This is a genomic window from uncultured Caldilinea sp., assembly GCF_937128415.1.
GTDB lineage: Bacteria > Chloroflexota > Anaerolineae > Caldilineales > Caldilineaceae > Caldilinea.
In genome coordinates this window covers 57,672-150,906 of sequence record NZ_CAKZMJ010000095.1, presented here as the reverse complement: position 1 = coordinate 150,906, position 93,235 = coordinate 57,672, and the positions used below count along the sequence as shown (strand labels likewise).

Annotated in this window: 87 protein-coding genes and 1 tRNA gene (1 of these 88 running past the window's edge); 42 read left to right on the top strand and 46 right to left on the bottom strand. The window is 61.8% G+C overall.

Annotated elements, in window-relative coordinates:
• The coding region (locus Q0367_RS18445; protein WP_298984016.1) for an alkaline phosphatase family protein at window positions 1-1,000 on the top strand (1,000 nt) is incomplete at its 5' end.
• Here Q0367_RS18445 and Q0367_RS18440 read toward each other — a convergent pair.
• The 3 genes from Q0367_RS18440 to Q0367_RS18430 form a co-directional block, all read right to left on the bottom strand.
• Window positions 939-2,159 carry an MFS transporter gene (locus Q0367_RS18440; protein ID WP_298984014.1) on the bottom strand — a complete coding sequence of 407 codons (1,221 nt, stop codon included), beginning with the start codon at window positions 2,157-2,159 and terminating at the stop codon, window positions 939-941. The two genes, Q0367_RS18445 and Q0367_RS18440, sit on opposite strands and share 62 nt — an antisense overlap.
• Before the next feature lie 77 nt (window positions 2,160-2,236).
• Entirely contained in the window at window positions 2,237-3,250 is a 1,014-nt protein-coding gene (locus tag Q0367_RS18435; RefSeq protein WP_298984012.1) for a type I phosphomannose isomerase catalytic subunit, read from the bottom strand.
• 449 nt (window positions 3,251-3,699) lie between these two features.
• Entirely contained in the window at window positions 3,700-5,217 is a 1,518-nt protein-coding gene (locus tag Q0367_RS18430; RefSeq protein WP_297636118.1) for an aldehyde dehydrogenase family protein, read from the bottom strand.
• A 300-nt stretch (window positions 5,218-5,517) separates the two neighbouring features.
• On the opposite strand from Q0367_RS18430, the gene Q0367_RS18425 reads away from it, so the two are divergent.
• The 5 genes from Q0367_RS18425 to Q0367_RS18405 all read left to right on the top strand — a co-directional run bounded on the left by Q0367_RS18425 (window position 5,518) and on the right by Q0367_RS18405 (window position 13,284).
• A complete protein-coding gene (locus tag Q0367_RS18425) occupies window positions 5,518-6,531 on the top strand; it encodes a sugar ABC transporter substrate-binding protein (RefSeq protein ID WP_298984009.1) in 1,014 nt (337 codons plus the stop codon).
• A gap of 29 nt (window positions 6,532-6,560) precedes the next feature.
• The gene (locus Q0367_RS18420; RefSeq protein ID WP_298984007.1) at window positions 6,561-8,978 is read left to right on the top strand and encodes a response regulator; all 2,418 of its coding nucleotides are present in this window, start codon (window positions 6,561-6,563) and stop codon (window positions 8,976-8,978) included.
• A gap of 560 nt (window positions 8,979-9,538) precedes the next feature.
• A complete protein-coding gene (locus Q0367_RS18415; RefSeq protein WP_297636130.1) occupies window positions 9,539-10,585 on the top strand; it encodes an ABC transporter substrate-binding protein in 1,047 nt (348 codons plus the stop codon).
• Between the two features lie 77 nt (window positions 10,586-10,662).
• Window positions 10,663-12,231, top strand: a complete 1,569-nt coding sequence (locus Q0367_RS18410; RefSeq protein ID WP_297636133.1) for a sugar ABC transporter ATP-binding protein — start codon at window positions 10,663-10,665, stop codon at window positions 12,229-12,231.
• Between the two features lie 21 nt (window positions 12,232-12,252).
• Complete coding sequence (locus tag Q0367_RS18405; RefSeq protein WP_297636136.1) at window positions 12,253-13,284, top strand: ABC transporter permease; 1,032 nt, start codon at window positions 12,253-12,255, stop codon at window positions 13,282-13,284.
• A gap of 108 nt (window positions 13,285-13,392) precedes the next feature.
• On the opposite strand, the gene Q0367_RS18400 is transcribed toward Q0367_RS18405, so the two are convergent.
• From Q0367_RS18400 to Q0367_RS18390, 3 genes are read right to left on the bottom strand one after another with little or no spacing between them, the layout of a single operon-like run.
• Window positions 13,393-14,787 carry a vanadium-dependent haloperoxidase gene (locus tag Q0367_RS18400; RefSeq protein ID WP_298984004.1) on the bottom strand — a complete coding sequence of 465 codons (1,395 nt, stop codon included), beginning with the start codon at window positions 14,785-14,787 and terminating at the stop codon, window positions 13,393-13,395.
• Window positions 14,788-14,847: 60 nt separating this feature from the next.
• A complete protein-coding gene (locus tag Q0367_RS18395; RefSeq protein WP_298984002.1) occupies window positions 14,848-15,771 on the bottom strand; it encodes a phosphotriesterase in 924 nt (307 codons plus the stop codon).
• Between the two features lie 58 nt (window positions 15,772-15,829).
• A complete protein-coding gene (locus tag Q0367_RS18390) occupies window positions 15,830-16,837 on the bottom strand; it encodes an aldo/keto reductase (RefSeq protein WP_298984000.1) in 1,008 nt (335 codons plus the stop codon).
• Between the two features lie 133 nt (window positions 16,838-16,970).
• Between Q0367_RS18390 and Q0367_RS18385 the strand changes: the two genes are divergently transcribed.
• The 8 genes from Q0367_RS18385 (at window position 16,971) to Q0367_RS18350 (ending at window position 25,360) form a co-directional block, all read left to right on the top strand.
• Window positions 16,971-17,861: a DMT family transporter gene (locus Q0367_RS18385; protein WP_297636149.1), complete on the top strand. Its 891-nt coding sequence runs from the start codon at window positions 16,971-16,973 to the stop codon at window positions 17,859-17,861.
• Between the two features lie 86 nt (window positions 17,862-17,947).
• On the top strand, window positions 17,948-19,483 hold the full coding sequence (locus Q0367_RS18380; RefSeq protein WP_297636152.1) for an HD domain-containing protein: 1,536 nt from the start codon (window positions 17,948-17,950) through the stop codon (window positions 19,481-19,483).
• The gene (locus Q0367_RS18375; RefSeq protein WP_298983997.1) at window positions 19,484-21,028 is read left to right on the top strand and encodes a hypothetical protein; all 1,545 of its coding nucleotides are present in this window, start codon (window positions 19,484-19,486) and stop codon (window positions 21,026-21,028) included.
• A gap of 69 nt (window positions 21,029-21,097) precedes the next feature.
• Window positions 21,098-22,459, top strand: a complete 1,362-nt coding sequence (locus tag Q0367_RS18370; protein ID WP_297636157.1) for a hemolysin family protein — start codon at window positions 21,098-21,100, stop codon at window positions 22,457-22,459.
• Window positions 22,456-23,790: a hemolysin family protein gene (locus tag Q0367_RS18365; RefSeq protein WP_297636160.1), complete on the top strand. Its 1,335-nt coding sequence runs from the start codon at window positions 22,456-22,458 to the stop codon at window positions 23,788-23,790. The genes Q0367_RS18370 and Q0367_RS18365 overlap by 4 nt, the downstream gene beginning before the upstream one ends.
• The gene (locus Q0367_RS18360; RefSeq protein WP_297636163.1) at window positions 23,780-24,115 is read left to right on the top strand and encodes a helix-turn-helix transcriptional regulator; all 336 of its coding nucleotides are present in this window, start codon (window positions 23,780-23,782) and stop codon (window positions 24,113-24,115) included. The genes Q0367_RS18365 and Q0367_RS18360 overlap by 11 nt, the downstream gene beginning before the upstream one ends.
• A gap of 47 nt (window positions 24,116-24,162) precedes the next feature.
• The gene (locus tag Q0367_RS18355; protein ID WP_297636166.1) at window positions 24,163-24,876 is read left to right on the top strand and encodes a PP2C family protein-serine/threonine phosphatase; all 714 of its coding nucleotides are present in this window, start codon (window positions 24,163-24,165) and stop codon (window positions 24,874-24,876) included.
• Between the two features lie 49 nt (window positions 24,877-24,925).
• The gene (locus tag Q0367_RS18350; RefSeq protein ID WP_297636169.1) at window positions 24,926-25,360 is read left to right on the top strand and encodes a hypothetical protein; all 435 of its coding nucleotides are present in this window, start codon (window positions 24,926-24,928) and stop codon (window positions 25,358-25,360) included.
• Window positions 25,361-25,432: 72 nt separating this feature from the next.
• Here Q0367_RS18350 and Q0367_RS18345 read toward each other — a convergent pair whose 3' ends face one another.
• Genes Q0367_RS18345 through moaC form a run of 3 tightly spaced genes read right to left on the bottom strand, consistent with a single transcriptional unit; the run spans window position 25,433 to window position 26,742 of the window.
• Window positions 25,433-25,912, bottom strand: a complete 480-nt coding sequence (locus tag Q0367_RS18345) for a molybdenum cofactor biosynthesis protein MoaE (protein WP_297636172.1) — start codon at window positions 25,910-25,912, stop codon at window positions 25,433-25,435.
• An 11-nt stretch (window positions 25,913-25,923) separates the two neighbouring features.
• The gene (gene moaD / locus Q0367_RS18340; protein ID WP_297636175.1) at window positions 25,924-26,187 is read right to left on the bottom strand and encodes a molybdopterin converting factor subunit 1; all 264 of its coding nucleotides are present in this window, start codon (window positions 26,185-26,187) and stop codon (window positions 25,924-25,926) included.
• A gap of 60 nt (window positions 26,188-26,247) precedes the next feature.
• A complete protein-coding gene (moaC, locus tag Q0367_RS18335; protein WP_297636178.1) occupies window positions 26,248-26,742 on the bottom strand; it encodes a cyclic pyranopterin monophosphate synthase MoaC in 495 nt (164 codons plus the stop codon).
• 137 nt (window positions 26,743-26,879) lie between these two features.
• Here moaC and Q0367_RS18330 point away from each other — a divergent pair.
• A tRNA-Arg gene (locus Q0367_RS18330) sits at window positions 26,880-26,953 on the top strand.
• 511 nt (window positions 26,954-27,464) lie between these two features.
• On the opposite strand, the gene Q0367_RS18325 is transcribed toward Q0367_RS18330, so the two are convergent.
• The 21 genes from Q0367_RS18325 to Q0367_RS18225 form a co-directional block, all read right to left on the bottom strand.
• On the bottom strand, window positions 27,465-27,656 hold the full coding sequence (locus Q0367_RS18325; protein WP_297636181.1) for a hypothetical protein: 192 nt from the start codon (window positions 27,654-27,656) through the stop codon (window positions 27,465-27,467).
• Window positions 27,657-28,012: 356 nt separating this feature from the next.
• Entirely contained in the window at window positions 28,013-28,540 is a 528-nt protein-coding gene (locus Q0367_RS18320) for a P27 family phage terminase small subunit (RefSeq protein WP_297636184.1), read from the bottom strand.
• A gap of 101 nt (window positions 28,541-28,641) precedes the next feature.
• Window positions 28,642-29,013: a hypothetical protein gene (locus Q0367_RS18315; RefSeq protein WP_297636187.1), complete on the bottom strand. Its 372-nt coding sequence runs from the start codon at window positions 29,011-29,013 to the stop codon at window positions 28,642-28,644.
• Window positions 29,010-29,558 carry a hypothetical protein gene (locus Q0367_RS18310; protein ID WP_297636190.1) on the bottom strand — a complete coding sequence of 183 codons (549 nt, stop codon included), beginning with the start codon at window positions 29,556-29,558 and terminating at the stop codon, window positions 29,010-29,012. Before Q0367_RS18310 ends, Q0367_RS18315 begins: the two co-directional genes overlap by 4 nt.
• An 85-nt stretch (window positions 29,559-29,643) precedes the next feature.
• Window positions 29,644-30,105, bottom strand: coding sequence for a hypothetical protein (locus Q0367_RS18305; RefSeq protein ID WP_297636192.1), 462 nt, complete (start codon window positions 30,103-30,105; stop codon window positions 29,644-29,646).
• Window positions 30,102-30,458, bottom strand: coding sequence for a hypothetical protein (locus Q0367_RS18300; RefSeq protein WP_297636195.1), 357 nt, complete (start codon window positions 30,456-30,458; stop codon window positions 30,102-30,104). The genes Q0367_RS18305 and Q0367_RS18300 overlap by 4 nt, the downstream gene beginning before the upstream one ends.
• Window positions 30,459-30,546: 88 nt before the next feature.
• Entirely contained in the window at window positions 30,547-30,879 is a 333-nt protein-coding gene (locus Q0367_RS18295) for a hypothetical protein (RefSeq protein ID WP_297636197.1), read from the bottom strand.
• Between the two features lie 212 nt (window positions 30,880-31,091).
• Complete coding sequence (locus tag Q0367_RS18290; protein ID WP_297636200.1) at window positions 31,092-31,415, bottom strand: hypothetical protein; 324 nt, start codon at window positions 31,413-31,415, stop codon at window positions 31,092-31,094.
• A 336-nt stretch (window positions 31,416-31,751) separates the two neighbouring features.
• Entirely contained in the window at window positions 31,752-33,869 is a 2,118-nt protein-coding gene (locus tag Q0367_RS18285; RefSeq protein WP_297636203.1) for a VapE domain-containing protein, read from the bottom strand.
• A 67-nt stretch (window positions 33,870-33,936) separates the two neighbouring features.
• The gene (locus tag Q0367_RS18280; RefSeq protein ID WP_297636206.1) at window positions 33,937-34,311 is read right to left on the bottom strand and encodes a hypothetical protein; all 375 of its coding nucleotides are present in this window, start codon (window positions 34,309-34,311) and stop codon (window positions 33,937-33,939) included.
• A gap of 45 nt (window positions 34,312-34,356) precedes the next feature.
• A complete protein-coding gene (locus Q0367_RS18275; protein ID WP_297636210.1) occupies window positions 34,357-34,719 on the bottom strand; it encodes a hypothetical protein in 363 nt (120 codons plus the stop codon).
• A gap of 94 nt (window positions 34,720-34,813) precedes the next feature.
• Entirely contained in the window at window positions 34,814-35,041 is a 228-nt protein-coding gene (locus Q0367_RS18270; protein ID WP_297636213.1) for a hypothetical protein, read from the bottom strand.
• A 90-nt stretch (window positions 35,042-35,131) separates the two neighbouring features.
• Window positions 35,132-35,734: a hypothetical protein gene (locus tag Q0367_RS18265; RefSeq protein ID WP_297636216.1), complete on the bottom strand. Its 603-nt coding sequence runs from the start codon at window positions 35,732-35,734 to the stop codon at window positions 35,132-35,134.
• Window positions 35,735-35,826: 92 nt separating this feature from the next.
• Window positions 35,827-36,138, bottom strand: coding sequence for a hypothetical protein (locus tag Q0367_RS18260; protein ID WP_297636219.1), 312 nt, complete (start codon window positions 36,136-36,138; stop codon window positions 35,827-35,829).
• Between the two features lie 110 nt (window positions 36,139-36,248).
• On the bottom strand, window positions 36,249-36,767 hold the full coding sequence (locus Q0367_RS18255; protein ID WP_297636222.1) for a hypothetical protein: 519 nt from the start codon (window positions 36,765-36,767) through the stop codon (window positions 36,249-36,251).
• On the bottom strand, window positions 36,752-37,219 hold the full coding sequence (locus Q0367_RS18250) for a hypothetical protein (protein WP_297636225.1): 468 nt from the start codon (window positions 37,217-37,219) through the stop codon (window positions 36,752-36,754). Before Q0367_RS18250 ends, Q0367_RS18255 begins: the two co-directional genes overlap by 16 nt.
• Window positions 37,216-37,674, bottom strand: a complete 459-nt coding sequence (locus tag Q0367_RS18245; RefSeq protein WP_297636227.1) for a hypothetical protein — start codon at window positions 37,672-37,674, stop codon at window positions 37,216-37,218. Before Q0367_RS18245 ends, Q0367_RS18250 begins: the two co-directional genes overlap by 4 nt.
• Entirely contained in the window at window positions 37,662-37,853 is a 192-nt protein-coding gene (locus tag Q0367_RS18240) for a hypothetical protein (protein ID WP_297636231.1), read from the bottom strand. The genes Q0367_RS18245 and Q0367_RS18240 overlap by 13 nt, the downstream gene beginning before the upstream one ends.
• An 81-nt stretch (window positions 37,854-37,934) precedes the next feature.
• The gene (locus Q0367_RS18235) at window positions 37,935-38,279 is read right to left on the bottom strand and encodes a hypothetical protein (protein ID WP_297636235.1); all 345 of its coding nucleotides are present in this window, start codon (window positions 38,277-38,279) and stop codon (window positions 37,935-37,937) included.
• Window positions 38,280-38,283: 4 nt separating this feature from the next.
• Window positions 38,284-38,484: a hypothetical protein gene (locus Q0367_RS18230; RefSeq protein ID WP_297636238.1), complete on the bottom strand. Its 201-nt coding sequence runs from the start codon at window positions 38,482-38,484 to the stop codon at window positions 38,284-38,286.
• A 108-nt stretch (window positions 38,485-38,592) separates the two neighbouring features.
• Window positions 38,593-39,474: a tyrosine-type recombinase/integrase gene (locus Q0367_RS18225; protein WP_297636240.1), complete on the bottom strand. Its 882-nt coding sequence runs from the start codon at window positions 39,472-39,474 to the stop codon at window positions 38,593-38,595.
• A gap of 152 nt (window positions 39,475-39,626) precedes the next feature.
• Here Q0367_RS18225 and Q0367_RS21150 point away from each other — a divergent pair, with 152 nt between their 5' ends.
• A complete protein-coding gene (locus Q0367_RS21150) occupies window positions 39,627-39,848 on the top strand; it encodes a tyrosine-type recombinase/integrase (protein WP_363325889.1) in 222 nt (73 codons plus the stop codon).
• Here Q0367_RS21150 and Q0367_RS18220 read toward each other — a convergent pair.
• Window positions 39,833-40,831, bottom strand: coding sequence for a sugar-binding transcriptional regulator (locus Q0367_RS18220; RefSeq protein WP_297636243.1), 999 nt, complete (start codon window positions 40,829-40,831; stop codon window positions 39,833-39,835). The two genes, Q0367_RS21150 and Q0367_RS18220, sit on opposite strands and share 16 nt — an antisense overlap.
• Before the next feature lie 424 nt (window positions 40,832-41,255).
• On the opposite strand from Q0367_RS18220, the gene Q0367_RS18215 reads away from it, so the two are divergent.
• The 14 genes from Q0367_RS18215 (at window position 41,256) to Q0367_RS18150 (ending at window position 57,436) form a co-directional block, all read left to right on the top strand.
• Window positions 41,256-42,074: an HAD-IIA family hydrolase gene (locus tag Q0367_RS18215; RefSeq protein ID WP_297636246.1), complete on the top strand. Its 819-nt coding sequence runs from the start codon at window positions 41,256-41,258 to the stop codon at window positions 42,072-42,074.
• Window positions 42,075-42,372: 298 nt separating this feature from the next.
• The gene (locus Q0367_RS18210) at window positions 42,373-43,800 is read left to right on the top strand and encodes an ABC transporter substrate-binding protein (protein ID WP_297636249.1); all 1,428 of its coding nucleotides are present in this window, start codon (window positions 42,373-42,375) and stop codon (window positions 43,798-43,800) included.
• Window positions 43,801-43,905: 105 nt separating this feature from the next.
• Window positions 43,906-44,808 carry a carbohydrate ABC transporter permease gene (locus Q0367_RS18205; protein WP_297636263.1) on the top strand — a complete coding sequence of 301 codons (903 nt, stop codon included), beginning with the start codon at window positions 43,906-43,908 and terminating at the stop codon, window positions 44,806-44,808.
• 52 nt (window positions 44,809-44,860) lie between these two features.
• A complete protein-coding gene (locus tag Q0367_RS18200; RefSeq protein ID WP_297636266.1) occupies window positions 44,861-45,724 on the top strand; it encodes a carbohydrate ABC transporter permease in 864 nt (287 codons plus the stop codon).
• 6 nt (window positions 45,725-45,730) lie between these two features.
• Window positions 45,731-46,852: an ABC transporter ATP-binding protein gene (locus Q0367_RS18195; RefSeq protein ID WP_297636269.1), complete on the top strand. Its 1,122-nt coding sequence runs from the start codon at window positions 45,731-45,733 to the stop codon at window positions 46,850-46,852.
• A 15-nt stretch (window positions 46,853-46,867) separates the two neighbouring features.
• A complete protein-coding gene (locus Q0367_RS18190) occupies window positions 46,868-47,968 on the top strand; it encodes an ABC transporter ATP-binding protein (RefSeq protein WP_297636272.1) in 1,101 nt (366 codons plus the stop codon).
• A 101-nt stretch (window positions 47,969-48,069) separates the two neighbouring features.
• Window positions 48,070-49,605, top strand: a complete 1,536-nt coding sequence (locus tag Q0367_RS18185; protein WP_297636275.1) for an FGGY-family carbohydrate kinase — start codon at window positions 48,070-48,072, stop codon at window positions 49,603-49,605.
• A gap of 49 nt (window positions 49,606-49,654) precedes the next feature.
• Window positions 49,655-50,722 (top strand): 2-hydroxyacid dehydrogenase, encoded by a 1,068-nt coding sequence (locus tag Q0367_RS18180; RefSeq protein WP_298983983.1) that lies wholly within the window; start codon window positions 49,655-49,657, stop codon window positions 50,720-50,722.
• Between the two features lie 2 nt (window positions 50,723-50,724).
• Window positions 50,725-52,251 (top strand): FGGY-family carbohydrate kinase, encoded by a 1,527-nt coding sequence (locus tag Q0367_RS18175; protein WP_298984018.1) that lies wholly within the window; start codon window positions 50,725-50,727, stop codon window positions 52,249-52,251.
• On the top strand, window positions 52,251-53,021 hold the full coding sequence (locus Q0367_RS18170; protein WP_298983981.1) for an SDR family NAD(P)-dependent oxidoreductase: 771 nt from the start codon (window positions 52,251-52,253) through the stop codon (window positions 53,019-53,021). Before Q0367_RS18175 ends, Q0367_RS18170 begins: the two co-directional genes overlap by 1 nt.
• Window positions 53,022-53,339: 318 nt before the next feature.
• Window positions 53,340-54,902 (top strand): ribulokinase, encoded by a 1,563-nt coding sequence (locus Q0367_RS18165; protein WP_298983979.1) that lies wholly within the window; start codon window positions 53,340-53,342, stop codon window positions 54,900-54,902.
• Between the two features lie 33 nt (window positions 54,903-54,935).
• Window positions 54,936-55,592, top strand: a complete 657-nt coding sequence (locus Q0367_RS18160) for a class II aldolase/adducin family protein (protein WP_298983977.1) — start codon at window positions 54,936-54,938, stop codon at window positions 55,590-55,592.
• A gap of 2 nt (window positions 55,593-55,594) precedes the next feature.
• Window positions 55,595-56,845: a sn-glycerol-1-phosphate dehydrogenase gene (locus Q0367_RS18155; protein WP_298983975.1), complete on the top strand. Its 1,251-nt coding sequence runs from the start codon at window positions 55,595-55,597 to the stop codon at window positions 56,843-56,845.
• Window positions 56,846-56,956: 111 nt separating this feature from the next.
• Entirely contained in the window at window positions 56,957-57,436 is a 480-nt protein-coding gene (locus tag Q0367_RS18150; RefSeq protein WP_297636293.1) for an RpiB/LacA/LacB family sugar-phosphate isomerase, read from the top strand.
• Between the two features lie 9 nt (window positions 57,437-57,445).
• Here the strand turns inward: Q0367_RS18150 and Q0367_RS18145 are convergent, their stop codons facing one another.
• The 4 genes from Q0367_RS18145 to Q0367_RS18130 form a co-directional block, all read right to left on the bottom strand.
• Complete coding sequence (locus tag Q0367_RS18145) at window positions 57,446-58,189, bottom strand: TVP38/TMEM64 family protein (RefSeq protein WP_298983973.1); 744 nt, start codon at window positions 58,187-58,189, stop codon at window positions 57,446-57,448.
• A gap of 225 nt (window positions 58,190-58,414) precedes the next feature.
• On the bottom strand, window positions 58,415-60,307 hold the full coding sequence (locus Q0367_RS18140; protein ID WP_298983971.1) for an ABC transporter ATP-binding protein: 1,893 nt from the start codon (window positions 60,305-60,307) through the stop codon (window positions 58,415-58,417).
• On the bottom strand, window positions 60,300-62,129 hold the full coding sequence (locus Q0367_RS18135) for an ABC transporter ATP-binding protein (protein ID WP_297636303.1): 1,830 nt from the start codon (window positions 62,127-62,129) through the stop codon (window positions 60,300-60,302). The genes Q0367_RS18140 and Q0367_RS18135 overlap by 8 nt, the downstream gene beginning before the upstream one ends.
• A 549-nt stretch (window positions 62,130-62,678) precedes the next feature.
• The gene (locus Q0367_RS18130) at window positions 62,679-64,616 is read right to left on the bottom strand and encodes a potassium transporter Kup (RefSeq protein ID WP_297636306.1); all 1,938 of its coding nucleotides are present in this window, start codon (window positions 64,614-64,616) and stop codon (window positions 62,679-62,681) included.
• 109 nt (window positions 64,617-64,725) lie between these two features.
• Here Q0367_RS18130 and Q0367_RS18125 point away from each other — a divergent pair, with 109 nt between their 5' ends.
• From Q0367_RS18125 to Q0367_RS18110, 4 genes are all read left to right on the top strand, one after another.
• On the top strand, window positions 64,726-66,099 hold the full coding sequence (locus tag Q0367_RS18125) for a hypothetical protein (protein WP_298983968.1): 1,374 nt from the start codon (window positions 64,726-64,728) through the stop codon (window positions 66,097-66,099).
• Window positions 66,100-66,158: 59 nt separating this feature from the next.
• Window positions 66,159-67,829, top strand: a complete 1,671-nt coding sequence (locus tag Q0367_RS18120) for a peptide ABC transporter substrate-binding protein (RefSeq protein WP_298983967.1) — start codon at window positions 66,159-66,161, stop codon at window positions 67,827-67,829.
• A 118-nt stretch (window positions 67,830-67,947) separates the two neighbouring features.
• Window positions 67,948-68,979 (top strand): ABC transporter permease, encoded by a 1,032-nt coding sequence (locus tag Q0367_RS18115; RefSeq protein ID WP_297636315.1) that lies wholly within the window; start codon window positions 67,948-67,950, stop codon window positions 68,977-68,979.
• Window positions 68,980-68,992: 13 nt separating this feature from the next.
• Complete coding sequence (locus Q0367_RS18110) at window positions 68,993-69,964, top strand: ABC transporter permease (RefSeq protein ID WP_297636318.1); 972 nt, start codon at window positions 68,993-68,995, stop codon at window positions 69,962-69,964.
• A 13-nt stretch (window positions 69,965-69,977) separates the two neighbouring features.
• Here Q0367_RS18110 and Q0367_RS18105 read toward each other — a convergent pair whose 3' ends face one another.
• Both Q0367_RS18105 and Q0367_RS18100 read right to left on the bottom strand, forming a co-directional pair.
• Window positions 69,978-70,916, bottom strand: a complete 939-nt coding sequence (locus Q0367_RS18105; protein WP_297636320.1) for a multidrug resistance efflux transporter family protein — start codon at window positions 70,914-70,916, stop codon at window positions 69,978-69,980.
• Window positions 70,917-70,988: 72 nt separating this feature from the next.
• Window positions 70,989-71,906: a DMT family transporter gene (locus Q0367_RS18100; protein WP_298983964.1), complete on the bottom strand. Its 918-nt coding sequence runs from the start codon at window positions 71,904-71,906 to the stop codon at window positions 70,989-70,991.
• Between the two features lie 201 nt (window positions 71,907-72,107).
• On the opposite strand from Q0367_RS18100, the gene Q0367_RS18095 reads away from it, so the two are divergent.
• Genes Q0367_RS18095 through Q0367_RS18080 form a run of 4 tightly spaced genes read left to right on the top strand, consistent with a single transcriptional unit; the run spans window position 72,108 to window position 76,473 of the window.
• Entirely contained in the window at window positions 72,108-72,383 is a 276-nt protein-coding gene (locus Q0367_RS18095) for a HypC/HybG/HupF family hydrogenase formation chaperone (protein WP_297636326.1), read from the top strand.
• Window positions 72,367-73,488, top strand: a complete 1,122-nt coding sequence (hypD, locus tag Q0367_RS18090; protein WP_363325888.1) for a hydrogenase formation protein HypD — start codon at window positions 72,367-72,369, stop codon at window positions 73,486-73,488. Before Q0367_RS18095 ends, hypD begins: the two co-directional genes overlap by 17 nt.
• A 23-nt stretch (window positions 73,489-73,511) precedes the next feature.
• Window positions 73,512-74,570 (top strand): hydrogenase expression/formation protein HypE, encoded by a 1,059-nt coding sequence (hypE, locus tag Q0367_RS18085; RefSeq protein WP_297636331.1) that lies wholly within the window; start codon window positions 73,512-73,514, stop codon window positions 74,568-74,570.
• 25 nt (window positions 74,571-74,595) lie between these two features.
• The gene (locus Q0367_RS18080) at window positions 74,596-76,473 is read left to right on the top strand and encodes an SLC13 family permease (protein WP_297636334.1); all 1,878 of its coding nucleotides are present in this window, start codon (window positions 74,596-74,598) and stop codon (window positions 76,471-76,473) included.
• 31 nt (window positions 76,474-76,504) lie between these two features.
• Here the strand turns inward: Q0367_RS18080 and Q0367_RS18075 are convergent, their stop codons facing one another.
• The gene (locus tag Q0367_RS18075; protein WP_297636337.1) at window positions 76,505-77,242 is read right to left on the bottom strand and encodes an SH3 domain-containing protein; all 738 of its coding nucleotides are present in this window, start codon (window positions 77,240-77,242) and stop codon (window positions 76,505-76,507) included.
• A gap of 155 nt (window positions 77,243-77,397) precedes the next feature.
• On the bottom strand, window positions 77,398-79,863 hold the full coding sequence (locus tag Q0367_RS18070) for a penicillin acylase family protein (RefSeq protein ID WP_297636340.1): 2,466 nt from the start codon (window positions 79,861-79,863) through the stop codon (window positions 77,398-77,400).
• Window positions 79,864-79,916: 53 nt separating this feature from the next.
• Between Q0367_RS18070 and Q0367_RS18065 the strand changes: the two genes are divergently transcribed.
• On the top strand, window positions 79,917-80,738 hold the full coding sequence (locus Q0367_RS18065) for a gamma-glutamyl-gamma-aminobutyrate hydrolase family protein (protein ID WP_297636343.1): 822 nt from the start codon (window positions 79,917-79,919) through the stop codon (window positions 80,736-80,738).
• On the opposite strand, the gene Q0367_RS18060 is transcribed toward Q0367_RS18065, so the two are convergent.
• The 3 genes from Q0367_RS18060 to Q0367_RS18050 all read right to left on the bottom strand — a co-directional run bounded on the left by Q0367_RS18060 (window position 80,722) and on the right by Q0367_RS18050 (window position 84,333).
• Window positions 80,722-81,858, bottom strand: coding sequence for a hybrid sensor histidine kinase/response regulator (locus tag Q0367_RS18060; RefSeq protein ID WP_297636346.1), 1,137 nt, complete (start codon window positions 81,856-81,858; stop codon window positions 80,722-80,724). The two genes, Q0367_RS18065 and Q0367_RS18060, sit on opposite strands and share 17 nt — an antisense overlap.
• A 584-nt stretch (window positions 81,859-82,442) precedes the next feature.
• Window positions 82,443-83,360 carry a hypothetical protein gene (locus Q0367_RS18055; protein WP_297636349.1) on the bottom strand — a complete coding sequence of 306 codons (918 nt, stop codon included), beginning with the start codon at window positions 83,358-83,360 and terminating at the stop codon, window positions 82,443-82,445.
• 1 nt (window position 83,361) lies between these two features.
• Window positions 83,362-84,333 (bottom strand): hypothetical protein, encoded by a 972-nt coding sequence (locus Q0367_RS18050; RefSeq protein WP_297636352.1) that lies wholly within the window; start codon window positions 84,331-84,333, stop codon window positions 83,362-83,364.
• 121 nt (window positions 84,334-84,454) lie between these two features.
• Here Q0367_RS18050 and ychF point away from each other — a divergent pair, with 121 nt between their 5' ends.
• Window positions 84,455-85,555, top strand: coding sequence for a redox-regulated ATPase YchF (gene ychF / locus Q0367_RS18045; RefSeq protein ID WP_297636355.1), 1,101 nt, complete (start codon window positions 84,455-84,457; stop codon window positions 85,553-85,555).
• Between the two features lie 107 nt (window positions 85,556-85,662).
• Here ychF and Q0367_RS18040 read toward each other — a convergent pair whose 3' ends face one another.
• Window positions 85,663-87,156, bottom strand: coding sequence for a trypsin-like peptidase domain-containing protein (locus Q0367_RS18040; protein ID WP_297636358.1), 1,494 nt, complete (start codon window positions 87,154-87,156; stop codon window positions 85,663-85,665).
• A 168-nt stretch (window positions 87,157-87,324) separates the two neighbouring features.
• Window positions 87,325-90,225 carry a UPF0182 family protein gene (locus Q0367_RS18035; protein ID WP_297636361.1) on the bottom strand — a complete coding sequence of 967 codons (2,901 nt, stop codon included), beginning with the start codon at window positions 90,223-90,225 and terminating at the stop codon, window positions 87,325-87,327.
• A gap of 236 nt (window positions 90,226-90,461) precedes the next feature.
• Here Q0367_RS18035 and Q0367_RS18030 point away from each other — a divergent pair, with 236 nt between their 5' ends.
• Together Q0367_RS18030 and Q0367_RS18025 are read left to right on the top strand one after the other, a co-directional pair.
• A complete protein-coding gene (locus tag Q0367_RS18030; RefSeq protein ID WP_297636364.1) occupies window positions 90,462-90,932 on the top strand; it encodes a hypothetical protein in 471 nt (156 codons plus the stop codon).
• Window positions 90,933-90,946: 14 nt separating this feature from the next.
• The gene (locus tag Q0367_RS18025; RefSeq protein ID WP_297636367.1) at window positions 90,947-92,122 is read left to right on the top strand and encodes a glycosyltransferase family 4 protein; all 1,176 of its coding nucleotides are present in this window, start codon (window positions 90,947-90,949) and stop codon (window positions 92,120-92,122) included.
• 29 nt (window positions 92,123-92,151) lie between these two features.
• Here Q0367_RS18025 and Q0367_RS18020 read toward each other — a convergent pair whose 3' ends face one another.
• Complete coding sequence (locus Q0367_RS18020; RefSeq protein WP_298983959.1) at window positions 92,152-93,123, bottom strand: tRNA (adenine-N1)-methyltransferase; 972 nt, start codon at window positions 93,121-93,123, stop codon at window positions 92,152-92,154.
• A gap of 27 nt (window positions 93,124-93,150) precedes the next feature.
• Window positions 93,151-93,235, bottom strand: the 3' end of a protein-coding gene (locus tag Q0367_RS18015; protein WP_298983957.1) for a RidA family protein. Its footprint extends 368 nt past the window's final position; the window shows 85 of its 453 coding nt (coding positions 369-453); its start codon lies off the right edge, out of view; it ends in the stop codon at window positions 93,151-93,153.

Genomic DNA, 93,235 nt, shown 5'->3' with positions numbered 1-93,235 from the left:
TTACCCTCCAGGTGCGATTCGTGCTATGATGCAGCCTATGGACAGCGAACGAAGGCGCGTCATTCTGCTCTTCCTCGACGGCGTTGGCCTGGGCGAGGACGATCCGGCGATCAATCCTCTGGCCGGCGACGCCTATCCGACGTTGCGTGCACTGCTCGATGGAAGACGCCTCGTGGCGCAAACAGGACGGCTTTCCACCGCCGACGCCGAGTTGATCCCGACGGACGCCGCGCTGGGCGTTCCCGGCCGGCCCCAGAGCGCCACAGGACAGGCGACTCTGCTCACGGGCGTCAATGCAGCGCAGCATCTCGGCGAGCATTACGGGCCGCGTCCCGACGCGCGCCTGCGCGCCTTGTTGGACGAGCACAGCATCTTCCTGCGCCTGTCTCAAGCCGGTCGCTCGCCCTATTTCTGCAACGCCTACCCGCAGCGTTACTTCGACGCCATCCGGCGCGGGCGTCGTCTGCTGAGCGCCATCCCCTACGCCGCCGTCGTCGCCGGACAGGCGCTGCTCACCTACGAAGACCTCTGCGCCGGGCGAGCGCTCTCGGCGGATTTCACAGGAGAAGGATGGCGCAGCGAGCTGGGTTATCCAGACGCGCCGATCTACTCGCCTCGCGAAGCCGGCCACGCCCTGTGGAGACTCAGCGCTCCCTACGATTTCGTTTTCTTTGAGCTGTGGCAGACCGATCTTCTCGGCCACGCCGCCGATCGTCAGGGGGCGATCGCCTTTTTTCAGCGCTTCGACGCCTTCCTCGCCGGCCTGCTCGAGGTCGTAGACCTGGCGCGCACGTTGATCATCGTGACCAGCGACCACGGCAACGTGGAAGATTGCAGCCATGGCAAGCACACCGCCAACCCGGCGCTGACGTTGCTCTTGGGGGCGGAGCGCCAAATGCACGCCGCCTCGATTTCCGGCCTCGCCGATTTTGCACCGATCATTCTGCGCTTCCTGGGCGTTCCTGAACCAGAAACAACACGATCGCCAGGGAAAGCGTGACGATCGCAGCCGATGACCACGCCAGCGCCGCCACCCCGGCATGCACCAGCAGCCACGGGCCGGTGAAGCCCGCCGCCGTTGCGCCCGCCAGAGACACCGCAGCGCCCAGCGTCATGGTCTGCCCGCGATGCAACGGCGTCTGTTCACTGAGCAGGGGAAAGTGGCTGACGATGTTGAACTCGAAGAACATGCGGGCGGCTCCGATAATTGCAATCGCAGGAATAACGCCGACGTTCAGAAAAGGCATCAGCAGGTATCCGATGAGAGAACCGAGGACGCCGATCAGCACGCTGCGCTTCTTGCCGATGCGATCGGTGAAGAGGCTGACGGAAACGCTCGCCGCCAGGTCGAACCATCCAAAGACAAAGGCGACCAGCCCCAACGCCGCTGCGTCCAGGCCGTAGTCCTGCGCCAGCCATGCCCCGTGTGCGATCATCACCTGCATGGCGGCGAAATAGCTGAGCGCACCGGCCAGAATCGTGGCGTAGGTGGAGCGGCGGTTGGAGGGAATCACCACAACGTCCGCGATTTTTTGCAGCCAACCTCTGGGCTGCTCGTTGGAGCCGATCGTCGGGGTTCGATGACGGGGAGCCGCAGGCATAGCGCCGAACACAAAACTCATGACGAGCATGCCGGCGGCCAGGAGAAAGAAAGGTGCGCGCCAGTTCGTCGCCGCGATCAACACCCCGATCAAGGACAGGCCAAGAATGCCGGTCAACGCCCAGGAGTATTCGATCATGCCCAGGCCGCGGGCGCGCAGGGCGTAGGGCAGGCGGCTGCTGACAAAGGCCTGCAAGTTCGGCACAAAGGCGCCGATGCCCAGCCCCGAAAGCACCATCGCCAACACGACCATCCACGCCGCGCTGCTCGCGCCGAGCAACAAGAAACCCGCCGCGCTCAACCACAGCGCGCTGCGGATCACCGGCCGGTAGCCGTGTCGGTCCGCCAAGGCGCCGCTCACCGGCGCAAAGACGCCCATGGCGCTGCGCAGCCCCACCAGCCGCCCCAACTCGACGACGCTCATGCCCAAACCGGCTGCAATCACCGGCAGAAAGGGGTTGAAAATCTGCGCGCCGATGTCAACGAGCAGCTTGCCCGTCATGCTGACGCCGATGAGACGGGCGAAGGAAAGCTCAGTTTTGGTTTGTACACTTTGCACAGGATCGCTCGCAATGTTTTAGGTTTGGACAGAATGTTCGCTGCGCGCTTCCGGCAAGCCGAATGCGTAACCACAAATCAGTTGTGCGGCGATTCTTCCGGCGTCATCACCCGCAACAACACGGCGTCCTCTTCTGCGCGAATCTGGAACTCTCCCAACGCCGCAGGCAGCAACGCCCATTCGACCGCCTTCAATGTCACCGGCTCGGCGTGGGAATCGATCGTCGCCCTGCCTTGCAACACCGCCCAAATCTCAAAGGTCGAACCGTCGCACAAGCCGTAAAACACATGGCCGGCCGGCAGCGTGATGCGCTCCGTCTCGAAATAAGGACAGCGCGCCAGTCGTTCAACGCGCAGCCCCTCTTCGTCGACCAGCACTTCCGGCGTCGCCGGCTCCGGCGCAATCTGCTCGAAATTGAGCACATCCAGCGCCTTTTCCAGATGCAACGGCCGCGGCCGCCCCCAATCCCAGATGCGGTAGGTGGTGTCGCTGTTCTGCTGGATTTCCGCCACCATGATGCCCGGCCCCAGCGCATGGATCGTTCCCGCAGGCACGAAGATGACGTCGCCCGGCTTGACCGGCACGCGATGCAGCCCTTCGACGCTGGCCTCCGTGCCGATGACCGCCGCGTACTTCTCGCGCGTCATGCCCGGCGCAAAGCCGTAGATCAGCTCCGCTCCTGGCTCAGCATGCAGCACCACCCACATCTCGGTCTTGCCCGGCTCGCCCTCGTGCGCCATGGCGTACGCGTCGTCCGGATGCACCTGGATCGATAGCCAGCGGTTGGCGTCGAGGATTTTGATCAACAGCGGGAATTTGCCCATCTCCAGCGCGCGACGATTGCGCTCGCCGACAAGCGCCTCGCCGAGCAACGCCTGCACTTCCGGCAGCGTCTTACCCTTGAGCGGCCCGGCGTTGACAACGCTTGACCCGTTCGGGTGCGCAGCGATGTCCCAACTCTCGGCCACAACGCCCTCGGGGATTTTGCGCCCCAGCTTCGTCTCCAGGTTGCGGCCGCCCCACGGATAGTCCTTAAAGACCGGGTCGAAGGTCAACGGATAGATCAGCTCGTCGGCGACATTTTCACTCATAGCAATTCCTTCTCTCACGGATAAATACCGATTTTTGCGGTCTATCAAAAACGTGCGGCTGCGAGCCGCACCTCCCTTCTCCTCCTCTCCCAGCCTTGGGAGAGGGGCAGGGGGTGAGGGCCTGACCAAGACGGGCGGCTGCGAGCCGCCCCTACGGCGCCCTCCTTCTCTCAACTACGAGGTCTGCGGCGTCCCCTTTCTCCCCCTCTCCCAGGATTGGGAGAGGGGGTCGGGGGGTGAGGGCCGCATATCCCTTGCCCCCTCTCCCAGCCTTGGGGGAGGGGGCAAGGGGTGAGGGCCTGCCCAAGACGGGCGGCTGCGAGCCGCCCCTACGGCGCCCTCCTTCTCCCAACTGCGAGGTCTGCGGCATCCCCTTTCTCCCCCTCTCCCAGGATTGGGAGAGGGGGCAGGGGGGGTGAGGGCCACACCTCCCTCTCCCATAACTTCTCTTACTCAAACTTGATTCCCTGCGCCAGGGGCAGATCGCGCGACCAGTTGATCGTGTTCGTCTGGCGGCGCATGTAGGCCTTCCATGCATCGGAGCCGGACTCGCGACCGCCGCCCGTGTCTTTCTCCCCGCCGAAGGCGCCGCCGATCTCCGCGCCTGACGTGCCGATGTTGACGTTGGCGATGCCGCAGTCTGACCCCTCGACGGAGAGGAAATACTCCGCCTCGCGCAGGCTGTCGGTGAAGATGGCGGAGGAAAGCCCCTGGGAAACGTCGTTGTGCAGGGCGATGGCTTCCTCCAGGGTGCGATAGGTGAGGATGTAGAGGATCGGCGCAAAAGTCTCCTCTTTGACGATCTCCGTCTGCGCCGGCATGCGGATGATTGTCGGCTCAACAAACTGGGGGCCGATGTCCGGCCGCGGCCTGCCGCCGGTGAGCACCTGACCGCCATCGGCCACGGCGCGTTCGATGGCGCGCAGCATGGCCTCTACGGCGCGGCGGGTGGCGAGCGGCCCCATCAGCGTGCCCGGCTGGAGCGGATCGCCAATGCGCACCTGCTGATAGGCCTTGACGAGCCGATCGCTCAGTTCATCGACGACCGCTTCGTGCACGATGAGGCGTCGCGTCGTTGTGCAGCGCTGCCCGGCCGTGCCGACGGCGCCGAAGAGAATGGCGCGCACCGCCAGATCGAGGTCGGCCTTCTCCGTGACGATGATGGCGTTGTTGCCGCCCAACTCCAGCAGCAGGCGACCGAGACGGGCGGCGACCGTCTCGGCCACGCGGCGACCGGTCGGAATCGAGCCGGTGAAGGAGATCAACGGCAGTCGGCGGTCCTCCGCCATGCGCTGGCCGATGTCGCCCGCGCCGACGGCGAGCGTGAAGACGCCCGTCAGCCCGTGGTCGGCCATCACTCGATTGGCGAGGTGCTGCACCGCCACGCCGCAGAGTGGAACCAGCTCGCTTGGCTTCCAAACCATCGTGTCGCCGCAGACGGCAGCGATCGCCGCGTTCCATGACCAGACCGCCACCGGAAAGTTGAAGGCGGTGATAATGCCGATCGTGCCGAGCGGATGCCATTGCTCGTACATGCGGTGCGCAGGCCGCTCCGAGTGCATGGTCAGGCCGTAGAGCTGTCGCGAGAGGCCGACGGCGAAGTCGCAGATGTCGATCATCTCCTGCACTTCGCCCACGCCCTCGGCGCGAATCTTGCCCATCTCCAGCGAGACCAGCTCGCCTAGCGGCTCCTTGTATTCACGCAAAAGGGCGCCGAAATCGCGGATCACTTCCCCACGCTTAGGGGCCGGCGTAGTGCGCCAGGTGCGAAAGGCGGCCTGGGCATCGGCTACGACGGCGTTATAGGCGGCGGCGTCAGCAGGGATCACCTGGGCGATCGGCTCGCCCGTCGTCGGGTTGTAGGAGGTGATGGGCGACGCGCTGCTTTCCGGCCAACGCCCCGGCCCACTGCACGCGCCGGCGTTGATTGTTTTCAAGTTCAATTTTTCAAGCAGTGCATTCATCATGGCCCCTCTTTCCTTCCCGCATCTTCTGGGAATGCGCTTGATTGCTCACAAACCGCTTCATTATGGCCCATCATAAACCAAGCCAGGATTTTTCCGAAGAAAAGACATCACTCTGCTGGTCAGACGATTGTGAGCCATCAAAATCCGACGTTTGACCGAATAAAAAAGAAGGGGCGCATATTATAGTGAAGCCAAATTTCCAGAAAATCCTGTCTTAAAATGACGCGCCCCGAACACCTACGAACATCAAAGTGCACAACAACCATCAAGATATACAACGCAGATTGAGGAGCAGGCTTTATGGCTGCAGTCAAAACGCCCGGTCAAGTCTTATGGGTTACCTTTGCACTGCTGGCGGTTATGCTGTTGGGAGCTTGTGGTCGGGAGGCCGACGGCGCCGCGCAGTCGATCTTCGAGCAACAGGGCTTGGAGACCTCAACGCCAGGGGCGCGCGCCGATCGGTTAAAGATCGCTCTGGTGATGAAGACGCTGACCAATCCTTTTTTTATCGAAATGGAGAAAGGCGCGCGCCAGGCGCAGGATGAGTTCGACGTGGACCTGGTGGTCAAAACCGGCGCTCAGGAAACGTCTATTGAACAACAGATTGCTATCGTTGAGGAATTGATCAAGGCTGAGGTTGACGCCATCGTCATCGCCCCGGGCAGTTCCACCGAGTTGATTCCGGTTCTGAAAAAAGCGCAGGACGCCGGCATTGTCATCATCAATATCGACAATCGCCTGGATCAAGCGCTTTCAGAGGAGCTTGGGTTGGTCGGCGTGCCGTTCATCAGCGTCGACAACGTGCGTGGGGCCTATCTTTCCGCCAAATGCATCGCCGATCGAATCTCCGAGCCGACGGATGTCGCCATTCTGGAGGGCATCCGCGAGGCGAAAAATGCGCAAGATCGCAAGAGAGGGGCCGAACGCGCCTTCGCCGAAAACCCCAACATCACCCTCGTCGCCAGCGAAACGGCGCACTGGAAGATCGATGAAGGCTATGCGGTGATGCGCCAAATGTTGGAGCAGCATCCGTCGATTCGGGGCGTATTTGCTGCAAACGACATGATGGGGCTGGGCGCCATCGCCTATCTGGAGGAGAGCGGTCGCACCGACGTCATGGTGGCTGCATACGATGCGTTGCAGGAGGCGCTGGAGGCGGTGAAAGCGGGCAAAATGCTCTGCACCATCGATCAACAGCCGGCGAAACAGGGGTATCTGGGCATCCAGGCCGCCGTCAAAGCGCTCAACGGCGAGTCGCTCCCCGATGAAATTTTGCTCGACGTATTGCTGATCGACCAACGCAATGCACAGTAATCGCCTTGTGAGATGGAATGGCTGCTGCAATGCAAATGAATCGATTCAGGTTCAACCTGCTCTCGAAGTTCCTGGCGTTTATCGGCTTGATCGGCGTCCTTCCCCTGGCGGCGATGGGGCTAATCTCCTATCAAACTGCAGTGCGCACGGTCGAGATGCAGGCCAGCCGTCACACCCAACAACTCACCGTTCAGCAGCGTCGATATCTCGATCTACTCCATCAGGAAATCGAAAGCCTGATCGAAAACCTTTCCAGCGTAGACGATATCAAACTGGTCGCCGGGCAGACAGCAGAGGAGACCAACACTTACACGCGGCTGGCGACGCAGGCGCGGATCGGCTACATCCTCAGCGGCTACACCAATTTGCGCGGGTTGGTGTCGATCGACATCTTTACAGCAGGCGGCGACCACTATCATGTGGGAGACACGCTCGACTTTAAGGAGTTGCGGACTGACGTCCTGGGGCGCATCTGGAACGCAGCCAAAGCCGCCGAAGGTCGAATCGTCTGGCTCGGGCTTGAAGACAACATCAACAACGCCTCCAAGATGTCTAAAGTGATCGTTGCAGCCCGTCTGCTCAACGTCATTCCGGGCCTCACCCCTCCCACGCGGCCGGTCGGGCTGCTGGTGGTCAACTACGATCCCAACAGTTTGCCCAACCATTTCGTCGATGGGTATCGGGATGAAGACGCCTTGATGTTGATCGTCGATCCCTCGCGCCGCGTGGTGTACGCCACCGAACAAAAGCTCGTCGGCGCCGTGCTTTCCCGCACCTTCTACGCTCGACTGCGACAAGCCGGCGAGGGTTCATTTGTAGAGACGATCGAAGGGCACCCCACCTTCGTTTCATTCAGTCGCTCTCTCCAAAGCGGCTGGACCGTCCTCAATTTCACGCCGATGCGGACGCTGACCGAGCCAGCGACGCAAATTTTTTACGTGACCAGCTTTTTGCTGGTGGGAAGCCTCCTGTTGGTCGGGGTGGGCGCGCTGTTCGTCTCCCAATCGATTGTGGCGCCGATCAAACAGATCACGCGCGGCTTCCAGCAAATTCAGCGCGGGGAGCTTGATAAAACGCACCCTCTCAAAGTTCGCTCCCAAGACGAAATCGGCGACCTGACGCGCTGGTTCAACGTTTTCCTGGATTCGCTTGCGGAAAAACAACAGACGGAGCAGGAGCTGATCGCCGCCAGAAATGCCGCCGAAGCCGCCAATCGCGCCAAAGGCGAGTTCCTGGCCAACATGAGCCATGAAATTCGCACCCCCATGAACGGCATCATCGGCATGCTGCATCTGATGCAGAACACGCCGCTCACCGAAGAGCAACGCGATTATCTCACCACCGCCGTCCAATCCGCCGACGCTCTCCTTCACCTCCTCAACGATATTCTCGACTTCTCCAAGATCGAGGCGGGCAAACTCGACTTGGTTCCACAGCTCTTCGATCCTCATGCCCTGGTGGAAACGCTCATCAAGGCGCATTCTCCCATCGCCGACGCCAAATCAACTCGTCTCAAGGCCCAAATTGCAGAAGATGTGCCCAGGCGCCTGATCGGGGATGAGCTGCGTCTCCGCCAAATTCTCACCAACTTGCTGAGCAACGCGATTAAATTCACCGACCACGGCGAAGTTTCGCTTTCAGTGGCTGCAACGCCAAGCCAAGAAGGGCGCATCGAGTTGCTCTTCTGTGTAGCAGATACAGGCATCGGCATCCCACCGGAAAAACTGACCTCGATCTTTGACGCCTTCGTTCAGGCGGACGCCTCTTCGACGCGACGTTTCGGCGGCACCGGACTGGGACTCACCATCTCCGCCCGCCTTGTAGCCATGATGGGCGGCCGCATATGGGTGCAAAGCAAGGTGGGCGAAGGGTCCACCTTTTTCTTTACGGCGGTTTTCGACCCAGCGCCCCAGACGGCGGCCTCGGTCTCGACTCCTATGCAAGCGCTACAGCCGCCTCTGGAATCGGCCGGCTGCGCATCCGGCGATTCGCCACAAGGGGAGCTGGAGGCCGAACGCGCAGCGCCTCCCAGGCTGCGCGTCCTGTTGGCGGAAGACAACGTCGTCAATCAGAAAGTCGCCGTGCGCTTCTTGCAAAAATACAACTTCGAGGTGGCGGTCGTTCATAATGGCGCGGAGGCGCTCGCAGCCCTCTCCCACGAGGAGTACGACCTGGTGCTCATGGATGTTCAAATGCCGGTGATGGACGGCCTGGAAGCTGTTCAGCGCCTGCGCAAGCAGGAGGCGGCGACAGGCCGCCACCTCCCCGTCATCGCCATGACCGCACACGCCATGCAAGGAGATCGCGAGCGATGCCTGGCAGCCGGCATGGATGGATACGTCTCCAAGCCATTCAAAATGCACGAACTGCTTGCAGAGATTGCGTCGCTGCTGCCGGGGCATGCCATCGTCGCGTCGGACACTGCAACGGAATCGCCCTCCGCCTAAAACAACAGAGGCATTCGCACTCCCCAATATAGCCATAGAATTTGGCTGCAATCCCAAAAAACATAAAAGACACCCAACTTAATTGACAATTCATCTGTAATCGATTACAATATAACTATCAATTTGCTGTCAATTTTCAAAAAAGCTCAGTCTCCCCAGTCGGCGACCGGCTGAGCACTTTTTGCGGTTTTGTCGTTTCGTACTTGGATAGTATAATTTCATCTGCCCTATAATTTCATCTGCCCTTTTGTTTGTGTTTCAAAGCTACTGATCTTCTGTAACGCCTCTTCAACTGGCTGGTGAGATAACGAGCTAGTGATGAGGCATCTTCGTCGAGAACCATTGCGCATTGTTCGTTCTGGCTCAAATCAAATGCAGGAGCCAGACCGCCCAAATACTTTTCTGGCCGACGGCCTGTTGCAATGGAACGAGGCGAAGGAGTATTCTGGGTGAAACTTTCTTGATTCGGCGGCGAATTAAGAAAGTTTTGATCGGTTGGTTCGCCGATAAGTTGCTGTGCACCAAAATGTTCATCACAACAAATTTCTGGAGGTAATTTTATGTCGAATCAGCGAAGGTTAGGTTTACTCTTGTGGCTGGCGGTCATCGTCGCCCTGGTTGCAGGGTGCGCCGCACCGGCGGCTCCGGCCCCTGCGCCGGCGACGGCTGGCGAAGCCGTCGCCACCGAAGCAGCGCCTGCAGAGGCGGCGCCTGCGGAAGCGGCGCCCGCCGAAAAGCGCCCCTATATTCCGGTCATCTCCAAGGGCTTCCAGCATCAATTCTGGCAGGCTGTAAAGCTTGGCGCAGAGCAGGCGGCCGCCGACTACAACGTCGACATCACCTTCGAGGGGCCGGCGACGGAAGCCGAGGTGGACAAGCAGATCGAAATGCTTGAGGCGGCGCTGGCGAAGAATCCCGACGCCATTTGTTTCGCTGCGTTAGACACGCGCGCTGCGATTCCTCTGCTGGAAGAAGCCCATGCGCGCGGCATTCCGATCGTCGGGTTTGACTCCGGCGTGGACAGCGACATTCCGGTCGCCACCGCTGCGACCGATAACATCGCTGCGGCAGCGCTGGCAGCGGATAAGATGGCCGAGTTGATCGGCGGCTCCGGCAAGGTGGCGGTGCTGGTGCACGACCAGACCAGCCGGACGGGCATCGACCGCCGCGATGGGTTCGTCAACCGCATCCGCGAAGCATACCCGGACATCGAGATCGTCAACATCGATTACGGCGGCGGCGACCATCTGCGCTCCACCGATCTGGCCAAGGCGGTGATTCAGGCCAACCCTGACCTGAAAGGCTACTTCGGCGCCAATGAAGGATCGGCGATCGGCGTGCTCAACGCCGTGACCGAGCTCGGCCGCGAGGGCGAAATCGTGGTGATCGGCTACGACGCCGGCAAGCAGCAGAAAGACGCTGTGCGCTCCGGCGTGATGGCGGGGGCAATTACGCAGAACCCGATCGGCATCGGATACAAATGCGTCGAAGCCGCCGTGAAGGCGATCAACGGCGAGGAAGTGGAGCCGGTGATCGACACAGGCTTCTTCTGGTACGACGCCAGCAACATGGACTCTCCTGAGATTGCTCCTCTGCTGTACGATTGATCGTCTTATTGTAAATTTGTTCGCTTTCAGGAGGGCGACGCCCTCCTGAAAGCCCTTCCTTGAGAGAAAAATTCACCATGGCGGACACTCTGGTTCGGATGGAAGGGATCGACAAATCCTTTCCAGGCGTGCACGCACTAGATCGAGCGCATTTTGAGCTGCGCGCCGGCGAAGTTCACGCGCTCGTAGGCGAGAACGGCGCCGGAAAGTCTACATTGATGAAGATTCTCGCCGGCGTCTACTCGAAAGATGCAGGCGTCATTCTCTATCAGGGGCGCGAAGTGGACATCCCCACCCCGCGCGCTGCGCAAGACCTCGGCATCAGCATGATCCACCAGGAGCTAAACCTGGTCAGTCACCTGACCCTGGCGCAAAATGTTTTTATCGGCCGCGAACCGCGCAAAGCTGTGCGCTTTATGCTGGACGAAGCCAAAATCAATGCGCAGACGCAGGAGTTGTTCGATCTGATGCATCTGCGCCTGGACCCGCGCACCAGGGCGGCGGATCTGACGGTCGCCAAACAGCAGATGGTGGAGATCGCCAAGGCGCTTTCCTTCAACTCGCAAGTGCTGATCATGGATGAACCGACTGCGGCTCTGACGGAATCGGAGATCGAAGAGCTGTTTCGCATCATTCGCCAGCTGCGCGGAAAAGGGGTGGGCATCGTCTATATTTCTCACCGTCTTGAAGAGCTGAAACAGATCGCCGACCGCATCACGGTGATGCGCGATGGTCGCACCGTAGACACCGTAGACGCCGCCGCCGCCACCATCGATCAGATCATCAGCATGATGGTCGGTCGCACCATCTATGAATCTGCGCCGGAAATTCCCGAGAATTCTGACCAGGAAATCGTCTTAGAAGTGCGCGGCTTGAATCGGGCCGGCGTGTTGAAGGATATCCACTTCCATCTTAAAAAGGGTGAAATCTTGGGCTTCGCCGGTCTGATGGGTGCAGGACGCACCGAGGTTGCACGCGCCATATTTGGCGCCGACCCGATCGATTCCGGCGAAATCTACGTCAAAGGCGTCAAAGTGAACATCCAAAGCCCGCGCGACGCCGTCCGTCACGGAATTGGATATCTCTCCGAAGACAGGAAGCGCTTTGGGCTTGCATTGGGAATGGATGTCGAATCAAACATCGTACTGGCTGCACTCGAACGCTTTCTGAATCCGGTAGGGGTCGTCGACAGCGCTAAAACGCGCGAGACGGCGGAGCACTATGTGAAAACGCTCTCCATCAAAACACCCAGCATCAAACAACAGGTGCGCAATCTTTCGGGCGGCAACCAACAGAAGGTGGTCATCGGCAAATGGTTGACGGCCGACACAGATATTTTGATTTTCGATGAGCCGACGCGCGGCATCGACGTGGGCGCCAAGAGCGAAATTTACAAATTGCTCAACGAACTGGCACACAGCGGCAAGTCGATCATCATGATTTCGTCGGAGCTTCCAGAAATTCTGCGCATGAGCCATCGCATTGTCGTGATGTGCGAAGGACGCATCACCGGTGAACTGACGGCGGACGAAGCGACGCAAGAGAAAATTATGCGGCTGGCGACCCAGCGCAGCGTCATGGTGACGACGGAGAGTGCGCCTTCCGTCGATGCTGCGCTCGCCAATCAGATGCAGGCCAATTCGTGAGGACTTGATCAGGGTAGGACCATGGCAACCGCAGAAACCACTTTCACCCCAACTCGTCGTCAATCGATCCTGCGCTCCAATGCGGCGCAGAAGGTGCTGGCGTTTGCGGCGTTGATCGCCATCTTTGTCGTTTTTTCGATATTGTCGCCCTTCTTCCGAACGCCGGAAAATGTGATCAACATTTTGCTGGCCACTGCGGTCAACGGCGTGTTGGCATTGGGCGTGACCTTCGTCATCACGACCGCCGGCATTGATCTGTCGGTGGGAACGGTGATGACGCTCTCCGCAGTGATGACCGGCCTGGCCATCTCAATTTATGGTTTGCCCGTTCCGGTGGGCATCTTGATCGGCGTCCTCACAGGCTCCACGGCAGGTCTGATTAACGGGCTTGTCATTTCGCGCATGCGCGTGCCGCCGTTCATCGCGACGCTGGGCATGATGATGATGGCGCGCGGCCTGGCGTTGGTGCTCTCCACCATTGAGACGGGGACCGTCAAACCGATTTACTTCAACGACACGCCGGTCTTTCGCCAGATTATGATGGGCTCGATCCTGTCGCCGTTGATTTCGCCGATCGCACCGAATTTCAACATCCCGAACGCAGTGGTGATCCTCTTCGCCGCAGCACTGATCGCCGCCTTCATTCTGTCTAAAACCGTATTGGGCCGTTACACGGTGGCGATCGGCAGCAACGAAGAGGCTACGCGACTCTCCGGCGTCAATGTGGCCAATTGGAAAACAGGCGTCTATGCGCTGGGCGGCACTTTCAGCGGCCTCGCCGGCGTGATGATCGCCTCGCGCTTGAATTCGGCGCAGCCTGCGCTCGGCGTTGGCTATGAGCTTGAGGCAATCGCCGCCGTGGTGATCGGCGGCACTTCGCTCAGCGGCGGACAGGGCACAATTCTAGGCACAATCATCGGCGCCTTCATCATCAGCACACTGACCAACGGTCTGCGCATCATGAATGTGCCGCAAGAATGGCAGTTCGTCGTGACCGGCCTAATCGTGATCATGGCCGTGTACCTCGATATCTTACGACGCCAGCGCACCTGAGGACGAACTCCCAATTTCGTTGCGCATCCTGGCGCCCTTGGCCTGCAAGCGGTCAAGCTTTTTGAAAGATTTCGCTTTCGAAAGGCTGACCGCTTTTTCGATCGCAGGCTATCGCAGCCGCTCCAGCACCGCCTCTCCCACGCAGCGCCCTTGCGCCAGGCCTTGCTCATTCCCCGAGCGAAAGTGGATCCCGCCGTACAGCCGCGACATCGACGCTTCCTCCGCCGCCTCCCAGAAAGAGGCGTACGTGCGCGGGGCGAAGCCGAGCCGCTCCATGCTGGAATCGGTGAAGCTGTATTCTTCGCCGAAGAGCGCAGCCAACACCGTCGCCATGGCAGCCGCCTCCGTCGAGTGGCCGGAGGGGTACTCCGGGAAGGGCGGCGTGATCAAGGGATCGGTGACGGCGGTGGCGTTCCAGGTGGGGTCGATGACGTTGCGGATATAGGTGATCGGCCGCAGGTAGTTGTAGCGATACTTGTCGCGCCAACAGACGATGAAGGCGTCGGCGATGGCGACGCCGAGATGCAGGTAGACGTCGGCGGCGCGGGCGAGCGACGCGCTTTCCTCCCGCAAAATCTGCGTGGCGATGGCCAGCGAGTGGCCGGGCGGCGTGGCGGTCAGCACCGGGTCGTCGGCCCAGTAGAGCGCGGTCTCGCGCTGCCAGGGCGTGAGGTTCTTCACCGTGACGTACACTTCCCAGGCCTCCTGATACAGCTGCGACGACGGCTCGGTCGAATAGGGAGGCGGGGGCGGCAGTGCACAGGCGTCGGCGGACGGCAACGCCAACGGACGGTTTCGCCCCCAATAGGGCTGCAGCGCGCGCAAATATTTGGGCGGCGTGGGAGTCCACAATCCCTCTCCCTCCGGCGGTCGATAGGTGCGCGGAAAGTTGTAGAAATAGCCTTCGTGGCCGCCGTCGTGCTTCGACCACTCGAAGATGGCCGCCGCCACCTCGCGGCCGCGGCGGATCGAACGGCGCAACACTTCGGGCGCCGCCTCGGCCTCGTAGCGCGTGCGCATGCTTCTCTCCAGCAGGTCGATCGACTCGCGCACAGAAGCGCCGCCGTGGGCAAAGAGCCGACGCAAGATCGACGCCAGCGCGCTGTTGGCGACCAGCGGCCAGTGATACGCCGCGCCTTCTTCGACAGGCGGCGTCCATTCCAACCCGTTGAGCCGGCCGGCCAGCGTGCGACCATGCGCCATGCCGGGCGCGATCGCCTCGTAGAGCGTCGCAGCGGTGTAGCCGATGGCGCGCGAAGCCACCGGTGGAGAAAACCCAGGCGCCTGGCGGATGAGGTCTTCGAGCAGCGCAAACCACGCCGTGGCCACGCGGTGGTCGTACTCCTCTGCGCCGGGAAGGGCGGAGGATGCCCGCTTCGCAGGTTGAAGATCGGGCGGACCCAGCGCCGACGCAGGCGCCGCCTGCCCCGCCACCAGCGCAAGCACAAGTCCCAGTGTGAGGATTCTCCGCCCCAGTGCGCAAGATCGCTTGAACTTGTTCATCTCCCGCTCTGCGCTCCACCTTCTCGCTGCGTCCGACTCAGATTCTTTTCGCCGAAGCGCTCAGCGCGCAAAGGCTCGCCACGGGTTTTTCTCCGTCAGTTGTCGAACAGTGGCTTCATCGACGCCGGATGCGCGCACTTTGGGCAGAAAGACTTCGCTCAGGTAGGTGTAGGGAAGTTGCGTCCCACCGTTGGGTTTGGACGGATCGTACCAGCCGCGGTCGTGGCTCAGCAGCAGCTGCGCGCCGAACCCTGCATCGAGCAAACGGTGGATGCGTTCGATGAACCACTCGTCGCTGAAGCCGTCGCTGCCGATGGCGTCGTATTCCAGCCAGCAGCCGCGCTGCGCCATCTCGAGATGAAGGTCAAAGTCCGGCTCCGCCTGCGTGTGGATCCAGAGGAAGCGATCGGCGCGATAGCCGGCCGCCTCGAGGATGTCGAGCTGATCGCGCACCACGCGCCCGCGGATGGTGTGGCTGCCGATCAGCGCGCCCGTAGCCTGGCCGGCGCGCGCCGCCGCGCGTAGAATCTTCGCCTCCACCGGCGTGATCCCGTCGTCGCCGGCGCTGAGCTTGATCCACCCTGCGCGCACGCCGGTCTCCTCGACGCCTTCGCACAACTCGCGCACCATCCACGCCGTCAGCTCCTCCTCCGAAGCGCTGCGCACCCACGCCGGAACCCACGGCTCGCGATAGACGCCGGTCGCCACGACCACAGGGAAACCGACGGCGTCCGCCACCGCCTTGACGATGTCCACGCAACGCCCCACGCCCACCGGCGTGCATTCGACCAGCGCAGTCACACCCGCCGCACGCGCCGCCTGCAGATAGGGCGCCATGACGGAGACCACCTCTTCCGCGCGTGCATGGCGATAACTCTCCGCCTCGATCGGCCCCAGATCGACAAAAATATGCTCATGCGGCAGGATCAGGCCGAGCGCCTCCTCGTGGAGCGGGCCTTGCGTCGTCCAGAGTTGCTTCGTCATCTCTTCTCTCCTATTGCGCCTTTGCGTTGGCTCTATCTTCACCTGAAAAGCTGGCTGCTTAGTCGCCTGGGATGCGCATTTTCATCCACGGCGCCGTATTGTGGAAGTTGGCGATTGCGCTGCCGGGCGGGTTGACGGCGTCGCACAGGCGGCGCAGTTCGTCGCTGAGATGCATCTCCAACACAGGCAGCGCATGGCGCAGCTGTGCGACGGTGCGCGGGCCATAGAGGGGCGCAACGACGCCGGGCTGCTCCTTCACCCACAGCAAGGCAAGCTGCGCAGGCGAGACGCCCGCCTCCTGCGCCAGGGCGACGAAGCGATTGCCGGCCGCCACCGCCCGCGGGGTGACGCGTTCGGCGTAGATGCCGCCGCGCAGCGCCGCGCGCGAATCCGGCGGCGGGTGGGCTGCGTCCTGGTAACGGCCCGCCAGGATGCCGGCCGCCAGCGATCCCCAGGGCAACAGCCCCACCCCATGCTTGAGCGCCATGGGAACCAGCTCATTCTCGATGCGGCGGTCGAGCAGGTTGTAGGGCGGCTGCTCGGAAACGCAGCGCGCCAGGCCGCGACGCTCGCTCACCATCAGCGCCTCCATCACCTGCCAGGCGGGGTGGGTGGTGGTTCCGATGTAGCGCACCTTGCCTGTGCGCACCAGCATGTCGAGCGCATAGAGCGTCTCTTCCACCGGAATCTCCGGCGAGGGCCGATGCAGCTGATAGAGATCGATATAATCGGTCTGCAGGCGGCGCAACGAGTCCTCGCACGCGGCCAGGATGTGTCGCCGCGAATTGCCGCGGTCGTTCGGCCCCGGGCCAACCGGATAGTGCACCTTGGTGGCGAGCACGACGGCGTGGCGGTTGCGCCGGCGCTGCAGCCAGCGCCCGATGATGCGTTCGCTTTCTCCGGCGCTGTAGCTGTTGGCGGTGTCGATCAGGTTGACGCCGCCCTCGACGGCGGCGTCAAGGATGGCGTGCGCCTCCGTTTCGGTGAGCGGGTTGGCGAAATTGTCTGCGCCCAGCCCTAGCGGCGCAACTTTCAGGCCAGAGCGGCCCACCGTTCGATAGTTCATCGCTGCATCTCGACTGCGTTTCCGTTTTTGCAGGCCGCCTGCGCTTTTTCGCAAACGCTGCGCTTCCGGTAGACTTCGTTTGTGTAGTCATTGCACGCTTTTTATCTATCATTTTCTGCTATCTGCGTTGAATATGCAACAGACGACGATCAAAGTTTCTACGCCTGCGTTCAGCGGGCAGGCCTATGCCCTCTTTGCTGCACTGCTGGCCGTGGACAGCTTTCACTACATCTTTGCGCGGCTGCTGCTGCCGCACATACATCCCACGGCTTCGGCCTTCTTCGTGCTGGCCATTGCGACCGTCCAGGTGGTCGGCTACGCCGCTGTGCGTGGGGAGCTGCACTGGCGCGTGGCGCAACGTCACTTCTGGTTTTTTGCGTCGGTCGGCTTTCTGATCGCGGCTTCTACGGTGCTGAGCTATCTTTCCATCGCCTACATCGACCCGGGCACGGCCTCTATGCTGGGCAAGGCCGGCATTGTATTCAGCTTGTTGCTTGGCCTCTTCTGGCTACGCGAACGGCTGAATCGGATGCAGGCGATGGGCGCCGCCCTGGCCGTGATCGGAGCCTTCACCATCAGCTATCATCCCGGCGCAGTCATGCAATGGGGAGCGCTGCTCATTTTGCTCTCTACATTTTTCTACGCCTTGCACACCGCCATCGTCAAACGCTGGGGCGACGCCATGCATTTCCTGGACTTTTTCGCCTTTCGTCTGCTCTTCACCTCGGTCTTTCTCTTCTTTTTTGCAGTGGGCGGCGGTCATTGGCGCTGGCCCGATGCGCCGACCTGGCTCCTGCTGCTCCTGACCGGGACGGTCGACGTCGTGATCAGCCGCGCCCTCTACTATAAAACGTTGCGTCTATTTCCGATGAGCATCCACACCATTATCTTGATGCTCAGCCCGGTGGCAGCGATTGCGGCGTCGTTGGCGCTCTTCGGAGAATTTCCCGGAGTCCAGGAGCTGGTCGGCGGCGCCATGGTGCTGATGGGCGTGTGGATTGTGAACCGCGCTCACAGCAGTTGATGTCCTGGTTTGCAGGGAATGAAACTCGAGCGTTCTGTGCATCGCAGCCGCCTGTGGTATCATCTCTAACCGTGGAGACGCTTTCAATGCAGTGGACGCCTGCGCAACCTGCCTTTGTTGCGCTGCTCAATGCATTCATCGAGTTCACCGATCCCGTCTACATTGTGGGCGGCGTCGTGCGCGATTTCCTGTTGGGGCGGACCGATAAGCTCAATGACCTCGACGTCGTCGTCAAAGCGGACGCCAATGCCGTTGCGCGGCGTGCGGCGGATCGCCTTGGGTGGGCCTATTACCCTCTGGATGCAGAGCGCGACGTGGCGCGGCTGGTCTTCACGGCGAGCCGCGCGCCGCTCGTGTGCGACGTCGCAGCTATGCGCGGCGGCGACCTGGAAACAGACCTGCAGGCGCGCGATTTTACGGTGAACGCAATGGCCCTGCGCTGGCGCCGCGACTGCGCCTCGGAGCTGATCGACCCCGGCGCCGGCCGCAGCGACCTCTCGACGCGACTGCTGCGCCGCATGACCCCTTGGAGCCTGGCGGAAGACCCTGTGCGGCTGCTGCGCGCGGTGCGGTTGGCCGTTCAGCTCGACTTCGCCATCGAAGAAGCCACGCTGACGCAGATGTTGCGCCTGGGCGATGCGCTGCGCCTCGTCAGCGCCGAGCGCATACGCGATGAACTGTGGAAGATGCTGGCGCTTTCCGAGCCGGACAGGGCGCTGGAAATGTTGCGAAAATTTCATCTTTTGCACATCGTCCTGCCCGAAGTGGCGCAAATGGAGGACGTCGTCCAAAGCGCGCCGCACGACGTCGACGTTTACCGGCATACGCTGCGCGCTGTGCGCTACGCTGTTGCACTGCGCGATTGGCTCCTCGGCGAGCGCGCCATCGAACATACGCCGACCGGCGCAACGCTCGCCGCAGCATTGGCGCCCTATCGGAGCAGGCTTCGTCAGACGCTGCTCGAAATCGTGGCTGCAGAGCGGCGTCTCGTCGATTGGCTGGTCTGGTTTGCGCTGTGGCATGATGCAGGCAAGCCCGCCACCCGCACCGTCGATCAGACGGCGGAGGGGTCGCTGCGCTATCGCTTCCTGGGTCACGAGGAAGTCGGCGCCAGGCTGGCGGGGCAGCGCACGGAGGCGCTCAAATTCAGCCGCCATGAGATTGCACTGCTGCAGGCGGTGATTCGCCTGCACATGCGTCCTCACCATCTGCACGCCGCCTTTGGCGATCAGCCGCTCAGCCGGCGCGCCTGCTATCGCTTCTTTCGCGACGCCAGCCAGAGCGTCTATGGCAGCGCCGCGCACGCCGACGTCGGCGTCGCCACCGTGCTGCTGGCGCTGGCGGACTATCAGGCCATTTTCGCCGAAGCGCCGCCGGATTGGACGGCGTACGTGCGTCACGCCGTCGATCTGATCCAATTTGGCCTGGGGCCAGATGGCCTGGAGGAGGTGCGCAAGCCGCTCGTGGATGGACGGATGCTGATGCACTATTTCAATTTGGAGCCTGGACGTCAGGTGGGTGAGTTGTTGGAGCAACTGCGCGAGGCGCAGGCCGCCGGCGAAATCAAGACGCCGGAAGAAGGGCTGGCGCTGGCTGCGGAACTGCTGGCCGGAAGTCGATAGATGTCTCAGCGCTTATCGCAACGAGCGGATCACTCGCAGGAATTCTGCCCACACCTGGCGCAGATTTCTGTCGCGCAGCGTCGTGAACCGCCTGTTGAATTTCCCAGTTTCGAGAATCAATGCCTGGCCTCCGGCGCAGCCGAGATGATCTTGCTCGGCGATCAGGCGAGCTATTGTCTCTCCGGCCAATATCGCGGGTGTCCGCGCTTTCGCCGCGTCGCAAACGCCGACCCTGCATTCATCCCGCTTCATGCCGTCGCAGAAGACGCCTGGGCGGGGATGCAGCCGCTCGACCTTCCCGGCGGAGCTCCCTTCGAGCCGCTGCTCGGCGAAGAAGAGCAGGAGGAGGACAGCCGAAAGCGCTGGGCCTGGATCGGCGCAGCGTTGGTCTTCGTCTCGGTTTTTCTGTGCAGCGGCATGGTCGCCACCTACGCCGGTTGGCAATGGATCGCGCGCAACCTGCCTGCGCGTGCGGCCGGCAGCGTCGATACGGTCAGCGCCGCCAACGCAGCGCCGACGCCTGTAGTCTTTATTGTCCAAACTGCGACTCCAGAGCCTGCGCCGGGGAGCGCCCCGCCGATCGCGCCGCCCGCCGCCAACGCACCGCCCTCCTTTCCCGAAGCGGTGACGCCGACGCCGATCGTGCTTGCACTGCCCGAGACGGGCGTGCAGCTCCCCCCGGCCGTTTCCGGCGAAGGCGCGGCCTTAAACTCAGGCGATGCGCCGCCGTTTAACATCGACCTGGCCATTCCCACGCGTCGACCGACGCCGATCTTCGACCTGCCCACCTCCACGCCGGCCAACGGGGCGCTGCCCACGCCCACCGACACCGCCACGCCCACGCCGATGGGCACGCCGATCATCGTTTTTGGGCCGGACGAGCCAGCTTTGCCCAAAGGAGGGTGCACCTTCATTCGCTGGAATGTCCAGAACGTGCGCGAAGTTTATTATGAAAATTTGCCGATGAACGGTCAGGGTGAACGAGAAGAGTGCATCCGAGACAAAGACGAGGTCTATCGCTTGCTCGTCGTCCTCCCCGACGGCTCTGCGCAGGTGTACACGACGACGGTCGCCTACCTGCCGCCGACGCCGACGATCACGCCGACGCCTAGCTTCACGCCGGAGCCGATCTTCACGCCGACATGGACGCCGCAGCCGCCGACGCCGACGCCAACGCCCAACATCCGCTACGGCGTCGTGCTGGCGCCCGCCAACGGGAGCGAGGCGACCTGCAACCGGGGCCAGCGCTGTGAAGTGGGGTTGTTGATGACAAACAGCGGCGAGGCCAGCGACACGCTCTACCTGTCGATCGTGCAGCCCGGCGCCTTTGCGGCCCAACTTTGCCGCCCCGACGGCGTGTGCGCCGCCAATGACCTGAGCGTCGCCGGCGTCGGGCCTGGCAACACTGCGTATGTAATGTTGCGCGTGGAGGTGCCGGCGGACGCGTCGCCGCAGTCGACGACCTATGGGCTGGTGGCCTCCAGCGGAGGATCGGGGCGCAATGTCGTTTCGCAACAGGCGTCGATTGTGGTGACCGCACCCTGAGGCCCTCTTGTGCAGGGTTCATCCCCATTTGACGAATCAGGCAATGCGCTCTGAACATAGAGATCGCCTATGAGTTGGTTGATTGTCGCCGGCGTCATCGTGTTCTTGATCGCCGTGAACGCGCTTTACGTCGCCGGTGAATTTTCTGTAGTCAGCTCGCAGCGCTCACGGCTCGCCGCCATGGCGGAGGAGGGCAACCGCACAGCCGGCTGGCTGCTTTCCGTCATGCAGCAGCCGGCGCAGCTGGACCGATTGGTGGCCGCCTGTCAGCTGGGAATCACGCTTTCCAGCCTGGTGCTCGGCTATTATGGGCAGGCGAACATCCTGCGCCTGCTCTCGCCCTGGCTCGATGGCGTCGATGCGGCGGGCCGCATTGCGTTGCAGTCTGCGCTCTCGATCGCCATCCTTCTGACCCTGACCGGTCTGCAGGTGCTCTTCGGTGAGCTGCTCCCCAAGAATGTCGGCCTGCAATATCCGGAGCAGACGGCGCTGTTGACGGCGTCGGCGATGCGCTGGTCGATGACGCTCTATCGCCCCTTGATCTGGCTGTTCAACGGCTCGGCGCGGCTGCTGCTCCGTCTGCTTGGCGCCCGACCTGTCGCCGAGCACGCCCATATTCACTCTCCGGACGAAATTGTGCTGCTGGTGGAGGAAAGCCGCGCAGGAGGCGTCCTCGAAAAGCAGGAAACCCGGCTGCTCGTCAATACGCTGGAGCTGCGTCACGAAACGGCGCGGCGCGTGATGCTGCCGCGCAATCGCATGCTGGCGGCCCCCGTCGACCAGTCCTGCGAGGAGCTCCTGCGTCTGCTGGCCAACTCACCCTTTTCGCGCCTGCCTCTCTACGAAGAGGACATCGACCACATCGTCGGATTTGTCCACATTCGCGACCTGTTGAAGTTGCACTATCTGCGCCGGACGTCGCCATCGAACCAGGAAGCGTCGTCGCTGAGCGTGCGTGCGCACATGCGGCCGGTGCGCTTCGTGCCAGAAACGCTGCCCGCCGAAGAAGTGCTTGCCTTGATGCAGCGCGAGCACCTTCATCTCGTGATCGTCCTCGATGAATACGGCGGCACCGCCGGCATGATCACCATCGAGGATCTGTTCGAGGAGATCGTGGGTGAATTCGAGGACGAATTCGACCTCGGCGCGCCGGCGATGGAACTGAAAGCAGACGGCCGTCTCTGGGTGCGCGGGGACGTGCCGGTCGACGATCTGGCCGATCTGCTCGACGTTTCGTTCGAGAGCGAGGAGGCCGACACCGTGAGCGGGCTTGTCATTGAACGGCTGGGGCGGTTGCCCAAGGTGAGCGAGGAGGTCGATGTGAATGGGATGCGCCTGCGCGTCGAGGAGATGGAGCGCACGCACATCGGGCGGGTCAGCCTGGCGTTGAACGAGATGCAGCGGCTGCGCTGGCAGGAGCGTTACGGATGAGCGAGATTCTATTTCCGCTGGCGGTGATTGCGTTGTTAATTCTGCTCAACGGCCTGTTTGTCGCCGCCGAGTTTGGCATCGCCTCCGCGCCGCGCACGCGTCTGCAGCAGCTTGCCGAAGAGGGCGTGGCCGCCGCGCGCCGGGCGCTCGACATTCTGCGCACCCCTCGCAAGCTCAACCGCTATATCTCCACGGCCCAGATCGGCATCACGGTCGCCAGCCTGGGGTTGGGCATGTATGGTGAGCACACCGTGGCCGATTGGATTTTGCATGCGCTGGAAGAGCGGAGCGGGGTGTCCAGCGCAGTGGCGCACACCGTCGCCACGATCCTGGCGGTGGGTCTCCTCACCTATTTACATGTCGTCTTTGGCGAAATGGCGCCGAAATCGTTGGCGTTGCAACATCCGGTGGAGACCACGATCCGGATCGAGCGCGCCATGGCGATCGGCGAACGCCTGTTTCTGCCCTTGACCGTCTTTCTCAACTGGGCGGGCGATGCGATCCTGCGCTTGATCCGTCTGCCGCCGGTGAGTCCGGCCGAACGCCTTGCCTCTTCCGCAGAGCTTGCGTATATTGTGGAGGAAAGCACCGCAAGAGGTCTGCTCGACCAGACCGAACAGACCTACATTGAAAACATCTTTGAGTTTCATGAGCGGACGGTGGCGCAGATCATGACGCCGCGCAATCGCATGGCGGCGATCCCGGTGACAGCCGATGAACGCGAGGTGCTGGAGACGCTGACCTTTCAGCCCCATTCGCGCTATCCGGTGTATGAGGGCGACCGCGATCACATTGTCGGCATCCTTCACGCCAAGGACGTCGCCCGTTCCATCGTCAACTTTCCGGGAGCGTTCGACCTGCGCGCCTGCATGCGACCGCCCCTCTTTGCGCCGGAGACGCTGCCGCTGGAAGAGATGTTGCAACGCTTTCGTCGCGAACACGTCCAGATCGCAATCGTGCTCGATGAGTTTGGCGGCACCGCCGGTCTCGTGACGATGGAAGACCTGGTCGAAGAGATCGTCGGCGAGATTCAAGATGAGTTCGACGTTGAACCGGCGCCGCTCGAAGCGCTGGATGCACGCCATGTGCGCGTGCGCGGGGATCTGCTCGTCGACGAACTGGCGCAACATCTGGGATTGAAGATAGAACATCCAGAAGCGGAGACGGTGGGCGGGCTGATCATGGCCGAGCTGGGCGCCGTGCCGTCGGTGGGCGTTACAGTTCACTATGCGAACCTTGCCTTCACCGTCGAGCAGATGCAGGGCATGGCGGTGGCCTCGGCATTGGTGGAGCTGCCGCCAGAGGAAGGAGCGCCGCAAGATGAGCGATGAAACGTTTTTGAACCGGCTGCGCGCTTCGCTCGTGCGCCAAGAACAAAAGACAGACCTGGCGTCCAGAGGTCCCCTTGACGAAGCGAAAGTGCGCGCTGCGGTGAGCCAGATGGCGCGCAGCCGCATCAGCGCCACGTTGCGTCAACTGCGCGCCGCGCGCAGCCTTTCCTACGACGCAGTGCGAGAGCGCACCGGTTTGTCGCAACAGCTTCTTTACGAGGTCGAATATGGAAGTCGCAGGTTGACGCTCGGCGAACTGATGCTCCTGGCGGAATGTTACGGCGTCAGCGCCGACGATATCCTGGGCGTCGATCTGGAAGGTTGAAAGTCTTTCGTAGTTCTTCGTGGGTCAAACGGAAAGGATGGCGACCGGTGCGGCTGGAAGTGGATGTAGCCGTCTCCAAGGTGAGCAAATACGCCTCGAGCGAAAGCGGCGACACGGTGGAGGTGATCGAGCGCCCGCACGGCGGTTTCAGCATCGTCGTGGCCGACGGACAGCGCAGCGGCAAGAGCGCCAAGGCGATCAGCAACATGGTGGCGCGCAAGGCGATCTCCCTGATCGCCGAGGGGGTGCGCGACGGCGCCGTCGCCCGTGCGGCGCACGATTACCTGCGCACGCAACGCGGAGGGCAGGTCAGCTGCGAGCTGACCATCGTCAGCGTCGATCTGGCGACGCGCACCCTGGTGCTCAGCCGCAACGCGCGGCATCCCAGCCTGTTGCGGCGGGAAGAAGAGTTGATCTGGATCGATCTTCCCAGCGACGCCATCGGCGTGCACCGCAACACCAAGCCGCAAATCATGGAGCTTGCATTGCAGCCCCGTCTCACGCTGGTCGTGGTCACCGATGGCGTCTGGCGCGCTGGCAGCGCCACCGGAGAGCCGGTGCTCGACCTGGCGGCGCTGGTCGCAACCGTCGATCGGGAGCCCTGCACAGAGGCCACCCGCAGCGCCGACGCCATTCTCCAGGCTGCGCTCGACCTGGAGCGAGGACGGCCGCGCGACGACGCCACGGTGCTGGTCGTCAAGGTGCGAGAGCAATGCACAGAAAGCGAGGTGCGACGTCTGCGCATGACTGCGCCCCTGTAGAACCCCATGGAGGGAACGAAGCGGTGGAGGGGATGAACAGGAGGTCGTGTTGACCGCCAACTTAATGGTCGAAAAATTGCCGCTGATCAAGGTCGTGGGCGTGAGCGCAAGCGGAAAATCCACCCTGGTGGAGGCCCTGCGCGCGGCAGGCTGGAATGCGCGGCCGGTCAGCCAGGAGCACAGCGACGCGCCCGATCTCTGGAAACAATTCGGCTTTCCGCGCGTGCTCATTTATCTGGACAACGACCTGGAAGGACAGCGCAGCCGTCGCCCCGACGTCTCCTGGAGCGCCGAAAATCTGGTCAAAGAGAGACAGCGACTTCGGCACGCCTATGAGCACGCCGACCTGCGCATCAACACAGCCCACCTTACTGCGGAGCAGGTGCGAGAGCTGGTGATCGCTTTTCTGGAGGCGAACCACATTCGCCGAGCCTCGACGCCGCTGCCGCCGCTGCCGCGCACCGGGGGAAGCAGCAAGACGTGAACAGGGGTGCGTGTTGCGTGGAAATGCTTGCGACGCCTCTCACAAAAACAGGACACGCACTACGCAGCATCTTCACCCACTTTTCTCCAACTTCCGATACTCGATCGCCAGCTCCGGCTGTCGCGGCCCTTCCACCCAGACCTGACCGTCTGACCAGCTCTCTTCTTTCCAGATCGGCACGATCGCCTTGAGGCGCTCGATGGCGTATTGGCACGCCTCGAAGCAGCCGTCCCCGCGGTGGGGCGTCGCCACGGCGATGACGACGCTCGGCTCGCCGATCTCCAGCCGACCCACGCGGTGCAGGATGCTGACGGCTTTGACCTTCGGCCATCGCTGCATGATCTCCTCGCCGATGCGGGCCATCATCGCCTCGGCCATCTCGGTGTAGGCCTCGTAGTTGAGGAAATCGGTGCCGCGCATGCCTTCCGCAGTGACCGTCTCCCCGCGCACGACGCCGGCGAAGGTCGTAATGGCGCCGCAATCCGGCCGCGCAACGCGACGGGCTGCTTCGTCAAGGGAGAGAGGGCGATCGGTGATCTCAAAAAGCTTCATCAGGGTCCTCCTCATCGGTGAGTCTGCGTCGCTCCGCCGGAGACGGGCGGGAAGATCGCCACTTCGTCGCCGGGGCGCAGCACCTGGTCGCCTTTGGCGTACTCCTGATTGACGGCGGCGTAGAAGGTGCGGCTGCCGATCGCCAACGCAGGAAAACGTTCATCGATGATCGCCAGCGCTTGCTCAAGCGTGGCGCCGTCGGGCACCTCGATCGTCTGTTGCGACCAGCCGGCAAGCTGACGCAGCGTCGCAAAGAGTCGCACTTGGATTTGCATCGTTGTTCTTTCGGTTCTGTTGCGTTCGTGTTGCGTGTTTCGTATCCGGTGCGCATCCGTCTATGGATTGGCCGGTTGCGCATCGGCTTTCCAGTCGCCCGATTTGCCGCCCTTTTTTTCGAGCAGGCGGATGCCGCCGATGACCATGTTCTTGTCGAGCGCTTTGGCCATGTCGTAGATCGTGAGCGCGGCCACGCTGACGGCGGTCAGCGCCTCCATCTCAACGCCGGTCTGACCGTTGCAGCGCACCGTGGCGGTGATGAGCACGCGGCTTTCCGCCTCATCGATCTCGAAGTCGACCGCCACTTTGGTCAACAGCAGCGTGTGACAGAGCGGGATCAACTCCGGCGTGCGTTTCGCCGCCATTATGCCGGCGATGCGCGCGGCGGCGAGGACATCTCCCTTCGGCGCGGCGCCTGCGCGGATGGCCGCCAGCGTCGCCGGGGCCATGCGCACCTCGCCTGCGGCTACAGCCGTGCGCGTCGTAACCGCCTTATCGCCCACGTCCACCATCGTGGCGCGGCCTGTGCTGTCGAGATGGGTCAACGCCGTCATTTTGTGCGCTCCGTTGAAAATTTTCTGCAATGAACAAACGCTTCGTTGCACCGGCGCATTTCAGGTTCTCCTCAAAATTCTCGCACAACTTTGACAGTTCTGCACTTCTGACATATTCTATTATTATAAAACGAAATGCGCCTGTAGCTCAGTGGACTAGAGCATCGGTCTTCGGAACCGAGTGTCGGGGGTTCGAATCCCTCCAGGCGTGCCTGTCACGCAATGTGCGCTGCAAACAAAAAACCGTCGGTAAACCGACGGTTTGGTAGTGCGGAGATTTGGGAGCCGTGCTACAATGACTCCAAAACCACCCGACGCCTGTTCGTCGGTCTGGTTAGGCTGGCAGTGGTGTTCGCGCACCCTGCCAGCCGCTTATTTCTGGCGTCCAGCATCGCGCCGTTTGTCTGTTTTGTCAAGCCCCCAGAAAGCCCGCCAGGACGAGCTGTACGGCGTTGTAGCGGTCGCTGTGGTGTGTTTACACCTTGCAGTGCGTTCTAGCCCGTCTACGTGGTTTTTTCTCTGAAGAACATCTGATACAGAATCAGTTGTTCACCCGACGCAGCACCGCCGGGTCGATGTTCAGCAGTTCCGCAATCCACGCCGCATCCTCGGTTTGTAGCCAGCCCTAGCGCAGTCGCTTGCCGCTACAGCCTGGTCGGCGTAGCTGGACGCCTTCCACAGCGCGCAGCAGCACAGCCGCCTGCAATCGGCGCCATGCGAAGTCATCGTTCGTCATACTCTGGAATGAGTCGCCAGACCGCGCCGCGGCGGTCGTCTTCGTGTTCGTCCACAACCGGAACAACCGTGCTGATTTTTTCCAGCAATAGCCGCGTGCCGCGCGGGGTCAGCGCCAACCGCGTGGCAAGTTCGCTCACGGTGTACGCGCCGCCGGTGCAAAGCAGGTAAGTAGCCATTGCAACAGTTTGCGTCGGTAATCGCCTATCTTCGCTCATGTGGTGGCACTCCTGGAAGCGTGGTATACTCAGAGTGCTTCAACTCATTTTCAGCCGCCCAAGACGCGACCAGCACTATACTGGTCGCGTCGGCATTCTTTCGTATCTCGCACCGCAGTTGGGACACTTGGCACGCGTCGCGCCGTCTCTGAATCGGAACATCACACCGCAACCACACCGCACGCTGCTACAGTCCGCCCACAGCCGCTGCACGTCCTCGTCCGCGCCACGCCACGCGGCGCGGACGGCGAGTTTCAGCGCAATCGGGAATGCTACGCCGGAGTCGAGTAGTCTGGCCAGCGTTTCGTCGAAGTCTGCTACCATTCCTCAGCTTCTGGCGCGTCCGCTGCCTGGTCGCTCACGGCGTGAATCTGCTGTAGGAGTTGCTCGAAGACCGCCGACGCACCGCTGCTGGCGCTTTCCGGCATCGCCAACGTCGCCAGCAACGCACGGTCGCGGGGTGATAAGCCAAAGCGCACGCTCAAGCGAAGTAGCGCGTCGAGATTCTGGCGTAGCGAGATGGCAAACGGATTGCGCACCAATTCACCGGAACGCGCACCCTTCACCACGCTCCCCAGGTCGCTGACTTTTGCAGCGTCCCGATTCACCTGGTCAAGCACCACCACCAACGCCGACAACAGCCACGCGTCAGCAGGCGCCAGCCAGCCAGCGTCAATCGACGCCACCACGCGCCGCCAAAGGGGTCGTAGTTTCGGCGGTAACTCTTTGGGCGGTTTCAGCGGCTTTCCTGATTGCGCAGCCTCCACGCGGCGGCGCTTTGCGTGCCGGTCGGCGCGGAATGTGCCATCTGCAAGGTGCGCCGCGGTCGATTTTGGTGCAGGCATAGTACCTCTATACGAAAAAGGAATCACGTTGACATGTGCACGCGTGCACCTGGGCAAGCGGTACGGAGACAAAACTGTCAGAGATTTTGTCCCCCTCCCCTTCAGCGCCGACGGTAGCTCGCCGTGAGTCCCGTGTTGGCGGTGAATCCGACGCGGACGCCCTCGTCATAGCGCAGCGCGCGCTTCTCGCGTTCCGACAGTGCAGCGCGTCCTTCCGCGTCAGCGCGCACTTCCGCCAAATGCTTCTGCAACTGTGGTGGGGCGTCGTTCCAGCCGTCGGACAGTTCGTGTCGGAACTCACGCTTGCAGTACTCCCATCGCTCCTGCGGCGTCATGCGCGACCAGCGCTGAGAGATGCTACCGCCGTTCAGCGTGGGTCTGCGCTCCACAGCGGCGCGCTCCGACGCACTGAGCGTGCTCATGATTGCCGCCAACTCGCGTTGTCGTTCTGCTGGCGTCATTGTTCGTTTCATGCTGCACCCACCTTCACAAACTCTACTTGGTCTGCCAGTTTGGGACCAACCCGCCGCTTGGCGTAGCCGCGGTGCACCAACCAGGATTCCAACACATTGAGCAACTGGCGGTGCGCCGGAGTCGCCGCGGCGTGTTCCGTGCCGTGACTGCGATTTTGCGCTTCGGCGCGCTCGTTGTCCAGGTCAATCAGCCGCTGAAGCTGGTCGCGCACCTGCCAGAGTTCGTCAGCGAACGCACGTTCAGCCGCCTGTACGTCGGATTCCAGCCGACGCCAACAACTCACTTCGTAGCGCCGCGTTGCTGTCTCTTTCTGCGCCGCCACTTCCGCCAACTGGCGCTCGCATTGCGCAAGTGAGTTCGTGGTGGCCGTCACTTTCGCCAACAGCTTCAGCGCCGCCTGTTCGTCGGTCGTGGTGTCCAGTTCCGCCCGCGCCGCCGCAAGTTGCTGGCGTAGCGCGTCTGCCTGGTCGCTCAAGGTCGCTTCACGCTCCAAGATCGCCGTCAATGTTGCACGGTCACGCTCTAGCTCGTTGATTGTGTCCATCCTGCCGTCTCCTCTTGAAAATCGTTGAATGTTAAAGCAATTATAGCACAGAATGCGTGTTCTGTGTCTTAAGATTGAGTGCTAATCACTCTCCCCATAGCCCGCACAGGTGGCTATGCAGCGCTTCCTGTTCGTCCGCGCCGTCAGTCAGCGTGTCGGGCGCCAGCACTTCGACCAAAGCCCGGTCAGCGTTTGCCAGTTCCGCTATCGCAGCGACACGCTCCGCCAATCGCCGGTCGTCTTCGTGATTGCCTATCAGCAGGTCGGCAAAGTCCCGCCAACGCAGCACAACCAAATCTGTGTCGTGTCGTGCGCCAACCTGGTGCAGCACAGCCGCCGCGGTTTGTCCGGCAATGGCTGAGCGTTCCGCCTGTTGCAGCGCAGCGACCACCCGCGCCGGTAGTTGGCGCCAGCTTTTGCATTCCAGCGACCACAGCGCCGTCACCACGTCCGCGCCGGGTTCGCCGGATTGTTTGCGCTGCGTGCCCAACGCTTTGGCAACGCGTTGCTCATGCCGTTGCCAGGTTCGCTTGTGTTGCTTGGTCATGTTTCGCGCATCCAGTTCAGTAACGCTGCAAGTTGCATTGATAGCGGAACCTTATCGAGCAATTCGCCATGGCTGGAGAGAGAGTCTTGCATCTCCCTGTGCAACTCGCGCAGTTGTGGCGCCAGCTTCACCACTAGTTCCGCCAACATCTCCCGCTTGATTGGTTCTGTTAATGTGAATTCAACGCCAAAGCTGGGCAACTCTCCACAAATGGGTGCTTCAAGGATGTCTAGTCTTCCCCAAGTTACTCGGAGAGCCGGGAGTTCAATTTGGATTTTTCCGGCTGGAACGGGGTCTAGTTCTGGTAATTCAATCACAAGCGGTTCGAACATTTTTACCTTTACAGTTGCCATCCTATCACCTCATATTGCTTGCGCTGCGCACCAAGCGCCGCGGCTACGTGTTGCTCGTGTCGCTGCCATGTGCGTCTGTGCTGTTTGGTCATGCCGATTCCTCCATGTGGTTGAGCCGTCCGCGCTGCACTTCATGTGTGTTCAAGTCGATTCGCTCCCAGTCCATTGATACGCCGCACTCTTGCGCCAACTGTCGGCATCGCGCTGATTCATCCGCCAGCAGTGGACGGTTGAGCAGCCCGTCTAGTTCGACCAGCTTCACCAACAGCCCGCGCCGTTTGATGATTTCCTCTTTGGTCAATGGTGACAATCGCTTGTCCGGGTCGCGCACCACAAGCGCGCCGGCGCCGTCAAGCTCGAAGCGGATCCCCACTGCCTTGAGATGGTTGTAGAAGTACCGGATGTGTTTGGGTCTGGTCACTGTACACCCTCACCTGGTAGCGTGTGCGGTCAGGTTCCACAGCTTCTATGTAACCGTCTAGCGCCAAGTCCATGACGGCGGAATCCAGCGCGCCCGGACGGCAACCCAACGCGTTGAGCAGGTCGGCGCGCGTCGCCGCGCCATGTTCGGACAAGTGCTGCAAGATGCGCAGTTTCAACTTTCCCTTCGGCGGCTTGTCGGGCGCCGGAAAGTCAGCCGCCAACAACCGTCCGAATCTTACTCATGTCTTCCAACAGTGTTGATAGACTTTCCTCTCGGAGTCCGCCGTAGTAGTCGGATGTCTGCCAATCGGCGTGATGGTCTGCAAGCAGTTCTTCCATCTCGCTACGCACGTCGCCAAGTGCTTTGATGGCACGCTGTGCCGAACGCATCACCTTTGACACCCGCGGGTTACTCTTGCCGTAGCTGTTCGCAGCGATCACAATCAAGGTTGTCAATGAATGGTGCGCGCGCCGCAACTCGGAGCCGATAACTTGGTGCTGTGCTCTGGTCAGTCCTGGTCTGTGTTTGGTCATAAGTCGATTCCTTCCGTAAGGTTTGTCATGATGGCATTCGCTGGAGCCGTTGTTACCCACAGTGCATCAAATCAGTGCATCAAAAGTGTTGATGCACTGCGCCTCTACCAGAGTAAATTTGACCTTCGCAGTGCATCAAGTGCATCATTTTCCTTCCAATGACAATGTGTTGTGTTTTGAGTCGTTTTACCCCTTTCTTTTCTCCCTGATACATTATCTTTTTTTACTTGATGCACTTGATGCACTTGATGCACTGTTACACTGGAAAATGGCAGTGCATCAACGAAATTTGATGCACTTTTCAGACCATTTGATGCACTGTTGATGCACTTTGCGTTATGTCGCCTGTGGGTTCACCTTGCGCACCAAGCCGACGTAGACGGTCGCGCCGTTTGTTCGCTTTCCTATAATTCCCCATTCCTTCTTGAGCGTGCGCGCCAGCTCGCGTCCCTGCACTTTGTCTTGACCACGTGACAGCCCGGCATAGGTGCGTAAAGCGTCGAGAATCTCGGAAGATGTCACGCGCCATTCGGTCTTGGTGGGGTCAATCGTGTAGGTGCGCACCAGCATGTCAGCCATAATGTCCGGCGCCATGTGGCTTTCAGCGTTCGACCGCTGTACGGTCAACTCCGCCGGATCAAACCGATAGCCCTTCGGGTCTTGTCGCCACAGGTGCATGGTTTGTGCCCAAACTTGGTGAATGTCTATCCTATCGGCGTATCGCCAGTTGATATGTTCAATGTCCACCACGGCGAAACGCCTATTGCCTGTGGAGTCGGAGAGGAATCCGGCGCCGTCCGGATTGACGGTGCCAATGTACGCTGACACCGCCGGTCTTACCGTGTCGAAGTGTCCGTATGGTTTGCGTTCCGTCACTTTCGTCGCAGTGATGTGGGCTTTCAACGCCTCAACGTTTGCCCGGTTCGTGGTTGCGCCCAACTCCATGATTTCCCATATCCAAGAGCGGGTGCGCTGTAGACTACAGTCTTTGTCATCAGGCGTTATATGCTTCTCTACGAAGTAGCTCGGCAATGGACACAGCCAGCTTGCAAAGTGGCTTTTTCCGACGTCCTGGTCACCTGCCAGCACCAACACGAAATTACTGCGCGCTGCATTCTCGTCACCGTGCATCTTGGCAACAGAACCAATCAGCCAACGCAGCAAGAACGTGTGGAAGACGGTTCGTTGTGTGCCGTCCTGATAGACGATAGGTGCGTGCTTGTCGTCGAAGAAGGACGCCAGCCGCCCGATATGGTCGGCGCCGTCCCATGTCAGCGAGTGCAGATATTCCCGCACTGGGTGACGACGGCGCCGCGCCGCCAACGCCAACACAGCGTCATCTAGCGCGCTTAGCAGCTTTAGCCGCGCGTACCCGGCATCACGTGCCGTCATGCGCATGACGGCGCGCTCAGAGTCGGTCAAGCGTTCATCACCGTTCCAGACGCTTTCATCCATATCGTTGAGCCACAAGTCATAGCCCCATTTGCGCAGGTCTCTATCGATTCGTTCGGAGATTTTCAGCCCGTCGTCATCACCCGCCGCTGCATCATCCTTTGGCGTTTCCCGCGAAACACTGTTGCTGCTGTACGTCTCCCGCGTCTTTTCTATCGCCTCCCTGATTGTCCCTTGTCCGTAGGTTTCGCCGGAACGCGCGTTCCGATTCCACTTGTCGCGGAACAGACCAGAACGCCGAAAGAGTCTGTCCATACGCGCCGGGTCTTTGGCTGTCCAGAACGCTAAGTGATTGCACAGTGCAATGTCTGCCGCGCTTTCGTCGCCGCCATAGGCTGATATGTCGCCGTCCCACAACCGCCGGATAGCGGCGCCGTTCTTGCTGGCGAACATGCGTTGCAGTAACGCATCATCGTCAAGCGGGCCGGGTGTGGACGCTTCTTCCTTCTTCGGCAACTGCGCATAGAGCCAGTCCACAGCCGCTTGACGTTCAGGAATTGTCAGCCAGCCCCGGTCATCCAACGGGCGCCCCGTCACCGTAAAGAATCGCCCACGGTCGTACATCTCCAAGCCAAGCGATTTCTCTTTGCGTCCCCGTCCACCCGGCATCGCTGCGCGCACAATCACGTGTACGCCAGTGCCAGACGGCGACAACTCGGTGTAGGAGTCCAGTCGCTGGACTGCCTCTAGCGCCCACGCGTCAAGCTGCCCATCTGCGTAGTGCCCGTCCAGGTCAACGCCCAGGTATGGGTCGGTGTCAGAGAAGACGAAACCAAGCCCGTCGTAACCGCCGCGCACGAACAGACGCGCGGCGGCTTCGAAGGGCGCCCACGTGTGCGGGTCTGTGGAAGACGCTAACGTTCCAGTCACGCTGTGCGGTTGCTTCGTCGGCTTCGAGTCTCCCTTGCGTCTCACAAGTCGCCACAAGACCCACTGGTCAAGGTCAATGAGTTCTTGCGGGAAGTTTTCCCGGATAGCGTCAATCGTTTGTTCGGGCGTCATGGATGTTTCCTGCATCGGAGATAGCGCCGTATCTGCAAACGGTTTGCAGATACGGCGCGGTGCATCATCATGCGAACACAACTTCTTCATCGTCATCCGCTGCCGGGGCTGGCGCGCGCTTGGGCGCCGCTTTCGGAACCTGCGGAACCATCACCAACGACGGGCGCCCCTGGTAGGCGTCGCCCGCCATGCAAAGGACGGTCTTCCCAATCCAGCCGTTCGGGTCAGCGCCCCACTTTTCGGTCAGCCGGGTGTAGTTTCGCTTGTTCAGCGTCGCCTGCCTGTCGTCGTGGAAGGTCAACGCCAACTTGCGCGTACCGTCCTGGAAGTCCACCAGGTTCACGTCATTGATGGTGAGATACTCCGGTTCCTCGAAGTCAGCGCCCTTGACGTACTTGGAGCCGTAGCCGTCTGTTATTGGGTCAAAGTCTTGGACTGGCATGATTGTTCTGCGCCTCCTATGCGCGTTCTGTTTGTGCCTAAAAATCTATGCGTTGAACAGTGCAGGCTGAGCCATGCCCACCGCGGCCGCCTGTGGGTTTGCATTGCCTGCCTGTTGTCGCCAATATCGAAGGGGTAGCGCCGTCTGCTTGCCGTAGCCCCGGTCAACTGGTACGCCGTGTGCGTCGAAGGCGGCTATGTCTGCCGTGTAGTTGGCGCCGGTCTCAGTATCGATAATGCGCACCCTCACGGCGCCCAGCTCGCGCGCCTGTCGGAGGATTCCATCATCCACAGCCCAGCCGCGTGGGGAGCGCAGCATGTGGACGCTTGCCCGGCGTCGCTGTGTGAGTTCTTCGTTTTCGACTACGCCGACAAGTTGACCGTTTACGTACAATACGATTTGTGTCATAATAGAAAAGCCTTCTGCGCTCCGTGCGCAGGGTGCAAAGAGCCGCCCGGAATCGTGTTCCGGTTTCGAGCGTGTTCTGTTCGGTGCGTCGGTGTTATCCGACAGTCGCAGCAACGGCGCCGTGTTCTCTCGCCAAAGGTCTCACGGCGTCGTTGTGCTTTTCCATGATGGCGCCATCAGGCTGATTCCCCAGCAGCGCCGCGCGCAAGATGGCGCGCGCCTGGTCTCTTGGGTGCCGATATTCGGATTTTGCCGCCTTGAGCAACGCCGCGTATTCATCGCTACCAAGAGGCACTTGAATTCGTATGAATCGCTCGTTCATCTGCGTTTACCTCCATGTCTACCACTCTAGTACAACTTAGCCCTTGCAACCCTTGCGTCAAGGGTTGCAAATTTCATGCAAGGCCTTGCATCAAAAATCTGGCACGTCATACCCGGCTTTGCGCAGTCGGTTACGCCATCGGGTAAGCGTACTTTCATCAATGCTGTAGCTTGCAACATAGTCCCGTCGCCGGACTCCACGTTTTCGTGCGTCCGGCCACCCCCGTACAGCTTCTAGCTGTCGTGCAACTTCGCTATCACTTGCCGTGTCAGTACCGGCTTCACTTTCCTGCGTTTCCCTAGCAGTCGCAAACGCCATCTTTCTGATCAACCACTCCCACGCTTCGCGCGCAACCGCAGACGCTTGCCCGGCGTCGTCAAGCATCAGTTCCACGTAGAGAGGGCGCTCGCCATCGCACCACGCTGGGGTGTCCAATACCAGTACCCCGCGCCGCTCATATATCGATTCTTCTCTTACCTTCACCGCGCCAACGATTCGCTGCCCCCGTACTGTACATTCAATAATCGGCACTGTGAACGTACCGTGAGCCTCCTTTTTCTCTCCAAACTTCCATCGTTCATTACGGTTTTGTCTGATTCGTTCTTCTTCTAGAGTTAGATTGAGTTGCCCCAATCCGTCAGCATGGTAGAATTTCCGTGTGTAGGCGTGTGCGCCCTCTGTGGTAGAATCCATCTTGGCACCTTTCGATTTGCGAGACGCTGGCGGTCTCCGTCCAATAGAAAGCCAGCGTCTCGCATTTTAGCATCTGGTTCTACCCTTCGCCGCTAAGCCTCCTCTACGAGTCGGTGTGGGAATGCGTCTTCCCAGTCTACGTAGTGTTCGGTCAATTCCTGTTCGTACAGCGCCGCCGCTTCGTCCTCGCCAATCGGTTCGAGCGTGTCTTGCTCCCCCTGCCACATGGTGAGCGTCACCACGAAGTAGCGATTGTTGGGAGTGCGGTACAGAAAACGGTTGCGCCCGTTGCGTTCGTGGTTGCGTCCGTCCCAATACTGGTCGTCCGCCAGCAGCGTAGCCGTCGCCACTCGATAACGGACGCCTCCCACAACTCTTTGCATGTTATCTGGTACAGTCAACATTGTTCGATTCCTTTCTGGGGTCTCTCCCCACTCTTGAAAACTCCCCAATTGAGCCTACCAAGTGCCATCCGCGGTACTATACGAAGTGACAGCGTTCGCCCGTCCTTCGGTCATAGTTCGCCCAGTTTTTGATTAGCCCATGTGCTACGCGTCGCCCGCCATGCCTCGCGCCACTCCGACAGCGTGACAGGCGCGGCGCGCAGGTATGCCAGCGCAGTACGCCGGGTGTAGCCAGCGCCTACGTACCAGTTTTTCAGTTCGGCGTCATAGACGAACAGCGGATTGTCGGTCGTCATGCAGCGCCGCCGCAACAGCCAGGATAACGCCCGCTGTTCGGTGCGTCGCAGTCCCCATTGCGCTGCGCCGTTGCGTCCCCACGGCGCGGGAATCAGCAATCGCCCGTCGGGGTCAATGTTGCTGTAAACCTGGTCGTCATCCACGTCAAACAGCACTTCCACGAAAAAGAGCAACGCATTGTTCGCCAGTTCCGCCTTTGCGCCCATGACGCCACGGCGTGACAGTTTCTGCGCAACAGCCCGCAACGGCGTGTGTCGCTCCGGCTGCGCACCGACGATGGCTTCGGTGCGCTGTAGCTCGACTGGAATCACGTAATTCATTGCTCGTGCCATGTGTCCTCCCGCAGCATGGAGTCAATCCGTTCGTGTCGCGCTCGCTGCTCGTGGCGCAGCAGGCGGTACTGCAACAACACGCCAATCAGCCCTATGCCGTCTGGCGACGCCAGCGCGTGAAACAGCCATGCACCAGCCCAGATAAGCGCCGCAAATCCGAAGAAAACCGCCAGCGCCGTCACTGACAGTAGCGGAACCTTCCAACCCACCACAGCCAGCAACAGCCCGCCAAGTCCGACGATTAGCGCCAAGCCTGCTGTCGAGATGTTGAATGCGACCGCTCTATCGGTCTCGGAGACTGCAACTGCTTCAGGTTCCACAGGCGCACGTAGAATGACTTCCTGTGGAGCAGCCGGTTCAGACCGCCACGGTCTGACAACAATCGGCGCCGGTTCGACGAAGTTTTGGCGCGTCGGCGCGCCGCGCGTGTAGCTCAGGTCTGGTTCAATCATGATTCACTCTCCTGGATGCACTCAATGCCGCCTGCGACGACTCGATAGTCGCCACACAGCGCCGGAAACTGCTTCACCACGCTCTTGAGGCTGATTCTGTGTGGACTGTTGCCGCCGCCGGACAGCGAGAACGCGCCGGCGTCGTTCGGCGTAGCTGGCTGTAGCCGCATCCACTTCAACTCGGGTTCAATCTGCACGCGCACCCGCGGCGGTTTGCCAAGCAGCGCTGTCGCGGCGTGGTTGAGCGTGAATTGTCCAGAGTCGTAGAGCTTCGCCGCTGGCTTTTTTTGACGCCGCCGCTGTTTTCGGGTCTTACGTGTATCCATGCCATTTTTCAATCCCCTTTCATTGCAAAGCGCCGCCCTTCGGCGACAAGTTCCTCGGTCTGCGATTCGTGAGACGCACCCAGGAAGACGAACGCCAACAGCACTAGACCAAAAAATCAGCAGTTCCATGCTATCGTCTCCCTCTTCGTCGCTGTGGACGTTCTACCCGCCGCTTCCTTCACTTCCGTCGTCCAGCAAGCGCAGCTTGTCCCACACGCCGCCTGCCCGGCGCTCAGCCATAATCTGCGCGCCGTGCGCAGCACTGCCCAACTGCCGTCAGGCTGTAGCTCAATCGTGTAACGAGTCATGATTCATTCTCCTTCGCAATAGATAGCAGCGCCAGCGCCGACGATTGCCACAAAGCAAAGCGTAGAGCCGGTCACAATGCGTCAAGTGTCATAGCGCACCTCGTCTTGGTTCTCTGGAATGAATGCACATTCACCCGGCAACAGCGGCATTTGCACCGGGTGTCTTCCGTTGCAGATAGGACACAACCGCGGCGCGGCGTGACGCCGTTTCAACTTGCGCTCGAAGTTCCTGTCACCTTCCCAGGTGCGCACCACCACGAAGGTCAAGCCGCGTTCTTTCGCAACTTGTGTCAGTCTGGCGCCGTGCCCGTGCGCGTGCGCATGAATGCGCGGCGCCAGGTCTTCGGCGTAGCCTAGATAATGCTGTGCCGTGTGGCGCCCCGGTGCGATAGGTTCGGAGAAGTGGAGAAGATAGACTGTGCTCATAGGTCTAGCTCCATTCCACAGCGCGGACACTCGCACAGCCCACCGCCGCCGATGACATGGTCAAGCTGAGCACCGCACAATGGGCAGCGCAGCGCAGCGCAGAGCGGATAGCTATCAGCCGCGGCCCCGGGGCATCATCAAGCAGCGTCAGTTGCGTCCAGCCGGTCTTCTCGATATTCAGTTGTGTTTGCTTGGGTTCGTTCATTGTGCTTGTGTCCTTTCACACGGTAGAATGTCGTTGCGCCCGTCCTGTGGTGTGTCCCTGTGCAGCGTCTTCAGCGCCTGCACAGTCCACGGGATGGGCGATTGCTACTTATGGGAATACACCTTCCCGGATGTTTAGGAAGGTGTCCACAGCGCCGTATCGCCTGTGCGCGTTGCGTGTGTCATCTTCAACCAACCGCAGATAACGCTGTAACGTGTCGATGCTTTCATGCCCCATCAGCGCCGCCAAACTGTAAATGTCCATGCCGGCGCGCAAGCTCCACAGCGCAAACGTTCGCCGGAACATATGACCAGTGGCGCGCACGCCGGCGCGTTCACCAATGCGCGCGATAATCTGTTGCAGTCCGTTGCGAGTCAACCGTTTGTCATTGTTCAGATTTCGCCATAATGGAGCGTTCGCCGATGGGCAATTGCTGGCAATGTGATACTCCAGCATCGCGCGTCGGGTCTTCTCCCCAAGATAGACGGTGCGAGTCTTGCGTCCCTTGCCTGCCGTAATCCGCACAGCGCCGGTCACCATGTCCACATCGCCGACGTTGACAGCGATAACTTCAGACCCGCGCGCGCCGGTATCGAGTAAGAACAAAATCAGCGCGGTCTCGCGTGGCGTCCCACAAGCCGCCAACAATCGCCGGGCGTCTTCTATAGAAAGGTCGGGAAGCACGTCCTTCGATGTCTTGGGCGCCCTGACGTTTGCGATTGGCGATACGGATAGCCAACCCTCTGCAACGCAGAAATTGAGCCATGCACGAATGGCGCGGAAGGACGCAAGTCGGGTGTATTCGCCCCAACCGGGCTTTTCATCTGTAGGTGTTGCTTTGTGGGTCTGGTACAGCCGGATATGCTTCGGGGTGATGTCGGTCAGCAACGTGACGCCTACATCGGTCAACCAGGCTACAAATTGACCGATATACCACTCATAGTATTCGCGCGTGGAGTTTGTGTAGTTGCGCGCTGCAACTTCCAACATCCACCCATGCTTTGCCTCGATAGGCGTGATAGCCATGTGTGCAACTGTCCCCAGTTGCGCACATTACGTAGACAGGTCTTCGGAACCGAGTGTCGGGGGTTCGAATCCCTCCAGGCGTGCTGAACCTCTGGTAGTTTGACCCGTGTCATGTAATCATTGACGCGGGTTTTCTATTTTGGAGCGACAAGTTTGGAGCAACAAGGCGGCTTAAGAGAGCGACGGGCGTCAAGCCATTTTCGCCCCATGCTTTGCGGCGCACAATGGCGATTCACAGTCTGTGCAATGGCATAAACATTTACCTGTTGGCGCGCATGTTGGGGCGCGCCGACATACACGTACTCAAGCACTACCGGTTCACTCAACGCACAGGCTGATCGACCTCGGCGCGCTGCACCGGCGTCTGCTCCTCCGCCAGCGCCAGCACCGCCCGCGCCGTGATGTTGTCCGTCGCCAGCACAGTGCAATATCGGCTGCGCAGCACGGCCAGGATGGCGGGCGCTTTGGTCAGGCCGCGGGCGACGGCGATCACTTTGGGGATGCGGCGCAGGTCCTCTAGCTCGACGCCGATCACGCGGCGGTTGATTTCGATGCCTTCGGTGCGCCCCATGGCGTCGAAAAAACGGCCGGCGGTCTCGCCCACGACGCCTTGCTCGCGCAGCAGCGCCAGATCGTTGCGCGTGATCAGACCGGCGCGCAGGAAGCTGGAGTCGCGCTCGTCCACCGAGCCGATGCCGGTGATGGCGAGCTGCACGGAGCGAGCGCGACGGATCGCCTCGCGCACGGTCGGCTCGGAGAGGAAGAGATCGCGCACCTCCGGCCGCTCGACCAGCACCGGCGCGTGCAGGTCGTAGTGGCGGCCGCCCAGCTTCGCCGCCACCATGCGCGCCAGGTCCGGGCCGTCGATCACCAGCGCGCCGACGCCGCCCATCAACTGCACGACGTCGATGCCCTGCGCCAGATGGTTGGGCAGGGCGCTGACCGTAGCGTGCACCCCCGTGCCCCACGCCACGCCGATCGTGGAGCCTTCCGGCAGGTTGGGGATGATGCGCTGGAGATAGACCGCAGCCAGCTGGCCGACGCCGGCCAGCAGCGAGGCGTCGTCGGCGTCCGGCTTGGCCTCCAGCACCAACGCGTCGCTGAGCTGGAAGCGGGCGACAAGCTGCATCTCCATCTCGAAATCGTGCGGGATGGGCGTCTTGATGTTCACCTCGATGATCCCGCGCTCCCAGGCCTCCTTGAGCAACCGGGAAATCTTGGATGTGGAGACGCCCAGCCGCTTTGCAATCTCCGCCTGTCCCAGGTGAAACTTGTAGTAAAGGCTGGCCACCATCGCCAGCAGGTCCTCATGTTCGTTCATCGCCGGCGCCTTCCGGTCAAAAACGGATGGATGATCTGGAAGAAAGTCTGCAAATTTTTGCACACAGCATAACACTCCACAACAAGGATGTCAAGCAGATCCGACAAATTTCCCTCCTAAAAAATCCTTGCGGCGACTTTTCACTCATCTTCACATCGAAAGCTCATTGCTCTTTTTGTCTTTGTTTTCTCTGGATTTCTCTTCAGAAATTGAAAATTTGAAGTTTGATGCCGGTCGCCGGTCTGGCTTTGGCCTGAAATTTTGCAACGTGTCGGGGCTTGACAACCTCGCCGGTTCGTGCTATGCTCCCTGCAAGAAATTTCATTATTTGAATTTTTTTGCTCCCAAAAGCACATTTTATCCATCAAGATCGATTCAAGCGCCCGTCGTGACAAAGGGTGCAACGCTCAAAAAAGGCTCATCTATGCGCGTTCGTTGTGATGGTTTTGTCTTCGACCTGGATGGGACGGTCTATCTCGGTGAGGCGGCGTTGCCCGGCGCCGTAGAAGGGATCGCCGGCCTGCGCGCACGCGGCAAGCGCGTGCTCTTCGTCAGCAACAAGCCGTTGGAGCCGCGCGCCAAATACGCTGCCAAGCTCACGCGGCTCGGCATTCCCACCGAGCCGGAGGATGTGATCACATCGGGCTACGTGCTCGGCCATCACCTCGCCCATCACCAGCCGGAGCTGCGCTATTACGTGGTCGGCGAGGAGAATCTACGCCAGGAGCTGCGCAGCCACGGCCTGAAGGTGGTGGACGAGCTGCTCGAGCAAGACCCGAAAGAGGTGATCGACCCCAAGGGCATCGACGCCGTGATTGTGGCCTTCGACCGCACGTTGAACTACCGCAAACTCAACACCGCCTATCAGGCCCTGATGCGCGGTGCGCGCTTTTACGCCACCAACGGCGACAAGACCTGTCCGATGCCCGGCGGCGCCATCCCGGATGCAGGCGGGACGATTGCGGCGCTGGAAACTATGACCGGCCGCAAGCTGGAGCTGCTCGCCGGCAAGCCTTCCACGCTCACAATGGAGGTGGCGCTGGAGCGGCTCGGCCTGCCCGCCGAGCGCTGCATGATGGTGGGCGACCGGCTGGAGACGGACATCGCCATGGGACAGGCGGCGGGGATGCTCACGGCGGTCGCGCTGACCGGGGTGAGCACGCGCGAGGACGTGGCGCGCATGACGAAGCCCCCCACCTTTGCGATTGAGCGGTTGAGCGAGCTGTTGGAGCTGATTGAGTAAATTCGCGCGATCGGATCAGCGTTTGTCCATGGGGGAGCGTGCTCCGTAGGAGTTGCGCAATCGGCGGGACTTTTGTGAGAACACCGCCTTCCAGGGGCGCCTGAGGCTCTTCTGAAAGGTGGGCTGCCTGCGCAACTTTTACATCCAATAAAATCGAACGACGATTTTTTGCGTTGCCTGGAAGGAAGAAAGGAGGGGAAACGGACGAAAAGGTTGTTGGAAGGGGCGGAGTTTGCCGTGACCGAATTGTGTGCTGAAGTCTAGTCGAACCAAGTCAGTATTCCACCGGAGAGACCCTATGAAAACCAGGACAATCTATTTCATGCTGGCCGTGCTCACCACTGTTGCGTTGGTGATCGCCGCCTGCGGAGCGCCTGCAGCGCCTGCGCCGGCCCAACCTGCGCCTGCACAGCAACAGGCGGCTGCGCCGAGCGGCGAGTTCAACTGGCGCGCCTACGAGGGCGAGAGCCTCAAGCTGCTGCTGAACCAGCATCCCTATCAGCAGGCGCTGGTCGGCGAGCTAGACAAGTTCACCGAACTGACCGGCATCAACGTCACCTACGACGTCTTCCCCGAGCAGAACTACTTCGACAAGGTGACGATCGACCTCCAGGCCGGCCCTGCCAGCACCTACGACGTCTTCATGACGGGCGCGTATATGATCTGGCAATATGCGCCGGCCGGCTGGATGGAGCCGCTGGAGGGCTACATCAACGATCCCAGCAAGACCCATCCAGACTATGACTTTGAGGACATCCTGCCCGACCTGCGCAACTCCGAGCGCTGGAATCTGCTGCCCGGCGCCGAGAATCTGGGCCAGGGGTCGCAGTACGCCATTCCGTGGGGCTGGGAAGCCAACGCCTACATGTATCGCAAGGACATCTTCGACGCCAACGGGCTGAAGCCGCCGGCATCGCTCGACGAGCTGGTCGAGGTGAGCAAGAAACTCAAGGAGATCAACCCCAACATGGCGGGCATCGTCGTGCGCGGCAGCCTGAACTGGGCCACCATTCACCCCGGCTTCATGACGATGTACTCCAGCTACGGCTGCCGCGACTACAACGAGAAGATGCAGCCGCAGATGAACTCCGACTGCGCCGTGGAAGTGACGTCGAAGTGGATCGACATGGTGCGCAGCGCCGGCCCCGAAGCGTGGACGACCTACACCTGGTATCAGGCCGGCTCGGACTTCGGCGCGGGCAAGGCGGCGGCGCTCTTCGACGCCGACATTCTAGGGTACTTCCAGAACCAGCCGGGCACGGCGGCGCCGGAGGTGCTGGGCAACGTGGCGTGGGCGCCGGGTCCGCGCGGGCCGAACGGCGAGCTGCGCACCAACATCTGGATCTGGTCGCTGGCCATGAACGCCGGCTCCAAGAAGAAGGACGCCGCCTGGCTCTTCATGCAGTGGGCGACGGGCAAGGACTTCCTCACCACCGGCGCAATCGAGTACAACATGGTCAACCCGGTGCGCCAGTCGATCTGGGACAACCCGGACTTCCAGGCCAAGATGGCGGAGCAGACCGACTATCTGGCGACCTTCCAGACCATTTCGGCCAACGATATGAAGATTCAGTTCACGCCGCAGCCGCTCTTCTTCGAGACCACGACCGAGTGGGCGCAGGCGCTGCAGGACATCTACGCCGGTCAGGACGCCAAGGAGCGGCTGGATAAGCTTGTCGCCAGCCTCACCGAGCAGTTGAAAGACGCCGGCATCTATCAGGAGTAAACGACTCGGAGTGTTTGGGAGAGGTCTTCCAGAGAGCGCATGAAGATGAACAGTCGATCTTCAACGCACTCTCTGGAAGGCCGTATGTCAGGGAAAGGCGCCTCTATGGAAGAAAACATCCGTCCACCGTTCGCAGTGCGCGCACGGCCCTGGTTCATCGCTCTGCCTGCATTGTTGGTGTTGATCGGCATCCTGTATCCGTTCTTGACCGCAATTTACTACTCGATGACAGCCTACGCGCTGAACCGGCCCGGCAGCGTCGACACCTTCGTCGGGCTGCGCAACTACGTGCGCATGTTCACGAGCGAAGATTTCCTCTACAGCACCTATATCACCTTCGCTTACGCCCTGCTCGCCACCGGCATCGAGCTGACGCTAGGGCTGATCGTGGCGATGCTGCTCAACCGCGACTCCCGGCTGGCGAAGATTTTCACGCCGACGTTGATCTTTCCCATGATCATTCCGCCGGTGATCGGCACATTGGTCTGGAAGATGATGATGCAGCCGAGCGTAGGCATCCTCAACCCGATGCTCAACGCCGTAGGGCTGCCTTCGCTGCAATGGGCGGCTGCGCCGGAGACGGCGCTCTTCTCGGTGTTGTTGGTGGACATCTGGATGTTCACGCCCTTCGTCGCCCTGATTCTGCTGGCGGGGCTGCGCTCCTTTCCCAGCGCACCTTTTGAGGCCGCGCGCGTGGACGGCGCCTCTTTCTGGTTCACCTTCCGCAACCTGACGCTGCCGATGCTCTCGCCCTTCATCATCATCGTGGTCGTCTTCCGTCTGATGGACTCGCTGAAGATGTTCGACATTATCTTCGCCATGACCGAAGGCGGCCCAGGCAACACACTGATGACCTATCAGCTCACCGCCTATCGCACGAGCATCCAGTTCCAGCGGCTGGCGCAAGGATTGCCGTACGCCATTCTGCTCTACATCATTATCTATATTACGAGCATGTATCTGATCAAGGCGTGGGGGCGCGCACAGCGTCGCGCCGCCGGCTATTGACGAGAATCGATTACCGTGCATCGATGTTGCGTGGATGAAGTGAAGGCGAATCATGCAATCAAAAGTGTCCAATAACCGATTGGCGGCCATCCTCTCCGACGGGTTCCTGGGGCTGTACTTTATTTTTGCGCTCTTTCCCCTGCTCTGGATGGTGCTGGTCTCCTTGAAGAGCGGCGAGGAGCTGTTTACAACACAGTTTGTCTTTACGCCGACGTTGGAAAATTACCAGGCGATCCTCTTCGGCGATCCGCGCGCGGCCGCAGGCGTGGTGGCGCGGCAGGAATTTCCCCGCTTTTTTATGAACAGCCTGATCGTCAGTTCAGGCGCCGTGATTTTATCATTGCTCGTCGGCGTGCCGGCCGCTTATGCGCTCGCCCGCTATCGATTCCGCGGCAAAGAAGACCTGGCCTTCACCTTTCTCTCCTTTCGCTTTGCGCCGGAGCTGGTCGTGATCATCCCGCTCTCGGTGCTCTATCGCCAGCTTGGCCTGTACGACACCTACTGGGGCATCATCTGGGTCTATCAGCTCGTCACGCTGCCCCTGCTGATCTGGGTGCTGCGCAGCTACTTCGAGGACGTCTCGCCCGACATTGAGCAGGCCGCCATGATCGACGGCTACCCGTGGTGGCGCATCTTCTGGAGCATTTTGCTGCCGTTGGTGCGGCCGGGGCTGGCCGCTGCGGCGCTGCTGGCCTTCGTCTTCGCCTGGAACAATTTTATTTTTGCGCTTGTGCTCGGCGGCTCCAATGTGCAGACCGTCACCGTCTCGGCGTTGGGATACATCTCCTCGGCGCAGGCGTTTTTTAATCGCATGGCCGCCGCCTCCGTGCTTGCGTCGATTCCACAGATTGTGCTGGCGCTGAGCATTCAACGCTATCTCATCCGCGGCCTCAGCTTCGGCGCTGTGAAAGGGTGATGCCTCATGGCGACAGTGCGACTGGAACATCTGACCAAAGACTTCGGCAAAGTGCGCGCCGTCAACGACCTTTCGCTGACGGTGGAGGATGGCGAGTTCATCGTGATGCTCGGCCCCTCCGGCGCCGGCAAGACGACCACGCTCAAGCTGATCGCCGGCGTGGAGACGCCTACCAATGGCAAGGTCTACATCGGCGAGCGCCTGATGAACGCCATTGAGCCGCATCACCGCAACGTGGCGATGGCCTTTGAAAGCTACGCGCTCTACCCGCACATGACGGTGAAGGAGAACATCGCCTTCCCGTTGCGCGCACCGGGCCGCACCTTCAGCGAGGCGGAGATCGAGCGTCGCGTGCGCAACGTCTGCGAGATGCTCAACATCCACATGTTGATGGACCGTCTGCCGCAGCACCTTTCCAACGGCCAAAAACAGCGCGTGGCGCTGGGCCGCGCCATGGTGCGCGAGCCGGACGTCCTTTTGCTCGACGAGCCGATCTCCCACCTCGACGCCAAGCTGCGCCATCGCATGCGCCAGGAGTTCAAGGCGTTGGAGGCCGACATTCGCTACACCACCATCTACGTCACCCACGATTATCTGGAAGCCCTTTCACTGGGCGACCGCCTGGTCGTGCTCGACCGCGGGGTGATCCAACAGATCGGCAAGCCGAACGACGTTTTCGTGAACCCGGTCAACGTCTTCGTCTCCAAGCTGCTCGGCTATCCCCAGATCAATCTGGCGACCTGCACCGTCCAGCGGGCAGGCGACGACCTGCATCTGGTCAGCCTGGATGGCGCCATCACCGTGGCTGCGCCGCCGCGGCTGCGCGAAGCGCTGCTCAAGCATAAAGGCGAGCATGTCATCCTGGGCGTGCGCCCCATGCATCTGCATCCCATCCCAGACGGCGCCGAGAGCGCCGGCGTGAATGTGCTCAAGGGCGTCGTGTACGTCTTTGAACGACTCGGCGCGCGCGGCGTGCTCACCGTGACCGTAGGCCAAAATCAGTTGGACGTATTGACGCCGATCGAGGTGGATTACGCCATCGACGAGCCGGTGCGGCTGGCGGTGGAGGCGGAGAACATCCTGGTCTTCGACGCAAAGACCGAACGCAACATTCTCTGCGCGGACTAGAGGAAGCGAGGAACCATGGCGGAATTACGTCTCGAACACATCTATAAAACCTACAAAGGCGGCGTTGAAGCCGTGAAAGACCTCAACCTGACGGTGAAAGACGGCGAATTTCTGGCGCTGCTTGGGCCTTCCGGCTGCGGCAAGACGTCGACGCTGCGCATGATCGTAGGCCTGGAGGACATCACAAGCGGCGAGATGTACATCGGCGGCCGGCTGGTCAACCGCCTGGAGCCGAATCAACGCAACGTGGCGCTCGCCTTCGAGACCTATGCGCTCTATCCTCCGCTCTCGGTCTTCGACAACATCGCCTTCTGTCTGCGCGCCCGTTCGGTGCCCAAGCATGAAATTGCGCAGCGCGTGCGTCGCGTGGCGGAGATGCTCGACATCACCGACATCCTCGACCGCAAACCTGCCGAGCTGGGCGGCGGGCAGAAGCAGCGCGTCTCGCTCGCCCGCGCGCTGGTGCGCGACCCCGACGTCTTTTTGATGGACGAGCCGCTCTCTCACCTCGACGCCGCCCTGCGCGCCCACATGCGCATCGAGCTGAAACGCCTTCACGCCCAGACCGGTCGCACCACCATCCTCGTCACCCACGACCAGCTCGAGGCGGTCGCCATGGCGCAGCGCATCGCCGTGATGAACCTCGGCGTGCTGCAGCAGGTGGGCACCTTCGACGAGATTTACAACCATCCTGTCAACGAGTTCGTGGCCGGCTTCATCGGCGAGCCGCCCATGAACATCCTGCCGACTCGACCGGTGCAGGAAGGCGACAAGCTCTGGCTTGCGGCGCTCGACGGCGGCTTCCGCCTGCCGCTTCCCGACGCGCTGCGCGCCAAGGTGGAGCGCAGCAAAGCGCAGACCATTGATCTGGGCGTGCGCCCCATTCACATCGAGACGCTCGATTCATCCAGCGAGGCCGTCGATGCACTCCCGGCTACGGTGCAGACCTTCGAGTCGCTGGGTGAGGAAGGCCAGTTGGCGGCGCAGCTCGGCGACTCCACCGTGCTGGTCGTCACGTCGCCGCTGCTGGAGCTGGAGCGGGGCGACGCCGTCAAGCTGCGCTTCCGCCCAGACCGCATCCATCTCTTCGATGCAGCGACGCAACAGGCGTTGTGAGGATGTTGCGTGTTGCGTGGTGCGTGACGCACCACGCAACACGCAACACGAATCACGAATCACCATGAATTCAGAGCAAAAATAAGAAGAAAGCCTCACCCGTGGCCAACTACTACTTGCTCGGCGTCGACGCCGGCACGACGGTGATCAAAAGCACGCTCTTCGACCTCGCCGGTCGCGAGATCGCCGTCGCTGCGCAGCCATCAAGCCTCTTGTCGCCTCAGCCCGGCTGGGCGGAGTCGGATATGGAGGCCGTCTGGCGGGCGACTGTACAGACGGTGCGCCAGGTGTTGCAGCAGGCAGCGATTGCGCCCGAGGCGGTGCTGGCGATCGGTCTCACCGGTCAAGGCGATGGAACCTGGCCGGTCGGCGCCCAGGGACGTCCGGTGCGCCCCGCCATCCTCTGGTGCGATGGTCGCACCGCCGGCCTGGTGCAGGAACTCTGGGCGAACGGCGTCGGCCATGCGCTCTTTGCCATCACCGGAACGGCGCTCAACACCTGCAACCAGGCCGTGCACCTGCGCTGGCTGCAAATGCATGAGCCGGAGACGCTGGAGCAGACGACGGCGGTGTTGCGCGCCAAGGACTGGCTCTTCCTGCGCATGACCGGCGAAACGAGCACCGACGTCACCGACGCCTCTCACACCTATTTCGACGCGCGGATGCAGCAGTTCGATGGTCGCGTCCTGGCTCTGCTCGACGTCGAAGCGTGGCGCCCGAAGCTTCCGCCGATTCTTCCCTCCGCCCAGAACCGGGCGCCGTTGCATTTCGCCGCCGCAGAGCTGCTGGGGCTGCCGGAAGGTCTCGCCGTGGTCGCCGGGCCGTTCGATGTGGCTGCGTCTGCATTGGGCGTCGGCGCTTTTGCGCCCGGACACGCCTGCTCTGTGCTCGGCACTGCGGGCGTTCATCAGATCATGACGGAGGCCCCCATCTTCGAGCCTGCGGACATCGGCTACAACATGCGCCATGCGCCGGAGGGGGTGCTCATCCGCCTGCTGCCGACGATGACCTGCACGCAGAATCTGCGTTGGTTCGCCCAGGAGTTCTACGCGCACGAATGGGCGGAGGCGCAGCGCACCGGCGCAAACATCTGGGAGCTGCTGGAGCAGATCGCCCTGCAAGAGCCGCCCGGCGCGCGCGGGGTCTTCTACCATCCCTATCTCGACCCGGCGGGCGAGCGCGCACCGTTCATCGAGCCGATGGCGCGTGCGCAGTTCAGCGGCCTCAGCGCAGGATGCACGCGCGCGGCGCTGCTGCGCGCCGTCTATGAAGGCGTGGCGCTCTCCGTGCTCGACTGTTATGAGACGATGGCGGCGCCGGTGCACACCTTGCGGCTGGCCGGCGGCGGCGCGCGCAGCAGGCTGTGGGCGCAGATGCTCGCCGATGCACTCGCTGCGCCGGTGCTGGTGGCGGAAGGCTCTGAATATGGCGCGCGCGGGGCGGCCATCAACGCCGCCGTGGCGATCGGTCTGTACGCGTCCTACGCCGAAGCCATCGAGCGAATGGTGCGCCCGGCGCAAGCATTCGAGCCTGTCGAGGGCCGGCGCACCTGGTGGCTGGAGCAGTTGGAGCTTTATCGCATGGAACGCATGGCGATGGCGCCGGTGTGGAAAGAACGCGGGCGGAGGCATCGATAGGCGCTGCTGATAGATTGTCACGCAACACGCAACATTATCTGAAAATTCTATGGCCAACACCCTTACCATCGCCGTGATCGGCGATCTTTTCGTAACCAATGAGCTGTTTCTCGAGGCGCTGGAACGCTGGCGAGGTCATCTGCCATTTGACGTCACGGTCGCCACGCACTGCGTTCCATGGCCGGACGAGCCGCTGGCGCACAACGACGAGGTGCGAGAGTTCGTCGGCGACCCGGAGGAAGTGGCGCAATTTGTCCAGCCTGCGGACGTTCTCCTGACGCATGTGGCGCCGGTCACGCAGCGGGTGCTCGAACGCGCAGAAAAGCTGCGCCTCATCGGCTGCTGCCGCGGCGGGCCGGTGAACATCAACGTGGCCGCGGCGACCGCACGCGGCGTGCCGATCGTCAACGCGCCGGCGCGCAACTCGCAGGCCGTCGTCGAGTTCACCATCGGCGTCCTCCTGGCCGAATGTCGCAACATCGCCCGCTCGCACGCCGCCCTGGCGCGCGGCGTCTGGCTCGGCGACCTTTACCGCTATGACCGCGTCGGACGCGAGCTGCGCGGGCAGACGATCGGGCTGATCGGCTTCGGCGCCATCGCGCAATCTCTGGTCCCCTACCTGGCCGTCTTCGGCATGCACATCCTGGCCTACGACCCTTATGTGCCAGCCGAACGCTTCGCTGCGCTGGGCGTGGAGTCCGTCGATCTGCCCGGGCTGCTGGCGCGCGCCGACATTGTGAGCCTGCACGCGCGCGTTACGCCGCAGACGGTGGGCATGATGGGCGCTGCACAGTTTGCGCAGATGAAGCGCGGCGCGTATTTCATCAACACGGCGCGCGGCCCTCTGGTCGATTACGACGCGCTCTATCAGGCCCTGCACAGCGGCCATCTCGCCGGCGCGGCGCTCGACTGTTTCCCGGAAGAGCCGCCGCCTTCAGACTGGCCGTTGCTCCGCCTGCCCAACGTGACCGTCACCCCGCATATCGCCGGCGCCTCGAAAGACTCCGCCGAGCGCGGGGCGGAGCAGGTTGTGCGCGACGTCGTCCATTTCTTCACAGGCCAGCCATTGGAATTCTGCGTCAACCCGGCCGTCCTGGCGACGGAGAAACGAGGGTGACGATGGTCGCCGAAGCGCTCCTGGGCGTCGACATCGGAACCACAGCCGCCAAAGCGATCCTCTGCGACCGCAACGGGACATTGCTCGCCCAGGCGGGCGAGGAGTATCCGACCGCCTTTCCACAGCCGGGATGGGCCGAGCAAGACCCTGAAGCCTGGTGGCGGGCGACCTGCCATGTGGTGCGCCGCGTGTTGGAAGCCGCCGGACTTCCGGCGCAGGCGGTGGTCGGCGTGGGCGTCAGTTGCCAGGCGCCGACGCTCGCAGCGGTCGATGCGGCGGGCCATCCGCTCTATCCTGCGCTGATCTGGATGGATCGCCGCGCCGAGCCACAGTGTGCACAGTTGCGGGACGAAGTGGACGAAGAGCTGGTCGCCGCCCTCAACGGCGGACGCATCGACCCCTACTACCTGGCGCCCAAGCTACGCTGGCTGCGCGAGCAGGAGCCTGACGTCTATGCGCGCTGCCATCAGGTTTTGCAGGCCAACGGCTACATCGTGCACAAGTTGACCGGCGTCTTCTGCATGGACAGCTCGCATGGTCCGTTGACGCTTTGTTTTGACAGCGCGCGCAGGGAATGGTCGCCGACGCTGCTGGAAGCGATGAAGCTCGATCCGGACAAATTGCCGCCCGTAAAACCCTGCGGAGAAGTGGTCGGCGTGGTCACTCCAGCGGCGGCTCAAGCTACGGGCCTTGCGCCGGGGACGCCGGTCATCGCCGGCATGACCGACGGCACCGCCGCCGCCGTCGAGGTGGGGTTGACGCGCCCTGGCGACGCGGCGGAGATGACCGGTCAATCGACGGTGCTGCTCATCTGCAGCGACGCCCCCTATCGAGGCAAGGCGCTGATCCCGCTGGGGCACCCTATCCCCGGTCTGCATCTGGTCGTGGGCGCCATGTCGGCGACCGGAGGCGCGCTGCGCTGGTTCCGCGATCAGCTGGGCGAGCGCGAGGTCGCCGAGGCGCAACGACAGGGCGTCGATCCCTTCGAGCTTCTGAGCGCAAGGGCCGCCCAAAGCCCGCCCGGCGCCAACCGCCTGATCTTTCTGCCCTACATGTACGGGGAGCGCTCGCCGATCTGGGATTCGGCCGCGCGCGGGGTCTTTTTCGGTCTCTCGCTGGCGACGACCAAAGGCGACCTTGTGCGCGCCGTCATGGAGGGTGCAGCCTACGGCCTGCGTCACAACGTCGAAACCGCGGCCGAAGCCGGCTTTGCGTTGGCGACGCTGGCCTGCGTCGGCGGCGGCGCACGCAGCTCGCTGTGGAACCAGATCAAAGCCGATGTCCTGAAGCGGCCGGTGACCCTACCTGCGGCGGCCAGCGGTGCAGCCATGGGCGACGCCCTCCTCGTCGCCGCCAGCGTCGGCCTTTACCCCTCGCTTGTGGAGGCGGTCGCCGCCATGGTTAAAACAGGGCCGACCTTCACGCCGCAGCCGGAAAACGCCGCACGGTACGATGCGCTCTATCGCATCTATCGTCAGCTCTATCCGACGCTGCGGCCACTCTTCCACGAGTTGGCGGAGGTTGCGTGATGCATGCGCTCTTTCGTCCGGACGCTTTCGCCGGTCAACGCGTGCTGGTGACCGGCGGCTCGCGCGGCATCGGCCGCGCCATCGCGCTGGCCTTTGCTCGACTGGGCGCGGAGGTCGCCTTCTGTTATCGCAGCGATCAGGGCGCTGCAGAAGCGCTGTTGCGCGAGGCCGCCGCCGAAGGGCTGCGCGTGCAGGGCTACCAGGCGGACGTCGCCGATCCGGCGGCGGTGCAACGACTGGTGGCGGAGGTTCAGGGCGCACTCGGGCCGATCGACGTGTTGGTCAACAACGCCGGCTTTTTCCCGTCCGCAACCGTGTTGGAGATGACAGCGGCGGAGTGGGACGCCGTGCTGCGCACGAACCTGTACGCCGTCTTTTACTGCTCGCAGGCCGTGCTGCCCGGCATGATCGCAGCAGGCGGCGGTGCGATCATCAACATCGCCTCGGTGGCGGGGCAGCGCGGCTCGGCGCGACATGCGCACTATGCGGCGGCCAAGGGCGGCGTGCTCGCCTTCACCCGCTCGCTGGCGCGCGAGGCGATCGCCTACAACATCCGCGTCAACGCCGTGTCGCCGGGGCGCATCGCCACTGAGCTGTTGATCAACGAGGAAAACGCTCAGGAATACGCGCGCTGGATGGCCGACACGCCCGCCCGCCGTCTGGGAACCGTCGACGAGGTGGCCGACGCCGTGCTGTTCCTGGCTTCGCCCGCCAGCGCCTACATCGTCGGCGAGACGATTGCGGTCAACGGCGGTTTGTTGATGGATTAGGGCGAGCGAACGCCCGGGTTCACCCATCGCCTCGAGGGCTGTCGAGGATGTGCGGCTGGGAGCCGCACATACGGGAAACCGTTGTCGGTTCATCCATTGTCTCGAGGGCTGTCGAGGATGTGCGGCTGGGAGCCGCACCTACGGGAAACCGTTGTCGGTTCACCCATCGCCTCGAGGGCTGTCGAGGATGTGCGGCTGGGAGCCGCACCTACGGGAATGGCGGGGTGATTTTGTGAAAAACCATCTGGTCGACGGCAATGACCGGATTCTCCGGTGAAAGGTCATTCGCCGTCGACGCGTAGGAGGGATAGGCAAAAAATGGCGCACCATGTGCAAACGCCCTGTGTTTTGGGCATCGATGCCGGCACAGAAGCTGTAAAAGCAGGATTGTTTGACCTGGAAGGCAATCGCATCGCGATCGGCAGCTGCAGCTATCGCACCTATTTCCCGGCTCCGGGATGGGCGGAGCAGGCCCCGGACGAATGGTGGGACGCGCTGGTCGCTGCGGTGCGAGAGTGCATTGCGCGCAGCGGAGTTTCGCCCGCGGCCGTCGCCGGCGTCAGCGCCGACGCCACCACCTGCACGCTGGCGCCGCTGGACGCCGCCGGTCAACCTCTGGGGCGGGCGCTGCTGTGGATGGATGTGCGCGCGGCGGAGCAGGCGCAGCGCATCTTCGCCACCGGCGATCCTGCGCTGCGCTACTGCCTGGCGGGCGTCAACGCCGAGTGGATGCCGCCCAAGATGCTTTGGATGAAAGAGAACGAACCGGAGCGTTACGCCGCCGCTGCGCATCTGCTGGAGTACACCGACTGGCTCGCCTATCGGCTGACCGGCCGCCTGACGTTGAACCGCAACACGGCCACACAACGCTGGTTTTACTATCCTCCAGGGGGAGGCTGGCCGCTGGACTTCTTCGCCGCCATCGGGCTGCCGGAGCTGGTCTACAAGTTTCCGAACGAGGTGCTGCCCTTGGGAGCGGTGATCGGCGGGTTGTGCGAAGAAGCGGCGGAGGCGCTGGGTCTGCCGGCGGGCATTCCCGTGGCCGCCGGCGGCGGCGACGCCTTCGTCGGGCTGCTGGGACAGGGGGTGACGCAGCCGGGCGACCTGGGCGTGATCATGGGGTCGTCGAACGTGCTCTCGGCGCTTGCGGCGGAGGAGCTGCATTTTCCCGGCGTCTTCGGCAGCTTTCCCGACGCAGTGATCCCTGGGTTGAACCTGGTCGAGGCCGGGCAGGTCTCGACCGGCTCGGTGCTTTCATGGTTCAAGCGCAACTTCTGCGGCGACGCAGCGCTGGAAGCCGCCCGCCGCGGCGTTTCCGTCTATCAGCTGCTCGACGAAGAGGCGAGCCGGGTTCCGGTGGGGTCGGAAGGGCTGATTGCGCTCGACTATTTCCAGGGCAATCGCACCCCGCACACCGATTCCGCCGCGCGCGGGGCGATCTGGGGGCTTTCGTTGCAGAGCGGTCGCGGCCAGGTTTTTCGCGCGCTGATGGAAGGCATCGCCTATGGCATGGAAGACATCCTGCAAACCTTGCGCCGCCATGGATTCGCCGTGCAACGCATCATCGCCAGCGGCGGCGCCACGCATAGCCCGCTCTTCATGCAAATCTATGCGGACGTCACCGGACAGCCGCTGCACGTCACGCGCGAGCCGGAAGCCTCGCTGCTTGGCTCGGCCATCGTTGCGGCTGTGGGCGCCGGCCTCTACCCAGACTTGCAGACGGCGGCGCAACGAATGGTTGCCATCGAGCAAACGTATGCGCCAGACCTCGCCCGACATGAGGAATATCAATTCTTTGTGCGACAATATCAGGAGACGTATCAGCGTCTGCGCGAGTTGATGCGCAGGATGCATGAAAAACAAAATCGAAAGCAAGCGTAAAGAAAGCAAGGATAAAAACAAGGAAACACTGTCATGTCAACCCAAGAAGGCGTCATCAAATATCAGTGCGACTTTACGCCGGCGCCGCCTTTGTCGTATGAGGCGCTACGCGAACTCAACGCATGGCGCCGGCTGATGTTCATCACCCATCTGATCGGCCAGGACCCCAACCGCTACGGCGGCTATGGCTACGGCAACATCAGCCGTCGGCTCGATGCAGCCGAGGGCGCGGACGGCCAGCACCCCTTCATCATCACCGGCTCCCAGACGGGCGGCAAGCCGGAGCTAGGGCCGGAAGATTACGTCGTCGTGACCGCCTGTTATCCCGATGAAAATCGGCTGACGGCGCGCGGACCGATCAAGCCGTCGTCAGAGTCGTTGACGCACGGCGCGGTTTACGCCCTGGACAGTCGCATCCTGTGGGTGGTGCACGCCCATTCGCCTGAAATCTGGCACAATGCAGAGAAGTTAGGCGTCCCGATCACCGCCAATGTCCCTTACGGCTCACCGGAGATGGCGGCGGAGGTGAGACGACTCTTCGTCGAAAGCGATCTGCCGCAAAAACGCATCTTTGCGATGGCCGGCCATGAAGACGGCGTCGTCACATTTGGTCACACCGCCGAAGAGGCGTGCTTCACGATGCTTTCCTATCTGGTGCGAGCGTTGCAGATCAACGAAAGGAACAACTGATCATGGGTTACCGTCCAAAAGCCGTCACCATTGACGACCGCGCCGTCGAACATCTTGTAGCGTTTTGCCAGACGAACGGCCTTCATAAACTTTTCATGGTCGCCGACCGCAACACCTACGCTGCGCAGGGGGAGGCGGTGGAAAAGGCGCTGCGCAACGCCGGCCTCGACCTGAAACAGATCGTGTTCACCTCCGAGGAGGTGATCGCCGACGCCGCCCATGTGTTGGATGTGCTGGTGGCGGCCGGTCGCGAGCCGCGCACCTATCTGGCCGTCGGCGCCGGCACCTTGACCGACATCACGCGCTTCGTCAGCCACCGCACGGGCGCCGAGTTCATCTCCGTGCCGACTGCGCCCTCGGTGGATGGCTTCGCCTCCATCGGCGCCCCGCTGATCATTCACGGCGTCAAGATCACGGTCATCTGCCATGCGCCGCTGGCGATCTTCGCCGACATCAACACGCTGGCGCACGCCCCGCGCCCCATGATCGCAGCGGGCTTCGCCGACATGTTGGGCAAGCTCACCTCGATCGCCGACTGGCGCATCGGGCATTTGCTGTGGAACGAGCCTTACGACGAGTCGATTGCTCAGCGCACGCTGGCGGCCGTAAAGATTTGCACCGACAACGTGGAGGCGATCGCTGCGGGCTCGCCGGAAGGCATCGGCCGGCTGATGGACGCACTGTTGGAGTCGGGCTACTGTATGTTGGATTTCGGCTCGTCGCGGCCCGCCTCCGGCGCGGAGCATCACTACTCGCACTACTGGGAGATGAAACTGCTGCGCGAGGGGCGGCCGGCGGTGTTGCACGGCGCCAAAGTGGGCGTCGCCACCGTGATGGTCGCCGAGTTCTACGATAAAATTCGGCGCCTTTCGCGCGCACAGGTCTCCGACCTGCTGGAGGCATCCGTCTGGCCGACGCGCGCGGAGGAGGAGGCGCGCATCCATGCGGCCTACGGCGATCTGGCCGACGACATCATCGCCGAGCACAAGGCGTTCCTCGACGTGACGCCGGAGCGAGCGGAGGCGATCAAGCGCGCCATTTGGGAGCATTGGGACGAAATTCAGGCGATTGCGGCGCAGGTGCCGCCGGCCGCTCAGATCGCCGAGTGGCTGCGCTGCGTCGGCGGGCCGACGACGGCTGCGGAGCTGGGTTTCGACGACGTCGAGCGCGACCTGGCGGCGGCCAATGGCCATTATCTGCGCGATCGTTTCACCGTGCGCAAGCTGGCGCGCGTGTTGGGGATCGATCGTTGACGCGAGCGTGAAAAGGCTGTGCGCTTGAAATCCTAAAGACGCCGAGGCGTTTTGTGCGATCAGACAGTTCCAGAAAAAATCAGGAAAAAATTTTGTTGCAGGAGGAGACTTATGGATAAAAACAAACCGATCGTGATCGGCGCCGATCACTTTGGGCTGCCGCTCAAGGACCACATTCGCGACTATCTGATCAAAAAAGGCTATCAGGTCGTTGACATGGGCGTCAATGAAAACACGCCGGTGGATTACCCCGACGTCGGCGCGAAGGTGGCGGAGGAAGTGGGTGCAGGCAAATTCGAGCGCGGCATCCTCGTCTGCGGCACGGGCGCCGGCATGGCGATCGTGGCCAACAAAGTGCCGGGCGTGCGCGCGGTCTGCGTGCAAGACCCCTACACCGCCGAGCGCGCGGTCGCCAGCAACAACGCGCAGATCATCACCTTCGGCGCGCAGATCACCGGCCCGGCGGTGGCGGAAAAGCTGATCGACATCTGGCTGGAGAGCGAATTTCAGGGCGGCCGCTCCGCCCCGAAGGTGGCCAAAATCGACCAGTTGGATGAGAAATACCGGGCGCAGCGCGCAGCGGAAGGATGAAGCCCTTGATCATTCCACCGGGGTCTCGATAGGCGTTTTGAACAGTCCCCGCGCCATCCGTCGCGAGCGGCGCAGGTTGATCAACATATGATAGCGAAGCGGGCGCTGATACCGGTAGACCAGCCAGCTCAGGATCAGGAAGGAAACCCATTGCAACAGGACAACCGGCGCCGGCAGGACAGCCGTCGCCGTGCCAAGGGTGCTGCCGACCAAAATCCCGATGCTGCGCCCCAGCAACACTGCCGGCATCAGCCAACGCATGCGGACGGAACTCATGCCTGCGATGTAGATGGCGACGTCGGGCAAGGGGAAGAGAAAGAGGACGAACCACAATAGCGGCGAGCGGAGCTGCAATTTGCGCTCCCAGCGCACCAGCTCGACGTGCGGGATGAATCGCTCCAACAAAGGACGGCCGATTTTACGCCCGACCAGGAGCGCAACGGTGACGCCGATCAGCAGCCCCAGCATGCTCAGCGCCAGCCCTGGCCCAAAGCCAAAGAGATAGGCGCCCAGCACGGAGAGAAAGCTTCCCGGCAACGGCGCGATCAGAATCTGCAGGGCGAAGAAGGTCACATAGGCGATGGGCGCCAGAGGGCCAAAGCCAATGATCCAGTCGCGCACATCCTCGGCGATGTTCAGCACATCCGACACAGGCTCGCTGAGCCACCATCCCAGGATGCCAAGCGCCGTCAACCCAAAGATGGCAAGAACAAGAATCCCACCGTCGCGCCATCGATTGCCAGGAGCAAACATAAAGGCCTTTCTATGCTTTAAAACCTGGAAAAACGTCATTGATGCAGCGTCGTGGATTCGCTGCATCAATGACGTCAAGCATACCTGAACTGTTCCGTTTTGTCATTAAATCTGGCTTACAATTTGCATGCAAATGGCGCACGCTTTTTACGGCGTCCATCTTCCAGGAAGCTTTAGAGCTTCCCGGAAGATTCCAGCCGACTTCTCACATCGATCTGGCAACTCTTAATCTGCGGGGGCCAACTCGGCGGCGAGTCTGTCTCGGCGCTGCGCGTCTGCCGCCTGCGCAGCATCGGGCTGTTCCGCAGCCGCCAACGCCGCCAGCTCCTCCACCTGGTCGATGACCTCCTGGCGGAACTGCTGCGTGTACAACCGGTAGTAGTGACCGCCCAGACGCAGCAGCTCTCGGTGCGTGCCCATCTCCTTGATGCAGCCATCCTCGATGACCAGGATGCGCGTGGCGTTGCGGATCGTGGAGAGACGATGCGCAATCACGAAGCTGGTGCACTCCTTCATCAACGTTTCCATCCCCTGCTGGATCAAGCTTTCGGTGAGCGTGTCCACGCTGGCGGTCGCTTCGTCCATGATGAAGATGTCCGGTTGCGCCAGCACGGCGCGCGCCAGGCTCAGCAACTGCTTCTGCCCTGTCGAAAGCAGGACGCCGCCCTCGCCCACCTGCTCGTCGTAGCCCTTCGGCAGCTTTTCGATGAAGGCGTGCGCGCCGGCCAGCTTCGCCGCCTCCTCCACCTCCTCGTCGGTGGCGTCGAGCCGACCGTAGCGGATGTTCTCGCGGATCGTGCCGGAGAAGAGGTGCGGCGTCTGCAACACCATGCCGATGCGCGACTGGATCGCGCGTTGCGTCAGGTTGGTGTAGTCGTGGCCGGCGATCAGGATGCGCCCGCGCGTCGGCTCGAAGAAGCGACAGAGCAGGTTGACGATGGTGGTCTTGCCGCCGCCCGTCGGCCCGACAAGCGCAATCGTCTCCCCTTGGCGCACGTGCAGGTTGAAGTCGGTCAAAATCGGCTTGCCCTCTTCGTACTGGAAGTCGACGTGCTCGAAGACGATGTCCCCGCGCAGCGAATCCACCTCGTAGGCGTCCGGCTTGTCCACCACGTCGGGCACGGCGTCGATCAGAGAGAAGATGCGCTCGCCTGAAGCCACCGCCTGCTGCATCTCGGCGAAGACGCGCGCCATCTCCTGCACCGGCCAGATCATGAAGAGCACGTAGGAGATGAACGCGTACATGCCGCCCACGCTCAGTCCGCCCGTCTCCACCGTCACGCCGGCGTAGGTGATGATGCTGGCGATGGCGAAGGTCGAGATGAGCTGCACCGTGGGCAGGAAGAGCGCCGAATACCAGGCCGCCCGGTAGCCGGCGCGCTGCATCTCGCCCGTCAGCTTGCTGAACTCGCGCAGGTTTTCCTCTTCGCGGTCGAGCGCCTTGATCACGCGCACGCCGGTGATCGTCTCGTTGTACGCGCCTGTGATCTTCGAGTTGACGCGGCGCACTTCCCGATATTGCGTGATGATCTTGCGCTGGAAGTAGGTCGCCACCACAATGATGATCGGCACGATCACCATCACGATCAATGTCAGCTGCCAGGAGATCTGCGCCATAAAGAAGAGCGCCGTGAGGATGTTGAACGACGACCAGGTCACGTCCAACAGCCCCCACGTCACCAGCTCGGCCACGCGGTCGGTGTCCGACGTCACGCGGCTGATGATCCAGCCCACCGGCGTGCGGTTGTAGTAGGTCAACGACAGCTCTTGCAGATGGTTGAAAAGTTGCTTGCGCAGATCGTAGCGAATGCGCTCGCCCAGGATGCCGGCCAGATAGATAAAAACGAAGACGGCCAGCGCCTGCACCAAAATCAGCACAGCATACTGCTCGACGATCTGCACCAGCGTCGGCCAGTCGCCAGGCGTGATGCCCTCGTCCACCATGCGCTTGCTCAGAAAGGTGAAGTAGGAGTCCAGGCCGGAGACCATCATCACCGCGCTGAGGAAGCCGAGCACCCACGCCAGATAAGGGCGCAGCAAGCTCACCAGCCGCCGGATCGTGCGTCCGCTGAATCTGGTTGTGAATTCTTCTTCCTGAAATTCGATATGCTCAGACACGAGTCAACTCCTCCTCCAATTCCGCCTCCAGACGCATCTGCGCCTGATAGATGCGGCGATACATACCATCTTGTGCGATCAGTTCTTCGTGCGAGCCGCGCTGCACGATGCGCCCATGGTCGAGCACCAGGATCAGGTCGGCGTCCATCACGCTCTGGATGCGATGCGCAATGATGAAGGTGGTGCGCCCTTGCATCAGCCGGCGCAGCGCCTGACGAATCTCCGCCTCGGTCTCAAAATCGACCGCCGACGTGGAGTCGTCCAGAATCAGAATGCGCGGATCTTTGAGCAGCGTGCGTGCGATCGCCACGCGTTGTTTCTGCCCGCCGGACAGGGTGATGCCGCGCTCGCCGACCAGTGTGTCATAGCCTTGCGGCAACTTGTTCACGATGACGTCGTGAATGGCTGCTGCACGCGCCGCCGCCTCCACCTCTGCGTCCGACACCTCGCGCTTCACGCCGTAGGTGATGTTGTCGCGCACGGTGCGGCTGAAGAGAAACGGCTCCTGCTCCACGATGCCGATCTGCTGGCGCAGGTAGTGGCGCGGATACTCCTTCAGCTCCACGCCGTCGAGCAGGATGCGCCCAGACGTGTATTCGTAGAAGCGCGGCAACAGGTTGACCAGCGACGACTTGCCTGACCCCGTGCCACCGATCAGCGCCACCGACTGGCCCGGCTTCACGCTGAAGCTGATGCCGTGCAGCGCGGCGCGGCCGGAGCCATCGTAGGCGAAGTGCACGTCCTCGAAGACGATTTCGCCCCGCACCGGCTTGTCGGTGCGCACGCTGCCCTCGACGACCGGCTCGCGCTCCTCCTTGAGCACCTCGGCGATGCGGCCAAAGGAGACCAGACTCTCCGACATCTGCACGATCAGGCGACCCAGGTTGCGCAGCGGCCAGATGATCCAGACGACCAGTCCTGCGTAGGCGACGTAGGTGCCGATCGTGATCTCGCCCTGGATCGTCAGCCAGCCGGCGAAGAGATAGCCGCCCAGCATCTGCGCGCCGCACATCACATCCGTCACCGGCCAGAAGAGCGCGTGCATCAGCAGCAGGTGGCGGCCGCGGGCGTACTTCTCTCGGTTTTCCTTGTCGAACTTAGCCTTCTCGTACTCTTGCCGCGCAAACGCCTTGACCACGCGCACGCCGCTCAGGTTCTCCTGCAGCGTGCTGGAGAGCCTGGCCTCCTGCTCCTGGTAGGCTTCATAGGCTTTCTCCACGCGACGGAAAAAGTAGAGCGAGATCACCATCACCACCGGCACGACGATCACCGAGAACCACGCCAGCCGCCAGTCGAGCAGGTAAATGGCGATGAAGTTCACCACAAAGAGCAGCACGATGCGCCCTGCCTCGATCGCCTGGTCGGCGAAGAAGCGGCGGATCGTGTCCACGTCCGAGGTGGCGCGCTGGATCAGCTCGCCGGTCTGCGTCTTGTCATGGTAGGTGAAGCTCAGCCGTTGAATGTGATCGAAGATGTACTCGCGCAGGCGCCGCGCCACGCCCTCGGCCGTCTTGGCGGCGAGGCGTCGACTGTTGAAGGTGGCGAACGCCTGCCCGACCGCCAACGCCAGAAAGCCGGCCACATAGACGGCCAGATGGACGCTGCGGTCTCCTTCCACCATATAGTGGTCGACGAAATAGCGCAGCAGCAGAAAGGTCGCCGTGTTCAAGATGGCGGAGACGCCCATGCTGATCGTCGAGACGAAGTAGGCCATCCGAAAATGGGTCATCAGCCGCCAGAAGCCGGTCAGTTTGCCGACGCCTAGAGCTTGCTTGAGATCATAGGGTGGGGGTGGTGCAGGTTGCGCTGTTGAGTTGAACATAATTCCTTCCTGTCATCCGGTCCTTCGTCGAGCGATGGTCCTGTGATCGTGTTTCAGCCGGCGTTGGCGCCGTCCTTGTAGAAATGCGTTTTTCACTTCGCGCTTCATTTCTCCTCTCCTCATGCCAATAAAAATGCAGGCATCTGGAAGTTCATCCTGATGCCTGCAAGACCTGGTGTGCAAGGCTTTGACTTCGACGCAAACCGTCAAAGTCAAAACAAACAAAAAGGCCGCAGGCACCGATGCAGTGCGTGCGGCCTTCCCTAGCTTTACCGTCTAGTTATGGTCGGCGGACGCACTGCTCCCCTGACGCAGAAAATCTCCCCCATCGCGTGGGGTGCGCAGGACTTCGTGATAGAGCATCATCATAGTGCGTCCGTCCTTTCCGAAAACCTTCCATGTGAACCGTTGTCACACGTCTGATACCATAGCATAGCCTACCGACGCTTGTCAAGCATTTGATTGCACAAATTTTCGTCGACCCTCATCGCCGCGCCAAGCTTCCGGCGTGATGGGTCTTTTCACGGTGGGAAGACGGAGACTGCGGCCTCACAACTCAACCAGCGTCCCTAACTCCACCACTTGATCTGGCGGCAAAGAGAAGAAGGTGGCGGCATTGGTGGCGTTGCGGCTCATCAGGATAAACAATTTTTCGCGCCAGATCGCCATGCCGGGTCGCGCCGTCGCCATCAGACGTTCGCTGCCGAGGAAGAAGCTGACATCCTTGAGATCGAGCGGAAGGCCATGCTCGCCGGCAAGCGGAAGGTCGCGCATGATATTGCTGGTTTCCATAAAACCGTAGTGCAGCACGATGCGATAGAAGCCGTTTCCCAGCTTGTGCACCGTCATGCGATGCGTGGGCGGAACGCGCGGCGCCTCCAATGTGCTGACGGAAAGCAAGATCACCCGCTCGTGCAGCACTTTGTTGTGCCGCAGGTTGAGCAAGAGGGCAGGCGGGACGCCGTCTGGGTCGCTGTACATGAAGATCGCCGTTCCCGGCACGCGCGTAATCTGGTCGAGATTGAGACGCCCTACGAAGTCGTTGAAGCGTTGGACGCCCGCCCGCAAGCGCTGACCGAGCAGGTTGCGTCCCTGCCGCCAGGTCGTCATGAGCGTCATGACGACGGCGCCCACCAACAGCGGAAACCAACCGCCCGCCGGAATCTTGAGCATGTTGGCGCCCCAAAAGGCCAGATCGATGATCAGGAAGAAAACGGTCGAACCCAACGCCGCCCACAACGGCCAGCGCCAGCGCGTGCGCTCGATGCGGAAGAGCAGCACCGTCGTAATCACCATGGTGGTGGTGACGGCGACGCCGTAGGCCGCAGCCAGATTGCTGGAAGAGCCGAAGGCAAGCACCAGCGCTACACAGGCGGCCATCAGAATCCAGTTGACCGAAGCGATGTACACCTGTCCAATCTCTTCGGCGGAGGTGTGTGTGATGGTGACGCGCGGCAGATAGCCCAGCTGCACGGCCTGCATCGTCAGCGAAAATGCGCCGGTGATCAACGCCTGCGAGGCGATCACCGTGGCGGCGGTGGCGATCACCACCAGCGGAATCAGCGCCCAGCCCGGCGCCATCTGATAGAAGGGATTTTCCACTGCTTCGGGGTGCTGCAGGAGCAAGGCGCCCTGTCCGAAATAGTTGAGCAGCAACGCAGGCAACACCACCGTAAACCAGGCCAGCCGGATCGGCGCGCGACCGAAGTGTCCCATGTCGGCGTACAGCGCCTCTCCGCCCGTCACCACCAGAAAGACCGACCCTAGCACCATGAAGCCGCGCCAGCCGTTGACCCAGAAAAACTCAAAGGCGTAAGAGGGGCTGATCGCCGCCAGCACGTCTGGCTGCCGCACGATCCAGCTGACGCCCAACACGGCGATGGTGATGAACCAAAGGAGCGTGACCGGCCCGAAGACCCGACCAACGCGCTCGGTTCCACGACTCTGAAAGAGAAAGAGCGCCACCAGGATGACGACCGTAAGCGGAACGACGTATGGCGTGAAAAGCGGCGTGGCGATGCGCAGCCCTTCGACGGCGGAGAGCACAGAAATGGCGGGCGTGATCATGCCGTCGCCGTAGAGCAGCGCCGTGCCGAACAGCCCGAGCATCACCAGCGCCCACCGCACGGTGCCGGGAATCAACACCCGTCGTCTGGCGCCGATCAGCGCCGTCAAGGCCAAGATGCCGCCCTCGCCGTGGTTGTCTGCGCGCATGACGAAAGCGACGTATTTGACCGAGATCACCAGGATCAGCGCCCAGAAGATCAGCGAAAGCACGCCGAGAATGTTATCTCTTGAGGTGGCGATCCCGTAGTTGGCATGGAAGGACTCTCGAAACGCGTAGAGGGGGCTGGTGCCAATGTCGCCGTAGACGACGCCCAAGGCGCCCAGCGCCAGATAGAGCAGATGTTTGCCGGTCGGGGCGGGATGACGCTGCGGCAATTCAAATTCGAGTGGGTGAACCTCACCCTGTGCACTCTGGGACATAGTTTATGACGCAACCTTTGCCTTTGAACCAATTGAAGGCCGATCACCTCGGCCATTTGATTCCGACAATTAAAGCAAAACATCTGGTATAGTAATACGCATGGCAGGTATGCGGCAAAGCGCAGAAGCAATTTCATATCAAACGACGGCAAGCGTACGGGCGAAATGGCGCATCTGGGCGCGCACGCTGAGAAACCTCTTCGCAGCCTGCGTCGTAGCCGTCGCCTTGCTGGGCGGCGCAAGCGTCGACAGCGTGACGCAGATACACTACAGCATCAACAGCAAGGTGCATCTGTGGATTTGGGACCTGATCGCCTGGGAAGTTGAGGCGATCGCCCAAAAGCTGAGTGAGCAATTTTTGCATTCGGCGGATCACCTTTCGGAGGCGGAGCAGGCGGCGCTGGTGCAGACCTATCTGGAGCGCGCCCGCCGAATCGGCGAGCTGGAAGGGAAGATCGAACGTCTCTACAGCGAGAAGGGCGACGCCGCCAGGGAAGAGAGCGCCTCCATCCAGCGCGAAATCGAGGCGTTGCGCAGCGAGCAGGAGGCAATTCGTCCCATCGTCGAGGTGATCCTGGAGGGCCAGGTGGCGACGACGCTGCGCGACCAAGGCGTCACCCTGTTCGGCAGGACGTTTCCCCCCGTGTGGTTCACCTTCACCGAACCGCCGAAGAAATTGGTCGTCAGCCCGCGCGGGCGCATCCTGACCGCCTACTATGTGATGTTGCAGCCGGAATTGCCCGCCGACGAACGAGACCGCATCGAGTCGGCGATCTTCGAGGAAGACAACCTGAGCGCCTACATCGCCAACATCGGAGGGCTGGGCGCATACCCTTCGCTAGTGATCGACCGCGCGGCGCTCGACTGGGTGCTGTCGACAATTGCACATGAATGGGTGCACAACTACCTCACGCTCTTTCCGCTCGGCCTCAACTATAACACAAGCGCAGAGCTGACGATCATGAACGAGACCGTCGCCGACATCGTCGGCGAAGAGATCGGGCGCAGCGCGTTGGAGCGCTTCTATCCCGAAGTTGCGCGGGAACTGGCCGAACGCGAGGCGGCGAAGGAAAGCGAAGAGAAAGAGCCGTCGGCCTTTGATTTCCGCAAAGAAATGCGCCACACGCGCGAGGTCGTCGATCAATTTCTGGCGTTGGGCCGTATCCGCGACGCCGAGGAATATATGGAGATTCGCCGCCTGCTCTTCGTCGAAAACGGCTACCCTATCCGCAAGCTGAATCAGGCCTACTTTGCCTTTCACGGCAGCTACGGCACAGCTCCCGCCGCCTCCAGCCCGATCGGTCCGAAAATGGAGGAGCTCCGCAGCCTCACGCCGGACGTTCCCACCTTCCTGCGCGTCGTGCGCGGCTTCACTTCACCGGAAGACCTCGACCGCGCGCTGGAGGAGTGGAGAGCCTCGGCCAGCCGGCAAGGGCCCTCTGACCCTGCAATTCGCGTTTCCGGCCTCCCTGTGGTAAGATAAGGTGCATTCCCAGGTTCGCTCAACATCTGCGCTTGTAATCACCCAAAAGGAGGCGACATATGTCTTCAAAGAGCAGGACAAGACGCTTTGGCCTGGTTGTTGTGCTTTTGCTCCTGGCTTTTGCACTTTCAGCCTGTCCGGCGCAGCCCGTGGCGCCCGGCGAAGCGCCTTCGGAGGCCGCGCCGCCGTCGCTCGTCACCATTACTTTTGTGCAGGAGCCGGACAATCTCAGCCCCTTGTACACCACCATGTGGTTCAGCGGCATTCTGACCGACTTTTGGCTTCTGGGGCTGTGGAACTTTAACGACAATCTGGAGCCGACGCCGCAGCTGGCGCGCGAGATTCCCACAGCGGCGAACGGCGGCATCTCTGAAGATGGACGCACCATCACGATTCACCTGCGAGAGGATGCGCGCTGGTCCGACGGCGCGCCGGTGACCGCCGCCGACTTTGTCTTCACCTATGAGATGATCATGGACGAACGCAACGCCGTGATCTCTCGCCATCCGTACGATCAATTCGTCGCCGGCGTAGAGGCGGACGGCGATCATACGCTGGTGGTTACCTTCCACGAGCCGTACGCGCCCTGGCTTTCCTCGATCTTCACCTACGTGCTGCCCAAGCATATCCTGGAGCCGGTGATGGAGGCGAACGGCACGCTGGACGGCGCCGACTGGAATCGCAACCCGACGGTGGGAGTGGGGCCGTACGTCTTCAAAGAGTGGGAATCCGGCAGCCATCTCCTGTTCGAGCGCAACCCGAATCACTGGCAACAGCCCAACATCGACCGCATCTTCATCCGCATTACGCCGGACGACGCCGCGCAGGTCGCCGCCATCAAAGCGGGCGACACCGACATCGGCGTCTTCATCAGTTTCTCCGATGTGCCCGAGCTGGAAGCGCTGGGAACGGTGAACGTTGTTTCGACTCCCTCCGGTTTCATGGAAGGCTGGTTCTTTAACTTTGGCGAGCAGGCCCATCCGGCCATTCGAGACCGAAATGTGCGCTGGGCTTTGGCCCATGGCTTCGACCGTTGGCAGATCACCCAGGACCTGTTGCTCGGCTTGAGCGAGCCGCCGGCGTCGCCGTGGGATCTTAGCCCCTACGCCAGCCCGAATATCCAACCGGTGCCATACGACCCCGAGCGCGCTGCGCAGTTGCTGGATGAAGCCGGCTGGGTGATGGGCGCCGACGGCGTGCGCGAGAAAGATGGCGAAAAGTTGATCTTGCGCTACGTCACCAACATGCGGCGCCTGCGCCTGGACACCCAGGTGGTCGTTCAGGACATGTTCCGAGACCTGGGCGTTCGCTTCGAGCTGATCAACCACCCCAGCGACATCTTCTTCGCCAGCTACGCCGAGGGCGGCGCCATCGCCACGGGCCAGTACGACATTGCGGAATGGTCCAGCCAACCTGAAGCCTACCCCGACCCGGACACTTCCCGTTGGACCTGCCGCGAGATTCCAACCCCGGACAATCCTGCGGGCAGCAACTGGAACTTCTATTGCAATCCTGAGCTAGACGAGCTGTTCGCACGTCAGGCTGTGACCGTGGACATGCAGGCCCGCATCGCCATCTTTGAAGAGATCGAGAGAATCATCCAAGAGGATATGGTGTGGCTCGGCGTCTGGCAGGACAACGACATTTGGACCGTCAGCAAGCGGCTGAGCAACGTGCGCCTGTCGGGCGCCGACCCCTTCTGGAATGCAGCGAACTGGACGCTTGAGTAAGCAAGGGAGTTTTGGCGTTGGCGTTGTATAGCCCATCGCATGTGCGCAATGCGGGACGGAGGCGGCCAAAGTCTCCGTCCCGGCCACCGGCGACGCCTGCACTTCTTCGAGGATGCTCGTGACCCGCTACATCATTCGCCGCATTTTGCAGGCAATCCCTTTGCTCTTCATCATCAGCGTCATCCTGTTTGCGCTCATGATGAACATGGGCGATCCGCTCGCCACGCTCGGCGGGAGACAGCCGCCGCGTGGGGAGGATCGCCTTCGTCTCGCTCGCCAGCTTGGGCTTGACCAGCCCATCTATATGCAATATGTCTTCTGGCTGATCGGCAACGACTGGATGATGTTCGACACCACCGGCGACGGCGCGCCCAACGCCTATGGCACGCGACGCGGCATTCTACGCGGAGATTGGGGCACATCGCTGGTGACGCGCCGCCCTGTCGTCGAGATGATCTGGCAACGCCTGCCCAACACGCTGCTGCTCATGGGCACGGCGCAGGTGGTGATCATTGTGTTCTCCCTGGCCATCGGCGTCTATTCCGCTTTGCGCCAATATTCCGTCGCCGACAACGTGATCACCACCGGGGCGTTCATCGGCTACTCCATGCCCATCTTCTGGCTGGCGCTCATGCTCATGTACATCTTTGCGGTCAATTTCAAAAAGTGGGGATTGCCTTACTTCCCGACGGTGGGTATGTACGATCCCGCCGTCGGGCGCACCTTCGGCCAGGTGGTCTGGCACATGGCGCTGCCGGTGGCGACGCTGTCGGTCACCGCCATCGCCGCTTATAGCCGCTACATTCGCGCCAGCATGCTGGAAGTCATCAACCAGGATTACATTCGCACCGCGCGCAGCAAGGGCTTGCCCGAGCGACTCATCTTGTGGCGGCACGCGCTCAAGAACGCCTCATTGCCTTTGGTGACGCTGATCGGCCTGGACCTGCCGTTGCTCTTGGCCGGAGCTGTGGTCACGGAGCGCATCTTTGCCTGGCCGGGCATGGGTCGGCTGTTTCTGGATCACGTCGAGCGCGCCGACTATCCTGTGCTGATGGGCATTCTAATGTTGGTTTCCGTGGCGGTGGTGGTGTTTCAAATTTTGACCGACATCGTGTACACCTATCTCGATCCTCGCATTCGCTATAGCTGAGGGAGAAACGCCCATGAGTTCGATGGCCGGCCCCGCCCGCCGTCCAACGCTTTCGACAACGACCGAATCCGGCGATGTCCAGACCAAAGGGGGAGCGCTCTCTCCGTGGCGTCTGGCGTGGCGACGCTTCGTCCGCCATCGCATGGCCATGGCGGGGGCCGTCATTCTGCTGCTGCTGATCGTGTACGTGGTCGTGGGCGCCTTCATCTTTTCCGAAGCCTACGCCAATCAGACCGCCACGTTCAAACGCCTCCAGCCCCCTTCCTGGGAGCATCCCTTCGGCACCGACCCGGTGGGGAGAGATGTTCTGGCGCGCACCATCTACGGCGGCCATATCTCGCTGTCGATCGGCGTATCGGCCATGCTCGTATCGGTCGTCGTCGGCGTGCTGATCGGCGCCATCGCCGGCTATTACGGCGGCGCCATCGACAGCATCCTGATGCGCTTCACCGAAGCGGTTTTCAACATCCCCAGTCTGTTTCTCCTCATCGTCATGGCGAAGTTTTTCAGCGGACGCATCCCCACGGTGGAGCTGTTCGGACGCAGCTTCAGCGGCAGCGTGATCGTGATCATCGTCGTCATCGGGCTGACCAGCTGGATGTATCTGGCGCGCATCGTGCGCGCGAACTACCTGTCGCTCAAGGAGCGAGAGTTTGTGCTGGCGGCGCGTTGCCTGGGCGTGCCCAACTGGCGGATCATCACCTTTCACATCCTGCCCAATACGCTCGCCCCTATCATCGTGACGGCCACGCTCGGCGTCGCCGCCGCCATCCTGTCAGAAGCCTACGTGAGCTTCCTGGGCCTCGGCGTGCAGCCGCCGACGGCGAGCTGGGGAAATATGCTGGATGGCTCTTACGTCTATCTGGAGTCGGCGCCGTGGCTGTGGTTCTTCCCCGGACTTCTCATCGTCTTGACCGTGCTCAGCATCAATTTTGTGGGCGACGGCTTGCGCGATGCATTGGACCCGCGCAGCCTGACGAAATGACAAGTTGCGCGGCTCACCGCTTGCCCTGCGCCAGCAAATAGAGGATGAGGCCCAAGATGGTCAATCCGGCGCCCAGAACTCCCCAAAGGCTAGGAAAAGCTGCGCCCAACAAGAGCATTTCACCTGCCAGCGCAAACAAAACCTCCGCGGCCTGTGTGGCGTCCACCGCCGCCAGCTCGTAGGCGTTGCGCGCCTGATGCCGGGCGTAAACGAAAAGGCTGGTCGCCACCACGCCGGACAAAAGCGCAACCAACGCCGTGTTCATCCACTGGTCGGCGGAAGGCGGCGGCGGCTGCGTCGCCAGGATGACCACCAGCCAAAAGGGAAGCGAGCCAAGCGTCAACAACAGCACGCGCGCAAAACTGTCCCCCAACACCGGATCGACGATGTGCGGAATGCGCGTGTGCCCTCCGCTGCGCGCCTCCCACACCAACTGCAGGCCAAGCGGATAGGCGAATGCGGCGATCAACACCGGCAGCCCGCCGAGGATCACCTCGCGCCAGCTTGTTGCGTGCATCTCGCTGAGATTGACCAGCAGAACGCCCACAAAGATGAGCACTGTGAAGGCCACACCGCGCAACGGCACGCGTCGCCCATAGAGCAACAAGACCAGCGGCGAAGCCAGCACCGTGATCTGCCATGTCGTCGCCACGACCCACCCCGGGGCATAGGAGGCCGCGAAGGCGATGCCCGCATAGAAGACGCCAAAGCCGATCGTGCCCGCAACGATCCAAAAGCGCCAGTAGCGATACAACAGGCGAAGGGCGTCGAGCAAAAGCCGTCCTCGCCCGATCAAGAGCGGCCCGATCACCAGAAACAGCGTCATCCAAAGGTAGCGCAGGCTGGCCGACCAGACCCAATGCCCTCCCTCCAGACTCATGGCGCGGTTCAAAATAAAGGTGCTGCTGAAGAAAAGCGCTGCAAGGAGACCGGGGCCAAGCAATTTCAGCATAAAAGGATGGCGATTTGTTCTGAAATGCGGTTGAATGATTGACCGATGCGCTGTGAGCCTTGAGCAGGGAAATCACACCGGATGTTTTTTCACTTTGCGCGCAGGCCAGGAGGCTCGCTGCATGTTTCCGAGCGCCAACACCGCCAGCCCCGCCACAATCAGCGCCATGCCGCTCAGGGTGGGGAGCGTCACCCGCTCTCCCAGCACGACGATGCCCAGCGTGGCTGCGGTCAACGGCTCCGCCAGCGCCACGGTGACCGCCGTCGCAGCCGGCAGGCTCATCAACCCGCGGATGTAGAGCATATATGCAAGCGCAGTGGCGATCAGCCCCAAATGCAAGGCGACCGCCGCGCCACGCGGCTGCAACAACCATGTTAGGTCTACAAACAGAAGCAGCGGCGCCATCGCCAGCGCGCCGCCGAAAAAAGCCACCGCAGTCACAGCGTCGGGCGGCTGCGCGCGCAACAGGTCTTTGCTGGCGATCGTGTACAGCGCATAGGCCGCGCCTGCGCCGATCGCCAGGATGACGCCCAACGGATCGACCTCGACGGCGCCGCCTGCCGTCAACAATAGCGCCACGCCTGCCACCGCCAGCGCCGTCGCCGCCAGCCAACGCCGCTGGGGACGCTCTCCCAGCAACAACAGCCCAAGCAGGCCTGCGATCACCGGCGCGCTGCCGATGCCGACCACGGTGCCGACGGCCACGCCGGTGCGCGCCACGCCGGCGAAGAAAAAGAGCTGATAGCCTGCGATCGTCCCGATCGTGGTGAGCGTGGCTGTGAGCGGCCACCCTTGACGGCGAATTTGCCGCCGACCTAACGCAAAAAGCAACAGTGCGCCCCCGCCGATCAACAGACGCATCGCGCCAATTGCCAGCGGCGTGGCGCCCTCCGGCGCAAAGGCCTGCGCCGTGCCAGTCGTCCCCCAACAGATGGCGGCGGCCAAAACCAGCCAGAAGCCGGAGACTTGTGTCGAAGATGTTGAATGCATTGAATTCGCCGCTGTGTTCAGAATCGTTGTCGCTGTTGTTTGGGTGGAACAAATGATTCCAACCATCTCCATCTATTGTACACAGCCCGATAAAAACGCCTACTTTGGGCAGGAGGCAATATACGACGGTGCAATTGCGCTTTGGCCGCAAGCAAAGGGCGCTATGCTACAATAAGGAGGCAGCGTAGAAAGGGGGCTCTGATGTGTCTCGGCATACCCGGACAGGTGAAAGAAATCTACGAAATCAACGGCGTGCGCATGGGAAAGGTCGATTTCGCAGGCATCGTCAAAGAAGTCTGCCTGGCCTATGTGCCGGAAATTCAGGTCGGCGACTACACCATCGTGCATGTTGGGTTCGCCATCACGCAGCTCGATGAGGCGTCGGCGCAAGAGTCGCTGCGCCTGTTCGAGGAGATGGGGCGGTTGGAGGAGGAGCTTGGCGCTTCAGAGGAGGGGGATGGTGAAATATCTGGATGAATTTCGCAACCCGGAGATAGCCCAACGCCTCTTTGACGAGATTCGGCGCATGACCACGCGGCCGTGGGCGATCATGGAGGTGTGCGGAGGGCAGACGCATTCGATCATCCGCAACGGCATCGACCAGCTGCTGCCGCCGGAGATCGAGCTCATCCATGGGCCGGGCTGTCCGGTCTGCGTGACGCCGCTGGAGACGATCGACAAGGCGCTGAAGATCGCTGCACAGCCGGGCGTCATCTTCTGCTCTTTTGGCGACATGTTGCGCGTGCCCGGCAGTGAAAAAGATCTTTTCCGCGTCAAGAGCGAAGGCGCGGACGTGCGCATCGTCTACTCGCCGCTCGACGCCGTGAAGCTGGCGCAGGCCAACCCAGAGCGGGAGGTCGTCTTCTTCGCCATCGGCTTCGAGACGACTGCGCCCGCCAACGCCATGGCGGTCTATCAGGCGAAACAACTGGGGCTGCGCAATTTCTCGATGCTGGTCTCGCATGTGCTCGTGCCGCCCGCCATCGCCGCCATCATGGAGTCGCCTGCCACGCGTGTGCAGGCGTTTCTCGCAGCCGGCCACGTCTGCACGGTGATGGGCTACTGGGAGTACGAACCGCTGGTCGAGCGCTACCATGTCCCCATCGTGGTCACCGGCTTCGAGCCGCTCGACGTGCTGGAGGGCATCCGTCGCGCCGTGGCGCAACTGGAAAAAGGCGAAGCCCGGCTGGAGAACGCCTATCCTCGCGCTGTGCGCCGCGAGGGCAATACGGCTGCGCAGAAGATGCTGGCCGACGTCTTTGAAGTCACCGACCGCGCCTGGCGAGGCATCGGCGTCATCCCGCGCAGCGGTTGGCGCTTGAGCGAACGCTATCGCGACTTCGACGCAGAGGCGCGCTTCGCCGTCGCCAACATCCGCACGCAGGAATCCCCTCTCTGCCGCAGCGGCGAGGTGCTGCAAGGGTTGCTCAAGCCCAACCAATGCCCGGCCTTTGGCAAAGAGTGCACCCCGCGCACGCCGCTCGGCGCCACGATGGTCTCGAGTGAAGGGGCATGCGCAGCCTACTATCAATATGGCCGATTCGTGCAAGTCGAAGAAACTACGGTCGCGCCGTCCGTGTGAAGCGAAGGTGAAGCGAAAAGAGCATGATTGAGTCCATTGACTTCACAGCCTGGAGCTGCCCGCTTCCGCTGCGCAGCTATCCGACCATCGTCATGGGGCATGGCGGGGGCGGCAAGCTTTCCGCCGAGCTGGTGGAGCATCTCTTCGCCCCGGCCTTTCGCAACGCCGCGCTCGATGCACTCGGCGACGCAGCGGTGCTTACGCTCGAGGGCGGGCGGCTGGCCTACAGCACCGACTCGTTCGTGGTGCGCCCGCTCTTTTTCCCAGGCGGCAACATCGGCAAGCTGGCCGTCAACGGCACGGTCAACGACCTCGCCATGATGGGAGCGAAGCCGCAGTATTTGACGGCGGGCTTCATTTTGGAGGAGGGGCTGCTGGTTTCGCAGCTTGGCGTCATCGTCGAAGAGATGGCCGCCGCCGCGCGCGCGGCCGGCGTGCAGATCGTCGCAGGCGACACTAAGGTCGTCGACAAAGGCCACGGCGACGGCGTCTACATCAACACCAGCGGCGTCGGCGTCATTCCCGAAGGCGTCGACATCCGACCGCAGCGGGCGCAGCCGGGCGACGTCGTCATCGTCAGCGGCGAGATCGGCCTGCACGGCGTCGCCATCCTCAGCGTGCGCGAGGGGCTTGAATTCGGCGCGCCGGTCGAAAGCGACTGCGCCCCCCTCAATGGGCTGGTGGAAGCGATGCTGGCCGCCAGCCGCGCCATCCATGTGCTGCGCGATCCTACGCGCGGGGGCCTGGCGGCGACGCTCAACGAGATTGCGCGCGCGGCGCGCGTCGGCGTCGTCTATGAAGAGCGCAGGCTGCCTGTGCCGCCGGCCGTAGCCGCCGCCTGCGAAATGCTCGGCATGGATCCGGTCTACATCGCCAACGAGGGCAAGCTGGTCGCCGTCGTTGCGCCTGAAGAGGCCGAGGTTGTGCTCGAGGCGATGCGGCGCCATCCACTCGGCGCCAAAGCCGCCATCATCGGGCGCATCACCGCAGAGCATCCGGGCGTCGTCGTGGCGCGCACCGGCATCGGCGGCAGTCGCGTGGTGGACATGCAGGTAGGTGAACAGTTGCCTCGCATCTGCTAACCTGGAACGGGCGGAATCCATCGCCATGCTCCCGTTTGAACAATGGCTTTTGATTGCAATCATTGCCGGATCGACCGCACTCTACGTCACCAACCGGCTTCCCACCGAAGTGACGGCGACGGCCACCATCGTGACGTTGATGGCGACCGGTCTGCTCAGCCCCGCCGAGGCGTTGAGCGGCTTTTCCTCGACCGCCACGATCACGGTGGCGGCAATGTTCGTCCTGAGCGCCGGTCTGATGCGCACCGGCGCGCTGGAGGTGGCGACCATCTACTTGGGTCGGTTTGCCCGGGGCAGCGCACGGCGGCTGCTGCTGTTGTTGGCGCTGGTGGAGACGCCGGCGAGCGCCTTTATGAACAACACTCCCGTCGTCGTAATGATGATTCCGGTGGTTGTCTCCCTCTGCAGGCAATATAACCTGCGCCCATCCAAATTTCTGCTTCCCGTCTCCTACTTCGCCGTGTTGGGCGGCACCATCACCTTGCTGGGAACCAGCACCAACATCCTGGTCTCCGAACTCTATCGCAAAGCAGGGGGACCGGGATTCGGCCTCTTTGAGTTCAGTGCGTTGGGCCTGATCTACGCCGCAGCAGGCGTCGCCTTTATCGTCCTCGTCGGCCACCGATTGCTGCCTGACTACTCACCGCTGGCCAGCCTGACCGGCGGACGCTCGCACAGCACCTATGTCACCGAGCTAATCGTAAACGGCGACAGCAAAATCAATGGAAAGACGGCGACCGACGTTTTCGAGCGCATCGCCTTGACCGATCGCTCGCAACCGCCACAGCCGATCCGTCGTCATCGCAGGTTGCAAAGCCAGCGCGTCAGACAGAACAACGAAAATCATTCATCCTCGGTGACGCTGCTTGAAGTGTTGCGCAAAGGGGAGAGCCTGCAAGCTGAGTCCTTGCGCAGTCTACAGCTCGAACCTGGCGACATTCTGGTTGTTTCAGGCGCGCCGAAAGACATTCATCTTTTTCAGCAGACGCACAATCTGGACCTGGCCACGGTGATCGAGGATGAAGAACGCAAGGCGACCACTGACCTCGAAGAGCAGGTGATCGAGGCGGTGGTGATGCCGGGCTCGGAGATGGTGGGCAACACGATCGGCCAGCTCATGCTCAACCGACGCTTCGGCGTCAAAGTGATGGGCTTGCAACATCAAGGGGCGCAGCAGGTGCAGGGGTTGCGCACACAGCGCCTCGAGGTGGGGGATGTGTTGCTGTTACGCGGAAAAACCGCCGGCCTGCGCAAAGCGGCGGACGCCTGTCGTCTGCTGCTTGTGGAAGGCGTCGAGGACACGCTCGTCCGCAAGACCAAGAACACTACGGCGCTGATCATCATGGCGCTGGTCGTGCTGCTGGCTTCATTCAGCGAAATCCCTATCGTGGTGCTGGCGCTGGCGGGCGCCGTGGCGATGGTGCTCACGCGCTGTCTACGCATCGATGAAGCGCTCGGCGCGCTGGAGCCTTCCACCCTGATGCTGCTGGTCGGCACCATTCCCGTCGGCGTGGCGATGGAGAGCACCGGGCTGGCCAATACGCTTGTGAACGGCTTACTTGTTCTCAGCGGCGACGCCAATCCTCGCCTCTTTCTGGCGCTCTTCTATCTGATGACGGCGCTGCTCACCGAGCTGATCTCCAATAACGCCGTCGCCGTATTGTTGACGCCGGTGGCGCTCAGCCTTGCCGCCAGCCTCAACATCAGCCCGACGCCGCTGTTGGCGGCCCTTCTCTTCGGGGCCAGTGCAGCCTTTATGACGCCCTTCGGCTATCAGACCAATGCAATTGTGATGGGGCCAGGCGGATACAAATTCATCGATTATTTGCGGATCGGCGCGCCGCTGCAGCTCATCATGGTGCTCATTGCGAGCTTCTTGATCCCGGCGTTTTGGCCGTTTTGATCGGCGGGCGCTCGAACGCCTGAGAACGGGGTCACTCTTCTGCGCCAACCGCCACGATGGGAAGCTCCGCAGCCGGCGCTTCGACCAGGAACGCCGCAATCCAGGCGCCATTCTCCAGTTGATACCAGGAGCCATCGGCCAGTCGCCCCACCAGTCGGAGCGCGTCGCCCGCCTGCACGCCACCGACGCGCTCAAACTCAGTTCCAGGGCCGGCGCGCAAATTGGCGGTGTCCAACGCAATGGCCTCGACTACGGCGGGCGTCGGCGTAGGCGTCGGCAAGAGCTGCAGCAAATTCATCTGCAGCATCGGTTCAAGGATGGGCGTAAGCGTCGGCTCGGGCGTCGGCTCGGGCGTCGGCGTGGGGGCGTCGCGTACGTCGCGCACCGTCAGGCCGGCGGCGTCCAGCACAGGCAGTTCGCCCGGCACATCTCCCACCATGTAGGACAACAGCCAGGCGCCTTCTTCCGTCTGGCACCACAGAAGGTCGGCGTTGCAGCCGGAGAGTGCAACTCGATCTCCGCGGCGGAGCACTGCAACGATTTCAGCGGCGGGCGCCGGCGCGGCGCGCAACACAGTCGGCTGCACGATGTCGACGGCGAGTTTGCCACTCCAATCCGGCGTTGGGGTGGGCGATGGCTCTTCCGCCAAAGCCGTGGACGTCTCCTGAACCTGAGAAGACCAAAGGGCGCCCCAGGAAGAGGTGAAGGTCAAGAAAACAGCCAGCCCCACAAAGACCGCCAGAAGCAAAACCGCTGAAAGGATGCGCATTGGCTCAACTCCTTGGATTTTCCGCAGCAGGCCAGAATCGGCTCACCTTCCAGCTTAGGCGATTGAAGCGCAGCCGCAACAGCCGCAACACAGAAAAATGCTGCGACAATTGCCGGAAATCAGCCGTGTGCGTTTGCTGTGGATGCAATGGCTTCTTACGGCGTTAGCGTGAGTTTGTGCACAGCCGCTTTTTCGACCGCCGGTCGCGACCAGGGCATGGGGTGATAGACGCCCTCGCGCCACATCATGATCTGGTCGTCATACTGCCGCGTCAAAGGATGACCGGACTGGCCGCCTGCGATCACGCTCTGGGCGCGATCCCAGGCGCCCACCTCGAGAATCTGGCGGTAGACGGGCGCGACCTGAACAAGGCCGGGAGGCAGCCCTGACGCCGCGCGCGTCTGGTTGGGCGTCGTTGCGTCGCCGCCGACCGGCAACGGCGCGCGGCTGAAAAAGCCGCCGATCAGCCGGGCTGCGCCAAGGGGATGCGTGAAGCGCACCTGATGCGCCTTGCCCCACGCCCAGCGCAACATGCTGTCTCCATAGGTGCGACGGAGCATTTTCAACGAGCGCGTCAGCGCCTCCTGGAGGAGTTCGAGGCGGTCGCGCGCGCGGCCGTTGGCTGCATCGTTGTACCAGAAGCTGGCGTCGTGCTCCGAGAGGATTTGCAGCAGCCGCGTCTCTGCGCGCAGGCGGAAGGGGTGATGCTGGAAGAGCGGAGCATGAGTTTTGCCCAGGTAGCCGTCAAGCGCCGCGCCAAGCTTGTCGCCAAAGGTCATGTCGAGGACGTTTTCAAGCAAATAGTGAAAGATCAACGCAGCCGCGCTGTCGGTGTCCATGCGCCAGTTCCACTTGCGCAGCGTCTGGAGGGCGACCTTCTCCCACGGGTCCTCGCTGTAAAGCAAGGTGAACCAGGGCAAAAACGCCCTGGCCAGCAGGCTGCCGGTGTCCTGCTGCATCTCCTCCATGTCGCGGATGGTGAAGCGCTCCTTTTCCGTAAGCATCTGCTCGATGCGCGCAGCGCGCCAGCCCGGATCGAACTCCAGGCCGAGGAAATAGGGATAGTCGTCGCCCACGATCTTGTTGTTGGCTGCGACAATCACACCGGACTCGGGGTTGTAAAGGTGCGGCAGCTCCTCCGGAGGGATCCATCCCTGCCAATCGAACTCAGGCGCCCAGCCAGGGGCGGGGACAAGGCCGAGGTTTGCGCTGCGTCGCGGCACGCGGCCGGCCATCTGATAGCCGATGTTGCCGCGAGCGTCCGCATAGGTGACATTTTGCGGCGGCGACGTCCACAGGGCAAGCGCCGCGCGAAATTCCTGCCAGTCCTGCGCCCGGTTGAGTTTAAGCACGCTGGTCAACATCGTGCCGGGGAAGTGCCCCGTCCACTGCAATGCGAGCCACGTCTCCTCCACCGCCGGGTTCGGGGCGCCCATCGCCTGACGGATAAAGCCGTTGATCAGAGGGCCGTGCCGCGTGACGACAATGCGCTCCGTGTGCGGCGCTCCCCGGCGCACCTGAATCGTCTCGTCGAAGACCTGCGCCTCCTCCCATGCGGCGCCCTTGGCGAAGTGAAAGAGCTGATCCGCATGCATCCGCTCAATAAACAGGTCTTGAGTGTCCACCTGTGCGTTTGTCAATCCCCAGGCGATGGAGTTGTTGTGCCCAATGAAGACGCCGGGCATGCCGGGAAAGGTCATGCCGCTGACCTCGGTGTCTGGCCCGCTGAGGTGCGCCTCATAGACCATTGCCGGCAACTGCACGTTCATGTGTGGGTCGGCGCAGAGCAGCGGGCGTCGATTCAGGCTGCGTTTGGGCGCCAACACCCAACTGTTGCTGCCCTGCCCCATCTGCTCACCGCCGAGCCACTGGCGCACCTGCTCGTACTGAGAAAGGAGAAGTCCGGCGGCGCTTTGCAGTCGCATCGGGTCGGCGCCGCCCACGCCGGCTATGACGATAGGCGCCTCCGCCGGATAGTCGGGCTCGAGGTCGGCGGCGCTGTAGGCGTCGAGACGCTGCTGAAGCAGCAGTCGCGTCAGCTCGCTCTGCCAGTTGCCGCTCATGCTCCACGCCAGCACTTTGGCGACGGCCAGCGTATCGACCACCCGCCACGGCTCCGCAGGCACGCGCAGCAAATTGTGTTCGGCGCTGACGCGGCCAGGCCGACTGGCGAGATAGGCGTTGACGCCTTCGACATACCATGCGATGATCTGGCGCGTTTCCGGGTCGAGCGCCGCCTCATCGGCCTCGGCGGCGCGCTGGAAGCCAATGATGCGGCAGAAGCGGTCAGCGTCAAGGGCCGGCTCGCCGAAGATTTCGGCCAGCCGGCCCTGTGCGGTGCGTCGCGCCTGCTCCATCTGCCAGAAGCGATCCTGCGCGTGCACCCATCCCAGCGCGCGATGGAGGTCGGCTTCCGTCTGGGCATAGATGTGCGGGACGCCATGTTTGTCGCGCAGAATTTCGACGGGCCGGTCGAAGCCCGGCGCCTTCACCACGCCGTCCAGCTTGGGCGCCGCCCGCTGCATTCTCCACCAGTACAAGTGGAGAAAGAGCGCAGCGCCCAAGAGCACCATGATCAACAAAACAATCAGCAATGCAATCGCAATCGATGGAACGGTCATAGTATACTGTATCGTATTGTTCTCATGGTCTGGAAGGAGTGAGGTCGCTCTCTATGTCGGTGAATCTGTCCATCCATTCCTCGATCACCCTCAACGGTGGACGTCCGTTGTGGATCGGAATCACCTCGCGCTGCGGCGATCCCGAATGGTTGCAACAAAACGCGCGCAACTACATCGCGATGGTCGGCAGTTACCGCGCTATTCCGGTCATCCTGACGCCCGACAGCCCTGCGCTGTTGCCGGATGGAAGGCGCTACGAACCTTCGGCGCAAGGTCGTCTGCCGGAGGAGACGCTCGATCATCTCGACGGGCTGATCCTTTCGGGCGGAGGCGATGTTGCGCCGCACTATTTCAATCAACCGCTCGCCGGCGCCGAGGAAGCCACCATCGACGTCAAACGCGATGAGCTGGAGATTGGGCTGTCGCAGGCGGCCCTGGAACGCAACATGCCGATCTTCGGCATCTGCCGCGGCTGCCAGGTGCTCAACGTTGCGGCGGGAGGCTCGATGATCCAGCATCTCGACGGTCATCGCTCTCCTCCGGAGGGGCCGACGCGCTTTCATCCGGTTCAGGTCTTCCGCGGCAGCCGCCTGCACGCCATCGTCGACGCCGATCGTTTTGAGGTCAACACCTTTCATCATCAAGGCATGGACCGTTCGTCCCTGGCGCCGATCTTTCGGCCCGCAGCGGTGGCGCACCCCGACGAGTGGTTGGTGGAGGCCTACGAGAGTGTGGAGCACCGGTGGGTCGTCGGCGTGCAATGGCATCCGGAGCGTATTTTTGAACTGGGCGAAGCGCATCGTCGGCTCTGGGAGAGCTTCATGGCGGCCTGCGGAGAGCGGCGCATGCACCTGGAGTTCACATCTCGACGGTGATCACGGCGCCGCGATCGGGGTTGTTGCCGGCGTAGATGCGCCCGCCGTGCGCCTCGGCCACCATGCGGCAGAAGGCCAGCTCCAACCCCAACTCCGCCTTGCCCTGTTCTTTCATGTGGACGGCCTCGTAGGGGTCGAACATGCGCACGAAATCTTCTGGCGGGATGCCGCGCCCCTGATCGAGCACGCTTAGCACCACGGAAGGGACATTTTGCGCCTCCTCCTCGGGAAGGCCGGCGCGCGGATACTCAACGGCAATGGTGACGGTGCTCTGCGGCGGGGCAAACTTCAAGGCGTTGCTGACGAGATTCTCCACAACGCGTTGAAAGAGGGCGACGTCGGCGATCACCGGGTAGCTCTGGCCCGGCGTTTTCACCACGAGCGTCACTCCCTGCGCTTCAGCGTAAGGGGCTATCTTTTGGCGCACCTGCTCCAGCAGATGATCGACATAGATGGGGCTGCGCGAAAGCGAGAGCTTGCCGCGCTCCATCTTGGCCAACATCAACATATCGTCCAGGAAATTGCTCATTTTCTGCGCTTCCGCGGTCGCCATTTCCAGGTAACGCATGCTTTCCGGTGGAACGCCGCCCTTGCGCTTCAGCAGCTGCAAATAGAGCATCACGGCCGCCAGCGGATTGCGCAAGTCGTGAACGATCATGTAGGAAAGCGCCTGACGCATTTCGAGCATGCGTTCCAACTGGTCGTACTGGCTCTTGATGCGCAGCATGGTGCGCACGCGCGCCTGCAGATCGATGCGAGAGACCGGCTTGGTCAAAAACTCATCGGCGCCGACTTCCAGTCCATGCATGCGATCCTGAACGGTGTCCAGGGCGGTCACCAGAATCACAGGGATATGTTGATAGGCTGCGGATTCTTTCAACTCTTTACAGACCGTGTAGCCGTCCATCTCCGGCATCATAATGTCAAGCAAGATGACGTCCGGGGCAAGCTCAGGCATGCGGCGCAACAACTCTTTGCCACTCCCAACTGAATAAATGTCAAAGTCTTCCGCCGCAAGCAGGGCGCAAAGCGCCTCACGGCTCGCCGGCTCATCGTCCACGACGACAACGCGTCGCTGTTGGGATAGATTGCCAGGATGCAACGAATGAGTCTGTAGCATGAGATAGGCACACACCTGATTTGTTCTGATTCGGGAATATTGCGCTGAGCGTCTCCCCGCACTTCTTCAGCCGGCAAACGACGCTCTGCGTCTTTCCTGCTCTTGCATGCATTAGGGCCTGACGACGTAAGCCAGCGTAAGCTCCTTTTTCCCAGAAATTGAATGGTTACGATTGCGTAAGCATTCGATTAGTTTACTGATAGTTTATCATACGATTCATTCGCCAACAAGCAAAGTGTGAGGCGCCTCAGGGGTTATGCAGTCCGGCAAAACCTTTTTGCAGAATGCGACCTTATGACCTTGCGGTCTATCGAGAACGAGCGGGTGTCTCCCCCTTCTCCCAGCCTTGGGAGAGGGGGCCAGGGGGTGAGGGCTTTCCCCTGGCTTTGGGGTCTGCCGAGGGTCTGCGGCTACGAGCCGCAGCTACGGTGAATCCGGAGAATTTACGATGCTCCCTCCCCCTTCTCCCAGCCTTGGGAGAGGGGTCAGGGGGTGAGGGCCTTCTCCCCCTCTCCCAGCATTGGGAGAGGGGCCAGGGGGGTGAGGGCCCGCTGCGCTTCCTGCATTCTCCATGACCGTGCAGTCTATCGAGAACGTGCGGATGGGAGGTGCGCCTCCCATCCCCGCCGCAGATAAAAGGGCGCCTGAAGCAATAGATAACCGCGCGCCAACCATCGCCGACGCGTATCGACGCAAAAACCATATGTGCGCACAGTTTGGCCGGCGGCGACGAAGCGGCGACGTTCGCCCCAGACGCGTTCATGCGCCGTGACCTGGGCCGCGCGCTTCCAGGCTTCTAAAAAGTCGTAGATCATTTCTCCAGGCTGCACCCGGTGGATCAAGTTTTTGGGAAGAACGGCCTGAAACGCCTCCGGCGCAAAAGGAGTTCGCAGCTTTGTGCTGAACACGAGCGCCTCCAGCCGCCAGCGTGGGGCGGAGCCTTCTCTGCGCAAGACATTCGCCACCCAGAGGCTTCCTGAAGGGTCGGACGTGCCCTCGATCAGCAATGCGCCCGGCAAGGCTGCAGACGCCAGCTCCGCCCAGGCCGGCTCGACGTCCTCTTCCTGATACTGGCGCAGAACATTGAAGGCGCGGATCGCCCGCACGCGCTCGCTTCGTCCGGCTTCCAGGCGACGCAGCGGCAGGTTGAAGCCGCCCAGCCGGAACTCCGTCCGTTCATCTGCAAAAGGCTGCGCTGCGGCCACGCGCGCCGGATCGATCTCCACGCCCATCACCGGCAGAAGAGGGTTGATGCGACGGAAGCGGGCGGCGCTTTCCAGCGTGGTCACCGGCTCCGCCCCATAGCCGAGATCGACGAACCAGGCGCCCGCAAACGAGCCATCTTCGCGACGCAGGAGATGCGCATCGTAAAGCAACAGAAAGGCGTCGACGCGGCGCAGACGATTGCCGGCGGTCTTGCCGCGCGTAGGCTGTCCGACCGGTCGGCGCGAGCGTCGCCAGCCGCGCTGCGCCAGAAGGGAAGCGCGAGTCGCTTGATTCAAATTAAAATCCATGGGGATCCGTCGTCGGGGGAACAGCCGCGCTGGGGTCGGCATCGAAATCGCTCACAGCCTGCAAGGCGCGCAGCGGGCCGAACGCGCGCAGCCACTCCAGCTGGGCCTCATCCTTCACGAGGAAGCTCCCTGCAAAACCGAGCGCATTGATCGACATCCCATCCACGCTTTCGCGGGTGCGGGGCGCCGCCAACATCCATCGGCGCGTCGCCAGCCAGTTGTACGGTCTCGGCGTTGCATCCTCGCCCCGCCAGACGCCGATGGCGCAGAGCATGGCGCGATAGGCGGCCGCCATTGCACCGGGGCTGTCAAGCTGTTCGTCGATCCAAAGCAGCGCATGACGAAACGGCAGGGAAGGGACGCGCACAATTTCGCCCAATCGTTGCGGGCCGCCGAGCGCAGACTCGATCGGAGCGTCGACGCCGGCGGGATCGAGCGGAAATGGGGCAAGCTGGAGGTGCTTGTGACGTTGACTCGCCCCTGCTATTCTGCCGGAGTTGTAAAAGGCCAGCCCATTGACGGCTTGCATGCAGATTAACAGCGCATCGAAGTCCGTCTCGGAGAGCAGGGTCTCCTGCTCCTCGAAAGCACGCGTCACAATCAACAGATGATGATCCACCACCGGATATTTGTTGAGCAAGCAGACATGCGTGGGCGAGAGATCGGCTACAAACAGCGCAGGGTCATAGGGTAGAAATGGGTTTTCCGCAGTCGACCGCTCGATGGTTGCCTGGGCCAGCCGTTGTTGCGCAGCCGCCCGCCCGGCTGCGCCCGCCAATACGCGCACGACGAAGCGCACGCCCGCCTCTTCGACATGACGAACGACGGTCTGGATCGGTTGCAGCGCGCCGGCGGCGGCGGCGCTCGTTGCAACTGCGCGCATCCGCCCCCAAAGCTCGCCGTCCGTTGTGGGTTCCGTCCTGGAGATCATTTCCAACTTTTCGATAGTCTTCGTCGCCAAAAACCAATCCTCTCTTCGGTGGGCCTCGTTCTTCACGAAAACCACGTTGTCACGTATAGTACTCTATGGAGTTGACATTTGGAAGAAATTCGATGGCGAAGACGCAAAACAGGAATCCTATATGGCTTTAGGCATCGGCATTGTGGGGCTTCCCAACGTCGGGAAGAGCACCACCTTCAACGCATTGACCAAGACGCAAAACGCAGAGGCGGCCAATTATCCGTTCTGCACAATTGAACCAAACAAGGCAATCGTGCCTGTGCCCGATCCACGGCTGGACAAACTGGCCGAATTGGTCAAGCCGGAGCGGGTGATCCACGCTACGGTCGAATTTATCGACATCGCCGGTCTGGTCAAGGGCGCCAGCCGCGGGGAAGGGCTGGGCAATCAATTTCTCGCCAACATTCGCGAGACGGCCGCCATCGTGCATGTCGTCCGTTGCTTCGACGACGACAACGTCGTGCATGTCTCGGCAAAGCCGGACCCACGCAGCGACATTGAGGTGATCAACACCGAGCTGATGCTGGCGGATCTGCAGCAGCTTGAACGCAAACTGGAAAAGTTGACGCGCGAAGCCAAAGGCGATCGGCGCCTGCTGCCGGTGTTGGAGGTGGCGCTGGCCCTCAAGGAGCAACTGGAGCGCGGCGTTCCCGTGTCGGCGTATCCCGACCCGGAGAGCGAGGCGTACAAGGCGCTGCTCAAAGAAATGCGCTTTTTGACCGGCAAGAAGGTGATCTACGTGGCCAACGTCGATGAAGATCACCTGCTCGAAGACAACGAATATGTCAAAACCGTGCGCGCAATTGCGGAAGCGCACAATGCAGAGTTCGTCAAACTCTGCGCCAAACTCGAGCAGGACATGGCGGGACTTTCAGACGAAGAGCGCCGCGAGTTTTTGGAGGCGATGGGCGTCCACGAAACCGGTTTGGAGCAGGTGATTCGCAAGGGGTACCATGCGCTTGGCCTCATCTCCTTTTTCACGGCCGGCCCGAAGGAAGTGCGCGCATGGACCGTGCGCCGCGGCGCCAAAGCGCCGGAGGCCGCAGGCGTGATCCACACCGATTTCGAACGCGGTTTCATCCGCGCCGAGGTGATCCCCTACGAGACCTACATTCGTCTGGGAGGCGAGGCGGCGGCCAAAGCAGCCGGCGAGATGCGCATCGAGGGGCGGGAATACGTCGTCCAGGATGGGGACGTGATCCATTTTCGATTCAATGTGTAACGGGGAACGCGTTGCGTATTTCGTGGTGAAGAAAAAATATCCTGTGTGTTGCATCGAGTGCAACGCACTCCCCGCAACACACAGGACGCGCAACACTTTCTTTGATTTTACTCGATCGTCACATCCAGAACGTCGCCGGTGCGGGCGTCGACCACGACCGTCGTCTTCTGCGTCTCGGTGCTGAGCTCGACCACCCACACAGGGCGCCCATCGCGCTCATCCGGTGTGGCGACCTTTTCGATGATCTCCCCCTGAAGCTGACCGCGCACTTCCTGCTCGGCGATTGCGATCGCAGCGCGTGCGTTGAGCCGGCCATCCTCCGAGGGCGCGCTCGCCGTCGGCTGGGTCGGGCGCTCGCCAAGCGTCACCTCAATCTCGATCGGCTTGCCGTCGCGCTCGACGGTGAGCGTCACCTTCTGGCCCGGCGAGGCTTTGGTGACCAGGTAAGAGACCAGGTCCTCGAAACGCACGACCGGCGTGCCGTCAATCGCCTTGATGATGTCGCCGCCCGTGCGCACCTGACCACCGTCGGGCAACGTCACCGTGCGATTGCCGCCGCGCACACCCGCCTGCGCCGAAGGCCCGTCAGGCACGACGCTCGAAACGTAGACGCCTAACGTGTTGTCCGGCAGATTCAACGCCTCCGCCAGTTGCGGCGTGATGGTGCTCCCCTCCAGGCCCAGGTAGGCGTACTTGAAAACGCCGTCTTTGATCAACGCCGGCACCACGCGCTTGACGATCGAAACCGGAATCACGAAGCCGACGCCGGCGTTTTGCCGCGTGGGCGACTCAATGGCGAAGTTGACGCCCACGACCTCGCCCTTCAGGTTCAGCAAGGGGCCGCCGGAGTTGCCGGGATTGATGGCCGCGTCGGTTTGGATCACATCTGGTAGGGTGTAGCGACCGGTTCCGAAGGAGCCGACCGGGAAGCCGCGACCCAATGCGCTGACGATGCCGCTGGTCATCGTCCCTTGCAGGCCGAAGGGATTGCCGATCGCGATCACGGTGTGGCCGACCTTGAGCGTGTTGTCGTCGGCGAGCTTGAGCGGTCGCCATTCCATCCCTTCGGGCGGCGTCACCTTGATGACGGCAAGGTCCGCCTGCGGATCGGCGGCGACGACCTCGGCGCGCGCCCACATGCCGTTGTTGAAGGTCACGATAATCCTATCGGCGCCGTCGATCACGTGATTGTTGGTGACGATGTGCCCCTCATTGTCATAGATGAACCCGGAGCCTTCTCCGTGCTGCAGCGGCGGTTGCGCATCCGGCAGAGGGAAGCCCGGGATCTGCGGCAGCGCGCCGCCGGCCGTTGCACGCTTTTCCACCTGAATGTTGACGACGGACGGAGCAACGGCCTCGTAGAGCGCGGCCAGCGTCTCCTGATCGTCAAAGAGGCTAGAATCTCCTTGCAGCGTCGGCGCGGCGAAGGTTTGCTGTGAAACGTTGGCGAGCACGCCTGACGGTTGCCACAACAGGGGCGCAGCCAACGCGCCGAGGAGGATCAACGCTGCGCCGACGACGGCGAACAGAGCGATCTTAAGCGTGCGCGGGCGGCGTGGCCGCTGTGGAGATGGTTCTTGCGTAACGTTTGGTTCAAGCATAGTCTAATAACTCCTCATCTTCGTTAATTCTCGAGTGCAATAAACCCTGCAATCTCAGCCGTTCTATTCTATTTGAACAGCCTCTTTGACTGTAGAGCTTCCGCATGAGATGAAGATGAAACTTTCGTAAAAAATCTGTAAGCACTTTGCAGCGTTGCTTGCGCCCCCTTAGTTTTCCGGCGGCGTCGCAGTGGGCAGGCCGCCGGTCAGCGCCACCAACCGGTCTAAAGTGGCTTTCAGCGCCTCCATCTCGGCGCCGTAGCCCGCCCAGTCGCCTTCGCGCAGCAGGCGCTGCGCCCGCTCGTAGTGGTTGTTGGCCGCCCAAATCAACTGCTCGATCGAGGCATTGCTCAGATCGACGCCGACGGCGGCCGCCGGCTGCGGCGGCGGCAGCGCAGACCCAGCCGTCGGCTCCGCTACGCCGTCTAGGACAATGTCCGATTCTGGACTGATCGCCAGGTCGAGCAGCCCGGCGCGCGCCACTACATCGCGGCCAAACAGCTCAATCAAGGCCAATCCCAAATTTTCCGCCATGACCGTGCGCTCGCCGGTCGCCAGGATGACGCGTCGGAGCTCAGGAATGCGACCGGTCTGCGCCTGCAAGTACAGCGGCTCGACATAGAGCAGACTGCCGCCCACCGGAATCACGATCAGGTTCCCGCGCAGCACGTTGCTCCCCTGTTGGTTCCAGAGCGTCAACTGGGCGCTGATGATCGGGTCCTGGTCGATGCGCGCCTCGATCTGCTTCGGACCGAAGAAGAGCGTGTCTTTGCCGAAGGTGAAGACAAGCTTTTCGCCGTAGCGCTCCGGGTCGCTGCGCGCCGCTAGCCATGCAATCATGTTCTCGCGGTTGGCGGGCGTATAGGGCAGAATCTGAATGAAATCGAGCGAATCGGCTTCATCCATCTGCATGAGCACGTAGTACGGCTCCATACGCTGCGCCTTCTGGTAGAAAATTTCCTCCGGCCACGCCCATACGTCCTCCCGGTTGTAGAAGTCGACGACATTCGTCATGTGATACATGCGATACATTTCCGCCTGCACCGAGAAAAGATCGGTGGGATAGCGAATGTGGCGCAGCAGGAAATCGGGCATCGCCTCTTTGGGCTGGAAGAGCGCCGGGAAGATGCGCATGTAGGCGTTGATGATCGGCTCGTCCGGCTCGAAGACATAGAAATGGGGCACGCCGTCGTAGGCGCTGATGACGATCTTCACCGAGTTGCGGATGTAGTTGAAGCGTCCAAAATACGGCTCGCTATATGGATAGCGGTCGCTCGTCACGTAGGCGTCGATGAACCAGTAGAGACGGCCGTCCTCGCCGACGACGATGTAGGGATCGGCGTCGTATTGCAGGAAGGGCGCCAGGTGGCGCACGCGCTCGACGATGTTGCGACGCCAGAGAAGCTGACTTTCGTTGGTGATGTCCTGGTTAAGCAGCAGATTGATGTCGCCGAAATAGAGGGCGAAGAGCACGCGATTCCAGAAGGTCATGTCGACGCCGGTGTCCGCCTCAAAGCGCGTCGTCACATTGCCGTCGCCCTGCGGGTAGTGAAACTCTTCCATGTTGGTGCGGCCGATCACGTAGTCCCCGGTCAGCTCGCCGAAGTAGATGTGAGGCACAGTGACCGGAATCTCTCCGACCGGCGGCAGATCGCGCAAATAAAACTCGGGGAGGCCATCGCGAGTCACGCGTTCGACCGGCGACATGGCGACGCCGTAGCCGTGCGTGTAGACCAGCTTGCGGTTGACCCAAGTCTGCGCTTCAACGTTGAGGCGGTCCGGAACCAGCTCGCGCGCCGAAAGCATCACCTGCCGGCGCTCGCCGTTGATCAGGTAGCGATCGACGTCGATGTCGTTGAAGGCGTAGTACTGACGCAACGCCTGCACCTGATTGTACGTCTCGAGCAGCGGCCGGTAGTCCCACAGTCGCACGTTGCGGATGGTCTCCGGCTCACTCAGGACGGCTTCCGGCGAGACTCGCTGTGCAGCCTCGAACGGCTTCACCACGATGTTGTCCAGCGCGTACGCCATGCGCGTGAAGCGGATATTGTGCTCGATGTACGGCCGCTCCAGCGTCAGCTCGTTGGGGCTGACCTGAAAGCGTTGCACGAGGGAGGGATAGATCGAGCCGGCGACGACGGCGATGGCCACCCAGGCGACGAGGACGACCACAATCGCCCGCCAGGCGCGGCGCACGTAGGCCGTGACGATCAAAAGCGCAGCGGCGATCAGCGTCACAATCGTCAACAGATTGTATGCGGGCAACTGGGCGTTGACGTCCGTATAGCCGGCACCGAAGACCGCCCCGCGTTGGCTGTAGACAAGATTGGCGGCCTCAATTTGATAGCCGAGCGCAAACAGAACCAGATAGAGCGCGCCGAGCACGCCGAGGTGAAGGAGCAGGCCGGTGCGCACGCGCCAGCCTCGCCAGCCCACGCCGCTCACAACCACCACCATGATGATCGTCGCAATCACCACCGACTGCAGCCAGCCGCGCGCGATGGTCAGCACCGGCAACGTGAACACATAGAAGCTGACGTCGCGGCCGAAGACCGGATCGGCGACGCCGAAATCGCTCTGATTCAGGAACAACAGCAGCTGCGGCCATTCGCCCGCCACATTCAGCCCCATCAGCAAAGAAAAGAGGGTGAAGGCCACCAGAGCAATGGTCGAGATGCGCAGCCCGCTGGCCTCTGAAAATTGCTCGACCGGGGTGGAGATCAGGCCGGCAGGTTCGAGGCGACGCACGATCAGGTAATTCACATACAGGAAGAGCCAGGTGAACACAAAGCCCACGACAAACAGCCCCACCGAGGCGCTGATGCGCGTCCACAAAATCGATTCCAAATGGAGGCTGGCGTGCCATGTCCAGTCGACCAGAAAGCTGAGAATGGTGTTGTAGAGAATCAGAAATAGAAAAGGAATGAACAACAACCACCACCAGCGGTTCGGTCTCCCTTGAGGACGACGCTCCGGCCGGTCATCGTCAGGAGGGATCCAGTCGCCGCCGCGCTGAAGGTTCTCCTCGATCGATCGGATCAGGTCTGCGAAAGGGTCTGGATTTCTCATCTTGTTTTTCACTCACTCCGGGATGCAGATGCTCAACAAACACAATTGACGTTGATAACGATCAGGATGTTGATAACGACCAAGATGACGACAGGCAACTGCGGCTCGATTGCCAGAACGGAGACTTTGCATCCGCTTCCCATTATTTTTATTTTACCAGACGAATCGAATTTCACCTTGTGAGGCGGCTACCCAAAAGCGCCGAAAAGCGCGTCCGCTGTTGTATAATGGCCTCTATGAATTCACCGACGCTGAACCGATCCGCCTGGCCTGACGAGCTTCGTCCTGCCGACGCGACGCACATTCAAATGGCGCTTGAGCAATTCTGGCATGTTCTGGCGACCCTCCCCGACCTGATTGAGCGCAGCGAGAACCTGCTCGCGGCTGAAGCAACGGCGCGTCTGCGTCAGCTCGTCATCGAGATGATGCTGGCGCTCAACGGCGTCGCCTACCCGACCGGCACCCGCCATCTCAACACTTACCTCAGTGAGAAGCAGCGCACCGCCATCGAGAAAACATTGTTGACTCCTTCTATCGGCGCCGAAAGCTGGATCGGCCAGGCCGTGGCGCTCGTCGTCATCTATCGCTGGTACGCGCCGCAGCTCGTTGAAAAACATCGCCTCTCCTATCCCCAGGCCGCAGAAGAGGCCGCTTGGCTGCGTCTGCGTCGCCTGCCGGACTGGCCGCTCGTCATCGCCACCGAATGAGTTGTCCACTCGCTATGAGTCGTCGCGTCTGCTTCGTCGCCCCTTTTGGCCTTGGACAGAAAACCACCGTCTGGGCGCGCACGCTGCCGCTGGCGCGCGCCCTGGCGACGCACGGCTGGCGCCCGACGATTTTGATTCCACCCTGGGATACGCCGCAGGACGCGGGCAGGCGCTGGAGAGATGGCGCAGTGGAGATCGTCAACATCGCTTTAACCGGGGGCCTTCTCGCTCAAACCCAACGATTGCTACACGAGATTTCTCGCATCCAACCAGACATCGTCCATATCGTGAAGCCACGCGCCCACGCCGGCCTGGTGCAATGGCGGCTATGGGGCAAGCGTCGGGACAAACGCCCGGCCGTTCTGCTTGACGCCGACGACTGGGAGCAGGCCTGGGCGCCGATCAACCGCTACCCCTGGCTGGTGGCTCGCTTCCTCGCCTGGCAGGAGGAATGGGGCATTCGTCACGCCGACGGCGTCACCGTCGCCAGCCGCTGGCTTGCCGAAACGATCGGCCAGGCCAATCCCAACGCCCCTCTGCTGTGGCTGCCCAACGGGGTCGAAGCGCCGACGCCGGACGCCCCGCGCTGGCATCCCAACAGCAGCCGAGATGTTCTCTTCTTCACCCGTTTTGTTGAAATCTCCCCCCGGTGGTTGGCTCGATTCCTATTTTCACTACACGAAAAATCTCCAGGCTCCAACCTGTTGATCGCCGGCGCGCCGGTGCGCGTAGGCCTGGATCGACCCTATCGGCTCGCCATCCAACAAAACGCCCTACAATCGGATGCTCGCGTGGAATGGCTGGGTTTCGTCGATCGCAACCAACTCGCTGCGCTCTACGCTCGCATCGGCTGCGCCATCTTCCCGGCGGAGCCGACCGCCCTGCAACAGGCCAAATGCAGCGTGCGTCTGGCCAACACGCTCCTGGCCGGCGTCCCGGTCGTCGCCAGCGCGGTCGGAGAACAAATCACCTACGGCGCCGACGGCGCAGCTCGCCTCGTGCCCGCACAGGCGACGCCGGAGGAGTTCGCCGCCGCCGTGGCCGAGCTGCTCGCAACCCCTGCACAACAGCGCACATTGAGCGAAGTTGCGCGCCAGCGTCTGTTGACGCGCTACAATTGGCGCGTGCTGGGCGCACAGTTGGAGGCGTTCTATCAGCGGGTTTTAGGGGATCGCTCCAGTTCAGAATAAAGCATTTGCAGCCCCGCCCTTGTTTTTCCTTACCCTGGCAACGGCAGCTTCGGGTATTTCTTTCCGCCGGCGGCCACCTCCGCCGCGCGACGCCTGGCCTCGGCTTCGAGTTCCGCCTGCGTCTGCAGCCGCGCCTCATAGCGCTGCCGCTCCGGCTGCCGCCAGCGCGCCATATCCTCGCCGAGGTCGATGCAACGGGCGAAGACCAGATAGCCGGTGTGTCCGATCAGATTGTCGTCGGGGCGGAAGCGCTCCGGCGTTGGTTTGTAAGAACGCAGGATCAGCTCCTCGACGCTCACGTCGGCGAAGTGATGCTCATCGAAAGCGCGCAACAGCTCGATGACCTGATTGGCGGTCGGCAACAGGCTGGCGAAGAAACCGCCAGGGCGCAGGGCGCGGCGCACGTGCGCCAGGTAGCGCCAGGGTTCGCGCACGTCGAGAAAAACGGCGTCGGCGTCTTCCGCCCGAAACCCCTCCTCGATGTCGCACAGAAACATCTTCACAAAGGGCGACAGCCCAACTCTGGCCAGGTTCTCGCGCGCCACCTGGTAGATGTCCTCACGCGCCTCGTGGGTGAACACCATTCCCGACGGCGCCACCGCCCACGCCAGCGCAGTCGTCAACCCGCCGCTGCCGGTGCCGGCCTCCACCACGCGGCTGCCGGCGCGCAGGCTGAGGCGATGCACGATATAGGCGGCGTCTTTGGGATAGATGATCTGCGTGCTGCGCTTGAGCGATTTCATGATGTCGGTGAGCGAGGGCTGCAGCACCAAAGCGTCGTAGCCGATCTGACTTTTCACCGTTGAGCCCCACGTAGCGCCGATCAGGTCTGCGTGACGGAAGGCGCCAAGATGGGTGTGCGTGACGCCCTCCGGATGGATGCGGGCGACGAAGCGTTTGTAGTCCGACGTGAAGATCATCGCCAAGTCGCCCGCCTGAACGCGCTGGCGCTCTCCGTCGGTGGGAGAGAATGGATGCGAGAATTCTGATTGATCCGGCATAGCGTATCCTGAAATATTTTCCCGTTTTTAAGTTGTCAGGCGTCGTTCAGGTGCGTCGCCTTCCCTGTCGATCCCTACCCTATTGATTTCTTCCTCATCGATCAACGCCTCC

What these genes read in the sequence shown, in the direction of transcription:
- Q0367_RS18030 (WP_297636364.1), top strand. Translation starts at nt 90,462, where the DNA reads ATGAATTCACCGACGCTGAACCGATCCGCCTGGCCTGACGAGCTTCGT.
- Q0367_RS18130 (WP_297636306.1), bottom strand. Translation starts at nt 64,616, where the DNA reads ATGTCCCAGAGTGCACAGGGTGAGGTTCACCCACTCGAATTTGAATTG.
- Q0367_RS18425 (WP_298984009.1), top strand. Translation starts at nt 5,518, where the DNA reads ATGGCTGCAGTCAAAACGCCCGGTCAAGTCTTATGGGTTACCTTTGCA.
- moaC (WP_297636178.1), bottom strand. Translation starts at nt 26,742, where the DNA reads ATGACGGCGTTGACCCATCTCGACAGCACAGGCCGCGCCACGATGGTG.
- Q0367_RS18400 (WP_298984004.1), bottom strand. Translation starts at nt 14,787, where the DNA reads ATGAACAAGTTCAAGCGATCTTGCGCACTGGGGCGGAGAATCCTCACA.
- Q0367_RS18310 (WP_297636190.1), bottom strand. Translation starts at nt 29,558, where the DNA reads ATGGACACAATCAACGAGCTAGAGCGTGACCGTGCAACATTGACGGCG.
- Q0367_RS18020 (WP_298983959.1), bottom strand. Translation starts at nt 93,123, where the DNA reads ATGCCGGATCAATCAGAATTCTCGCATCCATTCTCTCCCACCGACGGA.
- Q0367_RS18200 (WP_297636266.1), top strand. Translation starts at nt 44,861, where the DNA reads ATGCAATCAAAAGTGTCCAATAACCGATTGGCGGCCATCCTCTCCGAC.
- Q0367_RS18395 (WP_298984002.1), bottom strand. Translation starts at nt 15,771, where the DNA reads ATGACGAAGCAACTCTGGACGACGCAAGGCCCGCTCCACGAGGAGGCG.
- Q0367_RS18430 (WP_297636118.1), bottom strand. Translation starts at nt 5,217, where the DNA reads ATGATGAATGCACTGCTTGAAAAATTGAACTTGAAAACAATCAACGCC.
- Q0367_RS18380 (WP_297636152.1), top strand. Translation starts at nt 17,948, where the DNA reads ATGCAGTGGACGCCTGCGCAACCTGCCTTTGTTGCGCTGCTCAATGCA.
- Q0367_RS18175 (WP_298984018.1), top strand. Translation starts at nt 50,725, where the DNA reads ATGGTCGCCGAAGCGCTCCTGGGCGTCGACATCGGAACCACAGCCGCC.
- Q0367_RS18120 (WP_298983967.1), top strand. Translation starts at nt 66,159, where the DNA reads ATGTCTTCAAAGAGCAGGACAAGACGCTTTGGCCTGGTTGTTGTGCTT.
- Q0367_RS18215 (WP_297636246.1), top strand. Translation starts at nt 41,256, where the DNA reads ATGCGCGTTCGTTGTGATGGTTTTGTCTTCGACCTGGATGGGACGGTC.
- Q0367_RS18220 (WP_297636243.1), bottom strand. Translation starts at nt 40,831, where the DNA reads ATGAACGAACATGAGGACCTGCTGGCGATGGTGGCCAGCCTTTACTAC.
- Q0367_RS18325 (WP_297636181.1), bottom strand. Translation starts at nt 27,656, where the DNA reads ATGGCTACTTACCTGCTTTGCACCGGCGGCGCGTACACCGTGAGCGAA.
- Q0367_RS18405 (WP_297636136.1), top strand. Translation starts at nt 12,253, where the DNA reads ATGGCAACCGCAGAAACCACTTTCACCCCAACTCGTCGTCAATCGATC.
- Q0367_RS18280 (WP_297636206.1), bottom strand. Translation starts at nt 34,311, where the DNA reads ATGCCAGTCCAAGACTTTGACCCAATAACAGACGGCTACGGCTCCAAG.
- Q0367_RS18415 (WP_297636130.1), top strand. Translation starts at nt 9,539, where the DNA reads ATGTCGAATCAGCGAAGGTTAGGTTTACTCTTGTGGCTGGCGGTCATC.
- Q0367_RS18150 (WP_297636293.1), top strand. Translation starts at nt 56,957, where the DNA reads ATGGATAAAAACAAACCGATCGTGATCGGCGCCGATCACTTTGGGCTG.
- Q0367_RS18080 (WP_297636334.1), top strand. Translation starts at nt 74,596, where the DNA reads ATGCTCCCGTTTGAACAATGGCTTTTGATTGCAATCATTGCCGGATCG.
- Q0367_RS18190 (WP_297636272.1), top strand. Translation starts at nt 46,868, where the DNA reads ATGGCGGAATTACGTCTCGAACACATCTATAAAACCTACAAAGGCGGC.
- Q0367_RS18125 (WP_298983968.1), top strand. Translation starts at nt 64,726, where the DNA reads ATGCGGCAAAGCGCAGAAGCAATTTCATATCAAACGACGGCAAGCGTA.
- Q0367_RS18290 (WP_297636200.1), bottom strand. Translation starts at nt 31,415, where the DNA reads ATGACCAAACACAGACCAGGACTGACCAGAGCACAGCACCAAGTTATC.
- Q0367_RS18365 (WP_297636160.1), top strand. Translation starts at nt 22,456, where the DNA reads ATGAGCGAGATTCTATTTCCGCTGGCGGTGATTGCGTTGTTAATTCTG.
- ychF (WP_297636355.1), top strand. Translation starts at nt 84,455, where the DNA reads ATGGCTTTAGGCATCGGCATTGTGGGGCTTCCCAACGTCGGGAAGAGC.
- Q0367_RS18025 (WP_297636367.1), top strand. Translation starts at nt 90,947, where the DNA reads ATGAGTCGTCGCGTCTGCTTCGTCGCCCCTTTTGGCCTTGGACAGAAA.
- Q0367_RS18390 (WP_298984000.1), bottom strand. Translation starts at nt 16,837, where the DNA reads ATGAACTATCGAACGGTGGGCCGCTCTGGCCTGAAAGTTGCGCCGCTA.
- Q0367_RS18145 (WP_298983973.1), bottom strand. Translation starts at nt 58,189, where the DNA reads ATGTTTGCTCCTGGCAATCGATGGCGCGACGGTGGGATTCTTGTTCTT.
- Q0367_RS18160 (WP_298983977.1), top strand. Translation starts at nt 54,936, where the DNA reads ATGTCAACCCAAGAAGGCGTCATCAAATATCAGTGCGACTTTACGCCG.
- Q0367_RS18230 (WP_297636238.1), bottom strand. Translation starts at nt 38,484, where the DNA reads ATGAACGAACCCAAGCAAACACAACTGAATATCGAGAAGACCGGCTGG.
- Q0367_RS18070 (WP_297636340.1), bottom strand. Translation starts at nt 79,863, where the DNA reads ATGACCGTTCCATCGATTGCGATTGCATTGCTGATTGTTTTGTTGATC.
- Q0367_RS18255 (WP_297636222.1), bottom strand. Translation starts at nt 36,767, where the DNA reads ATGGCACGAGCAATGAATTACGTGATTCCAGTCGAGCTACAGCGCACC.
- Q0367_RS18205 (WP_297636263.1), top strand. Translation starts at nt 43,906, where the DNA reads ATGGAAGAAAACATCCGTCCACCGTTCGCAGTGCGCGCACGGCCCTGG.
- Q0367_RS18410 (WP_297636133.1), top strand. Translation starts at nt 10,663, where the DNA reads ATGGCGGACACTCTGGTTCGGATGGAAGGGATCGACAAATCCTTTCCA.
- Q0367_RS18155 (WP_298983975.1), top strand. Translation starts at nt 55,595, where the DNA reads ATGGGTTACCGTCCAAAAGCCGTCACCATTGACGACCGCGCCGTCGAA.
- moaD (WP_297636175.1), bottom strand. Translation starts at nt 26,187, where the DNA reads ATGCAAATCCAAGTGCGACTCTTTGCGACGCTGCGTCAGCTTGCCGGC.
- Q0367_RS18305 (WP_297636192.1), bottom strand. Translation starts at nt 30,105, where the DNA reads ATGACCAAGCAACACAAGCGAACCTGGCAACGGCATGAGCAACGCGTT.
- Q0367_RS18420 (WP_298984007.1), top strand. Translation starts at nt 6,561, where the DNA reads ATGCAAATGAATCGATTCAGGTTCAACCTGCTCTCGAAGTTCCTGGCG.
- Q0367_RS18095 (WP_297636326.1), top strand. Translation starts at nt 72,108, where the DNA reads ATGTGTCTCGGCATACCCGGACAGGTGAAAGAAATCTACGAAATCAAC.
- Q0367_RS18260 (WP_297636219.1), bottom strand. Translation starts at nt 36,138, where the DNA reads ATGTTGACTGTACCAGATAACATGCAAAGAGTTGTGGGAGGCGTCCGT.
- Q0367_RS18345 (WP_297636172.1), bottom strand. Translation starts at nt 25,912, where the DNA reads ATGAAGCTTTTTGAGATCACCGATCGCCCTCTCTCCCTTGACGAAGCA.
- hypE (WP_297636331.1), top strand. Translation starts at nt 73,512, where the DNA reads ATGATTGAGTCCATTGACTTCACAGCCTGGAGCTGCCCGCTTCCGCTG.
- Q0367_RS18100 (WP_298983964.1), bottom strand. Translation starts at nt 71,906, where the DNA reads ATGCATTCAACATCTTCGACACAAGTCTCCGGCTTCTGGCTGGTTTTG.
- Q0367_RS18435 (WP_298984012.1), bottom strand. Translation starts at nt 3,250, where the DNA reads ATGAGTGAAAATGTCGCCGACGAGCTGATCTATCCGTTGACCTTCGAC.
- Q0367_RS18035 (WP_297636361.1), bottom strand. Translation starts at nt 90,225, where the DNA reads ATGAGAAATCCAGACCCTTTCGCAGACCTGATCCGATCGATCGAGGAG.
- Q0367_RS18285 (WP_297636203.1), bottom strand. Translation starts at nt 33,869, where the DNA reads ATGACGCCCGAACAAACGATTGACGCTATCCGGGAAAACTTCCCGCAA.
- Q0367_RS18060 (WP_297636346.1), bottom strand. Translation starts at nt 81,858, where the DNA reads ATGCTACAGACTCATTCGTTGCATCCTGGCAATCTATCCCAACAGCGA.
- Q0367_RS18385 (WP_297636149.1), top strand. Translation starts at nt 16,971, where the DNA reads ATGCAACAGACGACGATCAAAGTTTCTACGCCTGCGTTCAGCGGGCAG.
- Q0367_RS18300 (WP_297636195.1), bottom strand. Translation starts at nt 30,458, where the DNA reads ATGGCAACTGTAAAGGTAAAAATGTTCGAACCGCTTGTGATTGAATTA.
- Q0367_RS18135 (WP_297636303.1), bottom strand. Translation starts at nt 62,129, where the DNA reads ATGTTCAACTCAACAGCGCAACCTGCACCACCCCCACCCTATGATCTC.
- Q0367_RS18105 (WP_297636320.1), bottom strand. Translation starts at nt 70,916, where the DNA reads ATGCTGAAATTGCTTGGCCCCGGTCTCCTTGCAGCGCTTTTCTTCAGC.
- Q0367_RS18210 (WP_297636249.1), top strand. Translation starts at nt 42,373, where the DNA reads ATGAAAACCAGGACAATCTATTTCATGCTGGCCGTGCTCACCACTGTT.
- Q0367_RS18170 (WP_298983981.1), top strand. Translation starts at nt 52,251, where the DNA reads ATGCATGCGCTCTTTCGTCCGGACGCTTTCGCCGGTCAACGCGTGCTG.
- Q0367_RS18270 (WP_297636213.1), bottom strand. Translation starts at nt 35,041, where the DNA reads ATGAACGAGCGATTCATACGAATTCAAGTGCCTCTTGGTAGCGATGAA.
- Q0367_RS18110 (WP_297636318.1), top strand. Translation starts at nt 68,993, where the DNA reads ATGAGTTCGATGGCCGGCCCCGCCCGCCGTCCAACGCTTTCGACAACG.
- Q0367_RS18360 (WP_297636163.1), top strand. Translation starts at nt 23,780, where the DNA reads ATGAGCGATGAAACGTTTTTGAACCGGCTGCGCGCTTCGCTCGTGCGC.
- Q0367_RS18075 (WP_297636337.1), bottom strand. Translation starts at nt 77,242, where the DNA reads ATGCGCATCCTTTCAGCGGTTTTGCTTCTGGCGGTCTTTGTGGGGCTG.
- Q0367_RS18040 (WP_297636358.1), bottom strand. Translation starts at nt 87,156, where the DNA reads ATGCTTGAACCAAACGTTACGCAAGAACCATCTCCACAGCGGCCACGC.
- Q0367_RS18165 (WP_298983979.1), top strand. Translation starts at nt 53,340, where the DNA reads ATGGCGCACCATGTGCAAACGCCCTGTGTTTTGGGCATCGATGCCGGC.
- Q0367_RS18065 (WP_297636343.1), top strand. Translation starts at nt 79,917, where the DNA reads ATGTCGGTGAATCTGTCCATCCATTCCTCGATCACCCTCAACGGTGGA.
- Q0367_RS18225 (WP_297636240.1), bottom strand. Translation starts at nt 39,474, where the DNA reads ATGTTGGAAGTTGCAGCGCGCAACTACACAAACTCCACGCGCGAATAC.
- Q0367_RS18195 (WP_297636269.1), top strand. Translation starts at nt 45,731, where the DNA reads ATGGCGACAGTGCGACTGGAACATCTGACCAAAGACTTCGGCAAAGTG.
- Q0367_RS18235 (WP_297636235.1), bottom strand. Translation starts at nt 38,279, where the DNA reads ATGAGCACAGTCTATCTTCTCCACTTCTCCGAACCTATCGCACCGGGG.
- Q0367_RS18275 (WP_297636210.1), bottom strand. Translation starts at nt 34,719, where the DNA reads ATGACACAAATCGTATTGTACGTAAACGGTCAACTTGTCGGCGTAGTC.
- Q0367_RS18245 (WP_297636227.1), bottom strand. Translation starts at nt 37,674, where the DNA reads ATGGAACTGCTGATTTTTTGGTCTAGTGCTGTTGGCGTTCGTCTTCCT.
- Q0367_RS18315 (WP_297636187.1), bottom strand. Translation starts at nt 29,013, where the DNA reads ATGAAACGAACAATGACGCCAGCAGAACGACAACGCGAGTTGGCGGCA.
- Q0367_RS18250 (WP_297636225.1), bottom strand. Translation starts at nt 37,219, where the DNA reads ATGATTGAACCAGACCTGAGCTACACGCGCGGCGCGCCGACGCGCCAA.
- Q0367_RS18320 (WP_297636184.1), bottom strand. Translation starts at nt 28,540, where the DNA reads ATGCCTGCACCAAAATCGACCGCGGCGCACCTTGCAGATGGCACATTC.
- Q0367_RS18265 (WP_297636216.1), bottom strand. Translation starts at nt 35,734, where the DNA reads ATGGATTCTACCACAGAGGGCGCACACGCCTACACACGGAAATTCTAC.
- Q0367_RS18180 (WP_298983983.1), top strand. Translation starts at nt 49,655, where the DNA reads ATGGCCAACACCCTTACCATCGCCGTGATCGGCGATCTTTTCGTAACC.
- Q0367_RS18375 (WP_298983997.1), top strand. Translation starts at nt 19,484, where the DNA reads ATGTCTCAGCGCTTATCGCAACGAGCGGATCACTCGCAGGAATTCTGC.
- Q0367_RS18240 (WP_297636231.1), bottom strand. Translation starts at nt 37,853, where the DNA reads ATGACTCGTTACACGATTGAGCTACAGCCTGACGGCAGTTGGGCAGTG.
- Q0367_RS18370 (WP_297636157.1), top strand. Translation starts at nt 21,098, where the DNA reads ATGAGTTGGTTGATTGTCGCCGGCGTCATCGTGTTCTTGATCGCCGTG.